Annotated in this window: 103 protein-coding genes and 13 tRNA genes (2 of these 116 cut by a window edge); 42 read left to right on the top strand and 74 right to left on the bottom strand. The window is 53.5% G+C overall.

Annotated elements, in window-relative coordinates; genetic code table 11:
- The 6 genes from JYB84_RS08340 to cmoA form a co-directional block, all read right to left on the bottom strand.
- Positions 1-907 carry the 5' portion of a M3 family metallopeptidase gene (locus JYB84_RS08340; RefSeq protein ID WP_207322938.1) on the bottom strand. The gene continues 770 nt to the left of window position 1, outside the view, so the window shows 907 of its 1677 coding nt (coding positions 1-907); its start codon is at positions 905-907; the stop codon falls past the left edge of the window.
- Positions 870-1826, bottom strand: coding sequence for an alpha-L-glutamate ligase-like protein (locus JYB84_RS08345; RefSeq protein WP_207322939.1), 957 nt, complete (start codon positions 1824-1826; stop codon positions 870-872). Before JYB84_RS08345 ends, JYB84_RS08340 begins: the two co-directional genes overlap by 38 nt.
- 1 nt (position 1827) lies before the next feature.
- Positions 1828-3333, bottom strand: a complete 1506-nt coding sequence (locus JYB84_RS08350; protein WP_207322940.1) for a UUP1 family membrane protein — start codon at positions 3331-3333, stop codon at positions 1828-1830.
- A gap of 85 nt (positions 3334-3418) precedes the next feature.
- The gene (locus JYB84_RS08355) at positions 3419-4150 is read right to left on the bottom strand and encodes an ATP-dependent zinc protease family protein (protein ID WP_228290921.1); all 732 of its coding nucleotides are present in this window, start codon (positions 4148-4150) and stop codon (positions 3419-3421) included.
- Positions 4151-4166: 16 nt separating this feature from the next.
- Positions 4167-5162, bottom strand: a complete 996-nt coding sequence (cmoB, locus tag JYB84_RS08360) for a tRNA 5-methoxyuridine(34)/uridine 5-oxyacetic acid(34) synthase CmoB (protein WP_207322941.1) — start codon at positions 5160-5162, stop codon at positions 4167-4169.
- Entirely contained in the window at positions 5159-5890 is a 732-nt protein-coding gene (gene cmoA, locus JYB84_RS08365; RefSeq protein ID WP_207322942.1) for a carboxy-S-adenosyl-L-methionine synthase CmoA, read from the bottom strand. Before cmoA ends, cmoB begins: the two co-directional genes overlap by 4 nt.
- Positions 5891-6038: 148 nt before the next feature.
- Here cmoA and JYB84_RS08370 point away from each other — a divergent pair, with 148 nt between their 5' ends.
- The 7 genes from JYB84_RS08370 to JYB84_RS08400 all read left to right on the top strand — a co-directional run bounded on the left by JYB84_RS08370 (position 6039) and on the right by JYB84_RS08400 (position 16974).
- Positions 6039-8849 (top strand): diguanylate cyclase domain-containing protein, encoded by a 2811-nt coding sequence (locus JYB84_RS08370; RefSeq protein ID WP_323128527.1) that lies wholly within the window; start codon positions 6039-6041, stop codon positions 8847-8849.
- Between the two features lie 174 nt (positions 8850-9023).
- Positions 9024-10793, top strand: a complete 1770-nt coding sequence (gene aspS / locus JYB84_RS08375) for an aspartate--tRNA ligase (protein WP_207322943.1) — start codon at positions 9024-9026, stop codon at positions 10791-10793.
- 82 nt (positions 10794-10875) lie between these two features.
- Complete coding sequence (locus JYB84_RS08380) at positions 10876-11622, top strand: YebC/PmpR family DNA-binding transcriptional regulator (RefSeq protein WP_207322944.1); 747 nt, start codon at positions 10876-10878, stop codon at positions 11620-11622.
- A gap of 6 nt (positions 11623-11628) precedes the next feature.
- Complete coding sequence (gene ruvC / locus JYB84_RS08385; RefSeq protein WP_207322945.1) at positions 11629-12150, top strand: crossover junction endodeoxyribonuclease RuvC; 522 nt, start codon at positions 11629-11631, stop codon at positions 12148-12150.
- Positions 12147-12764 (top strand): Holliday junction branch migration protein RuvA, encoded by a 618-nt coding sequence (ruvA, locus tag JYB84_RS08390; protein WP_207322946.1) that lies wholly within the window; start codon positions 12147-12149, stop codon positions 12762-12764. Before ruvC ends, ruvA begins: the two co-directional genes overlap by 4 nt.
- A 33-nt stretch (positions 12765-12797) precedes the next feature.
- A complete protein-coding gene (gene ruvB, locus JYB84_RS08395) occupies positions 12798-13802 on the top strand; it encodes a Holliday junction branch migration DNA helicase RuvB (protein WP_207322947.1) in 1005 nt (334 codons plus the stop codon).
- Positions 13803-14463: 661 nt separating this feature from the next.
- Entirely contained in the window at positions 14464-16974 is a 2511-nt protein-coding gene (locus tag JYB84_RS08400) for a TonB-dependent receptor plug domain-containing protein (RefSeq protein ID WP_207322948.1), read from the top strand.
- 124 nt (positions 16975-17098) lie between these two features.
- Here JYB84_RS08400 and JYB84_RS08405 read toward each other — a convergent pair whose 3' ends face one another.
- The 17 genes from JYB84_RS08405 to JYB84_RS08485 form a co-directional block, all read right to left on the bottom strand.
- Positions 17099-17563 (bottom strand): hypothetical protein, encoded by a 465-nt coding sequence (locus tag JYB84_RS08405; RefSeq protein ID WP_207322949.1) that lies wholly within the window; start codon positions 17561-17563, stop codon positions 17099-17101.
- 95 nt (positions 17564-17658) lie between these two features.
- Entirely contained in the window at positions 17659-18699 is a 1041-nt protein-coding gene (locus JYB84_RS08410) for a tetratricopeptide repeat protein (protein ID WP_207322950.1), read from the bottom strand.
- Positions 18700-20704: 2005 nt separating this feature from the next.
- Positions 20705-21286: a hypothetical protein gene (locus tag JYB84_RS08415; RefSeq protein WP_207322951.1), complete on the bottom strand. Its 582-nt coding sequence runs from the start codon at positions 21284-21286 to the stop codon at positions 20705-20707.
- 1559 nt (positions 21287-22845) lie between these two features.
- Positions 22846-23256, bottom strand: a complete 411-nt coding sequence (gene gloA / locus JYB84_RS08420) for a lactoylglutathione lyase (RefSeq protein ID WP_207322952.1) — start codon at positions 23254-23256, stop codon at positions 22846-22848.
- Between the two features lie 374 nt (positions 23257-23630).
- Positions 23631-24272: an endonuclease III gene (gene nth / locus JYB84_RS08425; protein WP_207322953.1), complete on the bottom strand. Its 642-nt coding sequence runs from the start codon at positions 24270-24272 to the stop codon at positions 23631-23633.
- Between the two features lie 28 nt (positions 24273-24300).
- Positions 24301-24999, bottom strand: a complete 699-nt coding sequence (locus tag JYB84_RS08430; protein WP_207322954.1) for an electron transport complex subunit E — start codon at positions 24997-24999, stop codon at positions 24301-24303.
- On the bottom strand, positions 24992-25636 hold the full coding sequence (gene rsxG / locus JYB84_RS08435; protein ID WP_207322955.1) for an electron transport complex subunit RsxG: 645 nt from the start codon (positions 25634-25636) through the stop codon (positions 24992-24994). Before rsxG ends, JYB84_RS08430 begins: the two co-directional genes overlap by 8 nt.
- Positions 25637-25647: 11 nt before the next feature.
- Positions 25648-26691: an electron transport complex subunit RsxD gene (gene rsxD / locus JYB84_RS08440; protein ID WP_207322956.1), complete on the bottom strand. Its 1044-nt coding sequence runs from the start codon at positions 26689-26691 to the stop codon at positions 25648-25650.
- 3 nt (positions 26692-26694) lie between these two features.
- Positions 26695-29139, bottom strand: coding sequence for an electron transport complex subunit RsxC (rsxC, locus tag JYB84_RS08445; protein WP_207322957.1), 2445 nt, complete (start codon positions 29137-29139; stop codon positions 26695-26697).
- Entirely contained in the window at positions 29133-29702 is a 570-nt protein-coding gene (gene rsxB / locus JYB84_RS08450) for an electron transport complex subunit RsxB (RefSeq protein WP_207322958.1), read from the bottom strand. Before rsxB ends, rsxC begins: the two co-directional genes overlap by 7 nt.
- Before the next feature lies 1 nt (position 29703).
- A complete protein-coding gene (rsxA, locus tag JYB84_RS08455; protein WP_207322959.1) occupies positions 29704-30282 on the bottom strand; it encodes an electron transport complex subunit RsxA in 579 nt (192 codons plus the stop codon).
- Positions 30283-30385: 103 nt separating this feature from the next.
- Positions 30386-32287 carry an EAL domain-containing protein gene (locus tag JYB84_RS08460; protein WP_207322960.1) on the bottom strand — a complete coding sequence of 634 codons (1902 nt, stop codon included), beginning with the start codon at positions 32285-32287 and terminating at the stop codon, positions 30386-30388.
- Between the two features lie 126 nt (positions 32288-32413).
- Positions 32414-32489: transfer RNA gene (locus JYB84_RS08465), tRNA-Asn, on the bottom strand.
- A 22-nt stretch (positions 32490-32511) separates the two neighbouring features.
- Positions 32512-32587: transfer RNA gene (locus JYB84_RS08470), tRNA-Asn, on the bottom strand.
- 21 nt (positions 32588-32608) lie between these two features.
- A tRNA-Asn gene (locus JYB84_RS08475) sits at positions 32609-32684 on the bottom strand.
- 21 nt (positions 32685-32705) lie between these two features.
- Positions 32706-32781: transfer RNA gene (locus JYB84_RS08480), tRNA-Asn, on the bottom strand.
- A gap of 51 nt (positions 32782-32832) precedes the next feature.
- A tRNA-Asn gene (locus JYB84_RS08485) sits at positions 32833-32908 on the bottom strand.
- 706 nt (positions 32909-33614) lie between these two features.
- Here JYB84_RS08485 and uvrB point away from each other — a divergent pair.
- Positions 33615-35621, top strand: coding sequence for an excinuclease ABC subunit UvrB (gene uvrB / locus JYB84_RS08490; protein ID WP_228290922.1), 2007 nt, complete (start codon positions 33615-33617; stop codon positions 35619-35621).
- Between the two features lie 53 nt (positions 35622-35674).
- Here the strand turns inward: uvrB and rrtA are convergent, their stop codons facing one another.
- Both rrtA and queC read right to left on the bottom strand, forming a co-directional pair.
- Complete coding sequence (gene rrtA, locus JYB84_RS08495) at positions 35675-36286, bottom strand: rhombosortase (protein ID WP_207322962.1); 612 nt, start codon at positions 36284-36286, stop codon at positions 35675-35677.
- Positions 36274-36978 (bottom strand): 7-cyano-7-deazaguanine synthase QueC, encoded by a 705-nt coding sequence (queC, locus tag JYB84_RS08500; protein ID WP_207322963.1) that lies wholly within the window; start codon positions 36976-36978, stop codon positions 36274-36276. Before queC ends, rrtA begins: the two co-directional genes overlap by 13 nt.
- Positions 36979-37114: 136 nt before the next feature.
- Here queC and queE point away from each other — a divergent pair, with 136 nt between their 5' ends.
- The gene (queE, locus tag JYB84_RS08505) at positions 37115-37783 is read left to right on the top strand and encodes a 7-carboxy-7-deazaguanine synthase QueE (RefSeq protein WP_207322964.1); all 669 of its coding nucleotides are present in this window, start codon (positions 37115-37117) and stop codon (positions 37781-37783) included.
- Positions 37784-37824: 41 nt separating this feature from the next.
- Here the strand turns inward: queE and JYB84_RS08510 are convergent, their stop codons facing one another.
- From JYB84_RS08510 to JYB84_RS08525, 4 genes are all read right to left on the bottom strand, one after another.
- Positions 37825-38886: a PLP-dependent cysteine synthase family protein gene (locus JYB84_RS08510; protein ID WP_207322965.1), complete on the bottom strand. Its 1062-nt coding sequence runs from the start codon at positions 38884-38886 to the stop codon at positions 37825-37827.
- 205 nt (positions 38887-39091) lie between these two features.
- Positions 39092-39176, bottom strand: a tRNA-Tyr gene (locus tag JYB84_RS08515).
- Positions 39177-39202: 26 nt separating this feature from the next.
- Positions 39203-39287, bottom strand: a tRNA-Tyr gene (locus JYB84_RS08520).
- Positions 39288-39323: 36 nt separating this feature from the next.
- Positions 39324-39408, bottom strand: a tRNA-Tyr gene (locus JYB84_RS08525).
- 125 nt (positions 39409-39533) lie between these two features.
- Between JYB84_RS08525 and JYB84_RS08530 the strand changes: the two genes are divergently transcribed.
- From JYB84_RS08530 to JYB84_RS08540, 3 genes are all read left to right on the top strand, one after another.
- Positions 39534-40019, top strand: a complete 486-nt coding sequence (locus JYB84_RS08530; RefSeq protein ID WP_207322966.1) for a VC2046/SO_2500 family protein — start codon at positions 39534-39536, stop codon at positions 40017-40019.
- Positions 40020-40091: 72 nt separating this feature from the next.
- Positions 40092-40385: a DUF406 family protein gene (locus JYB84_RS08535; RefSeq protein WP_207322967.1), complete on the top strand. Its 294-nt coding sequence runs from the start codon at positions 40092-40094 to the stop codon at positions 40383-40385.
- Between the two features lie 99 nt (positions 40386-40484).
- Positions 40485-42662 (top strand): putative bifunctional diguanylate cyclase/phosphodiesterase, encoded by a 2178-nt coding sequence (locus JYB84_RS08540; protein WP_207322968.1) that lies wholly within the window; start codon positions 40485-40487, stop codon positions 42660-42662.
- Here JYB84_RS08540 and JYB84_RS08545 read toward each other — a convergent pair.
- Positions 42659-43114 (bottom strand): YchJ family protein, encoded by a 456-nt coding sequence (locus tag JYB84_RS08545; protein ID WP_207322969.1) that lies wholly within the window; start codon positions 43112-43114, stop codon positions 42659-42661. The genes JYB84_RS08540 and JYB84_RS08545 overlap by 4 nt on opposite strands.
- A gap of 3 nt (positions 43115-43117) precedes the next feature.
- Positions 43118-43666 carry a YybH family protein gene (locus JYB84_RS08550; protein ID WP_207323156.1) on the bottom strand — a complete coding sequence of 183 codons (549 nt, stop codon included), beginning with the start codon at positions 43664-43666 and terminating at the stop codon, positions 43118-43120.
- 121 nt (positions 43667-43787) lie between these two features.
- On the opposite strand from JYB84_RS08550, the gene JYB84_RS08555 reads away from it, so the two are divergent.
- Positions 43788-44345: a Smr/MutS family protein gene (locus JYB84_RS08555; RefSeq protein ID WP_207322970.1), complete on the top strand. Its 558-nt coding sequence runs from the start codon at positions 43788-43790 to the stop codon at positions 44343-44345.
- A gap of 60 nt (positions 44346-44405) precedes the next feature.
- On the opposite strand, the gene JYB84_RS08560 is transcribed toward JYB84_RS08555, so the two are convergent.
- Complete coding sequence (locus tag JYB84_RS08560; RefSeq protein ID WP_207322971.1) at positions 44406-46262, bottom strand: M2 family metallopeptidase; 1857 nt, start codon at positions 46260-46262, stop codon at positions 44406-44408.
- A gap of 181 nt (positions 46263-46443) precedes the next feature.
- On the opposite strand from JYB84_RS08560, the gene JYB84_RS08565 reads away from it, so the two are divergent.
- Both JYB84_RS08565 and JYB84_RS08570 read left to right on the top strand, forming a co-directional pair.
- Complete coding sequence (locus JYB84_RS08565; RefSeq protein ID WP_207322972.1) at positions 46444-47076, top strand: TetR/AcrR family transcriptional regulator; 633 nt, start codon at positions 46444-46446, stop codon at positions 47074-47076.
- Positions 47077-47100: 24 nt separating this feature from the next.
- Positions 47101-49380: an acyl-CoA dehydrogenase gene (locus tag JYB84_RS08570; RefSeq protein WP_207322973.1), complete on the top strand. Its 2280-nt coding sequence runs from the start codon at positions 47101-47103 to the stop codon at positions 49378-49380.
- Positions 49381-49485: 105 nt separating this feature from the next.
- Here the strand turns inward: JYB84_RS08570 and pyk are convergent, their stop codons facing one another.
- Both pyk and JYB84_RS08580 read right to left on the bottom strand, forming a co-directional pair.
- On the bottom strand, positions 49486-50925 hold the full coding sequence (gene pyk / locus JYB84_RS08575; protein WP_207322974.1) for a pyruvate kinase: 1440 nt from the start codon (positions 50923-50925) through the stop codon (positions 49486-49488).
- 170 nt (positions 50926-51095) lie between these two features.
- Positions 51096-51950: a MurR/RpiR family transcriptional regulator gene (locus JYB84_RS08580; protein ID WP_207322975.1), complete on the bottom strand. Its 855-nt coding sequence runs from the start codon at positions 51948-51950 to the stop codon at positions 51096-51098.
- A gap of 312 nt (positions 51951-52262) precedes the next feature.
- On the opposite strand from JYB84_RS08580, the gene zwf reads away from it, so the two are divergent.
- Genes zwf through JYB84_RS08600 form a run of 4 tightly spaced genes read left to right on the top strand, consistent with a single transcriptional unit; the run spans position 52263 to position 56944 of the window.
- Positions 52263-53735 (top strand): glucose-6-phosphate dehydrogenase, encoded by a 1473-nt coding sequence (gene zwf, locus JYB84_RS08585; protein WP_207322976.1) that lies wholly within the window; start codon positions 52263-52265, stop codon positions 53733-53735.
- A 10-nt stretch (positions 53736-53745) separates the two neighbouring features.
- Entirely contained in the window at positions 53746-54444 is a 699-nt protein-coding gene (gene pgl / locus JYB84_RS08590) for a 6-phosphogluconolactonase (protein ID WP_207322977.1), read from the top strand.
- Positions 54445-54453: 9 nt separating this feature from the next.
- Positions 54454-56286 carry a phosphogluconate dehydratase gene (gene edd, locus JYB84_RS08595; RefSeq protein WP_207322978.1) on the top strand — a complete coding sequence of 611 codons (1833 nt, stop codon included), beginning with the start codon at positions 54454-54456 and terminating at the stop codon, positions 56284-56286.
- Positions 56287-56299: 13 nt separating this feature from the next.
- Positions 56300-56944, top strand: a complete 645-nt coding sequence (locus JYB84_RS08600; RefSeq protein WP_207322979.1) for a bifunctional 4-hydroxy-2-oxoglutarate aldolase/2-dehydro-3-deoxy-phosphogluconate aldolase — start codon at positions 56300-56302, stop codon at positions 56942-56944.
- Positions 56945-57076: 132 nt separating this feature from the next.
- On the opposite strand, the gene gap is transcribed toward JYB84_RS08600, so the two are convergent.
- Entirely contained in the window at positions 57077-58090 is a 1014-nt protein-coding gene (gap, locus tag JYB84_RS08605) for a type I glyceraldehyde-3-phosphate dehydrogenase (RefSeq protein WP_207322980.1), read from the bottom strand.
- A 214-nt stretch (positions 58091-58304) separates the two neighbouring features.
- Positions 58305-59153, bottom strand: a complete 849-nt coding sequence (locus JYB84_RS08610; RefSeq protein WP_228290923.1) for a DUF2989 domain-containing protein — start codon at positions 59151-59153, stop codon at positions 58305-58307.
- Between the two features lie 203 nt (positions 59154-59356).
- On the opposite strand from JYB84_RS08610, the gene JYB84_RS08615 reads away from it, so the two are divergent.
- The 4 genes from JYB84_RS08615 (at position 59357) to JYB84_RS08630 (ending at position 62535) form a co-directional block, all read left to right on the top strand.
- Positions 59357-60796 carry a glyceraldehyde-3-phosphate dehydrogenase gene (locus tag JYB84_RS08615; protein ID WP_207322981.1) on the top strand — a complete coding sequence of 480 codons (1440 nt, stop codon included), beginning with the start codon at positions 59357-59359 and terminating at the stop codon, positions 60794-60796.
- Between the two features lie 191 nt (positions 60797-60987).
- Positions 60988-61063, top strand: a tRNA-Gly gene (locus JYB84_RS08620).
- Between the two features lie 26 nt (positions 61064-61089).
- Positions 61090-61163 (top strand) — tRNA-Cys (locus JYB84_RS08625).
- Between the two features lie 178 nt (positions 61164-61341).
- Positions 61342-62535, top strand: a complete 1194-nt coding sequence (locus JYB84_RS08630) for an amino acid aminotransferase (protein ID WP_207322982.1) — start codon at positions 61342-61344, stop codon at positions 62533-62535.
- Between the two features lie 46 nt (positions 62536-62581).
- On the opposite strand, the gene yvcK is transcribed toward JYB84_RS08630, so the two are convergent.
- A complete protein-coding gene (gene yvcK, locus JYB84_RS08635; RefSeq protein ID WP_207322983.1) occupies positions 62582-63487 on the bottom strand; it encodes a uridine diphosphate-N-acetylglucosamine-binding protein YvcK in 906 nt (301 codons plus the stop codon).
- 200 nt (positions 63488-63687) lie between these two features.
- Here yvcK and JYB84_RS08640 point away from each other — a divergent pair, with 200 nt between their 5' ends.
- Together JYB84_RS08640 and JYB84_RS08645 are read left to right on the top strand one after the other, a co-directional pair.
- Positions 63688-64509: a glucosaminidase domain-containing protein gene (locus tag JYB84_RS08640; RefSeq protein WP_207322984.1), complete on the top strand. Its 822-nt coding sequence runs from the start codon at positions 63688-63690 to the stop codon at positions 64507-64509.
- A complete protein-coding gene (locus JYB84_RS08645) occupies positions 64487-65104 on the top strand; it encodes a DUF2987 domain-containing protein (protein WP_207322985.1) in 618 nt (205 codons plus the stop codon). The genes JYB84_RS08640 and JYB84_RS08645 overlap by 23 nt, the downstream gene beginning before the upstream one ends.
- 55 nt (positions 65105-65159) lie before the next feature.
- Here JYB84_RS08645 and ttcA read toward each other — a convergent pair whose 3' ends face one another.
- The 11 genes from ttcA to ccoN form a co-directional block, all read right to left on the bottom strand.
- Positions 65160-66104 (bottom strand): tRNA 2-thiocytidine(32) synthetase TtcA, encoded by a 945-nt coding sequence (ttcA, locus tag JYB84_RS08650; RefSeq protein ID WP_207322986.1) that lies wholly within the window; start codon positions 66102-66104, stop codon positions 65160-65162.
- 71 nt (positions 66105-66175) lie between these two features.
- Positions 66176-67108, bottom strand: coding sequence for a universal stress protein UspE (gene uspE / locus JYB84_RS08655; RefSeq protein ID WP_207322987.1), 933 nt, complete (start codon positions 67106-67108; stop codon positions 66176-66178).
- Between the two features lie 83 nt (positions 67109-67191).
- Complete coding sequence (gene etrA, locus JYB84_RS08660) at positions 67192-67938, bottom strand: electron transport transcriptional regulator EtrA (protein ID WP_207322988.1); 747 nt, start codon at positions 67936-67938, stop codon at positions 67192-67194.
- Positions 67939-67999: 61 nt separating this feature from the next.
- A complete protein-coding gene (locus JYB84_RS08665) occupies positions 68000-68695 on the bottom strand; it encodes a sulfite exporter TauE/SafE family protein (RefSeq protein ID WP_207322989.1) in 696 nt (231 codons plus the stop codon).
- A complete protein-coding gene (gene ccoS / locus JYB84_RS08670) occupies positions 68692-68874 on the bottom strand; it encodes a cbb3-type cytochrome oxidase assembly protein CcoS (RefSeq protein WP_207322990.1) in 183 nt (60 codons plus the stop codon). The genes JYB84_RS08665 and ccoS overlap by 4 nt, the downstream gene beginning before the upstream one ends.
- Positions 68871-71258, bottom strand: coding sequence for a heavy metal translocating P-type ATPase (locus tag JYB84_RS08675; protein WP_207323158.1), 2388 nt, complete (start codon positions 71256-71258; stop codon positions 68871-68873). Before JYB84_RS08675 ends, ccoS begins: the two co-directional genes overlap by 4 nt.
- 5 nt (positions 71259-71263) lie before the next feature.
- Positions 71264-71743 carry a FixH family protein gene (locus tag JYB84_RS08680; protein WP_207322991.1) on the bottom strand — a complete coding sequence of 160 codons (480 nt, stop codon included), beginning with the start codon at positions 71741-71743 and terminating at the stop codon, positions 71264-71266.
- A 111-nt stretch (positions 71744-71854) separates the two neighbouring features.
- Positions 71855-72826, bottom strand: a complete 972-nt coding sequence (ccoP, locus tag JYB84_RS08685; protein ID WP_207323159.1) for a cytochrome-c oxidase, cbb3-type subunit III — start codon at positions 72824-72826, stop codon at positions 71855-71857.
- 5 nt (positions 72827-72831) lie between these two features.
- Positions 72832-73005 (bottom strand): cbb3-type cytochrome oxidase subunit 3, encoded by a 174-nt coding sequence (locus JYB84_RS08690; protein ID WP_207322992.1) that lies wholly within the window; start codon positions 73003-73005, stop codon positions 72832-72834.
- 12 nt (positions 73006-73017) lie between these two features.
- Positions 73018-73623: a cytochrome-c oxidase, cbb3-type subunit II gene (gene ccoO, locus JYB84_RS08695; RefSeq protein ID WP_207322993.1), complete on the bottom strand. Its 606-nt coding sequence runs from the start codon at positions 73621-73623 to the stop codon at positions 73018-73020.
- Positions 73624-73635: 12 nt separating this feature from the next.
- The gene (gene ccoN, locus JYB84_RS08700; RefSeq protein ID WP_207322994.1) at positions 73636-75072 is read right to left on the bottom strand and encodes a cytochrome-c oxidase, cbb3-type subunit I; all 1437 of its coding nucleotides are present in this window, start codon (positions 75070-75072) and stop codon (positions 73636-73638) included.
- Between the two features lie 536 nt (positions 75073-75608).
- Between ccoN and JYB84_RS08705 the strand changes: the two genes are divergently transcribed.
- Positions 75609-75794: a hypothetical protein gene (locus JYB84_RS08705; RefSeq protein ID WP_207322995.1), complete on the top strand. Its 186-nt coding sequence runs from the start codon at positions 75609-75611 to the stop codon at positions 75792-75794.
- Here the strand turns inward: JYB84_RS08705 and JYB84_RS08710 are convergent.
- The 10 genes from JYB84_RS08710 to JYB84_RS08755 all read right to left on the bottom strand — a co-directional run bounded on the left by JYB84_RS08710 (position 75788) and on the right by JYB84_RS08755 (position 85328).
- The gene (locus JYB84_RS08710; RefSeq protein WP_207322996.1) at positions 75788-77368 is read right to left on the bottom strand and encodes a DUF3369 domain-containing protein; all 1581 of its coding nucleotides are present in this window, start codon (positions 77366-77368) and stop codon (positions 75788-75790) included. The genes JYB84_RS08705 and JYB84_RS08710 overlap by 7 nt on opposite strands.
- 411 nt (positions 77369-77779) lie before the next feature.
- Entirely contained in the window at positions 77780-78196 is a 417-nt protein-coding gene (locus tag JYB84_RS08715) for a hypothetical protein (protein ID WP_207322997.1), read from the bottom strand.
- A gap of 258 nt (positions 78197-78454) precedes the next feature.
- A complete protein-coding gene (locus JYB84_RS08720; protein ID WP_207322998.1) occupies positions 78455-79198 on the bottom strand; it encodes an SCO family protein in 744 nt (247 codons plus the stop codon).
- Positions 79199-79244: 46 nt separating this feature from the next.
- Positions 79245-79565, bottom strand: coding sequence for a cytochrome C oxidase subunit IV family protein (locus JYB84_RS08725; RefSeq protein ID WP_207322999.1), 321 nt, complete (start codon positions 79563-79565; stop codon positions 79245-79247).
- 106 nt (positions 79566-79671) lie between these two features.
- On the bottom strand, positions 79672-80262 hold the full coding sequence (locus JYB84_RS08730; RefSeq protein WP_228290925.1) for a heme-copper oxidase subunit III family protein: 591 nt from the start codon (positions 80260-80262) through the stop codon (positions 79672-79674).
- Positions 80263-80348: 86 nt separating this feature from the next.
- Positions 80349-81029 carry a cytochrome c oxidase subunit 3 gene (locus JYB84_RS08735; RefSeq protein ID WP_207323001.1) on the bottom strand — a complete coding sequence of 227 codons (681 nt, stop codon included), beginning with the start codon at positions 81027-81029 and terminating at the stop codon, positions 80349-80351.
- Entirely contained in the window at positions 81013-82797 is a 1785-nt protein-coding gene (locus JYB84_RS08740; RefSeq protein WP_207323002.1) for a cytochrome c oxidase subunit I, read from the bottom strand. The genes JYB84_RS08735 and JYB84_RS08740 overlap by 17 nt, the downstream gene beginning before the upstream one ends.
- A 2-nt stretch (positions 82798-82799) precedes the next feature.
- A complete protein-coding gene (locus JYB84_RS08745; protein ID WP_207323003.1) occupies positions 82800-84212 on the bottom strand; it encodes a c-type cytochrome in 1413 nt (470 codons plus the stop codon).
- 248 nt (positions 84213-84460) lie between these two features.
- Positions 84461-85018, bottom strand: coding sequence for an NAD/FAD-utilizing enzyme (locus JYB84_RS08750; protein WP_207323004.1), 558 nt, complete (start codon positions 85016-85018; stop codon positions 84461-84463).
- A 219-nt stretch (positions 85019-85237) separates the two neighbouring features.
- Positions 85238-85328 (bottom strand) — tRNA-Ser (locus JYB84_RS08755).
- 369 nt (positions 85329-85697) lie between these two features.
- On the opposite strand from JYB84_RS08755, the gene punR reads away from it, so the two are divergent.
- From punR to JYB84_RS08780, 5 genes are all read left to right on the top strand, one after another.
- Positions 85698-86600: a DNA-binding transcriptional activator PunR gene (gene punR, locus JYB84_RS08760; protein WP_207323005.1), complete on the top strand. Its 903-nt coding sequence runs from the start codon at positions 85698-85700 to the stop codon at positions 86598-86600.
- 64 nt (positions 86601-86664) lie between these two features.
- Positions 86665-87054: a sulfurtransferase complex subunit TusD gene (gene tusD, locus JYB84_RS08765; RefSeq protein WP_207323006.1), complete on the top strand. Its 390-nt coding sequence runs from the start codon at positions 86665-86667 to the stop codon at positions 87052-87054.
- Positions 87055-87062: 8 nt separating this feature from the next.
- Positions 87063-87419, top strand: coding sequence for a sulfurtransferase complex subunit TusC (tusC, locus tag JYB84_RS08770; RefSeq protein WP_207323007.1), 357 nt, complete (start codon positions 87063-87065; stop codon positions 87417-87419).
- Positions 87419-87700, top strand: a complete 282-nt coding sequence (gene tusB / locus JYB84_RS08775) for a sulfurtransferase complex subunit TusB (protein ID WP_207323008.1) — start codon at positions 87419-87421, stop codon at positions 87698-87700. The genes tusC and tusB overlap by 1 nt, the downstream gene beginning before the upstream one ends.
- Complete coding sequence (locus tag JYB84_RS08780) at positions 87694-88032, top strand: TusE/DsrC/DsvC family sulfur relay protein (protein WP_207323009.1); 339 nt, start codon at positions 87694-87696, stop codon at positions 88030-88032. The genes tusB and JYB84_RS08780 overlap by 7 nt, the downstream gene beginning before the upstream one ends.
- 67 nt (positions 88033-88099) lie before the next feature.
- Here the strand turns inward: JYB84_RS08780 and JYB84_RS18465 are convergent, their stop codons facing one another.
- The 7 genes from JYB84_RS18465 to lrp form a co-directional block, all read right to left on the bottom strand.
- Positions 88100-88222: a hypothetical protein gene (locus JYB84_RS18465; protein ID WP_266097117.1), complete on the bottom strand. Its 123-nt coding sequence runs from the start codon at positions 88220-88222 to the stop codon at positions 88100-88102.
- Positions 88223-88275: 53 nt separating this feature from the next.
- Positions 88276-89562: a serine--tRNA ligase gene (gene serS, locus JYB84_RS08785; RefSeq protein ID WP_207323010.1), complete on the bottom strand. Its 1287-nt coding sequence runs from the start codon at positions 89560-89562 to the stop codon at positions 88276-88278.
- A 17-nt stretch (positions 89563-89579) separates the two neighbouring features.
- A complete protein-coding gene (crcB, locus tag JYB84_RS08790; protein WP_207323011.1) occupies positions 89580-89954 on the bottom strand; it encodes a fluoride efflux transporter CrcB in 375 nt (124 codons plus the stop codon).
- Positions 89947-91224, bottom strand: a complete 1278-nt coding sequence (locus JYB84_RS08795) for a replication-associated recombination protein A (RefSeq protein ID WP_207323012.1) — start codon at positions 91222-91224, stop codon at positions 89947-89949. Before JYB84_RS08795 ends, crcB begins: the two co-directional genes overlap by 8 nt.
- A 47-nt stretch (positions 91225-91271) precedes the next feature.
- Positions 91272-91898 carry an outer membrane lipoprotein chaperone LolA gene (gene lolA / locus JYB84_RS08800; protein ID WP_228290956.1) on the bottom strand — a complete coding sequence of 209 codons (627 nt, stop codon included), beginning with the start codon at positions 91896-91898 and terminating at the stop codon, positions 91272-91274.
- Positions 91899-91902: 4 nt separating this feature from the next.
- A complete protein-coding gene (locus tag JYB84_RS08805) occupies positions 91903-94440 on the bottom strand; it encodes a DNA translocase FtsK (protein WP_207323014.1) in 2538 nt (845 codons plus the stop codon).
- Positions 94441-94606: 166 nt separating this feature from the next.
- Positions 94607-95110: a leucine-responsive transcriptional regulator Lrp gene (gene lrp / locus JYB84_RS08810; RefSeq protein WP_207323015.1), complete on the bottom strand. Its 504-nt coding sequence runs from the start codon at positions 95108-95110 to the stop codon at positions 94607-94609.
- A gap of 179 nt (positions 95111-95289) precedes the next feature.
- Between lrp and ald the strand changes: the two genes are divergently transcribed.
- Together ald and trxB are read left to right on the top strand one after the other, a co-directional pair.
- Positions 95290-96402, top strand: a complete 1113-nt coding sequence (gene ald, locus JYB84_RS08815; protein ID WP_207323016.1) for an alanine dehydrogenase — start codon at positions 95290-95292, stop codon at positions 96400-96402.
- A gap of 164 nt (positions 96403-96566) precedes the next feature.
- Positions 96567-97520 carry a thioredoxin-disulfide reductase gene (gene trxB / locus JYB84_RS08820; protein ID WP_207323017.1) on the top strand — a complete coding sequence of 318 codons (954 nt, stop codon included), beginning with the start codon at positions 96567-96569 and terminating at the stop codon, positions 97518-97520.
- A 126-nt stretch (positions 97521-97646) separates the two neighbouring features.
- On the opposite strand, the gene rplT is transcribed toward trxB, so the two are convergent.
- The 4 genes from rplT to thrS form a co-directional block, all read right to left on the bottom strand.
- A complete protein-coding gene (gene rplT / locus JYB84_RS08825; RefSeq protein ID WP_011637486.1) occupies positions 97647-98006 on the bottom strand; it encodes a 50S ribosomal protein L20 in 360 nt (119 codons plus the stop codon).
- Between the two features lie 17 nt (positions 98007-98023).
- Positions 98024-98218: a 50S ribosomal protein L35 gene (rpmI, locus tag JYB84_RS08830; protein WP_207323018.1), complete on the bottom strand. Its 195-nt coding sequence runs from the start codon at positions 98216-98218 to the stop codon at positions 98024-98026.
- A gap of 85 nt (positions 98219-98303) precedes the next feature.
- Entirely contained in the window at positions 98304-98843 is a 540-nt protein-coding gene (gene infC, locus JYB84_RS08835) for a translation initiation factor IF-3 (RefSeq protein WP_207323160.1), read from the bottom strand.
- A gap of 3 nt (positions 98844-98846) precedes the next feature.
- Complete coding sequence (gene thrS, locus JYB84_RS08840) at positions 98847-100775, bottom strand: threonine--tRNA ligase (protein WP_207323019.1); 1929 nt, start codon at positions 100773-100775, stop codon at positions 98847-98849.
- Positions 100776-101017: 242 nt separating this feature from the next.
- Between thrS and JYB84_RS08845 the strand changes: the two genes are divergently transcribed.
- Both JYB84_RS08845 and JYB84_RS08850 read left to right on the top strand, forming a co-directional pair.
- On the top strand, positions 101018-101752 hold the full coding sequence (locus JYB84_RS08845; RefSeq protein ID WP_207323020.1) for an SDR family oxidoreductase: 735 nt from the start codon (positions 101018-101020) through the stop codon (positions 101750-101752).
- Positions 101752-101952 (top strand): CPXCG motif-containing cysteine-rich protein, encoded by a 201-nt coding sequence (locus JYB84_RS08850; protein WP_207323161.1) that lies wholly within the window; start codon positions 101752-101754, stop codon positions 101950-101952. The genes JYB84_RS08845 and JYB84_RS08850 overlap by 1 nt, the downstream gene beginning before the upstream one ends.
- Here the strand turns inward: JYB84_RS08850 and JYB84_RS08855 are convergent.
- On the bottom strand, positions 101946-102560 hold the full coding sequence (locus JYB84_RS08855; protein WP_207323021.1) for a riboflavin synthase subunit alpha: 615 nt from the start codon (positions 102558-102560) through the stop codon (positions 101946-101948). The two genes, JYB84_RS08850 and JYB84_RS08855, sit on opposite strands and share 7 nt — an antisense overlap.
- Before the next feature lie 30 nt (positions 102561-102590).
- Between JYB84_RS08855 and JYB84_RS08860 the strand changes: the two genes are divergently transcribed.
- The 5 genes from JYB84_RS08860 (at position 102591) to JYB84_RS08880 (ending at position 108898) form a co-directional block, all read left to right on the top strand.
- Complete coding sequence (locus JYB84_RS08860) at positions 102591-103958, top strand: MATE family efflux transporter (protein WP_207323022.1); 1368 nt, start codon at positions 102591-102593, stop codon at positions 103956-103958.
- 141 nt (positions 103959-104099) lie between these two features.
- Positions 104100-104176: transfer RNA gene (locus JYB84_RS08865), tRNA-Val, on the top strand.
- Positions 104177-104213: 37 nt separating this feature from the next.
- Positions 104214-104290 (top strand) — tRNA-Val (locus tag JYB84_RS08870).
- 142 nt (positions 104291-104432) lie between these two features.
- Complete coding sequence (locus JYB84_RS08875; RefSeq protein ID WP_207323023.1) at positions 104433-106064, top strand: methyl-accepting chemotaxis protein; 1632 nt, start codon at positions 104433-104435, stop codon at positions 106062-106064.
- A gap of 125 nt (positions 106065-106189) precedes the next feature.
- Positions 106190-108898, top strand: a complete 2709-nt coding sequence (locus JYB84_RS08880; protein ID WP_207323024.1) for a bifunctional acetate--CoA ligase family protein/GNAT family N-acetyltransferase — start codon at positions 106190-106192, stop codon at positions 108896-108898.
- Positions 108899-108963: 65 nt separating this feature from the next.
- Here JYB84_RS08880 and JYB84_RS08885 read toward each other — a convergent pair whose 3' ends face one another.
- The 4 genes from JYB84_RS08885 to dmeF all read right to left on the bottom strand — a co-directional run bounded on the left by JYB84_RS08885 (position 108964) and on the right by dmeF (position 114397).
- Entirely contained in the window at positions 108964-110583 is a 1620-nt protein-coding gene (locus JYB84_RS08885) for a phosphoethanolamine transferase (protein WP_207323025.1), read from the bottom strand.
- Positions 110584-110770: 187 nt separating this feature from the next.
- The gene (locus tag JYB84_RS08890) at positions 110771-112846 is read right to left on the bottom strand and encodes a prolyl oligopeptidase family serine peptidase (RefSeq protein ID WP_207323026.1); all 2076 of its coding nucleotides are present in this window, start codon (positions 112844-112846) and stop codon (positions 110771-110773) included.
- 62 nt (positions 112847-112908) lie between these two features.
- The gene (locus tag JYB84_RS08895) at positions 112909-113358 is read right to left on the bottom strand and encodes a MarR family winged helix-turn-helix transcriptional regulator (protein ID WP_207323027.1); all 450 of its coding nucleotides are present in this window, start codon (positions 113356-113358) and stop codon (positions 112909-112911) included.
- Complete coding sequence (gene dmeF, locus JYB84_RS08900; protein WP_207323028.1) at positions 113342-114397, bottom strand: CDF family Co(II)/Ni(II) efflux transporter DmeF; 1056 nt, start codon at positions 114395-114397, stop codon at positions 113342-113344. The genes JYB84_RS08895 and dmeF overlap by 17 nt, the downstream gene beginning before the upstream one ends.
- A gap of 225 nt (positions 114398-114622) precedes the next feature.
- On the opposite strand from dmeF, the gene eco reads away from it, so the two are divergent.
- Entirely contained in the window at positions 114623-115189 is a 567-nt protein-coding gene (eco, locus tag JYB84_RS08905) for a serine protease inhibitor ecotin (RefSeq protein WP_207323029.1), read from the top strand.
- Between the two features lie 72 nt (positions 115190-115261).
- Positions 115262-115343, top strand: partial view of a tRNA/rRNA methyltransferase gene (locus JYB84_RS08910; protein ID WP_207323030.1) — the 5' end (the start) only. 623 nt of this gene lie beyond the right edge of the window; only the first 82 of its 705 coding nucleotides appear in the window; its start codon is at positions 115262-115264; its stop codon lies off the right edge, out of view.

Raw genomic sequence — 115343 nt, forward strand, 5'->3', positions numbered from 1 at the left:
CAAGCACTTTGCCTATGCTGTCCAGTTCACGTTCCAGGGGAACGGGCTCGGCCTTGGTGGACTGACTGGCGGCAAGATCTCTGGCGATATTCCAGGGAGCGGGCTGTGGGGTGTCCCCAAGACCGGTAAGAAATGCCATGGCGACAGCGGGCTGTTTCAAATAGCTGCGTGCCAAACTCAGGCTGGCGTAGTCAGAATAGCCCAGACGCCGGGCCTCCCGCTGTCGCAATGCCTTGATTTCGGTAAGCGCCATGGCGGCCAGGGTATTGTGCCTTTCCTGATAAGCAGACCAGGCCTGATAGCGGCATTGTTCATTGGTCTGCTTCAGCAGGTACCTTGCCATGCGCTTGTCTATGGAGGGGGAGATTTCGTCGTTGGTCTCGGGGAGCTGACATGCCTGATCGCTAATTTCCAGCTGGTAATCCTGACGGGCCAGCGCTTGCCGGAATCCGGCCTCGGCCAGGTGCAAGCGAACCTTGTCGTCCTCCGGCATGGGCGCCAGCGGGGCTATGGCCTGCAAGCGCCTGGCCAGGGCGGAGGACGGGCTGGTATCGCCGAGCCCGTGGAGCAAATGAGAAAAGGCTGCGGTGCCGGTCAGTTTTGCAAATTCATCGGCAAGATGCAGCTGACAGCCAAGCAACGCCTGATGGCCTTCGGCGGCCAAAGGTTGTTGCCGGTAAAACTCCACCTGATCCAGTACGTTGTGCATACCCAGGGTGGTGCGCTCCCAGGTGGCTGCCAGTTGTTCACTGTCCTGGTCTGTCAGATCCGGCAGTGACAAACTGATGGTTAAACATTGCTGACTCAACAGGGCGACGGGATCCAACCCCAGCGTTGACTCATTGGCCGCTGCTTGGGCCAGCGGCAAACTAAGGCCGAGCAGCAGTGCTGAAATGCTGTTTCGCATAACTAACCCTGTCGTCCACTGACATGCGGCAATTGCCAAGGGATTCTATGTGTTTGAGGCGTGGCAGTATGCCCTGACCATTGGCAATTTGAATCGACAGCCCGGGACGGGCATTGAGCTCAAGCAACAGGGGGCCGCGGCGGGAATCGAGCACCATATCGGTACCCAAATAGCCCAGTTCGCACATTTCATAGGCACTGGCGGCAGTTTGCAGCAACACATCCCAGTGGGGCACCTGAATGTCGGTCAGTATATGATCCGTGTCCGGATGGCGTTCTATTGGCTGATTGAATTGCACCGCCCGCAGGCCCTTGCCGGTGGCGATATCCAGACCGACACCGACGGCGCCCTGGTGCAGGTTGGCCTTGCCATCTGAGGCGGCGGTTGACAGGCGCAACATGCCCATCACGGGGAAGCCCTTGAAGACGATCAGACGTATGTCCGGTACGCCTTCATAGCTGTAGCCTTCGAACACGGGATCAAACTCGATAAGCCCTTCCACCAACGCCACGTCCGGCTTGCCACCCAGGGAAAACAGACCGCTGAGAATATTGGAGACGTGTCTGTCGATGTCGGACGGAGTGATCTCGGCGCCGCTGGGTTTGAAATAGCGCCCCTGTTCCACCTTGGTGATCACCAGTATGCCCTTGCCACCTGAGCCCTTGGCGGGTTTGATCACAAAGCCCCCAAGGCCATCGACCATTTCCGGGATTTCGCTGATTTCGTGCTGCTCACGTACCACGCCAATCAGTGCCGGCACGGCCATATCGTTGGCCAGTGCCAATTGCTTGGTCATGAGTTTGTCATCCACCCGCTTGTAAAACTTACGGGGGTTATAGCGCCCTATGTAGTCGATATTGCGCTTGTTCATGTTCAGCACACCGGCGCGGCGCAGTTCCCAGGGCCAGGCAAAGTTCATCTTATTCTCCCGCAAGCGGCTTGAAGCGCTTCAATTCCAACAGGCGGTAGCCCGTGTACTGGCCCATGAGCATCACCAGGGCCAGGATCACCAGGTGAATTCCCAGGAAATTAAACACCCAATGCTGGACCCAGGCCGCGCTCATGGCGAGGTAGGCCAGGGTTGCTACCGCCAGACTGCCGCCACCTTGCAGCAGCACTTCCTTTGGTCCTTCCTCTTCCCAGAGGATCGACATACGTTCTATGGTCCAGGCGAGAATGATCATAGGGAAGAAGGTGATGGTCAGCCCCTCGCTGAGGCCGAATTTGTACGCCAGCAGGGTGAACACACCTATGATGCCGATGACCACTATGATCACCGCGGAAATTCGCGAAATAAGCAATAGATTCAGGTGTGACAGGTAGGAGCGGATCATCAGGCCGCAGGAGACTATCAACAAAAAGCCAATCAGGCCGGTAAGCAGCGTGGTCTGGATAAAGGCCAGGGCGATCAGCACAGGCATAAAGGTGCCCGAGGTTTTGACCCCCACAATGACCCGCAAAAATACCACCACCAGCACCCCGATGGGGATAAGGAGTATGCCCTTGAACAGACTTTGCTCCTCCAGCGGCAGCTGGTAGAGAGAGAAGTCCATGCCGGTTTCGTTGCTGAGCATTTCCATGGAGGTGGCGAGCGCTGGGCGGGTATCTTCCAACATGGAAAAACTCACCTGGGAATTGCTGCCGCCAATGACATCCAGCACAGACTCACCCTGACGGGCCCACAGCAGCAGTCTGGCATTGCGACCTTCCTTGCCGTTGGCGGGATCAAACAGGTGCCATTTACCACCGGCATACACCTCAACCATGGCAATCAGGCTTTGGTGGCGGCGCTGATCTTCCAGTCTCAGACCATCAACCTCCCGAGCCGGCACCCCTTTGCTGTGCAGCAGGGCCATAAATGCCTGGGGGGCGGTGTGATTGCCGAGCAGCAGCGCCATATTCTGGCTTGGATTGGCGGCGCTGATGGTTTTGAGCAATTGTCTGGCAAAGCCCAGATCGCTGCCGCTTTGACTCCAGGCTTCGGCAATGATTTGCTCGGCAGCACCCATTTCCGTCGCCGGCCATTGCCAGGGCGCCGGTGGCGGCGGCGTGTCGGCTTCCAGTGCCTGGTGATGGCCCGTGGGCAGCAGCACCACCTTATAGTAGAGATCCTGCCGCCCGATCGCATGACGTTTGGACCAAAGGGCGCGGCGCTCGCCATCCTGCTCGGTCAGCGACAGGCCGTAACCCGGCGAGGTGGTATTTTCCACCAGTATTTCAAAGGCGGGATCCTTGGGCAGTGCCAGCGACACTTCGGTTGGCCCGCCCTTGGCGTTAAAACTGACTTTGGCATCGACGGCCCAGGTTTGCACCTGCTCGCCGGGCAGAAAAGGCACCCTGTGTTCCAGCCCCCGATAGATGCTGCTGGCCAAACCCAGCAGCATCAGTACGGCGACCAGGATATAAAAAGGCTTACGTGAGTGCATGGCGGATCCTTGAGTGCATGGGAACTGAGCCCCGTTCGACCGGCCCCCGGGGGACATAGGTCGTGACAAGCTTATAAACCGTGAATCATTTACCGTGAATGAAACTCTGGCTGACGTCAACGACGGCAATATCTTTCATAAACTGACGGCCAAGCAACAGAGGATATTCCAGATGGCTGCGATCGGTCAGATTGAGATCGGTTTCGGCACTGTATTTGCCAATCTTGAGATGGGCATGGATCACCGGGCGCCGCTCGTCATTGCCTTCGGCATCCTGCTTGATGCGCACAAAGCGGGCGACCTTGGCCTCAAAGCTGGAAGGCGGCTTGTCTTCTCCCTGGAGGAAGACATCGAAACGCACCCATTTGCGGCCATCACGCTCGAACACCAAAATATTGCGCGCATCCAGGGATGAGGATTCTGCGCCCGTGTCGATGCGGGTGGGGAAACGGGTTTTGAGTTCATCAACCCGCACCATCTCCACTTCGCCCAGCACAAATTTATCGCTCAGGGGCGAGGCTTCACAGGCCTCGGGCGATGGTACCACCGCAGGGAGTGGCTGTGGTTCGTGCTTCAGGCTTTCCTGCAGTTTATCCAGTTGTTTGTGAATGGCGCTGAGGCTATGGCGAGCCTGGGCCTGTTCGGCACTGATGGCGTTGATAATACTGCTCTGGGTCTGGGCCAGTTGTTCGCTCAGTTGCTGGTTATCTATCAGTTGCTGCTTATCTGTAGGTATCGGCCCCTGGGGCTGCTCCTTTGGGGTGCCGGCGCAGGCCGTGAGGCCCGCGAGCATAATGAACACTAATGATTGACGCATCTCGCTGTCCTTTGGTTTATTCGCGTCCGGGCTCCTTGAGGGGATCCTTGACTGCGATAAAAGTGGCCCTTAAGGGCGCGGGATATCCTTCGACTGTCCGATTGATGTCCTTGGGATCCAGGTAATCCACCAGGGACTCGTTCTGCATCCAGCTGGTGCTGCGCTGCTCCGCCAGGGAGGTCACATCCAGATTAACGCAGCGTACTTCACCAAAGCCGCATTTTTCCAGCCACAGGCTGAGGGCGGCGACTGAAGGCAGGAACCAGACGTTGTTCATCTTGCCATATCTGTCTCTGGGGACAAGTACCGTGTTTTCATCACCTTCGACCACCAAAGTCTCCAGCACCAGCTCACCGCCGGCACGGAGCTGTGCCGCAAGTTGCAACAGGTGATCTATGGGGGAGCGCCTGTGATACAGCACGCCCATGGAAAATACCGTATCAAAGGCATCCAGGGGGGGCAGCTCTTCAATGCCCAGCGGCAGCAGGTGGATGGGCAACTCGGGGTCGACCAAACGCTTAATGGACTCGAACTGGCACAAAAACAGAGACGATGGATCTATACCCACCACGCGCTTGGCGCCTTCGCCCAACATACGCCACATGTGGTAGCCGCTGCCGCAGCCCACATCCAGCACGGTCCGGTTGGTCAGTGGGCTGATATGGGGGCTGACCCTGTCCCACTTCCAGTCGCTGCGCCATTCGGTGTCTATATGAATGCCGTGGACAAAAAACGGCCCCTTACGCCAGGGAGACAGGATCCGCAGCAGGTTCTCCAACTTTTCCTGCTCACCGGTACTGAGCTGCTGACCCGTGCCTATGGTGACACTGTCTTTGAGATCCAGGGTATCGGGCGCCGGATAATGCAGCTTGTTGAGCACCTTTTCCCATTTGGGCAGGTTGCCGTGTTTATGTTGACGCTGCCATTCGCCGAGAATGGCCGGCAGGGATTCCAGCCAATGCTGTAAATTGGAATCGGCGATTTGACGATAAAAGGAACTGAAGCTGATCACTTGATGGCTACCATGGAGACGAAGTTAAAACACTGGAACCAGGGTTCCACCTGTGAGAAACCGGCGTTGGCCAGGCGTTGCCTGTGAACGGCCAGGGTGTCGGGTACCAGCACATTTTCGATGGCACTGCGTTTCTGGCTGATCTCCAGTTCGCTGTAGCCGTTGGCCCGCTTGAAATCCAGATGCTGTTCATCGAGCAATGACTGAATGGCCTGATCTTCAAAGCGCAGTTTTTCAGACAACACCAGCACACCGCCGGGGTTCAGGCCCTGCCAGATGGTCCGCATCAGGGTATCCCTGTCTTCGGGGGGCAAAAATTGCAGGGTGAAGTTGAGCACCACCATGGAGGCGTTTTCTATCTTGACCTGACGAATGTCGCACAGCTGCAGATCCACCTGGGTATCGCTGACATAGGCATCCAGATGTTCCCGGCAACGGCTGAGCATGGGTTCGCTGTTGTCAATGGCTATGATGCGGCAGCCGCGGCCTTCGATTTGGCGTCTGATGCTCAGGGTGGCGGCGCCCAATGAACAACCCAGATCGTAAATCTGGCTGCCCGGGGTGGCAAAGCGGCGGGCAAAGTCGCCTATGGTGTTGATGATTTGCCCGTAGCCTGGAACAGAGCGACGGATCATGTCGCTGAACACACCGGCAACCCGGCTGTCAAACTGGAAGTTGCCCTGATGTTCACCGGGCTGGGCAAAGAGGTTGTCCAAAGAGCTGTTCATTGAAATGCTTCACTGGCAATACGGCCTGTTATTTTAACGAATGGCTTTTCCGAGCAGCAAGTCTTGTGCTGGTAATTGCAGGTTTTTTTTTGTCTAATATGGGCTTGGATAACATCAGATTTACAGTTTTTTGACCTTGGGGCGGATCTTGAAGGCATTTTTAAGCGCATTTCTGGTTTTATTGGCCTGCAGTTTTTCCACCCTGGCGGCGCCGGCACAGCCCGAGCGTCAGCCGCTGATCATGGTGATGGGGGAAGACAGTTTTCCTTTTCAATTCCTCGATGATGAAGGGCAGCCCGCGGGATTGCTGGTGGATTTCTGGCGTGAGTGGGGCAGGATCACAGGTCAGCCGCTGGTGTTTGTGGCCAGACATTGGCAGGATTCCCTCGACCAACTCGCCAAGGGCAAGGCCGACATCCATATCGGCATGGCGCAAACCCCACAGCGCGAAGCCCTGTTTGACTTTATCGCGCCGGTTTCCGAGGTGAACACCTACCTTTATCTGCATCAGGAATTAACCGCCCGCAAGCAACTCAATCAGTTGTTGCCGTTTCAGATTGGCATAGTCAGTGGTTCTTCCCACGAGCCCGAACTCAAGGCCCAGGTGCCCGGATTGCAATTCCGCTATTTCCCCAGCCGGGAAGACTTGCTCGGTGCCGCGCTGGCCGGTGAATTGGCCGTGTTTGCGGGCATGGACGGCTATTTGCGCGATCAGCAACAGCAAGAGCAACTAATGACCCTGTTCCCGGTCGCCAACCGTTTGTTGATTAAGCAGACCAAGATCCATCCGGCGATCAACAAGCAGAAGCCACAATTAAAGAAGCTGATAGAAGATGGCATCGCCGCCATGGATCCGGATTTTATCCGTATCAATGAGCGCCGTTGGCTCGGTTTCCAACGGCATCAGGCGGGCCTGGCCATCGCCATGCAGGTGGGCGTGGAACCCTTTGTCGACATAGGTCTGGATGGTCAGCCCCATGGCTTGTATGTGGACATGTGGCGGCTGTGGTCGCAAAAGACCGGCATTGGGATCAATTTTATCCCCGGTGACATGAATCGCAGCCTGGAAGATGTGCGCCGTGGCGTGGCAGATGCCCATATAGGTTACCCCGAGAGCGACGAGATGCGCACCGGATTGGAGCGTGCCGCCCACCTTTATACCGTTAAAAGTCGGCTGTTCATGTATCAGAAAGAGCTGGGCTCCGAGCAGCAACTGGCCGGTCAGCGCATCGGCGTGGTACCCACGGCGCCTTATCTTGCCGAACTTAAACAACGCCTGCCCAATACCTCGTTGCGCTTCTATGACTCCATGGCCGCCATGGTGGAAGGGGCCCGCAAGGGGGATATTGCCGGATTCGTCGCGGCTGCCGCCTGGACCCAGCACAGTCTGCTGCAGAGCAAGCGCTGGTCCGAGTTTTACCAGTACCCCGACATGGAGTTCAATACCGAAATCTATGTGCTGACCCGCAAGGAAGATCCTGGCCTGACCCAAAGAATTGCCAGGGGATTCCAGAGTCTGGGCTGGCAGGAAAAATCCGCGGTGGAGCACAAATGGATGCTCAACAGCCAGGATCACGTCTTCGGTGTTGAAAAACAGCAGTTACCCCTCAGCAGCGATGACAGGGACATGCTGGCCAAACTGCCGGAACTCAGAATGGGCTATCTGGCCGATTGGCCGCCGATGGAATTCCAGGATGAGAAGGGCCAGTTTGCCGGGATAAACAGCGATATCGCCAAGCGTTTTGAAGCCCAGCTCGGGATTAAGATAAAACCCGTGATGTTCAAAGAATGGCATTCCCTGTTCGATGCCCTGCGCCGCGGTGAGGTGGATATGGCCGGCAGCGTGGCCAAGATGCCCGAGCGGGAAGGGAGTTTGCTCTATACCGATCCCTATTGGCCATCCCCCTGGGCCCTGGTGAGTCCGGTACAGCAGGTGTCGGTTTTCAACCTCGACCAACTGGCGGGGCAGCGTCTGGCGGTGGTTGAAGGCTACCAACTGGTGGCGCGGCTGACCGCCGAGCAGCCCGGGATCCGCCTGGTGTTGGTGCCCGATACCCGAGCCGGTCTGGATGCGGTGCAGGCCGGCAAGGCCGATGTGTTTATCGACAAGGTGGTCACCCTGGCCTCGGCCCTCAGAAGCAGTGAATATTCCCAGCTTAAAATGTCGCTGCTGGCGGATTTGGCGGAGCAGAAGAGCCATGTGGGGGTCGCCCTCGGCTTTGAGCCCCTGGTGCCCCTGCTCAATGCCTCCCTTGCCACCCTGGATAAGGCCACCCAACAAAGGATCCACGATCGCTGGGTGCCGCTGACCATAGACACGGGGGCCGCCCGCTACCAACGCTGGTTGCAGATTTTCCTGGTGGCAGGGGCCGTGCTGCTGCTGATTACCGTCGCCGTGGTGATAGTCAATCGCCGGCTCAATCGCGAAGTCGAGGCCAGGCAAAAGGCCGAAGCCCGCATTGCCCATCTGGCGAGCCACGACAATCTGACCAAGTTGCCCAATCGCTCCCTGCTGGATGACAGGCTGAATCAGGCCCTGTTGCAACACGGTCGCGAGCAGCAGCGTTTTGCGCTGATGTTTCTCGACCTCGATGGCTTCAAGGACGTCAACGACAGCTTTGGTCACGCCGAAGGCGACAAGCTGTTGGTGAAGGTGGCGCAAATTCTGAGCGAGACCATCCGCAAGTCCGATACAGTTGCCCGCTTTGGCGGCGACGAGTTTGTGATTTTGCTTAACCGAATCACGGATTTGGACAGTGTCTGTGAGGTGGCAGAGAATCTGGTGGCGAGACTCGCCAAACCCATAGCCTTGGGAAATCGACAGGTGCAGATATCGGTCAGCCTGGGGTTGGCCCTGTATCCCGAGGACGGTGACAACGCCATCAGTCTGATGCAGAAAGCCGACAAGCTGATGTACCACGCCAAACGCAGTGGCGGCAACGGCTACCGGGTTGGCTAGTGGTGTAAATTTATCCAGTTGACGGGCCGACGCTGGTTATTACAAATACTTTGCTGGATACTTCACCGACCAAGTGTGAAGTGCTTTGGTTAGCGGCATTATTTCTCTATAATGCCGCCTTATTTTGAGTTGGATTTTCCATCGCAGCGGTGCAGGAATAAAGGAAAAATCGAGATGCGCAGTCATTATTGTGGAGACGTCAACAAGTCTCACGTCGGGCAAGAAGTCACTCTGGTCGGTTGGGTCAACCGCAGCCGGGATTTGGGTGGCGTAGTATTTCTGGATCTGCGTGACCGCGAAGGTCTGATCCAGGTGGTCTATGATCCGGACCTGCCCGAAGTGTTCGACGTTGCCAGCACACTGCGCGCCGAGTTCTGTGTTCAGGTCAAAGGCATAGTCCGTGCCCGTCCCGACAGCCAGGTCAACAGCCAGATGAAGACCGGCGAAATCGAGGTATTGGGCAAGCAGCTGACCATAATCAACGCCGCCGATCCGCTGCCACTGAGCCTGGACAATCACCAGCACAACAGCGAAGAGCAGCGCCTCAAGTACCGTTACCTCGACCTGCGCCGTCCAGAGATGGCCCAGCGGCTGATTTTCCGCGCCAAGGTCACCAGCGCCGTACGCCGCTTCATGGACAGCAACGGTTTCCTCGACATTGAAACCCCAATCCTAACCAAGGCCACCCCAGAGGGTGCCCGTGACTATCTGGTGCCGAGCCGTACCTACAAGGGCCAGTTCTTCGCGCTGCCCCAGTCTCCCCAGCTGTTCAAACAGCTGCTGATGATGTCAGGCTTTGATCGCTACTATCAAATCGTTAAATGTTTCCGTGACGAAGATTTGCGTGCCGACCGTCAGCCCGAATTTACCCAGATAGATATCGAAACCTCCTTCATGACCTCGGATCAGGTGATGGCCAAGACAGAGGAAATGGTACGTGGTCTGTTCCTGGAACTGCTGAACGTGGATCTGGGCGTGTTCCCCAAGATGACCTGGGACGAAGCCATGCGCCGCTTCGGCTCCGACAAGCCGGACCTGCGTAACCCGCTGGAACTGGTGGATGTGGCCGACCTGCTGAAGGACGTGGATTTCGCCGTGTTCAGCACCCCCGCCAACGACGAGGAAGGCCGGGTTGCCGCCCTGCGTATCCCCGGTGGTGCCGCTCTGTCCCGCAAACAGATAGACGACTACACCAAGTTCGTCGGCATCTACGGTGCCAAGGGCCTGGCCTGGATGAAGATAAACGAACTGAGCGCCGGCCTCGACGGCATCCAGTCACCGGTGGCCAAGTTCCTCAATGAAGCCATCATCAATGAAATCATCAGCCGCACCGGCGCCACCGACGGTGACATCATCTTCTTTGGTGCCGACAAGGCCAACGTGGTGGCCGAGTCCATCGGCGCCCTGCGTCTCAAGGCCGGTGAAGACTTTAACCTGCTTGAGGGCGAGTGGCGTCCGCTGTGGGTGGTGGATTTCCCCATGTTCGAAAAGGCCGATGGCCGATTCTACGCGGTACACCATCCCTTCACCGCGCCAAGTGGGGTGAGTGCTGCCGAGCTGGAAGCCAATCCCGGTAAGGCCGTGTCCGATGCCTACGACATGGTGCTCAACGGTTGCGAGCTGGGTGGCGGTTCTGTGCGTATCCACAATCAGGAAATGCAATCCACAGTATTCCGCATTCTGGGTATCGAAGATGAGGAAGCCAAAGAGAAGTTCGGCTTCCTGCTGGAAGCACTGCGCTTCGGCACCCCACCACACGCCGGTCTGGCTTTCGGCCTTGACCGTCTGGTGATGCTGATGACAGGTGCCAGCTCCATCCGCGACGTAATGGCCTTCCCCAAGACCACCACGGCGGCCTGTCCGCTGACCAACGCGCCCGGGTTTGCCAACCCGCAGCAGCTGGCGGAACTGGGTATCGCCGTGGCGGAAAAGCCCCAGGCATAAACCAAGCAAATAGCAATAAAATACCGGGGCTTAAGCCTCGGTATGTTTTTTATCGGCATGGCCGGTAGTAAGGAGTCAGGATATGGCAGGTCACAGTAAGTGGGCCAACATCAAACATCGCAAGGCGGCTCAGGACGCCAAGCGCGGCAAACTCTTTACCAAGCTCATTCGTGAGTTGGTGGTCTCAGCCCGTGAGGGTGGCCCGGATCCCGATGCCAACCCGCGCCTGCGCGCCGCCATCGACAAGGCCCTGTCCGGCAACATGACCCGCGACACGGTTGAGCGCGCGGTCAAACGCGGCTCAGGTGAGCTGGACGGCGACAACCTGGAAACCATCATCTACGAAGGCTACGGCCCGGGCGGTACCGCCGTGATGGTGGAATGCATGACGGATAACCGCAATCGCACTGTGACCGGGGTGCGCAATGCCTTCAACAAGTCCGGTGGCAACCTGGGCACAGACGGCTCGGTGTCCTACCTGTTCACCAAACGCGGCGTCATCAGCTATGAGCCCGGTGTCGATGAAGACGCTATTATGGAGGCCGCGCTGGAAGGCGGCGCCGAGGATGTTATCAGCAACGAAGATGGCTCTGTGGACGTGTACACCAGTCCGGCGGAATTCGGTACCGTTAAGGATGCCCTGGATGCCGGCGGTTTTGTTGCCGTCAACGCCGAGGTGACCATGGTGCCTTCCACCCAGGCGACCCTGGATGCCGACACAGCACCCAAGTTTTTGCGCTTGATTGACACCCTGGAAGATCATGACGATGTGCAGGAGGTGTATCACAACGCCGACATTCCTGACGACGTGATGGAAGGTCTGGAATAACACGCCATGGCCATTATTCTCGGGGTTGACCCGGGCTCCAGGATCACAGGTTACGGCATTATCCAGTGCCAGGGGCGACACCAGCAGTACCTCGGCAGTGGTTGCATCCGCACCCAGTCCGAGGACTTGCCCCTGAGACTCAAGCAGATTTTCGACGGTTTGACTGAGATCATTCGTCAATACCAACCGACGGAATTTGCCATCGAGCGGGTGTTCCTGGCCAAGAATGCCGATTCGGCCCTGAAGCTGGGTCAGGCCCGCGGCGCCGCCATAGTGGCAGCCACGGTCGCCGGTTTGCCTGTATCCGAGTACAGCGCGACCCAGATTAAAAGTGCCGTGGTCGGCACGGGCAGGGCCCAGAAGGCCCAGGTGCAGCACATGATACAGCAGCTGCTGAAACTGCCCGCCGCACCCCAGGCCGATGCGGCCGATGCGCTGGGGGTGGCCATGTGTCACTATCATACCTGCCAGAGCCTGGTGGCCCTTGGCGGTCAGGCCCGCAGCAGAAGTTACGGAAGATACAGATGATTGGAAGATTGAAAGGCATATTGGTTGAGAAGCAGGCCCCCGAGGTATTGCTGGACGTCCACGGTGTGGGTTACGAGCTGCAAATGCCACTGACCAGTTTCTACGAACTGCCGGCTATCGGCGAAGAGGCACTGATCTACACCCATTTTGTGGTGCGTGAAGATGCCCAGCTGTTGTATGGTTTTATCACCAAACAGGAGCGCTCCCTGTTCCGCCTGCTGATCAAGGCCAATGGTGTCGGCCCCAAGCTGGCACTGACCATATTGTCCGGCATGACGGCCCAGGAGTTTGTCGGCTGTGTTGAGCGCGACGATATTGCCACCCTGGTAAAATTGCCCGGTGTCGGTAAGAAGACCGCCGAGCGCTTGCTGGTTGAAATGCGTGACAAGCTCAAGAGCCTGATGGAAGCTTCCATGGGCTCGGAGCGGGAATTTGTGCTGCAGTCCAACTTCACCCCGGCGGTGGAAGAAAGCAGCGCCGAAGAAGATGCCATTGCCGCCTTGTTGGCATTGGGTTACAAGCCACCCCAGGCAAGCAAGGCCGTGTCGGCGGCTTACCGTGAGGGTATGGACTCAGAGACGCTGATTAAAGCCGCGCTCAAATCTATGCTGTGATGCTTGCTGTAAGGCATGCAATGAGGAAATTGGATGATAGAGGCTGACAGACTGATCCAGCCCCAGCTTCAGGGCCAGGACGAAGTCATAGACAGGGCGATGCGCCCCAAGCTACTGGACGAGTATACCGGCCAGGACGAGACCCGGGCCCAGCTCAAGGTCTTTATCCAGGCGGCGAAGAACCGCGGTGAAGCCCTCGACCATATGCTGATCTACGGCCCACCGGGTCTCGGCAAAACTACCCTGGCCATGATAGTGGCCAACGAAATGGGGGTGAACATCAAGTCCACCTCCGGGCCCGTGCTGGAAAAGGCCGGCGATCTGGCGGCGCTGCTGACCAATCTTGAGCCCGGTGATGTACTGTTCATCGATGAAATACACAGGCTTAGCCCCGTGGTGGAAGAAATCCTCTATCCGGCCATGGAAGACTATCAGTTGGATATCATGATAGGCGAGGGGCCTGCGGCCCGCTCCATCAAGCTGGATCTGCCGCCTTTTACCCTGGTGGGCGCCACCACCCGTGCCGGCTCACTGACCTCGCCGTTGCGTGCCAGATTCGGGATCCCGCTGCGACTGGAATTCTATAACGTCAAAGATCTCAGCTCGATAGTGGCACGCTCGGCCAAGGTGATGGAAGTGCCCATGGACGAGGAGGGCGCCCATGAGATCGCCCGCCGTTCCCGCGGCACGCCGCGTATCGCCAACCGTTTGCTGCGCCGGGTGCGCGATTATGCCGAAGTGCGCCATGACGGGGTGATAACCGCGACCGTGGCCCAGCAGGCCCTGGATCTGCTGGATGTGGATGCCGAAGGATTTGATTACATGGACAGAAAGCTGCTACTGGCCATCATAGACAAGTTTATGGGCGGGCCCGTGGGTCTGGATAACCTCGCTGCCGCCATAGGTGAAGAGCGCGAAACCATAGAAGATGTGCTGGAGCCCTTCCTTATCCAGCAGGGCTTTATCCAGCGCACCCCAAGGGGACGGATAGCGACGGCCAGGGCCTATGGTCATTTCGATATTATTAAACCCGACTGATTAAATTCTTATTAATAAAAAAGGAGGCTTAGGCCTCCTTTTTTATTAACCAAATTTAAACAACGCCTGTTATTTAATCAAATTAACAAAGATCCTTCCAGCCTGTCTTTATATGTCAGAGTCGTCGTTCCGGCTGCTCATTAATAATGCAATTGTTAATATTAAGTATATTCCTGAGCGATTTATCAGCGCATGGGCTGGCAGGGTGATTGAATGTTTATGCGCTCTGGCATGGTCGTATCGACGCAGGTTTCGGCCCGGGGACGCGTTACAAATTTTAACGGATCCCGTCATGTGTGTACTTCCGACCGCGATCCGGACCCGAATCAATGGCAGATTTATGACGCAGAGCACAATTTTAGTGTGATCAAGATCACAAAAAGCTGCTTTACAGTGTTAAATGCGGATAGGGTCACAGCAAGGCATCCCCCGAAAAAGATGGCTTTAAAAATGCTGAAAAATTGAAATATTCCAGCTAAATATGCTGGCAGCAGAATAAAACAAATAAATGCGAAACATAAAGGAAACACAAATAACACATTAATTCCCTGTATGTTAAAAATTGGGAGATTGACGATTAGGAGTTGAAAATTCAGTATCTGGAACGCGCCAAAAAGCTCTATTCAAATAAGGCGCATTAAATATTCCAGGGAGAATGTAAATGTTTACAAAAAACAGAATCGCCCAATCTGTAAAGCTTGCGGTTATGGCTTCTTTGTCTGTGGGTGCCACAGCTGCCATGGCCGAAGAAGCGGCCGGCGCTAAAGTTGAACGTATCGCTGTAACCGGTTCACGTATCCAACGTCAGGATATGGAGACCGCCTCTCCAGTTACAGTGATCAGCGCCGAATCCATCCGCGCCGAAGGTTACACTTCTGTCGATCAAATGCTGCAAACCCAGACTTCCATGGCCGGTGCTGCCGTGGGTTCTACCACCAACAACGGCTCTGACGGTGTGGCCCAGGTGGATCTGCGCGGTATGGGTGCCCAGCGTACTCTGGTACTGCTGAACGGTCGCCGCATGGTGAACTCAGGTTCAGGTGCCGACAGTGCCGTGGATCTGAACTCCATCCCGGTTGCCATGATCGCCCGCGTTGAAATCCTCAAAGACGGCGCCTCAGCCGTGTATGGTTCTGACGCCATCGCCGGTGTGGTCAACATCATCACCAAGAAAGACTTCGACGGCTTCCAGTTCGATCTGAACGGCAGCGGCACCGACAAGGGTGACGGCGAAACAGGTGAGCTGAGCGCCCTGTACGGTTTCAACACCGAAAACGGTGGCAACTACACCTTCGGTGCTGCCTACTCCGAGCGCCGTGGTGTTATCCAGGCCGACCGCAGCTGGACCGAAGCCGGTTACAGCTCTTACATCCCAACCGGTACCCTGGGTGGTAAGGTTCGTGATGCAGATGGTAACTGGGTCAAGCGCACCACAGGTTATGATTTCACCCAGGACAGCTGGTATCAGACTCCAAGCAAGCGTTACAGCCTGTTTGCCAACATGGTGCAGGAACTGTCCGATGACTTGGTGCTGAACGGCGACGTGCTGTACACCAAGCGCAAGTCAGATCAACAAATGGCCCCTCAACCGGCTTCAGTAATGCTGGATGTTTGCGGTCAGGAAGGTGTTGATGCTGATCGTTGTGTGACCCTGGATCAGGCCATGCTCGATGGTGGCATTGCTGCCGACGAAACCGGCCGCGTTGAATACAAGCGTCGTACCAACGACGTGGGTCCACGTGTCTACAACCAGGATACTGACACACTGCGCGCCTCCGTGGCTCTGCAAGGTACCCTGGATGCCGGCACTGGCATGACCTGGGATCTGTCCTACACCTATGGCAAGAACAAGGCCGACACCTGGGTGGAAAACTCCATCAATGCCGTGAATACCGCCAATGCCGTGTATGCCAACCAGGATGCATTCTTCAGTGGCGCACCGCTGACCCAGGACATCATTAACCAAATCGGTTATCTGGAAGAAACCAACGGTGGCAACGAGCAAAATATTGTCTCGGGTGTACTGAGCGGTGAACTGTTCGATCTCGACGCCGGAGCCGTGGGCTTTGCCATCGGTGCCGAATACCGTCGTGACAGCGGCTATTACAACCCGGATCCCGTGATCGTGCGTGGTGAAGGTACCGCTGCCCAGCAGGACCCAACCAAGGGTGCTTACGACGTTATCTCCATCTACGAAGAAGTCAGTGTGCCTTTCAGCGACAAGCTGACCGGTGAATTTGCCCTGCGCTTCGATGATTACTCCACCTTCGGCAAGGCGACCACCTGGAAAGTGGGTCTGACCTATGTAGCCAACGACCAGCTGATGCTGCGTACCGTGGCGGCCACAGGTTTCCGCGCCCCTAACGTGTCAGAGCTGTTCGGTGGTAACACCCAGTCTTTCGATTACCTGGAAGATCCATGGGGCAACGAACAGGATGCACAGATCAAGGTGAACTACACCTCCGATGCCAACATTCAGCCTGAAGAGTCAGAGTCTTACACCGCAGGTCTGGTGTACTCTCCAGAGTTCATCGACGGTATGTCCATGACCCTGGACTACTGGCGCTTCAAGGTGAGCAACGCCATTACCCGTCTGGATGCCCAGCAAGGTCTGAACGACTGCCACGCCGGCGACGCAGCCGCCTGTGAACTGTTCATGATCACTGCCGACGGCAACCTGGAGAGCTTCACCAATCCGCTGACCAACGTGGGTACCCAGGACACCAGCGGTATCGACTTCAACCTGAGCTACAACTTTGAAGCCCTGGGTCTGGATTGGCACATCAACAACGATCTGACCTATCTGCTGAACTTTGAGCAGGATGGCAACGACTACACCAACACTATCGACGGCAACTTCGGCGGTTACGCCCGCGTTCGTAATAACCTGAGCCTGAAGGCCGGTGCCGAAGATTGGGATCTGATGTACTACAACCGTTTCATCGGTGAAATGGATTACCTGGGCGACGGTTCTGCCGTGGATTCAGTGCTGTACCACAACATAGTGGCCAGCTATCACCTGAACGACGGTCTGAGCATGTCTGTGGGCGTGAAGAACTTCACCGACGTTAAGCCTTCCTACGTTGAGAACGGCAGCGACGGCGGCACAGTACCAGAGGTTTACGACACTATCGGTCGTCAGATCTACGGTAGCGTAACTTACAAGTTCTAAGCTGGAACTTGCTACAGCCAGCCAATAAAAAAGCGCCCTCGGGCGCTTTTTTTATGCTTCCATGTCCAATGGGGATTAACGCTGCACGTAAAGAGTGCCTCGGCAGCGGGGATGTATTCTATGGTTATGTATCGCTTTCATCAACTTCGGCTTCCACTTCAGTTTTTACTGCTCTACGAAATACCGATAACACCTTTGCGATCCCGAAAAGCAGTACTGCCGGACCGATACCAAAGCCGGCATAGAAGGAGCCATTAAATTCTGGCTGTCTTTCAATTAATAGGTTGTACAGAACCCAGACGATTCCAGCACCACCACAAATTATCCCAAGCAAACCAAACACCAAGACCGGCCCGCTGGCGATCAAGCGAACCGCGACTCTGGCGGCCTTTTTTCCTCCGGGGTCCACATCCAGTGCATGCAATGCATCGGCGCTCATCAGCACGAGCAACGGCAGTAACACGACGAATTCGAGAAATAAAAAGTAGCCAACATAGCTATTGGCCAGGCGTCCAATCACAGGAATGAGAATAAGCACAGCCAAAAAGGCTGATGCGATGTACAAGAGGCGTTTGGCATCATGGGGCATAGTTTTCTCGTGCGGTTCGGAACACCGCCATAAACCGCGCGAGCTTGCGAGCGTCGGGCGACCGTAGGGAGAGTATTTAATGGTCTTGTTAGCAATTATTTGAACACAACCCTCGGCTTCAGGCTTTCCTGATACCTGAGCAGGTGAAAGTTCAACGCAATGTCAGGCTCAAAGAGTATCGGCTGACGTTTCAAGAATGCCGCAACATTCTCCTGTTCAATCAAAACTTCGCCAAAGCGATGAGCGGCTTCAGCCAACGCGAGTACGCGAATATCTTCAAGCCACGGGGAGTCCTGTTCGGAGAGTTTTATGCCTTCTAGGTGTGTTTTGGCGTCCTCAAAGGTCGTGGCCGCTCTGGCTCTGATCACGGCAACAGCCATGCGGGTATAACCAGTGGGAAAGTTACCTTCTGGCATTGTGCTAAGACGTTTCTCAATGACTTCAAGAAGGTGCTCGGGCTTGTCATCCCGATAAGCCTTTAGCTCTTCTTGCAGGTAATCAAAATCATAATCATGGCAATTTTCGACGACAAATTTCGTGGCTGATTCAAGCTCTCTCAGTTCGCCGGACAAGATTGCGAAAGCCGCAAAGTAAGCCCACCACCTGCCAAAAAACGGTAAGCCTCGAACATACAAGAAGTGATCGTCTAGGATTTTTAGTTGTTTGTATGCATCAAAGAACGGCCTGATGAACATAAGGCCATCATCATATCGACTCCAAACATAAGCATAACGAGCCTGTGCGAGTGCGTATTCGCGAGGGATATCGGGAAATTTGCAGGAGCGAAAAAGTTCAAAACCTTTTTCAGGATCTTGGGTACGAATGTACTGTTGCCCCAAGGAAAACCTAATCTGCGCAGACTCTGGAAACCTCGCACTGGCTTCTTTAAAGCGCTCTAGTGCCTCAGCATCTCGCCCATCTTGGAACGCTACAATTCCGTAGAGGTGCCACCAAGACTCCTGTTCGGCTTGCGATAGTGACGACTGATTGAACTTCTTTAGTTCACTCTCTAGGTCTTTAATCCGACCTCCTGTCTGTAGGGCATTTGCCAGATCATCAACACGATTGCCTTGGTCCGGTATAGCACCCGCCTGCGTTTTATCGACTTTGTTTTTCTTACGGAATGGGTTCCACATGGCTTTACCTGATTGCTAACATTTGTATAGTGCGCATGCGCATAATCTCACCTCCGACCACTTGGTAAAATCGCTCGCAACACGCTGTTTTTAAATTTGATTTCTACGTTTACAAAAATCATTCTGGTGGAAAGTGCGCATGATTTCTGCCTGTTTTGTTTCGCACACTATTTTTAAAATCCTGAATCTATTCATGTTATTTAAACTATTTCAGAAATAGTGCGCACAGTTTTTAGTCATTTGGGCTACCTATCACCAAAAACTCAGATATGACTGTATAAAACCACTGTACAAGCCATGCTGCACTTTCGGTATCTGACTAATAGGTATCGCTTCACGCTTCTCATTGCATCATTGTGCAAATAGGGGAGATTAGTAGGCATGGCTACCGCACGGGCTGAAGTGGTGTGCTTCGTCCCTGAATGTAGTTTTATCTCCTTGAATCAGCATCTTGGCAGAGGTTGCTGCCATCGGGCAAGCAAAAAGTGGAATCGCTTTTTGTCTTTAGCCAAAGGTCACACATTTGCCGGAGTGGAACACCTTTGAACAAGCACTGACGCACCAGTGACCGTCCGAGCCATGGATGGCGAGGGGAGGCTCCAGGGAAGGATCTACGCCGTGTCACGGGTGTGGCAGTGCGAAAGCGCACCGCAGGTGATTGGTTGCATCGAGAGGTTGATGCAAATGCCAGCATTAAAGATAGCCGCTGTGCCAGCGGCACAAGGTCGTGGGTCTCCAACCCACACCCGGCCAAAAGGGGCTCAACAGCAAGCCCCTCTTGGATCTCCGTGCCGCCCCCTGCCGGAGCCGAAAGCTCCTCGGGTTTATGGGCGAAACGGCCAACGCGACAGACTCGCCTCCATGCTCGACTGTCGCTACCTCGGCGTCCTGCCTCGGTTGTTGCCGTTTCTTGCCCAACACCCTCGGCGGCTCCGAAGGGGGATGTTAGCGGTGCAACAATCCGGCACAGTTACTGCCTCTGAAAATACCTGCAAGTTCTACCAATGCGGGAGTGGAACACCTTTGAACAAGCACTGCCGCACCAGTGACCATCGGCGACATGGACGTCGCCGGTGAGCCTACAGGGAAGTATTTACGGCGTGTCACGGGTGTGGCAGTGCGAAAGCGCACCGCAGGTGATTGGTTGCATCAAGAGGTTGATGCTAATGCCAGCATTAAAGATAGCCGCTGTGCCAGCGGCACAAGGTCGTGGGTCTCCAACCCACACCCGGGCAAGGGGCATTGCTTGTCCGCGAACAACTTCCCCGTTTAACTGCCAGCTCACCATCCATGGTTCGCGCTCATGGCGCTCTTACGAGCTTCGCCCTTGCAACCCCAAGGACACCCCACCGACGCTGACAGCCCCTCGGCCTCCTGAGTTTGGTCAGGCTACAGCTTCGGTATCCAAATCCATCCGTGGACAACAGCCAGCTCGGCATTCATGCCTCGCGCTCATGAGCACGCTTGCCGTGGGCAAGCATTCGCCTTCGCGACGCCATTTTCAGCAACGTCCTCGGCAGCGTCGGAACGGGGAGGGTGTAGTATTCTGGCTTCAGAGTTGCTCTTAAACGAACTGAATGATTCTGTCAGTGGCGGAGTGGAACACCCATTAGCGGCACTGCCGCACTGGTGACCATCGGCGACATGGTCGCTCAATCACATCTGACCGCCCTGGACGGAGGAAATGCCTGTTTTGTCGGGAACAAAACAGGCCAGGTGATTGCGACATTCGACCATCCATGGTCAGCAGATGTCGCCGCTGAGCGTCCATGAACGGCTGATTTGTAAACCAAGAGGCGGCGTGTCACGGGTGTGGCAGCGCGAAAGGTTGCTTATTCGCATCTGACCTCCACGGATGAAGGAAATGCCTGTTTTGTCAGGAACAAAATAGGCCATGCGATCGCGACATCAGTGAATCCATGCACGGTTGAGATGGCTAATCAAATAGTCTGGATATGACTATAAAAAGCTCGATTAGCCAAATTATGTTATCTCGACAATTCGTTTATTTGCAGTAATTCTCTACTACTTTATAATTTGCTACTTCCACTTTTTCATATGTCGCACCAGAACCTTCAACTATTTCAAATAGCTTGACTCCACATGTTTCTTTACCATTAGGCAAGGTCACATAGTCATATAGAGCTTCGTAATTAGTATCTGCTTTTGGTTCAAAAGTTACGATTTTCCTACACCAAGAGTATAGTGCTCCTCCAGAATCAACCTCTCCTGGCGCAAAACCGGATATTCCGATGCCATTAAATTGAAAGGAGAATGGTTTTTCTGCTGGGACATATACCTCATTCTGATGAGAGTCACCAAGCTCATTATCATAGGCGGGCATATTAAGACGACTTAAACTTCTAATTAAATTTGCCTTTACACCCAAGGTAGCAATATAGTTCTCTGGTTTTGATTTCGTCGATATACAATCAGGTGTGTCTGGCACATGTATAAAGTTATTATTGCTAGGCACGGACGCAAGTCGTAATTTGGCACTTGCACCATCAACCATAGGTTGTGAAAATTTATTGGTGGCACATCCTGTAAGCACAGTGGCCACAGCAACCAAAATTATCTTTTTCACTAAATATTCTCCATGTTTTTGTTAAATAGCGCTTTGTTTTGGGATTGGAGCGCAGAGCCATTCCAGCGATGCCAGCTCCTGCTGGCGGAGTAAAATTGAGCAACTGTTGAGGTTTAAAGGTGCATTCCAGAGTCCAAATGAACCGAACAATTGGTCATGATTAAAGCTATCCAAGTCTTGATAATGCGGTTGTTGTTTTAAAATTAAGCATTCTTATTATGGGGCAAGTTATTATTCCGAAGTCTAAGTATCTAAATGGCATGAGCTGAAGGAAAATTGTTGAGAGCAATTCTTAGTTAAGCTCATTAATTAAGCAACGCACTACATGTAACAAGAAAGTTAAGTACATGTTCGGATCGATGTGCTCCATTTACATCTTGGAGCTGAAAAGTGCACATGCATAGTTTTTAAACAAGCTTTTTATAATGGCCTATTACATTAGCAGAATATGTCTATGCACAGGACGAAATGGTGTACTCTTTAGCTTTCGACTTAAATGGTTTATCCCGAATTATTCGCGGAGAATATCATAGTTGGTCGAGCAAAAAAATGATGGGCATCAAAGCTTTTATTTAACTCACTTAAGTATCGGAGTGGAACATCTTTAATTTAGCATTGCCGCACCAGTGACCGTCGGAGCCATGGATGGTGAGGGGAGGCTCCAGGGAAGGATCTACGCCGTGTCACGCGTGTGGCAGTGCGAAAGGTCGCTCATTCGCATCTGACCTCCACGGATGGAGGAAATGCTTGTTTTGTCAGGAACAAAATAGGCCATGCGATCGCGACATTGGTGCATCCATGCACGGCACCCACGGCAGGGGGATAAGCGTGTCGTCAGACTGCGAGATGAACAGTTTCATCTCGCAAGCGTTCCCCGAAGGCCTCTGGCCTCCACGCGGCGATTAACTGCATCGCTCCATCAAGGTTGCAAGATAGCCGCTGTGCCAGCGGCACATGGTCGTGGGTCTCCAACCCACACCCGGGCAAGGGGCTCAACAGCAATAACAACATCCCTGTTTAACGGCCAGCTCGCCAATTCCTGGCTCGCGCTCAGGAGCTTGTCACTGCGTGACCTTCGCCCTCTTGGATCTCCTTGCCGCCCCCGACCGGAGCCGAAAGCCCCTCGGGTTTATGGGCGAAACGGCCAACGCGACAGACTCGCCTCCATGCTCGACTGCCGCTACCTCGGCGTCCTGCCTCGGTTGTTGCCGTTTCTTGCCCAACATCCTCGGCGGCTCCGAAGGGGGATGTTAGCGGTGCAACAATCCGGCACAGTTACTGCCTCTGAAAATACCTGCAAGTTCTACCAATGCAGGAGTGGAACACCTTTGAACAAGCACTGCCGCACCAGTGACAGTCCGAGCCATGGATGGCGAGGGGAGGCTCCAGGGAAGGATCTACGCCGTGTCACGGGTGTGGCAGTGCGAAAGCCCACGGCAAGTGATTAATAGCATCTGATGCCTGATGATGCCGGGCTGGCAAGAGATAGCCGCTGTGCCAGCGGCAGAAAGTCGTGGATGACATACCTGCTGCGCTGGCTAACATGGCGAATAGGGCGATTAGCCCAAACCTTTCATAGCCGATTTGAGCTGGATCAGCTCAATCTTGTACCCGTCTGGGTCTTCGACGAAGGCAATTTCCGTGGTGCCGCCGGCCACGGGACCCGGTGCCCGGGTGATCTTGCCGCCGGCGGCGGCAATGGCGTCGCAGCGAGCGTAGATGTCTTCCGTGCCTATGGCAATATGGCCAAAGCCGGTGCCGAGATCGTAGCTGTCCACGTCCCAGTTGTAGGTCAGCTCAATCACGGCGTTGCCCTGGGCTTCTTCACCGTAGCCGACAAAGGCGAGGCTGTATTTGTATTGGGGGTTTTCCGAGGTGCGCAGCAGTTTCATACCCAGTACCTGGGTGTAGAAGGCAATGGAGCGTTCCAGGTTTCCGACACGGATCATGGTATGCAGCAGTTGAGACATGGAATAGTTTCCTTTGAATTCTTCGGGTTGGCCAGTATAGCAGAGTCAAAATGCCTCTGTGGCGAGTGAAAGGAGACGCCGTACGTTGAAAGGGGAGTTTTTAATCGGCGCAGCGTCACAGTTTTTGACACTGCCACTGGCGGCTAATGTCCACAAGGCCAATAATGGCATCAGTTCCCTGAAGGAGACGGCCATGAATATTGAACTCAGAATGACTATTGGCAGCCTTGCCGTACTTGCGCTGTTTTTCGCGGCTTTCGCCTCAGCCTTTGCCTGAGTTGTCTGACTAACAAACAGGAAAAAGCCGCTCATTGAGCGGCTTCTTTTTTTGCGCATTTTTTGACAAAGAAAACGGCAAAGAAAAAGGCGAGGCATTATTCCTCAGGGTAAACCTTGTCCTTGAATTCACACAGATCTTCTATGATACAACTGCCGCAGCGGGGTTTGCGCGCCAGGCAGGTGTAGCGGCCGTGCAGAATAAACCAGTGATGCACATCCACCTTGAATTCCGCCGGTACCACCTTGAGCATTCGCTGTTCCACTTCCACCACGTTTTTACCCGGGGCAAATTTGGTGCGATTGGCCATGCGGAAGATATGGGTGTCGACGGCAATAGTCGGCCAACCAAAGGCGGTGTTGAGCACCACGTTGGCGGTTTTGCGGCCCACGCCGGGCAGGGCTTCCAGCGCTTCCCTGTCTTCGGGAACTTCGCCGCCATGTTTATCCAGCAGAATTTGCGACAGGGCCACCACATTGATGGCCTTGTTGTTAAACAGGCCTATGGTCTTGATGTATTCCTTGAGCCCTTCAACACCGAGCGCCACCATGGCCGCCGGGGTATTGGCCACGGGAAACAGCTTGTCGGTGGCCTTGTTGACGCTGACGTCCGTGGCCTGGGCCGAGAGGGTTACGGCCACCAGCAACTCGTAGGGGCTGGAAAAGTTGAGCTCGGTTTCCGGCTTGGGATTGTTGGCCCGCAGGCGGGTCAGAATTTCAATGCGTTTTTGCTGGTTCATCTGTTTGCCGTTCTATTTGCCGTTATATCTAGCTGACCTTGGTGATCCTGGCCCGGGTAATGGTGGCGGCTTCGGCTGGCTTGGGGCGACGGGCCTGCAAGCGGGCATCAATCAGATTCTTGGCGGCGATCAGCAGCCCCATGGCGATAAAGGCGCCCGGTGGCAACATGGCCAGCAGAAAACTGTTATCCGTTTGCCACAGCTCGATGCGCAATGACAGGGCCCAGTCGCCGAGCAACTGATCGGCGCCGGCAAACAGTGTGCCCTGGCCGAGGATCTCACGACTGGCGCCAAGCACCACCAAAACGGCGGTAAAGCCCAGCCCCATCATCAAACCGTCAAAGGCGGCGTGGAGTACCGAATTGCGCGAGGCAAAGGCTTCGGCGCGGCCTATGATGACGCAGTTGGTTACAATCAGCGGCAGGAATATCCCCAAAGACAGATACAGGCCGTAGGCATAAGCATTGACCAGCAGCTGTACCGAGGTCACCAGGGCGGCGATGATCATCACGAACACCGGAATGCGGATTTCTTTGGGCACATAGTCACGCACCAGAGACACCAGCACGTTTGAACCCACCAACACGGCCAGGGTGGCCAGTCCCAGTCCCAGGGCATTGGTCAGGGTGGCTGTCACCGCCAGCAGCGGGCACAAGCCCAGCAGCTGCACCAGACCTGGGTTGTTTTTCCACAACCCCTGCCAGGCGATATCGCGCAGATTACTCATGACCTTTCTCCTCGTCACAGTGCAGTGCCTGGCGGAACAGGGACTCTCTGTTGGTCTCAAGCCAGGCCAGGGTAGTGCGGGTGGCCTTCAGATAGGCCCTGGGGGTAATGGTGGCGCCGGTGAACTGATCAAATTCACCACCGTCCTTTTTCACCTGCCAGTTTTCATCTTCTTCCTGACTGTAGGGTTTGCCGGTAAAGGCCAGCACCCAGGGGGACTTGGTCAGTTCAATTTTGTCACCCAATCCGGGGGTTTCCTGATGGCTCAGGGTACGGATCCCCAGCACCTTACCTTGCATGTCGACGCCGATAATCAAGCGTATCGCGCCGTTGTAGCCGTCGGGGGCCTGGGTTTCTATCGCCAGGGCGACGGGCTTGCCATCGCGGGTGGCCAGATACGCGGGCAGGGCATCGTCGGTGCCAAACACGGCCGGATCGTGCACCAGGGTGCAATGCTCACTGAGTTCATTGTCATGAATATCGTCCGGCACTATCTGGTGCAGGATCTTCTGGAGTTGCAGTTGTTCCTGGGCCTTGATCTTATCTTTGGTCTGGCTGTTGACCACAGCCACCAGTGCGGTACAGATCAGCGCAAACAAGGCCAGCAGCAGGCCATTTTTCAACATGGTGCGGCTCATGGTTTAGTTCCTCAAATCCCGGCCCTGTGACCATAGGTCCTGGGTCTGACGTAGTAATCGATAAAAGGTGCGCACAGGTTGGCCAGCAGTACGGCGAAGGCGACACCGTCGGGATAACCGCCGAAGGTGCGAATAAGGTAAACCAGAATACCTATCAGGGCGCCGAAGATAAGCCTGCCCCTGGGGCTGGTCGCGGCGGTGACGGGATCGGTAGCGATAAAAAACGCCGCCAGCATGGTGGCGCCGCTGAAAAGATGCAGTGCCGGGCTGGCATGGGTGTCGGGAGACACGGCAAAACCAAACAGGGAGCAGATAAACAGGGCGCCGAGCAGACCGCCGCTGATGTGCCAGCGTATGGTTTTCAGGTACAAGAGCACCAGGCCACCGGCGAGATAGGCCAGGTTAACCCAGAACCAGCCTTCACCCGTGCTGCCGCTGAATACCGGCTTGGCCAGACTCTCAGTGGTGGTAAAGCCCATGGACAGGTCGGTTTTGAGTGTGTCCAGCGGTGTCGCCATGGTGACGCCGTCTATGCCAAGCCTGAAGGCCTCGGCACCCTGGCTGCTGAAAATGGTCACCAGCGCCGTCCAGGGATCGGCCGATTGCGCCGCTAGGGTCGCCGGGGCTGCCCAGGTGGTCATCAGCACGGGAAAGGACACCAGCAACAGCACGTAGGCCGCCATGGCAGGATTGAACAGGTTATGGCCAAGACCACCATAGAGTTGTTTGACTATCACTATGGCAAACACTGTGCCTATGACCACCACGAACCAGGGGGCCAGCGGCGGCAGCGCCAGTCCCAGCAGCAAGGCGGTAAGCATGGCGCTTTGATCGCCAAGGGCCGCCTTGACGCTGCGCCCGCGCAGTTTCATGACCGCCGCTTCAGAAGCGAGGGCCACGACAATCGCCAGGATCACCTGGATAAGGGTTCCCCAGCCGAAGTAAACGCATTGGGCCACCAGGCCTGGCAGGGCACAAAGCAGCACCCTTTGCATCATGGTGGAAGTTTGCAGCATCTTGCCTATGTGGGGCGAGGACGCAAGTTTAAACGCCATCAATTAATCCTCTTGCTGTCTGGCGGCTTTGTTGGCCTTGGCTTTCGCGACCGCAGCTGCAATCCGTTGTTTCTTTTGCTCTTCAGCCGACAATGCCTGGCCGGCCTGTGGCTGCGCTATAGCTGACTGAACCTCTTGAACGGCTTTCGGCTCGCCGGGGCTTTCCGGGCTTTCGGAAGATGCTGCCGCCTTTTTGGCTTTTGCCTTGGCGATTGCCGCGGCGACGCGGGCCGCTTTGGCGTCTGCAGCCGACTCGGGTGTATCGGCCTTGGGTTCGGCACTTGCCTCTTTATTTGGCTCAGAGCTTGTCTCTTTACTTGGCTCAGGGCTTGTCTCTTTATTTGGCTCAGAGCTTATCTGGGCATCTACCTGGGCCGCTTGCGGCTTTTCACCAGCATCGGCGGCGGCCTTTTTGGCCTTGGCTTTTGCTATTGCTGCAGCGACCCGGGCGGCTTTGGCATCCGCACCCTGGTTGTCGGCTTCGGCAGCGGCTTCGGCTGCGGTCTGCGCAGGAGCCCGTTCCTGAACGGCATCCGATTCGGATGACCCGGCCGCCTGGGCGGCTTTTTTCGCCTTGGCGCGGGCAACGGCCGCGGCAACCTTTGACTTGGTGTCGTCAACCGCCTCTGACGGTGCAGGGGCTTCGTTCTGCACAGGCGCTTCGTTGCCGAGCCCTGCCTGGGCGGCTTTCTTGGCCTTGGCGCGGGCTATGGCCTCCGCAACCTTGGCCTTGGTGTCATCACCCGTTTCCGACGGTGCAGCGGCGTCGTTCTGTTCTGGGGTTTTGTTGCCCTGTTCTGCCTGGGCGGCTTTCTTGGCCTTGGCGCGGGCTATGGCTTCTGCAACCTTGGCCTTGGGATCTGCCACAGTGTTGGTGTCGGTTACGGCCTTGGATTGGTCTTCGGTCGCCTGGGCAGCCTTTTTGGCCTGGATCCGCGCCAGGGCCTCGGCCACGGCGTCTTTTTCCTGGCCCGTCATGGCGGCCTGACGTTTTTCCGCTGCTTCGCGGGCCTTGGCTTCGCGGGCTTGTTTTTCTTCCTCAAGCCGCTGCAATCTGGCTTCGAACCTGACCTTGGCCCGCTCTGCCTGACGTTTCTCTTCCGCATCCTGGCGCAGGGCGGCCTTGGCTACCCGGTAATATTCCACCAACGGGATATCGCTGGGGCAGACATAGCTGCAACAGCCGCACTCTATGCAGTCACGCAGGTTGAAGCTTTCGGCCTTGTCATATTCGCCGGCCTTGGCGTGCCAGAACAGCTGCTGCGGCAGCAGCAGCGCGGGACAGGCTTGGGCGCATTCGCCGCAGCGGATACAGGCTTTTTCGTCCAAATCCGGCCCCAGCTCATCGGTCGTGGGCACCAGGATACAGTTGCTGCCCTTGAGCAGCGGCACATCCAATTGCGGCAGGGTATAGCCCATCATGGGGCCGCCCTGGATAACGCTTTGTACCTGAGAGGCCTTGAATTGGCACTGGTGTAACAGATCGCTTATCTGGATGCCGATGGGCGCCCAGTAGTTACCCGGGCGGCCAACTCCTTGTCCGGTGACGGTTACGACGCGCTCAATCAGGGGTTTGCCCTGAATAACGGCCTCGGCCACCGCATAGGCGGTGCCGACGTTGTGCACCACTATACCCAGCTGGGCCGGGATCCCGCCCGAGGGCACTTCCTGACCGGTAAGGATCTGAATAAGTTGTTTTTCACCACCTGAGGGATACTTGGTGGGGATAACAGTCACCCTGGCGCGTCCCGGGCTGAGCTTGCTGCGCTTGAGCGCCTGCTCCATGGCTTCGGCTGCCTCGGGTTTGTTGTCTTCAATGGCAATAACAATGCGTTCAGGTTGCAGCAAGCGCTCCATGATGCGGATACCATCGAAGATGCCATCGGCATATTCGCGCATTAACCTGTCGTCGGCGGTGATATAGGGCTCGCATTCAACACCGTTGATGATCAGCAGCTGAATTTCGCTGACGGGGTTGAGTTTGATATGACTGGGAAAGGCTGCGCCGCCCATACCGGCGATACCGGCGTCGCGGATCTTGCCGAGCAGGGTCTTGGTGTCGGCCGCTTCCGGATCGGCAGACTGCAACTCAACCCACTCGTCGGCACCGTCAGAGGTCAGCTCAAGTGTCAGCACCGGCAGGGCCGATGCATGGTTGCTGGGCCGCTGGCCTATGGCCGTCACTGTACCGGAAACGGGCGCGTGCACCGGCAGATAGTGGATACCAGAGCCTGTGGTCAGGCATTGCCCTTTGCGGACCCTGTCGCCAACCGACACCATCAGGGTGGCATTGTCGCCAACCTGGGGCAGTGCCAGCAGCAGAGGTTGTACGGCGCTGACTTTGGCAATGGGGCTGCCGTTGGAGAGGGTCTTGAGTTCCGGAGGATGAATGCCCCCGGCTGAGCGCCACAGTACACCTTTATCCAGTTGCTCAATCAGACTCAGCACGCTTTTTCCTCTTCAACCAGGGTGACAGGGATGGCATTGAGGCGCCAATCCCAGTTTTTGATGCTGGGGGCGACAGGGATCATATCGATGCAATCCACGGGGCAGGGTTCAACGCACAGATCGCAACCCGTGCAATCGGCCGCGATAACTGTGTGCATCAATTTGCCGGCACCCACTATGGCGTCAACGGGACAGGCCTGGATGCATTTGGTGCAGCCGATGCATTCTTCCTCGCGGATAAAGGCGACCTTTTTGACCTGATTGTCTATGGCGGCATCCAAAGGCTCGGGCTCGACACCCATCAATTCGGCCAACTTTTCCATGGTGGCGGTGCCGCCGGGGGGACACTTGTTGATCTTGTCGCCATTGGCTATGGCTTCGGCATAGGGACGGCAGCCGGGATAGCCGCACTGACCGCATTGGGTTTGCGGTAACAGGGCTTCCACCTGGTCGACTATGGGATTACCTTCCACCTTGAAGCGCACCGCGGCGTAGCCGAGGATCAGACCAAACACCAATGCCAGCAGGCTAAGAAGAACAACGGCAATAACAATCGCTGACATATTACTTAACCAGTCCGGTGAAACCCATGAAGGCCAAGGACATGAGTCCGGCGGTGATCATGGCGATGGCACCACCGCGAAAGGGCTGTGGCACATCGGCAGCAGCAAGACGTTCGCGCATGGCAGAAAACAGAATCAACACCAGGGAAAAGCCCAGGGCCGCGCCGAATCCGTAAATGGCGGATTCGATGAAGTTATGTTTTTCGTTGATATTGAGCAGGGCCACACCAAGTACGGCGCAATTGGTGGTGATAAGTGGCAGGTAGATACCCAATGCCCGGTGCAGATTGTCACTGGTTTTTTGCACCAGCATCTCGGTAAATTGCACCACTACGGCGATCACCAGAATAAAGCTCATGGTGCGCAGATAGCCCAGCTCAAAGGGGAGCAGCAGGTATTGGTTGACCAGATAGCTGAGTATGGATGCCAGCGTCAGCACAAAGGTGGTCGCCATGGACATGCCAATGGCGGACTCAAGCTTGGACGATACCCCCATAAAGGGGCACAGGCCGAGAAATTTTACCAGGACGAAGTTATTGACCAGCACTGTGCCGATCAACAACAGGAGATATTCACTCATCTCTAGGTGTGGACAGTCAAAAGGTGACCGGTATTATCGGCTTTTTGAGTATCATTAACAACATATAGAAAGCAGGGTTTCCCCTCTTCGGGCTAAATTGCCATCAGTTGAGTTCTTCACTACCCAAGGCTTGGGGTTGGGCTATGTAGTAGCCCTGCAAGCCATCGATGAGCAAACTTTCAAGGGCGAGTTTTTCCACCTGCTGTTCAACGCCGGTGGCGACCACCCTTATCCCCAGGCGCCTGGCGACATCGACCATCATACGCACCAGGAACTTGTTGTTGGCATCCTGATCGATAGCCTCGCTGTAACTGCCATCCAGCTTGATATAGTCGGGCCTGACTTCGCGGAAGAATTTGAAGGAGGTGAAGCCCATGCCGAAGCGCTCTATGGATACCCGGGTGCCGACGCTGTGCATTTCCCGCACAAATTTATGGGAGGCCTGAATATTGGCCTGCATCCCGGCCTCGTTGAGTTCCAGCACCAGACGGGCAGACAATTGCCTGTCCCGCTGCAACTTGTCCTTGAGCCAGCTGACAAAACTTTCCTGCAACACCGATGAGGTGCTGATATTGATGCCATAGTTGCCGCGCAGGTTGGGGTTTTCCTGCAGCTGCTTGATGACGGTATTGACCACCAGCTTGTCGAGTTCCATTGCCATACCGTGGCGCTCGGCCATGGCTATCACAGTGGAGGTGGGCATAAATTTGCCTTCACTGTTAAAGAATCGGGCGAACAGTTCCCGGTAGACTTCAACCTCGGAACGACAGGGCAGGATCGGCTGCTGCATGAAACGCACTGCCCGGCGGTTAATAATATCGTCTATGGCGGTGCGCCATCTGTTATCACCCAACTCCACTTCTTCGCTGAGCTTCTCAAGCAACTGCACGCTGTTTGGTCCCAGGGTCTGGGCTATGCTGACCGCGGCATCGGCCAATGCCATTAACTGTATGGGATCGCAACCGGCCTGGAAGGGCACCATACCCGTGTAGGCGATGGAGTCTACTTTGATATGTTGCAGATATTCATCGAGCAGGGCTTTGAATGGTTCGTGGAACTTGTCTGCTTCGCCTGCCACCAGACCGGGTAAAAATATCGCAAAATCAGCGCTGCTGATGCGATAAAATTCGGCATCGGGTAACTTGCCGGCGGCTTTTCGTGCGCAGGCGGCAATTTTGGCCAAATAATCATCACCGGCGCTGCGGCCCAATAACTGATTGATATTGGCCAGTTCTGTGGCCTGCACCATGGCCAGCATACCAAAGAAGGTCTTATCGGATTTACTGATTTCATCCAGCTTGCGGGTGAAGCTGTGACGGGTATTGAAGCCGGTCACTGCATCCTGAAAGGCCACTTTGGAGAGCTTTTCGTTTTCCAGTGTCAGGGCATCAACTTTGCGCTTCAGCAGCGTGCGCCCGTCTTCCAGGGCGTCACCAAGTGGCTTGAGTTCACCACTGAGCCGGGATGTGGCCAGGGCACTGAAATTAAACTGCATCAGATTGCGCAGATAGTCGGCGGCGTAATTAATGCGACTTTTCAAGCGCCACATGGCGATGGCAAATGCTATGGCGGTAACCAGATACAGGGCCAGCATCAAGATTGCCGTTTGCATATAATGTTGCGATGCTGCGATGACCTGGGCCCCGGTATCGAGCTTGACCTGCAATCGACCGTTGGTGAGTTCGCGGTTATCGCTCAATTCCAGCCTGAACAGGTGTTGGTTGTCGATGGCCTCGGCTTGCAGCTGGCCACGGGTGAAATTTTTGCTGCCATCAACCGCGTCGGTATATTGAAAAAAATGCAGGGGAAATTTTGTGTTGATGGTACTGTGCAGGCTCTTGCCATCATCGGACCAAGCCTGCCACTGGGAAACGGCTTGCTTATATTGGCTCAGTAGTCTTTGTCCTTGTTCCTGCAGCGCATTGTTGCCTTGGAAATAGCTGGCACCCAGGCCAGCTAACAAGAGTAGTAGAAGAAAGGCTTGAAAGGATTTGGATACACCCATAACTTGTTCCGTCGCTTAGCGTTTTAGTTATTCTAGCCGTCAACTGAATTAAATCCGATAGATTGTAACGGCAATATGCTAAAAACAAAATCTAAATCAATAGGATTTGACGGGGGAAGGGCAGTTTGGCTCCCCTGACTGGACTTGAACCAGTGACATACGGATTAACAGTCCGCCGTTCTACCGACTGAACTACAGGGGAACAATATAGATGCTTGCTGAAGTGGCTCCCCTGACTGGACTTGAACCAGTGACATACGGATTAACAGTCCGCCGTTCTACCGACTGAACTACAGGGGAACAATGTAACGCTTACTGAAGTGGCTCCCCTGACTGGACTTGAACCAGTGACATACGGATTAACAGTCCGCCGTTCTACCGACTGAACTACAGGGGAACAATATAACGCTTACTGAAGTGGCTCCCCTGACTGGACTTGAACCAGTGACATACGGATTAACAGTCCGCCGTTCTACCGACTGAACTACAGGGGAACAATTCTGTTTACTTCAGAGTTTGGTTTGACCCAAACCGTCTCAATGAGTTGGCTCCCCTGACTGGACTTGAACCAGTGACATACGGATTAACAGTCCGCCGTTCTACCGACTGAACTACAGGGGAATCGTTGTTTCAACCACTCGCTGAGAACGGTGCGCATAGTAAAACGCGCCGTCGGATGAGTCAACTCGCGCATTCAAAAAAAGTGTAATTGGACTGTTAAGTGCTCATCTAATGTTCACCATGGCGGCAAATCAGCCATAACGGTGGAGATTTAAGCGGGAAAACACTGAATTAATTACGATTTAGACTGTGCGTTTGCTTGTTTTACTGCTGTTCACTTCTGCGACTGTGCCGAATGTGAGGTCAGCAGTGACAAATGTAGGAAAATTTCAGCAGCAAAAAAGCAAGCGGTTACAGCAGCCGGATTCAGCAAACCCAGATGGCGCAAGGGCTTTGGCTAGTTTTCCACAAAAACTGTGGATAACCCTGTGGGTTAGACACGATAATCGGCGTCAAACCCTTGTGCATACTGGAGTGGACTTAGATTTTCAAAAATTGCCGATAAAATAAAATTATCAATAGAATCAATGTCAAGTGAAATTGTTGTGACAGTCGACAATTCAGCTTTTGCTGTTGCAGAATTGTAACCCGTATGAAACCACATCTTGTGTATGAATTTGTGCGTCAGGGTGGGATTTCACTTGCGTTTTCGCTCAAAGCCAGGTTTGAACCGGCATGACAGTGAATTTCAATCGGATATCAGACTTTCAGCATCTCCTTGCACTGGGATAGAATGTGCTGCTGGGTAGATAAAGGAAGAAAAACTGTGTCCGAGACCGTATTTGAGTTAAACAGCCAGTATCAGCCTGCGGGCGATCAGCCCACCGCCATTGCCAAATTGGTGGACGGCCTGGAGGCCGGGCTCGCCAGCCAAACCTTGCTGGGTGTAACAGGTTCCGGCAAAACCTTCACCGTGGCCAATGTGATTGCCACCCTGGGACGTCCCACTATTATCATGGCGCCCAACAAGACCCTGGCGGCTCAGCTCTACGGCGAAATGAAGGAGTTTTTCCCCAATAATGCCGTCGAATACTTCGTGTCCTATTACGACTATTATCAACCCGAAGCCTATGTACCTGCGTCCAATACCTTTATCGAGAAGGATGCCTCGGTCAATGCCCATATAGAACAGATGCGCCTCTCTGCGACCAAGGCACTGCTGGAACGCAAAGATGTGGTGCTGGTCGCCTCGGTGTCGGCCATTTACGGTTTGGGCGATCCCGACTCCTATATGAAAATGCTGCTGCATTTGCGCCAGGGCGATCATATGGGCCAGCGCGACATTTTACGCCGCCTGAGTGAACTGCAGTACAAGCGCAACGACATGGAATTGCAGCGCGGTACCTTCAGGGTGCGTGGTGAAGTGATCGACATCTTCCCGGCGGACTCGGAGCGCGATGCCATCCGGGTCGAACTGTTTGACGATGAAATTGAGCGGTTGAGTGAATTTGACCCGCTCACGGGACAGATCATCAAACGCATTGCCCGCACCACAGTGTACCCCAAGACCCATTATGTGACCCCGAGGGAGAAAATCCTCGATGCCATTGAGCTTATCAAGCAGGAATTGCGCGAGCGGAAGCAACAGTTGCTCGATGCCAACAAACTGATTGAGGCCCAGCGCATTGGCGAGCGAGTGCAGTACGATCTGGAGATGATGACCGAGCTTGGCTACTGCTCCGGCATTGAAAACTATTCCCGCTACCTGTCGGGCCGCAATGAAGGGGAAGGTCCGCCAACACTGCTGGATTACCTGCCGGCGGATGGCTTGCTGATCATAGATGAATCCCATGTCACAGTGCCCCAGATAGGCGCCATGTACAAGGGCGATCGCTCCCGTAAAACCACCCTGGTGGAATACGGCTTTCGCCTGCCATCGGCCCTGGATAACCGGCCGCTGAAATTCGAAGAGTTTGAGGCCTTGATGCCGCAAACCATTTATGTGTCTGCGACCCCGGGCCATTACGAACTTGAAAAGAGTGACGGTGAAATTGCCGAGCAGGTCGTCAGACCGACGGGCTTGCTGGATCCCGAACTGGAAGTCAGGCCCGTGGCCATACAGGTGGACGATCTCCTCTCAGAAGCCCGCAAGCGCATCGCGGTCAATGAGCGGGTGCTGGTAACCACCTTGACCAAGCGCATGGCCGAAGATCTGACCGAATATCTGGACGAACACGGCATAAAGGTGCGTTATCTGCACTCGGATATAGAAACGGTGGAGCGGGTCGAGATCATTCGCGATCTGCGTCTGGGGGTCTTTGATGTCTTGGTGGGGATCAACCTGCTGAGGGAAGGGCTGGATATGCCCGAGGTATCACTGGTGTGTATTCTGGATGCGGACAAGGAAGGCTTTTTGCGCTCCGAGCGCTCCCTTATTCAGACCATAGGCCGGGCCGCCCGTAACGTGAACGGCAAGGTGATCCTCTATGCCGACAGGGTGACGGATTCCATGGCCAGAGCCATGGGTGAAACCGAACGCCGGCGTGAGAAGCAGCGCTTGTTTAACCTGGAGCACGGCATAATCCCCAAAGGGGTGGTCAAGAAGATCACCGATGTGATGGATATAGGTGAACGAGAGGCACCGACCCGGGAGTATTCCAAGGTTGCTGAGCCAAAAGGCAAGTATCAGGGGCTTGATCCCCATGTGCTGGCACAGCAAATTGACGAGCTGGAAAAGCGTATGCTGCAGCATGCCCGGGATCTGGAATTTGAACAGGCCGCGGCGCTCAGGGACGAAGCACACAGGCTGAGGGAAACCTTGCTCAAGATATAAACAAAAAACGCGCCCCGGCGCGTTTTTTTATTTGGCTAGGACTGTCCCTGAGATCAGTGGCCGGCGCCTATCTGCTCCTTGCCCGGTTTGAGTTGTGTTGCTGCCACAAGCCACAGGAGCCCCAAAGCTATGCCGGATACCAGACCCACCAAATGGGATTCGGTGGCGACCCTGGCGCCGATAAGCTCGGTCACTCCGTCGCTGGCGCCCATGGTGTTTTCCCAGCTGACCTTGAGTATGACGCCGAGCAGCAACAGGTACCCCGATCTATAGCCCCGGCGTATATCCAGCAGGGCACCAAAGGCGAATAACCCATGCAGGATCCCGCTCAGTCCCACGTAGCCCCACAATTGCGGATAGCCAAGATACAGGCCCAGGCCCTCGAGGGTACACAGTGCCAGCAGCAGTGCCAGCAAGGGCCAGATGCGGTAATGAAAATGATGCAAACTGTAGATAACCCACAGACCGGCCAGATTCATCAACAGGTGCCAATGATTGGTGTGCAGCAGATTACCGCTGATAAGGCGCCAGTATTCGCCCTGATCTATGGCGTCGCGGCGAAAAGCCAACACATCGTCCAGGGACAAAAAGAAAAGACCAATGCTCACTAGGGAAACTATCAGCGGCGCCAACCAGGCCCTGCTCGGACTGCTCAGCGCGGACATTTGCTGTCCAGAGCTTCAGTTACCGCGTCTTTATGATTGAGGTAGTCCTCCAGACCGCGGCTGCGCAGATGGCAGGCCGGGCAGTCGCCACAGCCATCACCCTGAATGCCGTTATAGCAGGTGAGGGTATGATGACGCACCAGTTCCAGCTGGCCATAGCGGTCCGCCAGGGCCCAAGTTTCGGCTTTGTTTAGCCACATCAGCGGCGTGCGGATCTCCAGGGGCCTGTCCATCCCCAGCACCAATGCCTTGGCCATGGCCTGGATAAATTCGTTGCGACAATCCGGATAGCCGGAAAAGTCGGTTTCGCATACACCGGTTATGACGGTATCGGCACCGAGTTGATAAGCGTATATCCCCGCCAAAGTCAGAAACAGTATGTTGCGGCCGGGTACAAAGGTGTTCGGCAGGCCATTGTCCATTAATTCATGGGATACCGGAATGGCATCACGGGTGAGTGCGGAGATAGCCAGCTCGCCCAACAGCGACACGTCCATTATCTTGTGACTGGCCACTCCCAAGCGGCTGGTGAGGGCCTTGGCGACTTCTATTTCTGCCACATGGCGTTGACCATAGTCGAAGGTAATGGCATGCACTTCATCAAATTGTGCCAGGGCCTGAATAAGACAGGTGGTGGAATCCTGGCCACCACTGAAAACAACAACGGCTTTAGACTTAACTGCTTTTGACATAAGACGAACTTCAAACAAAATATCAGGAGCTCAGTTTACCCGAGGTGGGTCACGCTGCAAAGCCGCAGCCGGCGAGCCGGCTTGCAAGCCGGCAAAAAATCCACTATAAAAGCCGCCCCAACCAAAGAGGCCTGTCATGACATATCCGGTTAACGAAGTTTTTGAGACCATCCAGGGTGAAGGATGCCATACAGGTATGCCGGCTATCTTTGTACGCCTGCAGGGATGTCCTGTGGGCTGCAGTTGGTGTGACACCAAGCAGACCTGGGAACTGCTGGAGCAGAATCGGGTGTCGCCCGCGGATGTGATCCGGGTCGATGGTAGTATTGGCCGCTGGGCCATGCACGATGCCGACAGTTTGGTCTCGGCCTTCAAAGCCAAGGGTTTCAGCGCCCGTTTGGTGGTGATCACCGGCGGTGAACCTTGCCTGTACGATCTCACCGCCTTAACTATAGGGCTGGAGCAGGCCGGTTACCAATGTCAGATAGAGACCAGTGGCACCTTTGAAGTGAAGTGCTCTGAAGGCACCTGGGTGACAGTCTCCCCCAAGGTCAATATGAAAGGGGGCTATCCCGTGCTGAGGCAGGCTTTGGAGCGAGCCAATGAAATCAAGCACCCCATAGCCACGGAGAAGCATATCGAGGAGCTTGACGATTTGCTCTGTGGTCTGGACATCAGCGGCAAGACCATCTGTCTCCAACCCATCAGTCAGAAGCCGAGGGCCACGGAACTGGCAATGAAAACCTGTATTGCCCGTAATTGGCGCCTGTCTATCCAAACGCACAAATACCTTAATATCGATTGATTGTTAAGTAATAACGGCGACCCTGGGTCGCCGTTATTGTCTCAGGCCAATAAGCCGCTTCGGTTGAATTCCTCAAGGGCCGCCTGGGCCCCACTGATATCGCCTATCTGCTCTGTAACCCAGTCCGGATGGTAATAGGTATCCAGATAGCGCTCGCCGGGATCGCAGATGAGGGTCACTATCGAGCCGGTTTCACCGGCCTGCTTCATCAGGCTCGCCTGTTTCAGGGCGCCATAGAGGTTGGTACCTGTGGAGGGACCGGTTTTACGGCCAATCAGACGCTCCAGCCACAGCATGGTGGCGATGGAGTTGGCATCCGACACCTTGAGCATTTCATCAACAACTCCGGGAATAAAGGAAGGCTCAACCCTTGGCCTGCCTATACCTTCAATTCTGCTGCCTTGTGACAGGCACAGACCGGCATCGCGGCTGTGGAAATAGTCATAGAACACCGAAATTTCCGGGTCCACCACACACAGGCGGGTAGCCAGCTGCTGGTAACGGATGTAGCGGCCTATGGTGGCCGAGGTACCACCTGTGCCCGGGCTCATAACAATCCAACGCGGCACGGGATGGGGCTCAAGTGCCATCTGGCTGAAGATGGAATTGGCAATGTTGTTATTGCCGCGCCAGTCGGTGGCCCGCTCGGCAAAGGTGAACTGATCCATGTAATGGCCCTTGAGTTCCCGGGCCAGACGTTCGGATTCGGCATAAATCTCAGAGGTCTTATCGACAAAATGGCATTGGCCACCGTAGAAACCTATCTGCTCGACCTTTCGTTTGGCGGTACTTTTGGGTACCACGGCAATAAAGGGCAGGCCCAGCAGGCGCGCAAAATAGGCTTCGGACACCGCAGTGCTGCCGGAGGAGGACTCTATGATAGGCGTGCCCTCATTTATCCAGCCATTACACAGGGCATAAAGGAACAGCGAACGTGCCAATCTGTGCTTGAGGCTGCCCGTGGGGTGAGTGCTCTCATCCTTCAGGTAGATGTCGATACCTGCCAGCATGGGTAATTCAAGCTTGATCAGGTGCGTGTCGGCACTGCGTTGGAAATCAGCATCAATTTTGGCAATGGCCTGGTTTACCCAGTGCTTGTTCATAGCGGTTCCGGAAATGTTATAACCATATCGGCTAAATCATAATGAAATCGCATATAAAAGCCAGCAACACCATTGTGGCGGCGGATCAAACGCTGGAAAGTGTGGCTAACAGTGGCTTTAAATTAGAGGGCAACAACAGGTTTTGGCCTGAAAAGGCTACCGGGGAGATCACAGGGGGAATAAACACGAGAGAGAAAAGAGAAAATGGTGGAGGGAGAAGGATTCGAACCTTCGAAGGCGGAGCCGTCAGATTTACAGTCTGATCCCTTTGGCCACTCGGGAACCCCTCCACAGGGGCGAATTGAGAACAGTGAAATGGTGGAGGGAGAAGGATTCGAACCTTCGAAGGCGGAGCCGTCAGATTTACAGTCTGATCCCTTTGGCCACTCGGGAACCCCTCCAATGTGTCACTGGACGCTTTTCAAATTGTAGGCAAATGGTGGAGGGAGAAGGATTCGAACCTTCGAAGGCGGAGCCGTCAGATTTACAGTCTGATCCCTTTGGCCACTCGGGAACCCCTCCTCAATTGCGGCGGCAATAGTAAGCAGATTCGTTTTATATGTAAAGGCTAAATTCTTAAAAAAAGCTAAAGTAACTGGCCAAGTGGTCGATTAAGTTACAAGGATATGTTTTATTGACGTTTTTATATGCAAATTGCTTCACCTTTAATCAATGAACTGCAATGTGGCGAGCGCCTCAACCATGCAATAGAGCATGGTCGTCGCGGAGAGTTCGCCCTGCTGTTGGCCATGCTATCCCAGGATGCCCGGGACATGGCCCAGTTCACTTTGGGTGAAGAAGGCACTGTGGATGCCAAACTGCGACGCCAATTTGAATTGCCGCCGGCCCAAACCCTGGTCGCGGATGTGGCCGACGACTCCCTGGTCAATAACGGCGGTGAATTTCACGAATTGGGCTTGCGTGGTTTTGCGCTGCAACAGGCGCTGAAGCCGGAGGCTTTGGTCACCCGGGGACCGATCCCCGTCACCATGCTGGATGCCTTGAACAATACCGACCCTTTGTGCAAGTCCCGTTATCTTGAGCCACAGCATCCCGCGCTGCCCGAGATTCCCCATTTCAACGATCGCCTCAGTGGTCAGCTGGCACTGGCGCAGCGGATGGCACAAGCTTGAACCGCGCCACAGTCCCGTATTGCTATAACCTTTAAAATGCGGCCATTGTGATTATCGAACAGAGGAACAGAGATGAAGAGCATTGAAGAGCAGCAATCCTCGACCATCAACGATACCTGCAATGATTGCGGCAGTTTTGTTGACATAGGTACTGTGCTTGACGAACAGGATACCTGTATGACCTTGTCTTTTTCCGGTGTGGATGCCGAAATGAAGGCGAAGGAACTGGCAACGCTGGCCTTGGCGAGATTTCCGGGGTGCCGGGCGCAACTGGAGGCTGAGGCAAGTGGCTGTCGTCTGAGCTTGCAATTTGATGTCAGTGCCGAAAAATTGATTTTCGCTTTGGATAATGGACTAACTGGCTGAAGCACCATATTGCTCTTGGTGACGAACTTACTGTAATCTCGGCAAAATTAGAATAAAAACCTCTGTGGGCCCGGGCCCGCAGTTAATTAAGGGATCTGTGTGAAAAAACGCAAACATCAGCATATTGTTGATTTGGTGGTCAACTCGACCGTTAAACAGCAAGGTGATTTTGCCAAGACAGCAGAGCTGGTGACTGAACTCCTGTGTCAGCATCTGGGCTTGTCTTTCGCCAGCGTTTGGTCATTGAATGAATCCCAGGCTACCCAGGCGGAAATAGCCTTCTTCGGTCCCGTATTACCCCAGGGGAAAAAGCGCCCCGCGTCATTGAAAAACGCCCCCCGTTATTTGCAGGAATTGCGCAAGCACAGGCATATAGATGTTGCAGATACACTATCGGATGACCGGGTATCTGAATTGCGAGATGACTATTTTATTGAACGGGGGATACGTTCCACTCTCGACCTTGCCATCCGTATCAATGGCCACCTGGAAGGCATTCTTTGCCTTGAGCGCAGTCAACCACTGTTATGGTCGGAGTTTGATATTCACCTGGGCAGCCAGCTTGCCGATCAATTGGCATTGACACTGGCGACCCGTCAGGCCGATGACAAAGATGAACAGCTGATGTTGTTCCGCTCTGCTGCCGAGCAATCCGATCAGGTCACCATGTTGATTAACCTGCACACGGAAAAGGTTGAGTATGTGAACGCCGCCCATGGCCGTATTACGGGCCTGCCTGCGGAAAAGGTCATAGGCCTGGGCCTGAAGCAAATGGATTTTTTCCGGCAACATCCCAAGTTGGGTGAAACCACGCTGGCACGTATTTTCAAGGGCGAAAATGTTCAGGGTGAGGTCAAACTGAAGCGGGCCGATGGCCACTGCTATTGGCTTAAATATCACGCCAGTCAATTCATTACCGAACGCGGAAATCATTATGTGTTGGTCTGCGGGGAAGATAACAGCGAACAACACAACTACCAGGCCGAGTTGGAAAAACTGGCCTGGCGCTGCAATTTAACCGGTCTGTATAACCGGGCGCATTTCAACCGGGTACTGGAGCGCAGCCAGCAGGGGATGTTGCTGCTGGTTGACCTGATGGGCTTCAAGCGGTTCAACGATACCTATGGCCATGAGCAGGGAGACGCTCTGCTGATTGAAATAGCCAGACGGCTGCGGCATTTCGCCGATATCTATAAGGCCAAGGAAATAGCCCGGGTCGGCAGTGATGAATTTGCCGTGCTGATGGCGGATCCGTCCGAGGAAGAGGAATTCCTGCGTAACAAGCTTTATCAGCAACTGGCCGCGCCGGTGTTTATCGGCCGTGAGCAGGTTGACCCCAAGCCTGCACTGGCGGCGGTGGATTTGGCCGCTGTCAACAACCTGGTGGCGCCTCTAACCTGTGCCGATATCGCGCTGCAACATGCCAAGAAGAAACAGGGCACGGCGATCCAAATCTTCAACAGCACCTTGCTCAGTGCCTTTAAGGACGACGCCCAGATTGAGCGCGACCTGCACACCGCCATCCGCGGCCGCCAATTTGAGCTCTATTATCAGCCCCTGTGGGACTTACAGCAGAATCGCTACACCGGGGCCGAAGCGCTGATCCGTTGGCATCATCCCAAGAAAGGGGTGTTGTTTCCCGGGGCCTTTATCGATATTGCCGAGCAATCCGGCATGATCAACGCCATTGGCGCCTGGGTTCTGGAGGCCGCTTGCCGCCAACTCAACCTGTGGCAGCATCACAATCTGGATATGTCCATGCATGTGAACGTGTCCGCCAGGCAATTCTTCAGCGGCAATCTGTACGAACAGGTGTGGCAACTGCTGAGTCGTTACCGGCTTAGACCCAAGAGTCTCATCCTGGAAATCACCGAAACCGAGCTGATGGAAGACATTCGCTACGCGACCAACCTATGTCAGGAGCTGGCGGAACTGGGAGTAGGGCTGGCCATTGATGACTTTGGTACCGGCTACAGTTCCATGCGTTATCTGAAACAATTCCCCATCAGCAAACTGAAAATAGACAGGTCATTCATATCCGATTTGACAGTTAGTCATGAAAGCCGCGAAATCGTCAGTGCCATTATCGCCATGGCGCGCGCCCTTAATCTGTCACTGACAGCCGAAGGTGTAGAGACCACAGATCAAGAAACGTTTCTGGCCAAGAGTTTGTGCGATCAGGCACAGGGTTTTCTGTACAGCCCGGCGCTCAGGGAAGCGGAGTTTTCGCAGTTTCTATATGAAAATCAGGTGCCTGCGAACCGCTTGCCGGTTTAGCGCCCACAGCACTGCTTGAACTTTTTTCCGCTGCCACAAATGCAGGGTGAGTTACGACCCGGCAGGGCTGCGTTTCTGTGCTGTCCCTGGGTGTAAAACCACAATCCCTGCTCGCGAACGAAGTCCGATATTTCCTCTATGGCATCCAGTGTGTTGCCATCCTTATACCAGGCGATAAAGTGGACCTTACCCGAGTCCCCATCCATAGAGCTCTCTTTAATATTCAGGGCCAGCCATTGGGGATGTGGACCCGCGGCCAGGATCTGGCTATTGAGATCCCGGCGATAGTCCGGGTGATGGGTTGCAATTAAATAGTCCCACAGCTGCAACACAAAGGCACTGTAGCGCGAACGCATCAGGGTTTCAGGTGTGGGGGCAGGGCGCATTCCGGCGTGAAAGGGGCGGCAGCAGTTTTCATAATCACCGCCGCCGCAGGGGCAGACTTGCTTCATAACTCAGGGTTTCAGGCTTCTGACAAACTGCTCGCCATAATACAGGTTGGGGACGGGCTTTGCATCAAAGTAGAAGCGGCTATCGGCACCGTTATTGGAATCCACCGTCAGTGACCAGGCACCGTCTTTCTGCTTTTTGGCAACTGTAACAAATTTTCCGGCGAACTCACTGACGGGCTCACCCGTGTCGGCGGCAGGGTGAAAACGAACCAGGTAATAACCTACGTCTGTCGCACTGTTGCCTTCGATTGTCCGCTCAAGTAAGCGGAAGTCCACTTCTATGCGGGCATTCTTGCGCTTTATTTTGCCAAAGAAGGCGTGATAAACGGCCACTATGGCCTGACGTCCACGTACTATCTCTCTGTCCTGCTTGTCGGTAATGTAACAGGCATTCTCGTCGTACACTTTTTCCAACACCTCGGGATCCAAGCTTTGAAATGCCTCAACGAACCTTTGGTAATTGGTGTTAAGTGCCTTGTTATCATCCATGGCATTGGCTGCAAAAGCACCGATCGACATCAGCAAGGCAGCCAGTAAAAGTAAAACTCTCATCATAAACAATAATTCCAGCTATCATGGACATCACTATAATGTATGGCCTGCTGTAACCCAAGAAGCAGATCATTACAAAGTGTGTAGCCTCCGCTGTATGGTTCAAGACAGGAGACACATCATGACCGATCAGGATAACGCGTTGTTTTGGGCCGAAATGGCCGATGTGATTCCGTTAAAACAACAAACTTTACTGCCTTCGGCGCCGGATCCGCAGGAACAGGCCAGGAAATGTAAGCTGGCTCAACTTGAAGCCAGACTGGCACCGCTGGCGGTCGATCCCGCCCATTTACCGCCTATTGGGGCGGATGTGGAGCTGAGCTTTTGCCGGGATGGGGTACAACAGTTGGTGTTCAGGCAATTGAAACTGGGCAAGTACCGCAGCAAGCGCCAGTGCGATCTCCGTGGTATGAAGCTGTTGGATGCCCGTTTGTTGCTGCTTAAAGTGATAGATGACGTTATTGCCCGCGATGAGCGCAATCTGTTATTGGTTCATGGCAAGGGCGTAATGCGTTCTGCCATGGCGGCCTGGTTGCCGCAAATTGACGAGGTTCAGGCGTTTTACAGTGCCCAACTCAAAGACGGTGGCAAAGGAGCCCTGTACCTGATGCTGGAAAAATCAGCCCAGGCCAGGGTCCACAGCAGGGAAACCAACAGCAAGGGCCATGGCAGCCGTTAGTTGCCGAGCCAATCACATAAAAAAGCCCGGGAACCCGGGCTTTTGTTCACTTAAGTCACTTTACCAGCCACACTGGCGGTTGGCGGCATTGTTTTGCTCATCCAGCCAGGATTTGAGCGGCGCGAAATAATCCAGAACGGCGCTGGCGTCCATTTGCTCTCTGCCGGTAACCACGGCAAGGGCTTGCGGCCATGGCTTACTGAGACCCATTTCCAGCATGGCGTTCAGCTTGGCACCGGCATCCTTATTGCCATAGATGGAGCAGCGATGCACCGGACCTTCGTCCTTGGCAATGTCACACAGGGCCTTGTGGAACTGGAACTGCAGTATGTGGGCCAGGAAGTAGCGGGTGTAAGGCACATTACCCGGTACATGGTACTTGGCACCCGGATCGAAGTCCGCTTCACTGCGCTCAACCGGTGCCATCACACCCTGATACTTCTGACGAAGTTCCCACCAGGCCTGGTTATATTGCTCCGGCTTGATTTCACCGGAGAATACCTTCCAGCGCCACTGGTCTATCATCAGGCCAAAGGGCAGGAAAGCCACCTTGTCCAATGCCTGTCTGAGCAACAGCCCTATATCCTTGGACGCATCGGGTACCTGATCCAGCAGACCAATCTGCTGCAGATATTTTGGCGTGATGGACAGGGCTATGGTGTCGCCTATGGCCTCATGGAAACCATCATTGGCACTGCCTTTAAAGATATAGGGTTGGTTTTTGTAGGCCCGCTGATAGAAGTTATGGCCCAACTCGTGGTGTATCACCTTGAAGTCATCGCCGGTTTTCTGGATACACATCTTGATACGAATATCATCGGCGTTGTCGAGATCCCAGGCCGAGGCATGACAGATCACGTCCCTGTCCTTGGGTTGTACGAACAGGGAACGTTGCCAGAAGGTGTCGGGCAGGGCGTCAAAGCCCAAAGAGGTAAAGAAGCTTTCGGCCTGCTTCACCATCTTTTGCTCGTCGTAGCCTTGCTTGGCCAGCAACTCGGTCACATCATAGCCGGGATCGGCATCCTTGGGCGCCAGCATGGGATAGATGTTACCCCATTGCTGTGCCCACATGTTGCCGAGCAAGTGGGCCGGGATAGCACCTGTCTTGGGCGCAACTTCATCGCCATATTGCTGGTTCAACTCACCGCGCACATAGCAGTGCAGCGACTCATACAAGGGCTTGACCTGACCCCAGAGGCGGTCGAGCTCGGCGGAAAAATCGTTGGGAGCCATGTCATACTGGCTGCGCCACAGTTCAGACAGACTGGGATAACCCAGATCTCTGGCCCCTTCGTTGGCCAACTCCACTTCACGCTCAAACAGCGGCCGCATGGGCTTGGCTATTTCACGCCAACCGGCCCAAACTTCCTTCAGCAATTCCGGATCGCGGGATTCCGCCATCAGGGCCGACAGTTCCGGCTGGGTCAGACAACGACCATCTTTAAGGCAATACTTGCCCTTGCCATAGAGGCCGTTAAGTTCTGAGCTGATTTTCGCCAGTTCAGCGTTTTTGGCCGGATCCAGGGGGGCCGGCAACACCAGTGCGCTGCGCAGCAGGTTAAGTTTGCGGGCATCGTCAGCATCCAACGGCAGGTCGACGAACCTGGCCGCTTCATTGGCAAAGCGAACCGATGCGGCGGTCACTTTTTCTGCAACGGCGGCCGACAATGACGCTGTATCTTCGGTAATAAAGTTACTGTAGATCCACTCAGCGCGATTACTTTCCAGCGATAATGCGGCCAATTCAGCTTCGGCGTTTTGGATGAACGCCTTGGCTTCTGCGACCGTGGGCTTGGCCGCTTCGGTCACCGCCGGGGTTGGAGCCTTGGCGGTTTCCTGCTGTGTGCAGGCGGCAGCGACGATGGCAAGACCGACGGTTGCGGCGATGCGGGTGAGTTTCAGATGGGTGAGTGACATAAGGGCCTCCCTGTTTATTGTTTGCAACAGTCTATCCAATAGTGAGGGAATTGCCATAAATTACAGAGAGATTTCGTTGATAAAGCGACAAGAATCCCGCCATTCCAGACCAATAGTGTTTGACAACCACAGGTCCAATGATTAATTTAAACGGGTGTTTTAATCAATTATAGGTAAGGGAATGGCGAGTCGATCCGATACAAAAACAAGAATTCTGGATGCAGCTGAAAAACTCTTTGCCGAACGTGGCTTTTCCGAGACATCCCTGCGACTGATCACCAGCAAGGCCGAGGTCAATCTGGCGTCGGTCAACTATCATTTTGGTTCAAAGAAAGAACTGATCCGCGCCGTACTGGCCCGCTATCTGGATGTCTTTATGCCGGCAGCGTCTTTGGCCCTGGAGAAGTTGCAGCACAGTGACGGGACAGCTTCGCTGAACGAGATATTTTCCGCCCTGGTGGGCCCCTTGCTCGATCTCAACAAGATGCGACATGAAGGAACCCGCATTTTCCTGCAACTGCTCGGCAGGGGCTATATTGAAAGTCAGGGCCATCTGCGTTGGTTTATCACCACCCATTACGGTGAACACCTGAGTCTGTTTGTGAAAGTGGTGTGCCAGAGCGCGCCCCATATACCACCGGCCGAGATGTTCTGGCGACTGCATTTCACCCTGGGCACTGTGGTGTTCACCATGGCTTCCGCCGATGCACTCACCGAGATAGCCGAGGCTGACTTTGGTGAGCAAAACAATATCGAAACGGTGATCCGCAAGGTCATCCCCTACATGGCGGCCGGTGTGGCTGTTCCAGTCTGAGCGCAATAAAAAGGAAGGTTGCTTATGACAAGCCTGCTGATACTCGTCATCATTGCCATAGTGGCTGTGTTGGCAATCAAGGATCTCCGGATGCGGTTTATTACCCGTCCGGTATTCAGTTTTTTCAAGAAAGTGCTGCCCCCCTTGTCCGATACCGAACGTGAGGCCATGGAAGCCGGTGATGTTTGGTGGGAAGGGGAGCTTTTCCGCGGCAAACCAAACTGGGACGCCCTCCATGCTTACGGTAAACCCACCTTGTCGGTGGAGGAAAAGGCCTTTATCGATAATCAGGTGATGACAGCCCTGACCATGATCGATGACTTTGACATAGTGCAGCAGCGCAAGGACTTGCCCCCAGAGCTGTGGGACTTCTTCAAGCGTGAGGGCTTCTTTGCGCTTATCATCCCCAAAAAATACGGTGGCAAGGGCTTCTCTGCCTATGCCAACTCCACCATAGTGGCCAAGCTTGCCAGCCGCAGTGTCAGTGCCGCAGTGACAGTGATGGTACCCAATTCACTTGGTCCGGGTGAACTGCTGACCCACTATGGTACCCAGGAGCAGAAAGATCGCTGGTTGCCGGCTCTGGCCAAGGGTGATGAAATTCCCTGTTTTGCCCTGACCGGTCCCGAAGCAGGATCCGATGCAGGTGCTATCCCCGATGAAGGCATAGTCTGTCGCCGCGAGTTTAACGGCGAGGAAGTACTGGGTCTGAGTCTGACCTGGGACAAGCGCTACATCACCCTGGCGCCGGTTGCGACTGTTTTGGGTCTGGCCTTCCAAATGAAGGATCCGGAAGGTTTGTTGGGCGATAAGGTAAACTTGGGCATCACCTGTGCGCTTATCCCCACCAGTCATCCCGGGGTAGAAATCGGCCCGCGCCATAATCCACTCAATATGGCCTTTATGAACGGCACTACCCGTGGCAAAGAGGTATTCATTCCACTGGACTGGATCATCGGCGGCCCCCAATACGCCGGTCGTGGCTGGCGCATGCTGGTTGAATGTTTGTCCGCAGGCCGCGGCATTTCCCTGCCGGCACTGGCAACTGCAACGGGCCACGTGGCGACCAAAACCACCACGGCCTACAGTTATGTGCGCCAGCAATTTGGTATGGCCATTGGCCATTTTGAAGGGGTACAGGAAGCACTGGCCCGAATTATAGCCAATACCTACCAGTTGGAAGCCGCCCGCCGCCTGACCACCACGGGCATAGATCTCAAGGTTAAACCCTCGGTGGTCACAGCCATTGCCAAGTATCATATGACCGAGCTTGGCCGCGACGTCATGAACGATGCCATGGATATCCAATCCGGCAAGGGCATCCAACTGGGGCCCAAGAACTACCTGGGTCATGGCTTTATGGCCAGTCCAATCTCCATTACGGTCGAAGGGGCCAACATATTGACCCGCAGCCTGATGATCTTCGGTCAGGGCGCGACCCGTTGTCATCCCTATGTGCTGGCGGAAATGGAAACCGCTGCCATGGAAGATCAGGATGAAGCCATTGAGCGTTTTGATAATTTGCTGATGGGGCATATGGCCTATGCCAGCCGTAACGCCCTCAGCAGCCTGGGCAATGCCCTCAGTGGCAGCTATTTCGCCGGCGCCCCCGTAAGCGGTGATACCCGCCAGTATTACAAGCACATGACCCGTATGTCCGCGGCCCTGGCCTTAACGACAGATCTGGCGATGTTGATATTGGGCGGCGAGCTTAAACGCAAGGAGATGTTGTCTGCCCGCCTCGGTGATGTGCTCAGTCAGTTGTATCTGGGCTCGGCAACATTGAAATTGTTTGAGGACAATGGCCGTCAACACGACGATCTGCCGGCGGTGCACCATGCCATGCAAACCCGCCTGCATCAGGCTGCAAAGGCATTGGATGAGGCTATCCGTAACTTCCCATCCAAACCCGTATCCTGGTTGCTCAGAGCCTTGATATTCCCACTTGGCAACCATTTCCATCTGCCAAGCGACAAGCTGTCTTCGGAGCTGGTGCAGTCCATGCTCAAACCCGGGCCTGCCCGTGAACGTCTGACTTTCCTTTGCCCTGATTTCGATGGTGATAAGGGTGGCATAGCCGAAGTGGAAGCGGCATTTGAAGCTCAATACCAGTGCAAGGGATTGTACAAAACACTGCGTCGGGCCCAGAAAGAAGGCAAACTCAAAGTCAAGTTGCCCCAAGATGAGCTGTATCAGGCAGCGCTTGAAGCCAAGGTTATTTCCGACGAGGAATTTGAAGCATTGAACAGAGCCAATGTTTTGCGTGTGGCGGCCATCAATGTGGATGAGTTCGACAGTCTGTAAGTAACACGATATTGAAAAACGCGCTTCAAGCGCGTTTTTTATTACTGTTAATGTAAAAGAAAAGGGCGCTGGTGCGCCCTTTTTATTCTCTATCAATTGCTCTGATTAGGCGACGATCAACACCTTGCAGGTGTTGGTGCCACCTATGGTTTCCATGGCATCGCCTTTGGTCATCAGCACCAGGTCACCGCTTTGGAGATAACCGGCGCTTTGCAGGCTTTCGAGGGCCTTTGATGCCAGCTCGTCGGCGGCATAGGCGGTGGAATCAAAATAAATCGGCTGAACACCGCGGTACAAGGCCATCTTGGCCAGAGTAGTCTCGTGGCGTGACAGACCCAGGATCGGCAGGGAAGAGCTGATACGACTCATCAGCTGCGGAGTCGCACCCGATTCGGTCAGGGCTATGATGGCCTTTACGCCATCCAGGTGGTTGGCCGCATACATAGTTGCCAGGGCGATGGTTTCTTCCACAGATGTGAAACGCTCGTCCATACGGTGTTTTGACACCTTGACGCTCGGATGTTCCTCGGCACCGAGGCACACCTTGGCCATGGCCTTCACTGTTTCTTCAGGGAAATCACCGGCTGCCGTTTCAGCAGACAACATTACCGCATCCGTACCATCGAGTACGGCGTTGGCCACGTCCATCACTTCCGCACGAGTCGGCATGGGTGATGAAATCATGGATTCCATCATCTGGGTGGCTGTTATCACTATCTTGTTCAGCTGACGTGAGCGGCTGATGAGTTTTTTCTGTACCGCAACCAGGGCCGCGTCACCGATTTCCACACCCAGATCGCCACGGGCAACCATAACGGCATCGGATGCCAGGATCACATCGTCCATGGCCTCGTCCGTAGCTACCGCTTCTGCGCGTTCAACCTTGGCCACTATCATGGCGTTGCTGCCGGCTTGCTTGGCAAGTTCACGGGCATAATCGAGGTCGGCGCCGCTGCGGGGGAAAGATACGGCCAGATAGTCAACCTGGATACGGGCGGCGGTGATAATGTCAGCCTTATCCTTTTCGGTCAGGGCTGCGGCAGACAAACCACCACCTTGCTTATTGATGCCCTTATTGTTGGAGAGGGGACCTGCCACTGTCACTGTGGTGTGTACCTTGCGGCCCTCGACCCGCTCAACCTTGAGCTGAACACGGCCATCATCGAGCATCAGAATGTCACCGATCTTAACGTCGTCCGGCAATTCCTTGTAGTCGATGCCAACCTGATTTTCATCGCCGGCACCCTTGCCCAGCTCTGCATCGAGGACGAACGCCTGGCCAAGATGCAGTTGCACCTTACGGTTATCCTTGAAGGTAGACACCCGGATTTTTGGACCTTGAAGATCGCCGAGGATGGCAACATGCACACCAAGTTCGCGGGCGATGCTGCGAACGCGTTCAGCGCGCTCCAGGTGATCTTCGGGTGAACCGTGGGAGAAGTTGAGGCGGACTACGTTGGCACCGGCGGCGATAATTTTGCGCAGGTTGTCATCACGATCTGTGGCCGGACCCAAGGTGGTCACGATTTTGGTTCTGCGGAACATGAGATACTCCGTTAAGTTTCAAAAAATCTTACCCTATATTATCAGACATTGACCTGATATGTAGGAAACTTACAAACAAAATGATCTATCTCACTCTTTTATTTTTCTGCTCATTTGGCTGAATCTCAGCAAATGAGAGCGGGGGATCAGTGATTCCCCGCGGAAACCAGTTACAGATTTGGTTCTTTATCGATTCTTGATTCTTTCAGTACTTCCTTCACACGCTTCAGACTGTCGCGGAAGCGAGGTCCCCTTCTGAGCGTAAAGCCGGTTGCCAGTACGTCTATGGTTACCAGTTGTGCAAGACGTGATGCCATGGGCAGGTACATGTCGGTATCTTCCGGCACTTCCATGGTTACTGCCAGGGTACATTCCTCGGACAGGGGCGAATTGCGTGCCGTAATGGCTATCACAGCGGCACCGTTCTCCCTGGCCAGTCTGGCAATGTCTATCAACGACTTGGTTCTGCCTGTGTGGGATATCAATACCACTACATCACCTTCGTTGCTGTTGATACAGCTCATGCGCTGCATCAATACATCATCAAAGCATATAACAGGTACGTTAAAGCGGAAGAATTTGTTTTGGGCATCATGGGCTACCGAGGCCGAGGCGCCGAGGCCAAAGAAAGAAATTTTCTTTGCCTGTGTCAGAATGTCCACTGCCTTATTGACGGCGCTGATGTCCAGGCTTTGGCGCGCTGTATCAAGTGAAGCCATTGATGATTCGAATATTTTTGTCGTGTATGACTCAGGGGAATCATCTTCCTCCACGTGCCGGCTGACATAGGGGGTTCCGTTGGCAAGACTTTGTGCCAGATGTAACTTAAAATCAGGGAAACCCTTGGTATCGAGACGACGGCAGAAACGGTTCACCGTTGGCTCACTGACATCTGCCATCTTTGCCAGTGTTGCTATGCTGGAATGAATGGCCGTTTGGGGCGATGCCAGAATCACTTCTGCCACTTTGCGTTCAGATTTACTGAACTGGGTGAGGCTTTTTTGGACCTTTTCTAGGGTATTCATACGCGTACGTCCGATCTCATTGAAGGTATCTTATATTATTGGGTGTTCTTGGCAGCGTACATTCGTATGCATGGCCGCCGGCACACTTGACAGCTTTTATTTAAAAAACAGTTTTTGAAAAAAGTTACTACTGCCAACAGTAATTTAAGCACAAAAAGCATATCAGATTTTACCCGAAACTGCCTAGCCACGGCGGCAGGAGTAATTTTCAAAATCTAGATGCATTTAACAAGTTCTGTTGTTATATTACAACAAAAGCGCAATTTCCTGACGACTCAAGAAACTGCAACGAACACAGGAGAGCTCTCAGCCATGGGCAAAACAACATCAGGGGCCAAAGCTTGTGATTTTGTCCTCTTCGGAACCAAAGGGGATTTGGCAAGGCGTAAACTGTTGCCATCTTTATATCAGTTGGACAAGGCAGAACTGCTGCATCCGGATACCAAAATAATCGGTGTCGCCAAGGATGAATTTTCCCGCGCAGAGTTCCGCGAGTTGGTCGATACCGCTCTTAACACCTTCGTCAAAGACCCCCTCTGTGCCGAAACGGTCACACGCTTCCTCGACCGTTGCCACTATATAGGCACAAATTTTACCGAGCCTGAGGGTTACAGTGCCTTTCACGAATTGCTGGATCCCGGCAAACGGGTGATGGTCAACTATTTCGCAACCCCTCCGGCTATTTTCGGCGACATCTGCCGCTGTCTCCATGAGCAAGACCTTATTCAGCCGGATACCCGGGTCGTTCTGGAAAAGCCCATTGGCTCGGATCTCGAGTCTTCCAGGGTAATCAACAACCAGGTCTCAGCCTATTTCAATGAAAGCCAGGTGTATCGTATCGATCACTATCTGGGTAAAGAAACGGTTCAGAACCTGATTGCACTGCGATTTGCCAATTCACTTTTCGCCTCCAAGTGGGACAACCGCACCATAGATCATGTGCAGATCACAGTGGCCGAGGAAGTGGGCATAGAAGGTCGCTGGGGTTATTTCGACAAAGCCGGCCAGATGCGCGACATGATCCAGAACCACCTGCTGCAGGTGTTGACTCTGGTTGCCATGGACCCGCCGGTTAACCTGGATGCCGACAGCATCCGTGATGAGAAGGTAAAGGTCCTTAAATCCCTCAGGCCCATCAATACCGACAACGTATTTGAAAATACCGTCCGTGGTCAGTATTCGGCTGGTTTTCTCAAGGGCAGCCCGGTTCCGGGTTACCTGGAAGAGGAGGGTGCCAACACCCAATCCCACACAGAAACCTTTGTGGCTTTGCGGGTGGATATAGACAACTGGCGCTGGGCCGGTGTGCCTTTTTATCTGCGCAGCGGTAAGCGCATGCCGTTCAAGAGTTCCGAAATCGTGGTGTATTTCAAAAATCCACCACACAACCTGTATCGCTCCAGTTACCGCAATTTGCCGCCCAACAAGCTGACCATTCGTCTGCAACCCCATGAGGGCGTTGAAATCCAGATGATGAACAAGGTGCCGGGGCTCGAGCAAAAGCAACGTTTGCAAACCACCAAACTGGACTTGAGCTTCTCGGATACCTTTAAGAACGAGCGCATCGCCGATGCCTATGAACGTTTGTTGCTGGAAGCCATGCTCGGAAATCAGGCGCTGTTCGTGCGCCGCGATGAAGTGGAGCAGGCCTGGACCTGGGTTGATGGCATCATCCAGGCGTGGGAAGCCAGCAATGAAAAGCCCAAACCTTATCCAGCAGGAACCTGGGGGCCGGTGGCGTCGGTGGCTTTGATCACCAAAGACGGTCGTTCCTGGGATGAATAAGGAGACAAGCGTGATAAAGGAAACCGTATTCAAGTCCTTTGATAACACCGAGTCGCTGGAAAGCATGTTGGCCGAGCGTATCGCCCGCCAGTTACAGGACGCAGTGGACCAGCGTGGCCAGGCCAGCCTGGTGGTATCGGGCGGATCTACACCGCTGAAGCTGTTTCAGGCGCTGTCCCGCAAGGGCATAGATTGGTCAGAGATATTCATTACCCTTGCCGACGAACGCTGGGTCGACAGTGACAGCCAGGATTCAAACGAACGCTTGGTTAAAGAAAACCTGATACAGAACAAGGCTGTCGGTGCCAAGTTCCGCTCATTGAAGAACATGTTTGCCACTGCCCGAGAGGGTGCCGCCATGGCAGCAGAACACATAGCCAACATTCCCAGGCCCTTTGACGTTGTGGTGCTGGGGATGGGCAACGATGGCCATACCTGCTCCTGGTTTCCCTGTTCAGCGGATCTGTCACAAGCCCTCGACAGCGAATCTCTTTGTGAAGCAGTGACACCGGGCAAAGCGCCACACGAGCGCTTGACCCTGACCCGTAAAGCCATACTCAACAGCCGCCAGATCTACCTGCATCTGGTGGGTGAGCAGAAATTGGCGGTTTACCGCCAGGCATTGGAACAGGATGACATTCTTGCCATGCCTATCCGCGCGGTATTGGCCCAAACCAAGACGCCGGTAGATGTATACTGGAGCGCCTAAGGAGGCAATATGCACCCTGTAGTACAGGCAGTGACCGACAGGATCATTGCACGCAGTAAGGCTAGCCGTCAGGGCTACCTCGACGCCCTCAACCAGGCCCGCCATAAAGGCGTGCATCGCTCATCTCTGAGTTGCGGCAACCTGGCCCACGGCTTTGCCGCCTGCAACACGGATGACAAGCAATCGCTTAGGCAGCTGACCAAGGCCAACATCGGCATAGTCACGGCCTTCAATGACATGCTGTCAGCCCATCAGCCCTATGAAGACTATCCCAAGCTGCTTAAGGCTGCGTGCCATGAAATAGGCAGTGTGGCTCAGGTAGCCGGTGGCGTACCAGCCATGTGTGATGGGGTCACCCAGGGCCAACCGGGCATGGAATTGAGTCTGCTCAGTCGTGAAATTATCGCCATGGCCACGGCCGTTGGCCTGTCACACAATATGTTTGACGGCGCCTTGCTGCTGGGGATCTGTGACAAGATAGTACCGGGCCTGCTTATTGGTGCCTTAAGCTTTGGCCACCTGCCGATGCTGTTTGTCCCTGCGGGTCCCATGCGTTCAGGTATTCCCAATAAAGAAAAAGCGCGTATTCGGCAAAAATTTGCCGAAGGCAAGGTGGACAGGGCAGCGCTGCTCGAAGCCGAAGCTCAGTCCTATCACAGCGCCGGTACCTGTACCTTCTATGGCACCGCCAACTCCAACCAGCTGATGCTGGAAGTGATGGGGCTGCAATTGCCCGGTTCATCATTCGTCAATCCGGACGATCCGCTGCGTGAAGCCTTAAGCAAAATGGCAGCCAAGCAGGTATGCCGCCTGACTGAACACAGCGGCCAGTACACCCCTATCGGCGAGATTGTCAGCGAAAAGTCAGTGGTGAACGGCATTGTGGCCCTGCTGGCCACCGGTGGTTCCACCAACCTGACCATGCATATAGTGGCGGCCGCCCGTGCTGCCGGCATCATAGTCAACTGGGATGATTTTTCAGAATTGTCTGATGCCGTTCCTCTGTTGGCGCGGGTTTATCCCAATGGTCATGCGGATATCAACCATTTCCACGCCGCAGGTGGCATGGCCTTCCTTATCCGGCAATTGCTGGATGCAGGCTTGCTGCATCGGGACGTGGCCACGGTTGCGGGTTTTGGTCTGGAACGTTTTACCAAAGAGCCCAAGTTACTGGACGGCGAATTAAAGTGGGTCGATGGTCCGAGTGCCAGTCTGGATCCCGAGGTGTTACGTCCGGTATCAGAGCCATTCCAAAATAACGGCGGTCTTAAACTGCTTAAAGGAAACCTGGGCCGCGCCGTGATTAAGGTCTCGGCGGTGCAGGAGCAACACAGGATTGTCGAGGCGCCGGCCGTGGTGATAGATGATCAAAACAAGTTGGAAGCTTTGTTCAAGTCCGGCGCCCTGGACCGGGACTGCGTAGTTGTGGTTAAAGGGCAGGGGCCAAAGGCCAACGGCATGCCCGAACTGCACAAGTTGACCCCCTTGCTGGGTACCTTGCAGGACCGTGGCTTCAAGGTCGCTTTGATGACCGACGGTCGTATGTCCGGCGCCTCTGGCAAGGTGCCCGCGGCGATTCATCTTACCCCCGAGGCACTGGATGGCGGAGCGATTGCCAAGGTGCGGGACGGGGATCTGATCCGGGTCAACGCCATCACAGGTGAGCTGAGCTTACTTGTCAATCAAGCTGAACTGGATGCCCGCGTGGCGGAAACCGTGGATTTGTCCCATTCCCGCTTTGGTATGGGCAGAGAGTTGTTCGGTGCCCTGAGGCAAAGTCTCAGCAGTCCGGAAACCGGTGCCCGCAGCACCCAAGCCATCGATGAAGTGTACAAGCATTAAGGAATCCTTTGCCATGTCTGGAAATAACTGGTCATTACAACCTCAAGACATCTTCAAGCGCAGTCCGATAGTGCCTGTGATGGTGATCAACAAGTTGGAACATGCGGTACCCTTGGCCAAGGCTCTGGTTGCCGGTGGAATAGCCGTGCTGGAAGTGACCTTGCGTACACCCTGCGCCCTGGAAGCCATCAGTAAAATCGCCAAAGAAGTACCGGAAGCCCTGGTGGGCGCAGGCACCATTCTCAATGAAGAACAGCTGCGTCAAGCCACCGAAGCCGGCGCTCAGTTCATCATTACCCCCGGCGCCACGCCGGAATTGCTGAAGGCGGCCATGGCCGGGACTGTACCTTTGATCCCGGGCGTCGCCAGCATCTCAGAAGTCATGGTGGGTATGGCTTTGGGTTACAAGCACTTTAAGTTCTTCCCCGCGGAAGCTTCCGGTGGTGTCGATGCCCTTAAAGCCTTCCAGGGGCCACTGGCTGATATACGTTTTTGTCCGACAGGTGGCATTACCCCAAGCAGCTACAAGGACTACCTGGCGCTGAAAAACGTTGATTGCATCGGCGGCAGCTGGATTGCACCGACGGATGCGATGGAGCAGGGCGATTGGGACAGGATCACCAACCTGTGTAAAGAAGCGCTGAGTGGGCTCAAGTAACAAAGCCAATCCAAATAAAAACCCCGCCTTGGCGGGGTTTTTATTTGGCATCTGCTCAGGTGCACTGATGAGTCATTAATTTCCTAAAGCAATAAAAAAGCCCCCTGGCGGGGGCCTTTTTATTTATGCGTATTACTTGGCAGTCATCAAGGCAACAGCATTGTCGAGCATGCGGTTACTGAAACCCCATTCGTTATCGTACCATGCCATTACTTTCACCAAACGACCACTGACGCGGGTTTGGGTCGCATCGAAGTTGGAGGAGAAGGCGTTATGGTTGAAGTCGATGGACACCAGAGGTTCATTGTTGATGGCCAGTACTTCGGCCAGTGGGCCACCGGCAGCAACGGCTTTCTCGATGATCTCGTTCACTTCTGCCACTGTGGTGTTGCGAGCGGCGATAAAAGACAGATCCACCAGCGATACGTTAACAGTTGGAACGCGAACGGCGAGGCCGTCGAATTTGCCCTGCAATTCAGGAACCACCAAGCCAACCGCGGCGGCAGCGCCTGTCTTGGTTGGGATCATTGACATGGCCGCAGCACGGGCGCGACGCAGATCGCTGTGATAAACGTCCGACAGACGCTGATCATTGGTGTAAGCGTGAATTGTGGTCATCAAACCCGATTCGATACCAATCGCATCGTTCAGGGGCTTGGCAAAAGGCGCCAGACAGTTGGTAGTACAAGACGCGTTGGAGATGACAGTCATGTCCTTGGTCAGGACATTGTTGTTCACGCCATACACCACAGTGGCATCAACATTCTTGCCCGGGGCAGAAATGATGACTTTCTTGGCACCGGCGCTCAGATGAGGCTGTACAGCCTCTTTAGAGGTGAAGATACCGGTACATTCAAATACCACATCGACCTTGAGTTCAGCCCAGGGCAATTTGGCAGGGTCACGTTCCTGGAAAGTCAGGATCTTGTCACCATTGACATAGATAGCCTCGGCGTCGTGATCAACCTTGGCGTTGAAGCGGCCATGGACTGAATCGTACTTGGTCAGATGCGCATTGATAGCGGCATCGCCAAGGTCGTTGATGGCAACAATTTCAATTGGGTAGTCTTTGTCACTTTCATAAAGTGCACGCAGGACATTTCGTCCGATACGGCCATAGCCGTTGATTGCAACGCGGATAGTCATTTCATATCCCTCTGGTGAGTATAAAAATCTTCTGGTAGTAAAATTACCAAAATGTCCGTTTTCGTCAAGTTAAATCGCGCGTTTTCCCGTGTTTAAGGGGTGTTTATTGTATTATTTTTACAAGCATCCCGTTTTTTAGAATTTATTTACCTGATTAAGTTCAAACTGGCTTGGATGATGCAGACAGCCATATGGGGACGGCTATCGATAGCGTTTATTTTTTGGGCTCAACGGCCATCAGCTTTTTGCTTATTTCGCTTCCGGCAAAGTCACCCGATGAGACCTCGTCGGCCAGGGACTCCGCATCGCGGTCCAATTCTTTAGCCAAGCTTTTGTTACCGCCCAGAAGCGCCAGCATCTGTTCATCGGATGCTTTTTGCCCGGTGAGCAGTATGTTAGCCCTTGAATAGATATACTCATTGTTGAGTTCACCCAGCATGTGACTTATACGCGCAAGCGCCAGTAGCCAATCCGGATCTATATGCTCCCCATGTTCCAGTCCGAGCAATTCGATAAAGCGTCGTCTGGCATCGCGGGGATCGGTATCGATAAAGTAGAGGGCCAATTGCGCCTTAAGCTTGGGATCCTTGATTTCGCCCCTGCGGTCGGCATCCAGTAGATACCCCAAGGCCTCGGAATCATTGAACCTGGACCAGTGATAATAGGCCAAATGGGGATCTTTGTTGTGTTTGGTGTGTTCCTGCAGCTCCTGCAGGTTTTGGGTTGCAACGCCAAAGGCTCTGAGTCTGTCGTTGGTTCTGTCCGTGTGTTTAATATGCTGTACCCCGGCGGCGAGCTCTACGCACTTGCTGTAGGTTTCAAGATATTTAAGCTGATCATAGAGTTGCTCACCGGATGGCGTCGCGGTGTTTTTCAGTATGAAGCGATTTCGAATGAGATCACCCTTTTCATAACGACACCAACTGTCCTTATGCAGATCTTCGCAAAGTTCAGGATTATTTTTACAGATTTTCTCGCTGCTACGGCCATTATCGCAGCCAATCAGGGTCAAAATCAGGGCTGTGGAAAGAATTGATCTAAATATTACTAGATTCTTACTCAAGAAAGCCTCCTGCAAGGAAATTTCTCTAATAAAATTACAGATTTACCTTAAAACGTTTTCTGGCGTACTGCCGTGTATTTCATTACAATAGCGCCGACCAAAAACAGGCTCCGTCCTGACATAAAGATGATTATTGGTCTTTTCTATTTGTTACTCAAACCTTTCTGAAATTATTTCAGAAAAGTGAGATAAAGGATCCGTAAATGAGTGCTGATAAACACCTTCAAAGCTGGCAACAACGTTTCGAATTGGCCGAGGCAATGCAGCCATTGCTGGGCAAACTGTACCGAAACCAAGGTGTGGAAGTCGTAGTCTATGGCAAGCCACTGTTGAATGCCTCTACCATAGATATCATCAAGGCTCATCGCCTGGTTCGCCGTCACGTCGGCGATAAGCTGCGTTTGCGCGAGAGTTTTCCTTTTGTCGAAGCACTCAGCAAGCTGGCAGTAAAACAATGTAAGGTGGATATCGGCAAGCTGGCCGTCAATTACTGGCGCAATCACACCGATGGCAGCGAAATCGAAGCCTACATGGCCAATGAGCTGGCTCAGGCCATCAATCACAGTGATGATGTGGAAGCCCGTGATGTTGTGCTGTACGGTTTTGGTCGTATTGGCCGTTTGTTGGCCCGTCTGCTGATAGAACGTACCGGTGTCAGCAACAAACTGCGCCTGCGTGCCATTGTTATTCGCGGTGGCCGTAATGGTGATTTGGAAAAGCGTGCCAGCCTGCTGCGTCGCGACTCGGTACACGGTCCTTTCAACGGTTCTGTTGAAGTGGACGAAGAGAACAATGCGCTGATCGCCAACGGTACTTACATCCAAATCATTTATGCCAATGGTCCTGAAGAAGTGGACTACACCAAGTACGGCATCAAGAATGCTTTGGTTGTAGATAACACCGGCGTATGGAAAGACGAAGACGGTCTGGGTCAGCACCTTAAGAGCCCAGGCGCTGCCAAGGTACTGCTGACTGCACCAGCCAAAGGCAACATCAAGAACATAGTGTATGGTGTAAACGACGGCGATATCCTGGAGCAGGATCTGATAGTGTCAGCTGCCAGCTGCACCACCAACGCCATTACCCCGGTACTCAAAGCCATCAACGACAAGTATGGCATTGAGAATGGCCACGTTGAGACCATTCACTCCTACACCAACGATCAGAACCTGATTGATAACTATCACAAGGCTGATCGTCGTGGCCGCAGTGCACCACTGAACATGGTTATCACCGAAACCGGTGCAGCCAAAGCCGTGGCCAAAGCGCTGCCTGTATTGGCAGGCAAGCTCACAGGTAACGCCATCCGTGTACCTACGCCGAACGTATCCATGGCCATCATCAGCCTGAACCTGAACAGTGAAACCAACAAGGATGATATCAATACCTATCTGCGTGATATGGCGCTGCACTCGCCGCTGCAGAATCAGATTGATTTCACCGAATCCACTGAAATAGTGTCCAGCGATTTGGTCGGTTCCCGATATGCCGGCGTGGTTGATAGCCAGGCCACCATTGCAGAAGGCAAGCGCGCCATTCTGTATGTATGGTATGACAACGAGTTTGGTTACAGCTGCCAGGTTGTGGGCGTGATGCAGAAGATGTTGGGCTTGAACCACCTGTCTCTGCCTGTTTCCGAATAATTACGGATTGGCAGTGAAAAGCCCGGCTTCAGCCGGGCTTTTTGTTGGTTGGCGAAAACGAGGTCTGTGTGCTGAATTTGTCAGCGGTCGGCACAATTCTGGAAAAAAAGCCGCTATCAAGCGTTGACTGGATGGGACAAAACAGTAGAATGCATTCCGCAGTCGAGGCTTCCAAGACTGCAAGTTCATAAGCGACATTAGCTCAGTTGGTAGAGCGATACCTTGCCAAGGTATAGGTCATCGGTTCGAACCCGATATGTCGCTCCAAATCTCCGCTTTCAGCGGTATCAGATGGCGCGATGGCAGAATGGCTATGCTGCGGATTGCAAATCCGTCGATCTCGGTTCGACTCCGGGTCGCGCCTCCATTATCAAGCTTTCAAAAGTACATTCCTTAAATAATTCTCAAAGAAAACCTCAAGATATTGTCGTATTAAGACAATACAAATAAATTCATCGAATTTTATCTTTGTATGCTTTGAGCGCATTGGCGGCAATGGTATAACTACCGCATCTTTCCAACGCCCTTATTTTCAGGATGCAGTAATGATATTTTCCGATGTAGAGCTCGCCCCAGCCGATCCCATTCTTGGCCTTACCGATGCGTTCAAGGCCGATCCCCGCAGTGAAAAAATTAACCTGGGCGTGGGTATTTTCAAGGATGAGGCAGGGGATACTCCTGTGCTTGCCAGCGTCAAGCAGGCCGAGGCCATTCTGCTGGCGGAAGAATCCAGCAAGAATTATCTGGGCATAGACGGGGTTCAACTCTACAACAAAGTTGTGCAGGAATTGCTCTTTGGCAATGAGCATCAGGTCCTTAAGGACAAGCGGGCCGTAACCGCCCAGGCCCCTGGTGGAACAGGTGCACTGCGTATCGCTGCCGAATTCGTGGTGCGTAATACCCCAAGCCGGGTCGTGTGGATAAGCAATCCGACCTGGGCAAACCATAGAAGTGTATTTGAAACTGCCGGTCTGGAAGTAAAAGAATACGCCTATTACGACGCGCAAACTCAGGATCTGGATTTCGCCGGCATGTTGGCGTCGCTGGCCGATGCCCAATGCGGCGACCTGGTTTTGCTGCATGGCTGTTGTCACAATCCAACCGGTATTGATCTGAATCTGAGCCAGTGGCAGACAATAGCTGAGCTGTGTCTTGAAAAAGGCCTGGTGCCTTTGTTCGACTTCGCCTATCAGGGCTTCGGCACAGGGCTGAATGAAGATGCTGCCGGTTTGCGACTGCTGGCGGCGAAGGTGCCTGAACTCCTGGTTGCCAATTCATTCTCAAAAAACTTTGGTTTGTATAACGAGCGTATCGGTGCCGTCACCCTGATAGCGGATTCGGCAGAAACGGCTGCCGTCGCATTCAGCCAGGTTAAACGTACCATTCGTGCCAATTACTCCAATCCTCCGGCTCATGGCGCGCTGATAGTCAGTACCATACTCAGTCGCCCCGAGTTAAGAGCATTGTGGGAGCAGGAGCTGACAACTATGCGCAATCGTATAGCCGAGATGCGTACACTGTTTGTGGCCAGCCTGAAAGCAGAAGGTGTGAAACAGGACTTCAGTTTTATTGAGCGTCAGGCGGGGATGTTCAGTTTCTCGGGACTGAACAAACAGCAGGTACAGCGCTTGCGTGATGAGTTTGCCGTTTACATCGTTGGCTCCGGTCGCATCAGTGTGGCCGGCATGACCAAGGCCAATATGGACGCCATCTGTAAGGCTATTGCTGCCGTGCTGTAGTACGATAATAAAATGAAAAAGGGCTGCCTATGGCAGCCCTTTTTTGTCAGGCAATTTTTCTTGCCTGCTGCAGCAGGAGATTCAGCGCGTCAATCAGCCCGAGTCTGTCGTGCAGCCCGGGATGATGTTTCGATTGCAAGGGGAAATAGTAACAACGGCCTTCCCGATAAATTTGCTCTGAGTGGCAAATAACGCTGTCTATAACCTCTTTGCCTATCAGTCGATGGCACCATTGCATTTTTTGCATTGGGTTCAGGTTCGCTGCGGCCGAAGGTTCCGGAGTGAGATTGTCTATCAAGATCACCCTGGCATTGCTGCTGCGGACAGCGTTTGCGATTCTGGGCAACAGCAGTGCCGGTAGGGTGCTGGTAAGAAAACTTCCTGGCCCCAGCAGGATAAGATCCGCCGCTGCAATTGCCTGACAAGCTTCATCCGTTGCCTCAACCATGGGCTCAAGCGCCAATGCCAGCGGTGTTTCCTGCATTCCATCAACCTGCAATTCGCCTATGACCCGCTGTCCCGAGGTATTGAGTGCGACCAGGTGTGTTGGTTGCTCCGACATGGGGATCAGCCGGGTTTCAATCTTGAGCAAATTGCGGATAAGGTTTACTGCTTCCAGCGGCCGCACGCACAACTTGTCCAGCGCCAGCAGAATTAGGTTGCCCAGGTTGTGGCCATTGAGTTCACCACAACCTTCAAAGCGATAATCAAACAACAATGACCCCAGTGATGGCCTGTTGGCCAATTGGGTAAGGCAGTTCCTAAGGTCACCCCATGCGATACAGTCTTCTTCCAGTCTCAGACGGCCGGTAGAACCGCCATTATCTGTAGTGGCGACTATGCCGGTCAGGCGGGATCCCAGAAAATCCAGGCACGACAGAAGTCGCCCCAGGCCGTGTCCACCACCGATGGCAACCACATTTTGGTATTGAGAAAAATGTTGTGTGTGCATACTAAACTCTGTCCCTGGTCCACAGCCTTCTATTCCTTTACGCCGACACATCCTTCCGGCGGACAAGCGCTAGTTTACCCAATCGCGGGCGGAAAAGAAGCCGAAAATTTTGTCGCCGGGGGGTTATCGCCTATAATGCCTGCTGGCATTTGATGAGCAATGTCATAATTATTCGTTGAATTAATAGGATAGCATCGGGAATGGGTTTGATAAGCCGTATTTTGATTGCCTTCGGCCTGGTCATAGTAGCGATTTTCAGCCTCAGGTTGTGCTTGTTGCCAGTGTCTGAGTCACAAAAGAGCCTGTCGCAATTAAGCAGTATGCAAGCGTCTGCCAGTGCTGATGTGCCTGACTTTGATGAGATCATTGATGTCACTGAGAAGAAGCAGGCGTTTTTCGATTTTCTGCGGCCCATAGTGAAACGCCAAAACAGCATCATAGCCACCGAAAGGCAATTTCTTGAAACCTTGGCCGAAAACCTCGATAACGGCCATTCACCGTCCCAGGCCGACATTTATAAATTCAATAAACTGGCGCAAAAATATCAGTTGGAATTGAGAACCCTGGACGCCACAGCGCTGCATCGTATGCTGCGGCGGGTGGATGTGGTCCCCGAGGCAATGGTGCTCATCCAGGCGGCCAACGAAAGTGGCTGGGGAAGCTCACGCTTTGCCCGGGAAGGGCGTAATTTCTTTGGGCAATGGTGTTACACCAAGGGCTGCGGTCTGGTGCCTGAGTCCCGCAGCGGGGGCATGAGCCATGAGGTGAAAGTCTTCAAGACGGTTGAATCCTCGGTTTCCTCCTATATGCGCAATCTGAACTCCAATGGTGCCTATGCCATGTTCCGTGCCATCAGAGCAGATCAACGGGCACAAGGGCGTACACCGAATGCCGAAGATTTGATTTATGGCCTGGTCAACTATTCAGAGCGCCAGGATGCTTATATCGAAGAGTTGCTGCAGATGTTGCGGCATAATAAAAAATATCTGGTTGAAAATAATGAACAAAGCTCTGCTGTTTAGCTTGTTGTTTACGCCTGTCGTGATGGCGGAAACTGTCTCTTTGGAATACAAGGAGTTTTATGAACGCCTTAAAGTGGTCAACAAATCCGGCGTTCAATTGATCGAGCTGGCCTTCAGCGTGGCTCCTGCCGATAAATGCCCTCTGGAAGGCGGACAAATCACCTCAGGCAGCCAAAGTTATCCTTTGACCATTTCCAGGGATCAGCGGCTGTTGTTGCCCTTTGATGAGCAACTAAAACTGGATAGGGCACTGATCCAGTTGACCATATCTGGCGAAGAAAATCGTTGCGGACTGGCAATGCAACTCCGTGAACGTCAACCTATGATGAATTACAGTGCCGAGCGCCTTACCCAGCTGCTGACCGAAATGGACAAGGTACTGGATAATATGCAGGGTTTCCCGCTCAAATATTTCAGAAAACCCATAGATGGTTTAAGTTTTGAGTTTGTGGATGACGGTGCCAGGGTAATTTTGGATGGTGTAAACAAAGCTGCCGGCAGCAAATTTACCCTCAGCAAAGAAGAGTTGGCTCAGGTTAAGATAGTACAATTCAGCCAGGTGCCCAAAGTGGTAAGTCCTTGGATTAGCCAATAGAACACAGTAATAAAAAAGCCCGCTGAGCGGGCTTTTTTATTACTGCAATTTCCAATCAAGGCTGAAAGGTGCTGACAATGTCGATTCGCTGCGCCATATCCAACTTGATATGGCCGCTGTTACTGACGTCCATAAAATCAAAAGCCGGCAAGTCGGCTTCAGCCACATCGCCACGGAACTCTGCATTGGGATCGCGTTTAAGCGAGACAAAATCAAATTGTTCCCTGTCCACGCCTTGGGATGGCGCGGTATTCTGCATGGCCGTAAATATGGTTTCGATGCGTCCGGGATAATGCTTGTCCCATTGGTTGAGCATGTCCTTGATTGCGGCACGCTTAAGGTTTTCCTGTGAACCGCAAAGATTACAGGGAATGATGGGAAACTGTTTCAGTTCGGCGTATTCGGCGATGTCCTTTTCGCGGCAGTAGGCGAGGGGACGGATCACTACGTTGGCGCCGTCATCTGAAAGCAGTTTGGGCGGCATGGCCTTCATTTTTCCGCCGTAGAACATGTTCAAAAACAGGGTTTCTATGATGTCGTCCCTGTGATGCCCCAAGGCGATTTTTGTCGCACCTATTCGCTGGGCAAAACCGTAAAGGGTGCCACGGCGCAACCTGGAGCACAGGGAGCAGGTGGTTTTGCCTTCGGGGATCTTGTCTTTGACTATGGAGTAAGTGTCTTTTTCAAGAATGTGGTAAGGGATATTCAGGCTGTCGAGATAAGCAGGCAACACGTGCTCGGGGAAGCCGGGCTGCTTTTGGTCGAGATTGACTGCCACTATTTCAAAGTTTACCGGGGCACGTTGCTGTAGATTGATCAATATATCCAGCATGGCATAGCTGTCTTTGCCGCCGGAGAGGCAACACATGACACGATCGCCTTCTTCAATCATGTTGTAATCGGCAATGGCGCTGCCAACTTCACGGCGCAGTCGCTTTTGCAACTTGTTAAGCCGCGTGATTTGTTTTTTGCTGAGTTCTTCCGAAAATACTTCTGACATAAAAAAAGCGCCCGATAACCTGGTTGTTTCAGGGCGCGTATTATTCCAGCTATCGACTGGCGGGTAAAGCGCTATGCGTCTGCCAGCGGTGATTTATAACCTTCGGGTTTGATAGCCAACAGGTCACAGTTAAGACTGTCGATGACATGCTCGGCGGTGTTGCCGATAAGGGCCGCTGACAACCCGGTACGACCTACGGTCCCAAGGATCACCAACTCGGCATCCAAATGCGAGGCCAACTCGGGGATCACGTCCTCGGGTAAACCTTCCTTCACATGACAGTGCTCTGCGGCTATGCCGTAGGCGGTAGCCAGGTAATCTACCCTTTGTTCATGTTGCATGCGGATAGATTCGTTGTAGGTATGGGCATCAAAATCAGGCAATTCAATGGCGAGATTTACCGGTGTTCCGGGATAGCCGTTGACCAGATGCACCTCGGCACCGAATTTCTTGGCCAGTTCCTGGGCATGCTCAATGATCTTGCCGTTAAGGGACTGATGCTCGGGATCTTCGCTGGCCACGTTAACCGCACAGAGAATTTTTCCGCCCACCTGCCAACCGTGTTCTTTGACCAGGAGCACAGGAATAGGGGACTTGCGCATTAAATGCCAATCGGTGGGGGTAAAGATCACGGCCTTGAACTTATCGTGTTCGTGGGTGCCCTTAACGATAAGATCGTAACCGCCGGCAATAGCGTGGTTGATAATGCTTTCAAAGGGACGGTTGTGCCAAACCACTTCACTGTCAATGCTAATGCCGCGTCCTTGGTATTCGGCAAGCACATCGGTGAGCCAGGCTATCCTCTGCTCAATAACCCCTTTACGCATGGCTTCCCTTTCCTGGGTAGACAGCATGGAGGTCATCTCATAGGAAAAATCATAGATAGACAGAAATACCGTAATGGCCGCACCATTTTTTTCTGCCAATTCGACCGCTCGGGCAACGGCTGCCTGCTTGTCTGTGGTAGGGTCAATGACCACCAGCAGCTTTTGATAATCCTTCATAATTGACTCCAATTATTTGTCGTTGTGGTTATATTATGCACCACTGATGCAGCTGCGAATTGTTTTAGATCAATTCCTTACTATCACCTGGCAATTCTGGCGGTGCCAGCCAGTTGATTGAGGCCGGCAGCGTCTAATATGGTGATGTATTTACCTTTCACCTCAATTAAACCTGACTTCTGGAAGCGCCCCAGCAAACGGCTGATGGTTTCGACCGTCAGTCCCAGATAGTTGCCTATATCACCGCGGGTCATGGTGAGCCTGAATTCCCGGGCGGAGAAACCACGATTACCGTAGCGACGGGCCAGATTACTGATAAAAGCCGCCAGTCGTTCCTCGGCATTCTTCTTGCTGAGCAGCAGAATCATCTCCTGATCGCTCATGATTTCATTGCTCATCAGGCGCATGATTTGCTGGCGCAACTTGGGCATGGTGCCGGACAGTTCATCCAGGGTATTGAAGGGGATCTCGCATACCATGGAGGTTTCCAGAGCCTGTGCAAAGCTTTGGTGGCTTTGACCATGGATCCCGTCAAAACCTATGACGTCACCGGCGAGGTGAAAGCCGGTGATTTGCTCATCACCTTGCTCTGTGATGGTGTAACTCTTCACGGTTCCGGAGCGAATGGCATACAAAGATTTCAGGGAATCACCGGACTGAAAAATTTGCTCACCCTTTTGAATGGGCTTTTTGCGTTCAATGATGTTGTCCAACTGGTCCAACTCATTGGTATTCAACGTAAATGGAATACACAGAGTTCCCATGCTGCAGTCGTGACAATGTATGGTGCAACCTGCGTTTGCGGGGCGACGGCCTTTTGTTTGATCCATTGCGATATTCAATCCCGAAACTGTCTGTTTAGCTTATGGTAAACCAATTGTGTTTTCTGGGCTAGCCAAGCTGTGATAATCCAATATATAGGGTCTGTAGCCCGAAAACCATTAAAATAATACCGAAAATCAGCCTGATACTACGTTTTTGTAGCCAGGATGACAGGCTGCTGGCAGCAAAGCCACTGCTTAACATCACCGGCAGTGTTCCCAAACCGAAAAACAGCATGATCAGCATGCCCTGAAGCGGATCTGCCGATGCAACCGACCAGGTAAGAGTGGAGTAAACCAGGCCACAGGGCAGCCAGCCCCAAATCATGCCGGCAAAGAAGGCTTTGCTGCGCCTGTTTATCGGTAATAGGGGGCGGGAAAGTGGCTGCAGCCAGCGCCAAAGCACCTTGCCGAGCTTTTCCAGACGCAGCAGGCCATGCCATATCCTGGCGATATAGAGCCCCAGCAGGATCATCATGGTGCCTGCCACAAGCCGCATCATCAGTAGAAAATGCTTTGCCTGCAGCAGGGTGTCCAAACCGGACACCAGGGCACCACAAAGTAATCCTGCAAGGCTGTAACTGAAAATACGGCCGAAGTTATAGCTGAACAAAAATCCCAGCCTGTGGGCCAAATGATTTTCACCCGGTGCCGGCGCCGGGATTTGGGCTGAAAAAGCGCCGGTCAGACCGCCGCACATCCCAAGGCAATGACCACCGCCCATCAGGCCAACGAAGAAAGCGGCAGCAACTCCGTACTCCATCATGGCTGCGGATCTTGCTCTTCAGCGGGCTTAACCTGCTTGGTATCTTCGTCAAACAAAATGGACAGGCTTTGGCGATCCAAATCGTCAAATTGTTCGGAGCGCACCGCCCAGAAAAACACCCCCACGGCTATCAAGACGAATAGCATGGCAATGGGGATCAACACGTAAATAATGCTCATAGTTTGGTCCTGAGAAGGCGAAGGCTGTTGCTGACAACAATCAACGAACTGGCAGACATGCCAATGGCCGCCACGTAGGGCACGACATGCCCCGTTACCGCCAGGGGTAACACCAACAGGTTGTAACCCAGCGCCCAGGCCAAATTCTGCCTGATAATGCGTCTGGTGCGTTTGGCTATTGCTACGGCCTGGGTAAAACGATGGAGATGATCGCCAAGTAATATCAAATCGGCGTTATTTTTGGCCAGGGCCGTGCCACTGCCCATGGCGACCGACACGTGGGCGGCGGCAAGCACAGGGGCGTCATTAATGCCATCGCCGAACATGGCCACCTTGTGGTGAGCTTGCAACTCACTGATGAGCGCAAGCTTGTCCGCAGGCTTCAAATTGGCGTGTACCTTTTCAATACCCAAGGACTCGGCAACCTCGAGTACGTGGCGGGAATTATCTCCGCTGGCAATGGCCAGCCCGAAACCCTCACGTTTAAGTTCATCAACCGTCTGCTTGGCGTCGGCTCTTAATTTATCTTCCAGGGCGTATGCAGCAATAAGCTTGCCGTCGCAACTGAGGTAAATCCACTGGCGCTTGGCATCGACTGGGGAGCAGTTACAAAAGGCTGCATTGCCTATTCTGAAGACCTTTTGCTCTATGACCCCCTCAATACCTTCACCCACGAAATGACGGATAGCGTTGGCTTTCAACGAGGATGAAAGGTAAGGGCTGAAGGCTTTGGCTATGGGATGCAAAGAGCCGTATTCCAGCGCCGCGGCAAATTCGAGAACCTCGGCTTCCGTATACTCATCAAAAAGCCTTATCCCATCTATGGTGACATTGCCGTTGGTTAGGGTGCCTGTTTTGTCGAACAGCACGGTATCAATCTGGGGCAGCTTTTCAAAAACGCCGGGCGTGCGGCTGATGATCCCCAGGCGAGTAAACAGTCCGGTCGCACAAGTCACAGCCGTTGGGGTCGCCAGCGCCAATGCGCAGGGGCAGGTGGCGACCAGTACCGACAATGTTATCCAGAACGCATCCTCCGGCGAGATGAAATAGTGCCAGATCAGGAAGGTGATGGTCGCGATGGTAAGTATGGTTGCCGAGAAGTACCTGGCCAGCTTGTCAGCCAATATGGCGATGGCGGGACGGCTGTTGGCCGCGAACTCCTGGAGTCGCATGATTTCTGCCACCAGTTGGTCTTGCCCAAGGGCGCTCACCTGAATTTCAAGAGGCTGTTCCAAATTTATGGTGCCGGCATACACCTGCTCAGCGGGTCTTTTGAGAACAGGGTGCTGCTCGCCGGTGAGCATGGCTTCATTCACACCGGATACCCCGCTTATCACCTTGCCGTCTGCGGCGATGGCTTCCCCGGGTTTAACAAGAATAATATCGTTCAGTACCAGACGTTTAGCAGGTATTTCCTCAGGCGTACCATTGGTTAACCGCACTGCGGTCAGGGGCACCAGTTTATGCAGGTTACTGGCGCTGACGGAGGCCTTGCGACGGGCACTTTGTTCAAAATAGCGACCTAACAGCAGGAAGAAAGTGAACATGGAAACGGATTCAAAGTACACCTCGCCTGTGCCTTGAATGGTTGCCACACAACTGGCGATATAGGCGCCGCAAATGGCAATCGACACCGACACGTCCATGTTCAGGCGACCGGACAGCAGTGCCCGCAGAGCACTGAAATAGAAGGGTTGGGCTGAGTAAAACACCACAGGTGCCGCAAAAATCAGGCTCACCCAGCGGAAATAGTCACGAAATTCGGTTTCAAGATCGGTGAAGTAACCGGCGTAAAGGGCCAGTGCAAACATCATCACCTGCATTGTGGCAAAACCCGCAAGGCCCAAACGAAGGAGAAAGCGGCGGCTGTTGCGACTGCTGGCCAGCTCTTCGGAATCAAGCTGGAATGGCGCCGCGTGGTAACCTATACGGTTGATCTCGTTAAGTATGTTACTGAGTTTAAGCTGATCTGGCAGCCATTTGATCAGGGCACGCTGGGTGGTTGAGTTGACCATGGCCTGCTTTACACCCGGCATCTGCTTAAGCTTATGCTCAATCAGCCAGGCGCAGGCGGCGCAGCTAATCCCATCAACAGTGAGGGTAACTTCTTCCAGACCATTTTGGCTGTGAACAAAATCCTGTTGCACTTCGGGCAAATCGTAGGCGCTGAAGCCCTTGAGTGCTTCGGGGACCAGGGCCTGTTGACGACTGGCCGGTTCGGAGCGGTAACGGTAATAGCTGGTCAAGCCGGCATCCACAATTGCTTGCGCGACCGCCTGGCAGCCGGGGCAACACATGGGCCTGTGTTCACCATCAATGAAGGTGGAAAAACTATCTACTGCGGCTATGGGTTCAGCACAATGGAAACACTGGGAAATGGCCATGGCACTCAGTTCATCCAATGCAGTTTGCCATCGCTCAGTTCAAGACGTTTTTGCAAACGCCATTTATTATCAAAGCTTTCGAGCCTGACTTCCCAGTTACCCGCCATGGGAACAGTGGGGACAATGCGGTAGGTGTGGGTCGCATCCTGGGTAGCAATCAGATTGAAATCGCGCTCTGCCAGGGTTGGGTGATAAAAAGCCACATTCAGCGCAGCGTCATAGGCCGGGCCGCCGTGTTGCACAATCAGCAGTTGATTATCTTGGAACTCAACGGAAAACTGCATTCCAAGCTGCTTGGCATATTGGATTTTGCTCAAATCCTGGTTGATGGCTTTTCCTTGCTTGTAGTAGTCATCGGCGACCAGGGCATCCGAGTTGTCCATGGCTATTTTCAGGGTGGTAAAACTGCCAATCACTGCGCAGAGGGGAAGAAAGATCAGGAACCAGGGCCAGAACTGCTTATACCAGGCTTGCTGTGTGCTCATATTGAATTTCCGGGATCGAATGAGGCGCCATTTTAACGCCAATTGCATTGGGGATCACTTTAAAAAAAAGGCCCCGAAATGTACGAGGCCTTTTATTTCGAACGCTACATATTACTTGTTTGACAAGCTGTAAACGTAAGCAGCGATCACGTGTACCTTTTCTTCACCCAACACGTCTTTCCAGGCTGGCATTACGCCGCTGCGACCGTGCTTGATGGTTTCTTCGATAACACCGCGGCTGCCGCCGTACAACCAGACGTCGTCGGTCAGGTCTGGCGCGCCCATGAACTTATTGCCTTTCTTGTCCATGCCGTGGCATGCAAAGCAACCTTTCATGAATGACGCCTGGCCTTGGGCTGCCAGGGCTGCATCGTGCTCGCGACCGTTCAGGCTGAAGACATATTCTGCCAAGCCTTTGATTTCGCTGTCATCGATAGGCAGACCACCCTTGGGAGGCATCATACCCTTACGACCGTTCATGATGGTGGTCTTGATGGTGGCCAGATCGCCGCCATAGAGCCAATCGGTATCGGTCAGGTTAGGGAAGCCTTGTCCGCCGCGAGCGTCAGAGCCGTGGCACTGAGCGCAGTTTTGCAGGAACAGACGACGACCTACCTTGATGGCCTCTTCATTCTTGACCAGCTCTTCCAGTGGCGTCTCAGCATAGGCCTTGAACACGGGACCGAAGGTCTCGTTGGCATGCTTGACTTCCATGTCGTACTGAACCCAGCGACCTTCATTGATGGCGGCTTCAGTAGCGGCTTTGGAATCGGCCTTGATACCCTGTTCGGTACCAATGCTCTGGTTGGAACTGCTCCAGCCCAGCAGGCCTTTGTAGTTACCCAAACCTGGGTACAGTGCCAAATAAACCACACCAAACACGATAGTGATGTAGAACATATAACTCCACCACTTTGGCAGTGGGTTATTGATCTCTTCAATACCGTCGAAGCTGTGGCCCATTGATTCGCCTTCTTTGATGTCCGGCGTAGTGTTCTTGGAACAGATACGCAGCAACACAAAACATCCGACGATCACAACAATGGTGAGTACGGTGATCCACATACTCCAGAAGCTACTCATTAACATTAGTTTTGCTCTCCTGAGTCCTTCATAGACTTGGTTTCCTCATCGGAAAACACAAGATTAGCTGCCTCGTCAAATTGCTTCTTGCGACGGGAGCTGTATGCCCAAGCAAATATACCGACGAAGGTCAGCATTACAACGATTGTGACAATTCCCTGTAATGTGCCGTAATCCATATAGTTGCCTCCTTATTTGAGTGCGTGACCCAAGGATTGCAGATAGGCAATAAGTGCCTGCAGCTCTGTTTTCCCTTCGACGGCCTTTTGGGCACCCGAAATGTCCTGGTCGGTGTATGGCACACCAAAACCACGCATTACTTCCATCTTCTTGGCGGTGTATTCACCTGTCAGGGTGTTTTTACCGAGCCAAGGGAAGGCAGGCATGTTGGATTGAGGTACCACGGCACGTGGGTCAGTCAGGTGAACTTCGTGCCACTTGTCGCTATAACGACCACCAACGCGGGCCAGATCAGGACCTGTACGCTTGGAGCCCCACAGGAAGGGGTGTTCCCAAACGGATTCACCGGCAACTGAGTAGTGACCATAACGTTCGGTTTCGGCACGCAAAGGACGGATCATCTGGCTGTGACAGTTGTTACAACCTTCACGGATGTAGATGTCACGGCCTTCCAGTTCCAGTGCAGTATAAGGACGCAGACCGGCAACGGGTTCGGTGGTGTCTTTTTGGAACAGCAGTGGGGTAATCTGTACCAGACCGCCGATACTGATGGCGATAACGGTGAAGATACCCAGCAAACCAATGTTCTTCTCGACTATTTCATGATTGAATTTCATCGGGTCTACTCCTTACGCGGCCTTGGCTTCAGCCAGGGCTGGCAGTGAATCTTTCGGGGCCTTCACGGTGCGGTACACGTTGTAAGCCATGATCAGCATACCGGCGACGAAGAAACAGCCACCCAGGAAGCGAACGAAGTAGAAGGGGTAAGATGCCTGCAGACCTTCAACGAAGCTGTAGGTCAGGGTGCCGTCAGAGTTAACTGCACGCCACATCAGACCCTGCATTACACCGGAGATCCACATGGAAACGATGTACAGTACTGTACCTATGGTCGCCAACCAGAAATGGGTGTTAACCAGGGTAGTGGAGTACATGCGGCCGTGGCCGAACAGCACAGGGATCAGGTGATACAGAGAACCGATAGACACCATGGCAACCCAACCCAGAGCGCCTGAGTGAACGTGACCCACGGTCCAGTCGGTGTAGTGAGACAGGGCGTTAACTGTCTTGATCGCCATCATCGGGCCTTCGAAGGTAGACATACCGTAGAAGGACAGAGACACCACCAGGAAGCGCAGAACCGGATCGGTACGCAGTTTATGCCATGCGCCTGACAGGGTCATGATACCGTTGATCATGCCGCCCCATGAAGGTGCAAACAGGATCAGAGACATCACCATACCCAGAGACTGAGTCCAGTCGGGCAGGGCAGTGTAATGCAGGTGGTGTGGACCGGCCCAAATGTACAGGGCAATCAGTGCCCAGAAGTGCACAATGGACAGACGATATGAGTAAACTGGACGACCTGCTTGCTTGGGAACGAAGTAGTACATCATACCCAGGAAGCCTGCTGTCAGCAGGAAGCCTACCGCGTTATGACCGTACCACCATTGCACCATGGCATCCACGGCACCACTGTACAGAGAGTAGGATTTCCACAAACTGACAGGCACTGCCATAGAGTTAACTATGTGCAACACGGCGACTGTAATAATGAAACCACCAAAGAACCAGTTGGCCACGTAAATGTGGGAAGTGGTTCGCTTGATGATGGTGCCGAAGAACACTATTGCATAGGAAACCCATACAACGGCAATGGCGATATCAATAGGCCATTCCAGCTCAGCGTATTCTTTACTGGTGGTAATACCCAGTGGCAGCGTAATTACGGCTGACAGGATAATGGCTTGCCAGCCCCAGAACGTGAATGCAGCCAATTTGGGCGCAAACAGACGGGTCTGACAGGTGCGTTGAACGACATAGTAGGAGGTGGCGAAAAGGGCTGATGTGCCGAACGCGAAAATCACCGCATTGGTGTGCAGTGGTCTCAGGCGACTAAAAGTCAACCAAGGAGTTTCGAAGTTCAGTTGTGGCCAGATTAACTGAGCCGCAATAAGTACACCTAATGACATACCAATGATGCCCCACATTACTGTGGTCAGAGCAAATTGGCGGACAACGGTGTAATTGTAATCAGCGCCGGTAGGCTGGGAATGGTTCATCATATTGCTTCCACTGCTTATTACTTTTACTTGTAGTTTGAGTAAAGCGAGCGCTTTACCTGTTTAAATGACGCGCTAAATTGGCTTCCCTACGGAAGTTGCCTTAGGCAGTCAATGCCTTTGCCTGCACTTTTGTAACCAAATGCAAGCAATCGCAATGATACTTGAGCCAAGTCAAAAAAGATACCGGATGGGGCCGGCGTTTATTGATCCAGATCAATCGCCGCAATAGAATGTTAACTTCTTGCAGCATAAGGTGAATTAGTGTGATAGGAAGTACGTTTTTCAGGGTGATCAGCGTCACAGTTTGCGCATTTTGTCTGAGTGCGTGCGATTTGAGCGACAAATCCGCACCAATGACCATATCTGATGCAAGTTTATGCGATTTTTACCAAGGTCCATGTGGCATAGATTCACCGGATGGACAAGTTACAGTATCCCTGACTCCCGCGGGCGCTCCGAGTGAAAAGCCTTTGAATTTCATGATAGAAACTCCAGTTGCTGTGAGGAAGATCACGGCCAGGCTGGAGGGAAGAGACATGTTTATGGGCATTATCCCCCTCAAACTCGAAAAGTCAGGCGAAAAGCGCTATCAAGCCAATGCCGTCTATGGTTCCTGCAGCAGTGGTTACATGGTGTGGCGTTTGTTTCTCAATCTTGAAACTGACGCGGGGCGACAGCAAATTCTCTGGGTGGACTTTCGCGCCGATGCGCCGGCTCAATAGTCGGCGGCGCTGTCCTTCCAACATTCTTTGATAGTGACAAACCTATCGATATTGGCGATAAAAATTTCCAGCAATTCAGGATCAAAGTGGCTGCCTGACAAACGCTGCATTTCCTCCAATACCGCCTCCAAGGGCCATGCTTCCTTATAGCAACGGGCATGGGCGAGGGCATCGAATACATCCGCAATGGCCACAATGCGGGCAAAAATGTGAATGTCATTCGCGCGTAAACCATCGGGGTAACCACTGCCGTCATACTTTTCGTGATGTTGCAGCGCAATGGTGGCCGCAGCATTGAGAATAGGGCGTTCTGAATTGGCCAGGATCTGATATCCGATGCGCGGATGCTGCCGCATCACGCTCCATTCGTCCTCGACAAGTTTCCCGGGTTTGAGAAGCACTGCATCGGGAATGGCAATTTTTCCTATGTCATGCATGGGGGCTGCCCGCTTTAGCAGATCCGCCTGGTGTTCATTGAGTCCGGCGAGCAAGGCGAGATCATAACAATAGGCCGCCATCCGCTTCACATGATTGGCCGCTTCCTTGGAGCGGCTTTCAACCACGTCACCAAGGCGCAATATGAGTTCTGACTGGGTATCCTCAACCTCTTGGTTCAGCAGCAGATTTTCAAAGGCCACGCCGACATTTATCGCAAATATGTCAATCAGTTGTTTGTCCAAGTCATTGATTTTATCTATGCCTTCCATATACAGCAGATTGATACAGCCACTTTTGGTCGGGAAATAGCCAACAAAACAGTTATCTATATAAAGGCATTTCTCTTCGGTCAGCGCCTGTTTGAGCAGCTTGAAGATATGTTGTGGCAGACGTTTGTTGTGATGGGCCGCGAATTGCCCCGTGCCGGCTAAAATTTCAATCTCTTCCGATCCCACATTGCCGCTGATGGCATCGATGGCATCGCAGGACAACAGCAGGGTTTCTGTGTCCAGATTCATCAGATTCGCCACCTGGGTAAGCAAACCATCGGCAAACTTGTGCATGGTGCGGAGTTCGAATAAACCCGAGGTGGCTTCCAGCACCCGTTCCAGACCTTTTCTGTGCCGTACCTGAGCCTGCCTGGCGGTTTCTATTTCCATAATGTCGCGGTAGGAGCGCAGTGATGAGTACACGCTGGTGACCAGCTTGCGGGAGTCGAGTTCGGCCTTGGCCTTGTAATCATTGATATCGTAATTGACTATGACATCTTCTTCAGGTGCCTGGCCGGGTTGGCCGGTGCGTAGAATAAGACGCATGGTACGGTTTTGCAGCTCTTCGCGGATCCATTTAACGAGTTCAAGACCTGCATGATCGCTTTCCATGACAACATCAATGAAAGCCACAGCGACATCGGCTTCATTGTTGAGTATGTCTTTGGCTTGCTCGCCACTGTAGGCATTGATAAAGGACAGAGGTCGTCCATCCAGCTTAAAGCGTGACAAGGCCAGTTTGGTCACTGTATGAACATCGGGTTCGTCGTCAACCACCAGGATTTTCCACGCGGGGCCAGTGTGTTCCGGCTCTGACTTTTTTCTTCCTGAAAACAGCGGGCTTTTTTTTGCCATCTCAATGAGCATGTAATTACCTCAAGCAATTTTCATAGGCGCGCAACTACTTTTCAGTGTAGTTCAACTATTTGGTGACATAAGATATTTCGAAAGATAGCTGAAGGATTGAGGTGTTGCCGAGCTGAGCAGAGTAGGCATCGAGAGCGTTGCTTGGAGGATAACCCCAAGCTGATCAGAACATCTCATATCCTCACAAATTATATTTACCATAATATACATTGTGCGCATTTAGATGTGACGCTGTGTGGCTGTTTGGATTACTGGCTGGGTAATCCTGGGTTTCTGCATCGCACACGTCGCTACGCTCAGCCTTCGCTCAGCCTTCGCTCAGCCTTCGTTCGGCTTCGCATGCGACACTTTGATTTAGCCGGGCTCATAGCCGTCGAAGTCTCCAGCGGCAAGCATCTGCTGACTGCTAGCTTATTTCATAATTGAAACGGCCAATGAGACGGCTGAGATAAAAAATGCAGAGAAAGCTATCCACGTTCCTATCAAGAACTTATCTCGCTCTTGTCGCAAGTTAGCTAAGACAGAGGTCATTAGTGGGAAGTTTATACACCTTAAATCTTTGCCAGCGCTAAGAATAAATAACTGAACCTTAGGTGCATTATCCTGTTCGTAGCTGTAAAGCTTGTTCAAGTGGAAGTACAAGCGGCCAAAGACAATATCGATATCGACTTTAAGTTCATTGGCAACCCTCATGAAGTCAATCGGGACATAGACTTTCGATTCTCGCGTCCTTGCATCTTCATCAAAAGCAATAAAATCAGAATGGTACATGCGATAAATCGTGTTTAACACTTCTAAGTCGGTAGGGATTCTCTGTAGTACTGGCATAGTGTTTGGGCCTTATCTCTATGAACACATAACCATTGTACTACGGGATGAGTATAATCAACATAAATATCAATTAAAATAACACGTTATGCAATAATGCATTATTGTTTTACTCCAATTGTAGTGAGAATTCGCACGACGCAAATTATGCAAAAAGGCCACCGGCCATCGATATGATACCTTGCTATGTGATTGTTTGAGTTACTGGCTGAGTAATCCTGCTTTTCGTTAAGTGTTGGCTCATCGGTGCTCTGTCGGTTACTGCGTAATAGACAGTGCGTCAATAATAGTTTTGAAATCCTGATAAAGAGTTTCAAGGTTGAAGCTGCTGGTGCCCAAGGCATTGGTGGTCGGCATTAAGACAGCGCTGAGTTCAGCCTTGGGATTGATAACATACAGTGTCATACCATGGCTGACGCTGTATTGGTCGTTGAATCCCGTGCTAGTAATGTTCTGGGTGTTGATGTCCTTTATCTCAATTGAGCTTTTGATACCCAGGAAGTGTTCGAAGCTCAGTTGCTGGTTTATGTCCGCAGTTCTGAGGCCCATCAACTTGGTACCGAAACCCTGCTCGAAGAAATGCACGTAGTCACTGAGCCTGGCTTCTGTGTCCCTTAACGGATCTACTGTGTAAAAAATAAAATCCGGCTGTTTCAATGCATCCAGATTTCGCAGTTTTTTCGACAAGGCACCGAGCGTCAGCATTGTTGTCGGGCAAACATCCGGACACGAGGTATAGCCATAGGCCAAAATGTGCCAATTTCCCATCAAGCTGGTTTTGTTAAATTTCAAGCCGTTATGGTCGGTTAAGCTGAAATCCGGCAGCGGCTTTGGCGGCTGCAACCAGTAGCCCTGCGCAAGTCGGGGTTTTATGTTAGTGGTTGCGGGAGCCAACAAAGCCAATAGACCAAAAAGTGCCAAGGCTATCAGTGCAGATACCAACCCAAGTCGACTTTTTACGGCAAGAGCCAGTACCTTGGTCTGCGTATCGTCGGTATGCATAGGTTAGCGTTCCATTTTGCTCCCAAGCAGATTGGGAAAACCAAAGTCAGGTGCTGACAAAGCCCATTATGCGGCTGAAAAAGGTGTAGTGTCCTTCAAACGCCATCAGGGTGATAAATATGGCGATGGCGACTGGCGGCAACAACAACACCAGTTTCAGGGCAAAGCGCTCCCAGGCCAGGTGCATGAACACCGAGATAATCAACCCGGCCTTGAGAAACATGAACAGCAGAATAAGTGTCCATCTCAGGGCACCGTGCAACTGAAAATAGTCCACCAGATATGACATTGTGCTGAGCACAAACAAGAGTGCCCAGATCTTGAGATAAAGACTGATGGGGTGTTGTTGACCTATTACCTGACTCATAATCTGTCACTCCAAATTGGCAGGGACGCATAACTCCCCTGCCCGATTTGTCGGTTTACATTCATTTCCGGTTCACCACAGTTTTCTGAGCACCACAGTTTTCGGTTCACCAGAGATAGAACAGCGCGAAAATAAATACCCACACCAGGTCAACAAAGTGCCAATAGAGGCCACTTATTTCGACATTGTGGTAGCCCTTTTCTTCGTATCGGCCCGACGCAACCCGCCTTGCAATCACTGCCAGGTAGATCACACCAGCGGTGACATGCATACCGTGGAAACCGGTTATCATGAAAAAGCTGGCGCCAAACTGGGCCGCACCCAAGGGGTTTCCCCAGGGCCTGATGCCTTCATCCAGAATTAACTTCGTCCATTCGAATGCTTGCATGCAAACAAAAGTGGCCCCCAAGGCGGCTGTAGCCAGCATGAAATACACGGTGCGGCGCCTGTCGCCCCGATAGGCAAAATTGACCGCCATTGCCATGGTGCCGCTGCTGGTGATCAGGATGAAGGTCATGATAGCGATCAGCACCAGGGGGATATGGTGGCCGGCAATGGTCAGGGCAAATACTTCACTGGGGTTGGGCCAGCTCTCCATTGCCGACAGGCGCACCGTCATGTAACCCGTTAAAAAAATACTGAAAACAAAGGTGTCGCTCAGTAGAAACAGCCACATCATGAGCTTGCCCCAAGGCATGTCAAAGGCCTGCCTGTCGGCAGACCAATCCTGGGTCAGTTGTTGCCACAATGAAGGAACAGACGGTGGATGAGCCATGTCGCCTCCTATAAACCGCACCAGGCCGCAATGGTGTTGTATGCCTCGGCCGGGGCGCTGAGTAAGGCAAAAAGATACAACCACAGCAGGAGCAAATAGTGCCAATACCAGGCACAGAGTTGCAGTGATTGCCCGATGGTTTCTGTGCTTGCTTGGCGGCTTAACAGGTACAGCCCTCTGCCGAGCACGAGGATCCCGGCCAGTAAATGCAGCCCGTGGATCCCGGTCAGCAGGTAGAAGTAGCTGTTGGCCGGATTGGACGCAATCAGAAATCCCTGTTGTTTGAGCAGCTGCCAAAGCGCCAGCTGGCCGACGATAAAAGCCAAAGAGCAGAGGATAACCCCGCCCCAAAGCAGGAATAACCTTCCGTACTGGGCCGGCAAGTTCACTCTCTTGGCCAACTCGAGCCCGCTGCTGGCTAAAACCAAAAATGCGGTATTGAGCCATAAGCGCCAGGACTGAGCCAGCGGCATCCAGGGCTCGGCGGCCAAGCCCTGGAAGTCCGGGTATTGGGAGCGGGATACATAGGTGATGCTGAACAGGAAAAACAGCACGGTAATGACAGCCAACAGAAACAGCAGTGCGGTTTTTCGGGCACCCTCCAGCGCTTCCAAACTGGAAAGCGCCTGCTTGTCCTGACTGTCCGGCGTCAGCCAGGACTTTTTACCCAGTTCAGCCAACAAAGCCATCTGCTTCCTCCCCTCTTTCGCCAAGGTTTTCAGTTGCCATCACCACGGCGTCCTGGGGACAATTTTGCGGAATATAGTCATCTTTGACCCCGGGCACGCTGTAGTCGTAGGCCCAGCGGTACACCACAGGTAACTCAGCCCCCCAGTTACCGTGGGCCGGCGGTGTTTGCGGCGTTTGCCACTCAAGTGTGGTGGCATGCCAGGGGTTGGCACTGGCCCGTTTGCCTTTGAAGGTGCTCCAAATGAGGTTGGCAATAAACAGCAATTGGGCAAAGCCGACAATCAGGGCCGACACTGTGATGCTGGCGTTAAGTGTCTGGGCGGACTCGGGAATAAACTCAGTGGGGCCCATGGCAAAGTAACGCCGCGGAACACCCAGGAATCCCAGATAATGCATCGGCAGGTAGACCGCGTAGGCCCCAAGGAAGGTCACCCAAAAATGCAGTTTCCCGAGTCCCTGATGCAGAAATCGGCCGCTCATCTTTGGATACCAATGGTAGATGGCCGCAAACAGTACCATGATGGGCGACACGCCCATCACCATGTGGAAATGGGCCACCACGAAATAGGTGTCCGACAAGGGTAAATCCACAACCACATTGCCAAGAAACAAGCCCGTCAGCCCGCCGTGGGTAAAGGTAAAGATAAAGCCTATGGCAAACATCATCGGCACCGTCATATGAATGTTGCCACGCCACAGGGTCAGCACCCAGTTATAAACCTTGAGGGCCGTCGGCACCGCGATGATGAGTGTGGTAGTAGCAAAAAAGAAGCCGAAGTACGGGTTCATACCACTGACATACATGTGGTGGGCCCAGACGATGAAACTTAAACCGCCAATGGCGACTATGGCCCACACCATCATGCGATAGCCGAAGATATTCTTGCGGGCGTGGGTCGCTATAACATCCGACACCATGCCGAAAGCCGGCAAGGCCACTATGTAGACCTCGGGGTGACCGAAAAACCAGAACAGATGCTGAAACAGCACAGGGCTGCCGCCACTGTAGTCCAGGCTTTCTCCCAGGGACAGGATAGCCGGCATAAAGAAACTGGTACCGACCAGCTTGTCGAGTAACATCATGATGGCACTGACCAGCAGCGCGGGGAATGCCAGCAAGCCAAGCACTGTGGCAACAAAAATCCCCCAGATGGTTAAAGGCATCCGCATCAGGGTCATACCGCGGGCGCGGGCCTGCAGTATAGTGGTGACATAGTTAAGACCACCCATGGTGAAGGCCACTATGAATACCGCCAGAGACAAGAGCATCAGCACTATGCCCCAATCCTTGCCCGGCGTGCCCGCCAATATGGCCTGGGGAGGATACAAGGTCCAACCGGCGCCTGTGGGGCCGCCCATAACAGCAAAGCTGCTCAGCAAGATGATGACCGCAAGCAAGTAGGTCCAGTAACTCAACATGTTAAGAAATGGAAATACCATGTCCCTGGCGCCTATCATCAGGGGGATCAGGTAGTTGCCGAACCCGCCCAACAGCAAGGCCGTCAACAGATAGATAACCATGATCATGCCGTGCATGGTGACAAATTGCAGGTAGGCGCTGGGATCGATAAAGGAAAAGGAATCGGGAAACCCCAGTTGCAATCGCATCAACGCCGACAGCACCAAGGCCACCAGGCCGACCAAAATAGCGGTGCAGGCATACTGAATGGCGATGACCTTGTGATCCTGGCTCCAAACATAGCGGCTCAGGAAACCTGTGGGCTGATGGGAGTTATCCTGTTGCTCGGCAATGGCGATATGTTTCATGCTCACTCCTGCTCCGCCGTTTGTGCAGTCAGAGTTTGACGCGGCTCCTCAATCGTCTCCACAGCGCCCGGTAACGCTGTGATATAGGCCACCACGTCGTCGATGGCCTGGGGTGACTGCAGCAGGCGCGACATCATGATCATCTGCTTGCCAAACAAGTCCTGTTGATGGGCGCCGCGGATCCCTTGTTTGAAGTGCTCAAGTTGTCGGCGCAGATACCAATCATGTTGACCGGCCAATCGGGGCGCATTCTGGTTGTAGTTACCCTCTCCCGCTTCACCGTGGCAAAAACTGCAATTGTGGTACAGGGCTTTACCCTTACCGGCATCACCGCTGGCTGTGGCTGACTTTGGTGACAAGGTAGCTATATAGGCCGAGATCTGGCGAATGGCCTCATTATTGGCAAGCATTCTGGCCATGGCGGCCATTTGCTGCCCCTGGACATCATCCTTGTGGGCGCCGCGGATCCCTTGCTGAAAATATTGCAGCTGGCGCTCCAGGTACCAGGCCCCTTGCCCGGCCAGGGCCGGCGCGTCCAGCGCAACATTGCCTTCACCTGCCTGTCCGTGGCAGGCGCTGCAGCTCTGATACAAACCTTTTCCAGCAACATTATCGGCTTGGGGTTTCTGCTGGGTTTGTGAAAAAGTTGGCTGACTGGCAAGCCAGGTTTGATACTCGGTTGGCGGGTCCACCTGAATAATGCCCCGCATTGTGTAATGGGCCATGCCGCATAACTCCTGGCACAGGAGTTCAAATCGACCGGCCTTGGTGGGAGTAAACCACATGTAGGAGGTCAAACCGGGCACCAGATCCATTTTCACCCGAAACTGCGGTACCGAAAAACTGTGCAGCACATCCTTTGAGCGCAACTGCAGTTTGATAGCCTGTCCCTGCTGCAGATGCATTTCATTGCCCTTGATAAGCACATCATCCAGGCCATTGACATCATCCGGGTTAATCCCGAAAGGGTTTTGCTCTGTGATAAGTTCAACCGCACTTTGGCCAAACTGGCCGTCAGCGCCGGGAAGCCTGAAACTCCAGCTCCATTGCTGACCAACCGCTTCGACCAGATGGGCCTCCTTGGGCACCTTAATAAAGGAATTCCAAACGAATAAACCGGGTGCCAGCATGGCGGCGATACCCAGACCGGTAGCTATCACCAGCCAGGTTTCAAGCTTCTTGTTTTCCGGTTCGTAATCCGCCCTGCGGTTGCGGTCGAAGCGGTAGCGAAACAGGGCAAAAGCGAGGAAACTGTTTACCGCGATGAACACCAGGCCCGTGACCCAAAAGGTGATGTTGATGGTGTCGTCTATTGTCTGCCAATTGGACGCAAGCGGGGTAAACCACCAGGGACTGGTGAAATGGAAAATCAGGGTGGCAATAATCAATATCACCAGGGCAACTACCAGAGCCATAGTCCTGTCCCTATGCGGGAAACTACGGTGTCAGCACAGGGCCTTTACATAAAATGCCGGACTGAACCGCGTCTTGCGAATGCGAAAGCTTATCAAAGCGTAAGTATAGTCCCAGTTGACTGGCCCGGCGTTTGCCAAGGGGGGCTTTTATTGTTCTGCCCCCGAAATGGGCGAGCAGATTTCGCATAGAGGTAGGAAAGATTGAAGTGGCTAGGTGCATCGGCAGGATAGCGATGCACCTATATATGTCAGGGCATAAACTTCATAAAGCGTTTGAAGTTATCCTGGCTATGGACTACCCAGCCGGGTGTGGCCTCACCTGTACCGACCGCATGCAATCTTGGGTGGCTCATGATGACCCTGGACAAAAGGCCTTCCTGCTCCTGTTCAACGTCCACAAAAAATACGTGCCGGCCCCGATGCAGCAACCCCTGGAATCGTTTGAAATTCACATTGGGTACCTGGATCCCGATAAAGCCGCCTTCCCAGGTACAAAAACCCAGCAGCACTATGGCAAGGAATACCAGTGGCACCCAGCCACCGGGACCTTCCGTCAGCCCCAAAAGGTAGCCAATTACCAGCACGGCACAGGCTACAAGTATTCCTACAAAGGCGCCGATTTCGGTTGAGTGCACAACATCCTGTTTCAATACCGGCTCGACCTCGTGTAATTGATGTGACTCTACCGCCCCATCCTGTTCACTGAGCACATGGATTTGCGGTTCGGTAATGCCGTTGGCCTCAAGTTCATGTTCAACTTGCTCAAGATCATCAAGATCTGCGGTTGCGTAGTAATGCCTTACCATGACAACCTCCCAGATGTTACCCGGGCAATGTATTTGCCCTGCTTGGAACCCACTATCGATAACCCAAGTGCAAACTTCGGGTATATCGGCCTATCCTAAATTATAGCAGTTGACAGAAATCGGGACGTAAGCTTGGAGGCGCCTGTGCGCCGCTTGGTTGAATAGGCTGAGGAAAATGAAAAGTAAAAAGCCCGCTTAGATAAGCGGGCTTTTCGAATATGGCGGAGGAGCAGGGATTTGAACCCTGGGTGGGCTATAAACCCACGCCGGTTTTCAAGACCGGTGCATTAAACCACTCTGCCACCCCTCCGGATGGACGGCAATATAAGTGAGGCGAAGCTTGCTGTAAAGCTTTTTATATCAAGCGCATGCCGAGTGATGATTAAATGTGCACAGGATTTGTGCTGCACTCATTTTTTACCAATACCGTTATCAATAAAGCTTGGGGAATGGCCTTTGAGGGACTGGTACACTTGATCCCTTGGGTCGATAGGAGTAGCCTTTTCTGGCTTGCAAATTTTTTCACTGCAACGTCAAATTTTCGATTATTTCCTGTTATCTTTCTGCTTTGCAATGAGCAACTGTTGGTATTGGATTGGGCTTGTTGCCGGATAACAATTAAAGTCTTAGTGTGCTTTCTGCCTAAGCCATTAAATGATAAACCGTTTGGGGATAGTAAATGCTTTCTGAACAAGCACTGCAATTGGTGGATACCGTGGCCCAGGTGGGCAGTTTTACCGCGGCAGCGGCCAAGCTCAACAAGGTACCTTCGGCCATCAGTTATGCCATCAAACAGATAGAAGACGAACTGGGCACGTCCTTGTTTAACCGTCATCATCGCAGCGTCAGTTTGACCCCGGCCGGCGAGCATTTTGTGGCTGAAGCCCGTGCCATTCTCAAGCAACTCGATGCCATCAAACGTAGCACCCAACAGGTTGCCAACGGCTGGCAGCCGAGGCTGGGAATAGCCGTCGATACTCTGGTTCGGGCCGACAGGGTCAGCTTGCTTATTGCCGATTTCTACCGGCACTTTGACGATGTGGAATTGGTGGTCAGCACCCAGGTTTTCAACGGTGTATGGGAATCCTTGACCCTGGGTCACAGCCAGCTTGCCATAGGCGCAACCACGGCCATTCCTGTCGGCGGCATATATCAATATCGGGACATGGGCCACATAGACTGGCAATTTTTGGTGTCGCGCAGTCATCCCTTGGCGCAGTTGGACAGACCCTTAACCGATGAAGACATGCGAGGCTTTGCTGCCATCACGGTGGAAGATACGGCTCGGGAGATCCCCAAACGACAATCGCCACTGCTCGACAACCAAAGGCGCATTCTGGTGCCGGATTGGATCCGTGCCATCAATTGTTTTCGCGAAGGTCTGGGCGTGGGTTATATGCCGGCGCATTTGGCAGCACCCTTTGTCCGTGCCGGTGCCTTGATAGAAAAGCAGTTGGAACGACCGCAGTTACCTACCCCCTGTTGTCTGGCCTGGAACTGTGCCGAAACATCACCGGCGCTGACTTGGTTGCTGGACTACCTGGGACAGGGTGACAAGCTGCAAACCGATTGGTTGTCCTGAGCCTGGATCCCTATTTGGGTAAAATGCGCTAAAATGGCGCGCAATCAAAACCCTTTGGCGCGACATGAGCACTTTTATCATACAGGTTAACGGCACCGCCTACGGCGACAGCGCCGCATTTCATGCCCTGAAATTTACCGAGGCCGCCATTCAGGCGGGCCACAGCATACTCAGGGTGTTTTTCTACCAGGACGGGGTATTCAACAGCTCCAGCCTGCTGGCGCCCGCCTCAGACGAGTTCAATATTCATCAGGCCTGGGTCGAACTTGCCCGGCAGCACCGACTGGAGTTGGTCAATTGTGTTTCAGCAGCGCTCAGACGCGGCCTGCTATCGGCTGCCGAGGCCCGGGAGCAGGGTCTGGCACATTGGAACGTGTCTGAACCCGTGGTCATGGGTGGCCTCGGAGAATTGGTTACCGGCATGGTCAAAGCCGATCGCCTGGTGTGTTTCTAGGAGCCCCAATGAAAAAACTTTGTGTGGTATTCAGACACGGCCCCCACGGCACGGCACATGGCCGCGAGGCATTGGATCTGGCCATGTTGGCCGCCAGCTTCGAACTGGAGGTCAGTCTGCTGTTTTGTGATGAGGGTGTGCTGCATTTACTGCAGGGCCAGGAGCCGGAAAAGATAGGCTGCCGTGATTATATTGCCACCTTCAAGGCCCTGCCCTTTTATGACGTGGAAATCCAATTGGTGTGTAAACAGTCTCTGGCCGATTACGGCCTCAGCAAAGCTGCTCTGGAAGAAGAGTTACAGATCCTTGATGCGGCCGCCATTACGGCACACCTGAAGTCTGTCGATGAAGTGGTGGTATATTGATGATTTTGCATCATATTCAAAAGTCTCCTGCCCAGGATGCTGCACTGAAGATGTGCCTGCGCTTTATCGCCAAGGAAGATGCCTTGCTGCTCAGTGGCGATGCGGTGACGGCGCCCATGCTGCGTCAATGGTCCATGGCGTTGTCGCCCTACAAGGTATTTTTACTCGAAGATGATGTCATCGCCCGAGGGCTCGGCGGACATCTTGGCAAATACACCCAGGTGAGTTACGAGCGTTGGGTAGAATTGTCATTGCAGTATCAAAAGGTGATCACTTGGTAGAACAACTGGAATTTAACGGCAAACTGATAGAAACGGATGCCCAGGGCTATTTGAAACATGTGGCCGACTGGAATGAAGAGATAGCGCTCATTATTGCCGCCCGTGAGCAGATAGAGATGACCGCAGCCCATTGGGAGGTGGTGCATTTTGTCAGGGATTTCTATATGGAATTCAACACCAGCCCGGCCATCCGGGCGTTGGTGAAGGCGATGGGATTGAAACTCGGCGCCGAAAAAGGCAATTCCAAGTACCTCTATACCCTGTTTCCAGTGGGGCCGGCCAAGCAAGCCACCAAGATTGCCGGACTGCCCAAGCCAGCGAAATGCATTTGATTCAGATGTCATAAAAAAAGACCCCGTCCATAGGCGGGGTCTTTTTCTGTCTGCTTGATTAACTGGCTTATCTAGCGTTGTCCAGCACAATAAAAACGGCTTTTCCCAGGGTTGTCAGCAATATGCCGGCAAATACGGCGATGATTGCCATGTAGGAAAGCCAACGAATATAGCGTTGACCGTTGTCCATTGCTTCCTATACATCAGGCTATTGAGCTTAATCCCGGATTGTAGCCGGGACTTTTATCCCAGCTTTTCCAGGCCACCCATGTATGGCCGCAACGCCTCGGGCACAGTCACAGTGCCGTCACTGTTCTGGTAGTTTTCCAGAATGGCGACCAGGGTACGACCCACTGCCAAGCCAGAGCCGTTGAGGGTATGCAGCAGAACGGGCTTGTTATCTGCCTTGTCGCGATAACGGGCCTGCATGCGGCGGGCCTGGAAATCCTTCACGTTGGAGCAGGAAGAAATTTCCCGGTAGGTGTTTTGCGCCGGCAACCAGACTTCAATGTCATAGGTCTTGGCGGCACCGAAACCCATATCCCCGGTACACAGGGCCACGGTGCGGTATGGCAGGCCGAGACGCTGCAGTACTTTTTCTGCATGACCCGTCATGGCTTCCAGCGCGGCCATGGACTCTTCCGGCTTCACCAGTTGCACCATTTCCACCTTGTCGAACTGGTGCTGACGGATGAGACCACGGGTGTCTTTACCGTAGGAGCCGGCCTCACTGCGGAAGCAAGGCGTATGGGCCGTCAGTTTCACCGGCAGCTCATCTTCGTCCAAAATGGTATCGCGGGCCAGGTTGGTCAGCGGCACTTCGGCGGTTGGAATGAGGCTCAGGCCCTGACCTTCTTCGGTAGCCGGTTTGGTGTGAAACAGGTCTTCACCGAACTTGGGCAACTGGCCCGTGCCAAGCAAGCTGTCTGCATTAACCAGGTAAGGCACGTAGGCCTCGGTGTAGCCATGCTCTGTGGTGTGCAAATCCAGCATGAACTGCGCCAGAGCACGGTGCATACGGGCAATCTGGCCCTTCATCACGATAAAGCGCGAACCTGTTACCTTGACTGCGCTCTTGAAGTCCAGGCCACCCAGGCCCTCCCCCAGATCCACATGATCTTTCACATCAAAGTCAAAGCTGCGTGGGGTGCCCCAACGGCGTACTTCCACGTTTTCGGTTTCATCGGCACCCACAGGCACAGATTCGTCCGGCAGGTTGGGAATGGCCATGGCAATGCCGTTGAGCTCTTCCAGCAGTGCACTCAACTCCTGCTTCTTGGCATCCAGCTCTTCGCCGAGGGATCCAACCTGAGCCATGATAGGAGCAACATCTTCACCGCGGGACTTGGCTTGACCAATGGACTTGGAAATGGCATTGCGCTTGGCTTGCAGTTCTTCTGTGGCGACCTGCAAGGACTTGCGCTGCTCTTCCAGAGCATTGAGCTTGGCGACATCCAAAATAAAGCCGCGCGTGGCGAGACGTTCAGCCGTGGTTTCCAGTTCATTTCTAAGATATTTGGGATCTAGCATGGTTAGTTTCTTTATTGTTAAACGCGGGAAAATACAATTTGCTGGCCAATGTACACCATAAACAGGCAAATACACAGGTTCAGCGCGACATTCAGTCCGGCCTTCAGCCAGTGGCCCTGCTGCATTAACAGCAAGGTCTCATTGGAGAAAGTGGAGAAGGTGGTCAATGCCCCCAGCAGCCCTACCCCAACCAGGGATTTGAATTCCGGGCTGATATGGCTGACCTGGCCCAGGCCGTACACCAGCCCCATAAAAAACGAGCCGATAATATTGACCGCCAGTGTACCAAAAGGGAAGCCGGTGCCAAAGAGCTGCAACATCAAAATCGAAATAAGATAACGACTTATCGCACCTATGGCGCCGCCGAGGCCAACATACATCAGGTTAGTCATAGCGGCGCTCCGAACTCTGCTGGTTCAGCATATCCAACTGGGCCAGTTTTTCCTGGATCCGCTTCTCAAATCCGCGGTTGCTTGGATGGTATAAGCGGGTATCGCTGAGACTTGGTGGGAAATAGTTTTCACCGGCGGCAAAGGCTCCGGCCTCATCGTGGGCATAACGGTAGCCGGCACCGTGGCCAAGCTCGGCCATCAGCTTGGTGGGGGCATTGCGAAGGTGCATGGGAACTGGCTGATCGCAGGTTTCGGCGGCAAGGCGTTTCCCTTCCTTGAAGGCCAGGTATACGGCATTGCTCTTGGGCGCGGATGCCAAATAAACCAGCGCCTGGGCTATGGCCCGCTCACCCTCGGCAGGACCAACGCGGTGGAAACAATCCCAGGCGTTCAGTGCCACAGTCATGGCATTGGGATCGGCATTGCCTATATCCTCAGAGGCAATGGCCAATAGCCGCCTGGCCACCTGCAAAGGATCGCCTCCGGCTGTCAGGATGCGGCAATACCAGTACAGGGCGCCATCGGGTGACGAGCCCCGCACCGATTTATGGACGGCTGAAATCAGATCGTAAAACTCATCGCCGCCCTTGTCATAACTGGCCGCCCTGTGTCCGGCCACTTCATTGAACATGGCGGCATCAAGGGTGGCACCATCGGCCACCATGTCGGCCATCAGTTCGAGCAGGTTCAGGGCCTTGCGGGCATCACCATCGCAAAAGCGCGCCATCGCCTGCGCCAATTCCTGTGGCAGTTGCAGTTGCCTTTTGCCCAGTCCCCGGTCTTCATCCGCAAGCGCCTGGTTCAGAATGGCGCACAGCTCCGCCTCATCCAGCCGCTTTATCAGGTATACCCGGCAGCGGGACAGGAGCGCATTGTTGACTTCAAAGGAGGGATTTTCCGTGGTGGCACCGATAAAAATCACTGTGCCATCTTCAATAAAGGGCAGAAATGCGTCTTGCTGGCTTTTATTGAATCTGTGTACTTCATCGACAAACAGCAAGGTGCGCTGGCCCCTGGACTGGGCCACGGCCTTGGCTTGTTCTATGGCCTGGCGGATTTCCTTGACCCCGGAGGTAACCGCTGAAATGCGTTCTACATGGGCATTGGTGTAGCGGGCAATCAGTTCGGCCAGGGTGGTTTTACCCGTACCGGGTGGGCCCCACAAAAGCATGGAATGCGCCCTGCCCGCCAGCAGCGCCTGGCGCAGGGGTTTACCTTCGGCAAGCAAATGATGTTGGCCGACATACTCCTCCACACTGCGTGGCCGCATTCGGGCCGCCAGAGGAGAAAAATCGGGCGCAAAGTCAAAGCTCAAACTCACTTGGCGAAACCCTTGCGCTGATCGTCGAGGGTGACACCCTGGGGCAAGTCAAATTGAAACAGGGTCGAATCGGTATCGGAAAGCTTGGTTACGCCACTCAGTTCAAAATGGCTCAGGTTGTGTTGCTCATCGGTGAGACTGAGACTGCTCAAGACTTCTCCCTTAAAGCACACTGTGACATCTACCACAGCGCTCTGGGTTTTATCTTTTGGGCTGATAGCGTAACAATCGCCCTTGGCCTTAATATCGTACTTGTCCCAGCTGGCCTTGTCCTGCTGTACCAGCAGTGCCATGGGCGATGCCTCAAGCACATCGGCCATATCCAGGGCCGTGACCTCTTCGGCAAAGGGATTGTATATCCACACGGTTTCTTTGGCCGCCACAATCAGGGATTCGTCCGGCTCTGTCAGATGCCAATAAAAGCGGTTGGGAAAGCCAAGGGCCAGCACGCCTTCGCCCTGCTGGATTTGTTTTTGGTTTACGTCTGTTACTTGCTGGGAAAAATTGGCCTTGAGGCTTTCAAGCCCAGCCAGGCGCTGACGCAATGCTTCGGCATCATCGGCCAACACAGGTCCGGCCAACAAGAGTAATAAAGAAAGGTATTTCACTATCGGTTTCCTTATGGGATCAGTTGCGCGGCGGAGGTGGCGCCAACACTTCACGGTTGCCATTATGGCCCTGACTGCTGACCACACCCGCCATTTCCATTTGCTCGATTATCCGTGCCGCGCGGTTGTAACCTATTTTGAATTTTCGCTGTACGCTTGAGATGGAGCCGCGGCGGGTCTCGGTCACAAACGCCACAGCCTCGTCATAGAGAGGATCATATTCATCGTCACCGCCCTCGGGGGCTTCTCCGGGCAACAACACCTGCTCACCTTCACTGGCACCCTGGAGAATTTCCTCTATGTATTGCGGCTTGCCGCGGGCATGCCAATCGGCAACCACCTTGTGTACTTCATGATCGTCAATAAAGGCGCCGTGAACCCGTACCGGAACCCCGGTACCGGGTGGCATGTACAGCATGTCGCCCATACCCAGCAGGGTTTCGGCACCCTGCTGATCGAGAATGGTGCGAGAGTCAATGCGGGATGACACCTGGAAGGCGATACGGGTTGGGATGTTGGCCTTGATAAGACCGGTTATCACATCCACCGAGGGTCTTTGGGTGGCCAGGATCAAATGAATACCGGCGGCACGGGCTTTCTGGGCGATACGGGCAATCAGTTCTTCCACTTTTTTACCGACTATCATCATCATGTCGGCAAATTCATCCACCACCACGACTATGGATGGCAATTTATCCAGCGCCGGCGCTTCCTCTTCGAAACTGTCGGATGCTTTCCACAGGGGATCGGTTATCTCTTCGCCGTTGGCCTTGGCCTCGGCAATCTTGGCATTATAGCCCTTGAGGTTTCTGACCCCGAGTGCTGACATCAGTTTGTAGCGCCGCTCCATTTCACCCACACACCAGCGCAGGGCGTTGGACGCTTCCTTCATGTCGGTTACCACCTCACACAGCAAGTGTGGAATACCTTCATAAACGGAAAGCTCCAACATCTTGGGGTCTATCATGATAAAGCGCACATCTTCGGGGCTGGATTTGTACAGCAAACTGGTGATCATTACGTTGACCCCGACGGACTTACCCGAACCCGTGGTACCGGCCACCAGAAGGTGCGGCATCTTACCAAGGTCCACTACTACGGGTTCACCGGCAATGTCCTGGCCCAGTACCATAGACAGGCTGGAGGGGCTGTTCTTGAACGCGTCACAGTCCAGCACGTCACGCATAAATACGGTTTCGCGGAATTTATTTGGCAGTTCCAAACCCACGTAGGCCTTGCCCGGGATCACTTCTACCACCCTTACCCGCTCGGCCAACAGAGAACGGGCGAGATCGCTCGACAGATTGGAAATCTTCGATGCCTTGACCCCTGGGGCCAGTTCAAGCTCAAAACGGGTGATCACAGGTCCGGGATAAACCCCGACCACATTGGCAACTATGTTGAAGTCTGCTAATTTGGCCTCAACCAATCTGGCGACCTGTTCCAGCTCTTCTTCACTGATGGGATTGGCCTTGCGGTTGGGCACATCCAGCAGGCTGATGCTGGGCAGTGGATCCATAGGGCGCTGCACGGCGTTTTCATCCTGTCCCGGCAATATGACTATGCCGTCGACAATTTTGGCTTTTTCCTGCTCCCTCGCCTTGCGGGTCTTGACAGTAACGGCGCCGGAAGATGCTTTGGTATCAAAGTCTATTTCGTCGTCCCAAGGGGGCATGTCTTCGTCATCGTCAATGTTTACCGCCGGCTCGACACCTGCCGCAGGAACGAATGGAACAGACAACTCATCATCCTGCTCTTCGGCATCAGCGCCGACCAAGGGCTCTACCCGGCGCTTGGCAATACGGGTGACGGGCTTTACCGGAGCCAAAGACTCGACTTCAGCATAATCCTCTGAATCTTCCTCAGACTGACGCGCTTTATCCTGTTTAGCCTTGAAGTTCGCCACAAGGGACATAAAACCCCGGGTATCTTCGGTTTCCCTCGGCGCCTGTATCCGCTTGGGCATGCGGTACAAACTGCGTGCCAGCCACAGGGTACCCCGTCCCAGCAATTCCACTACCAGGATCCAGCTAATGCCCGTAAGCAAGGTAAACCCGGCGCAGACAAAGCACAGCAACAGCAGTGTCGTGCCCAATTGGTTGAAATAGGGCAGCATGGCAGCAGCGATCACATCGCCTGCAACACCTCCGGCAGAATATTCAAAGATATCATTGGCATTCATGCTGGCGAGGGACGACATGCCGAAAACAATCAGCAAAAAGCCAATCAAGCGCAAACCGACGGAAAAGTAGTCCACTTCCAACAATCTGTGGGCGCGCTTAAACAGCAACCAGCCGGTACCGGCGATCATGAAAGGTACCAAATAAGCGCTGTAGCCAAAAAAGTACAGCAGCACATCGGCAGTCCAGGCCCCAACGGCACCACCCAGATTGATTATCTGTCCCTGGTAGTTGGATTGACTCCAGCCGGGATCGCCAGGATTGAAGCTGGTCAGGGCGAGCAGAACGTAAGTGGCGGTCATACAACAAAGAATCAGTCCACCTTCCAGGAGTCGTTGTAAGCCGCTGAGTGTATTGACGTGATTTGCCTGTGACAAAAGAAACAGTCCATAAGCCGATGAAAACAGGTGAAGTTAAGATACCAGAATCCCATACAATGTGCAGCGAATTAGCCGGTTTTATGCGCAGTTGAATCGTCTTTGCAGAGGAAAAATGCAAAAAGGGAGCCGAAGCTCCCTTTTGTTATACTGCAGGCCTTAAGGATCAGGCGTCCAGCAGGTTGTTCAGCGCCACTTTGCTGGTTTGCTTCACCTCTTCCATCACCACGTAGGTACGGGTATCTGAAACTGATGGCAGCTTTAGCAGGGTTTCGCCGAGTAAACGACGGTAGGCTGACATGTCTGACACCCTGGTCTTCAACAGGTAGTCGAAATCACCGGAAACCAGATGGCATTCCTGGATATCATCAAGCAGTTGTACTGCCCTGTTGAAGCGGTCAAACACTTCTGGTGTGTCGCGGTTAAGCGTGATCTCAACGAATACCAACAGAGATGCCCCCAGGAAATGGGGATTAACCAATGCGGTATAGCCGTTGATGTAGCCTTGTTTCTCGAGTCGTTTAACCCTTTCCAAACAGGGCGTTGGACTAAGTCCTACCCTTTTTGACAGTTCAACATTGGAAATGCGCCCGTCAATTTGCAGCTCGTTAAGGATGTTGCGATCGATACGATCCAAGTCTTTTACTGGATTCTTTTTATTATAAGCCATATTTCTGACCTTGTTTTATCGCTAAAACAATATTAAATGTTGTGTATGTCGAAAGTTCAGCAGCATAAACTGCTGGGGGAATACTATACTAGATATCCCTGAATTAATCACGTTCAGGACGCTATAAAATAACAATTACGCCCACATTAAGTGGGTTTTTATGCAATTGAGGCTCGAAGATGATAATTGGTGTACCAAAGGAAATCAAAAACCATGAATATCGTGTTGGTATGGTTCCATCAAGCGTTCGTGAACTGACGCTCAAGGGTCATCAGGTTTTTGTCGAAACCAATGCCGGTAACGGAATTGGCTTCACCGATCAGGATTATATCGATGCAGGCGCCGCCATTCTGGGCACTGCAGCCGAAGTCTTTGCCAAAGCTGAAATGATTGTAAAGGTTAAAGAGCCACAAGCGGTTGAGCGCGCCATGCTGCGCCACGACCAAATTCTCTTTACCTATCTGCACCTGGCTCCCGATTTGCCACAGACCGAAGAGCTGGTGCAAAGCGGTGCCGTGTGTATCGCTTATGAAACCGTAACCGACGACCGTGGTGGTCTGCCACTGCTGGCCCCCATGTCTGAAGTTGCCGGTCGTATGTCTATCCAGGCCGGTGCCATGGCGCTGGAAAAATCTGCCGGTGGCCGCGGTATGCTGCTCGGTGGTGTCCCAGGCGTTGAACCTGCCAAGGTTGTCATTATAGGTGGCGGCATGGTGGGTACCAATGCGGCCCAGATGGCTGTAGGTATGGGTGCCGATGTTGTGGTACTGGACCGCTCTATCGATGCCTTGCGTCGTCTGAACGTACAGTTCGGCTCAGCGGTTAAGGCTGTGTATTCCACTGCCGATGCTATTGAGCGTCATGTACTGGAAGCCGATTTGGTTATCGGTGGCGTATTGATTCCCGGTGCCGCTGCGCCCAAGTTGGTTACTGCCGACATGATCAAGCGCATGAAGCCAGGCTCTGCCATTGTGGACGTGGCTATCGACCAGGGCGGCTGTGTGGAAACTTCCCACGCGACTACTCACCAGGATCCAACCTACATAGTTGATGACGTGGTGCACTACTGCGTAGCCAACATGCCTGGTGCCGTGGCCCGTACTTCAACCTTCGCGTTGAACAACGCCACCCTGCCCTACATCCTCAAACTGGCGAACATGGGTTACCGTGAAGCCCTGCTGGCGGATAAGCATCTGCTGAATGGTTTGAACGTGATGCACGGCAAAGTGACCTGTAAGGAAGTGGCTGAAGCCCACAACCTGCCTTACGCAGCGCCAAGCACTCTGCTGTAAGTCAGACCGTCGAATGAAGGGAGCCCCAGGGCTCCCTTTGTTTTTGTGGAAACTGTGATAGACAGCACAGATTGACCCAATCGGATCTCTGTTGGCGGATACCCTTTACCCTTGACGGTAAATTCCCTACAATCCGAGCAACTTATCTGGGCACGGAGAGAATAATGAGCCAAGCCAAACATTGTAACGTATTGATTTTGGGTTCAGGCCCAGCGGGTTACACAGCAGCCGTCTATGCTGCACGCGCAAACCTTAAGCCCGTCATGGTGACGGGTATGCAGCAAGGTGGTCAGCTGACCACTACCACTGAAGTGGAAAACTGGCCCGGTGATGCAGATCACCTGACAGGTCCTTTGCTGATGGAACGCATGCATAAACATGCAGAAAAGTTTGATACCGAGATCATCTTCGACCATATCAACGAAGTGACTCTGACCGAGCGCCCCTTCAAGCTCAAGGGCGACAACGGTGAGTACACCTGTGATGCGCTGATCATCGCCACCGGCGCTTCGGCCCGTTATCTGGGACTGCCCTCGGAAGAAGCCTTCATGGGTCGCGGCGTATCCGCCTGCGCCACCTGCGATGGTTTCTTCTATCGCAATCAGAAGGTCGCCGTGATTGGTGGCGGTAACACAGCGGTTGAAGAAGCCCTGTATCTGTCCAACATCGCCTCTGAAGTGCATCTGGTACATCGCCGCGATACCTTCCGCTCCGAGAAAATCCTTATCGATCGTCTGATGGACAAGGTAGCCAACGGTAATATCGTCCTGCATTTGGATGCGACCCTGGACGAAGTGGTAGGTGACAACATGGGTGTGACCGGCGTTAAGCTCAAGAGCACCAAGGATGACAGCATTGAAGAACTGGCCGTAGCCGGCGTGTTCGTGGCCATTGGTCACAGCCCCAATACCGCCATCTTCGAAGGTCAGTTGGAAATGAACAACGGTTATCTCAAGGTGCAAAGCGGTCTGAATGGCAATGCCACCCAAACCAGCATTCCCGGCGTGTTTGCTGCAGGCGATGTGATGGATCAGCACTACCGTCAGGCTATCACCTCTGCCGGTACAGGCTGTATGGCAGCCCTGGATGCCGAGCGCTTTCTCGATGCCAGCCACTGATTTCAGTGTGCGGTGAAAAAACCGGTGCCATGCACCGGTTTTTTATTGCCACCATGTCACTGGCGGCGATAGAGCAAAAACGAAAAAAGGGACCAGAGGTCCCTTTTTCAATTCCACTCAAACCAATTACTTGGTCAGAGCTTCTTTTGCCTTTTCAACCAGAGTTGCAAATACAACTTTGTCGAATACAGCGATGTCGGCCAGGATCTTACGATCGATCTCGATAGAAGCCTTCTTCAGACCGTTGATGAAACGGCTGTAAGACAGACCATTCTGACGAGAGGCAGCATTGATACGTGCAATCCACAGTTGACGGAATTGACGTTTCTTCTGACGACGGTCACGGTAAGCATATTGACCAGCCTTGGTAACTGCCTGTACCGCTACGCGATAAGTACGCGAACGGGCACCGTAGTAACCTTTGGCAAGCTTCAGAACCTTCTTGTGACGAGCACGTGCGGTAACACCACGCTTAACTCTTGGCATTTTCTATCTCTCCTAAATTAAGCGTATGGCAGTTGACGCGCGATTGCTGGAACGTCGGCTTTGGCAACCAGGCATTTGGCGCGCAGATGGCGCTTACGCTTGGTGCTCTTCTTGGTCAGGATGTGACGCAGGTGGGCTTGCTTGCGCTTGAAACCATTGGCGGTTTTCTTAAAACGCTTCGCAACGCCGCGGTCAGTTTTCATTTTTGGCATGACTACAAACTCCGCATTGGGATGTTAATAAAACGTAAGGCGAACAGGCCTTCCGAGGAAGGCCTGTTACTTTCAACTTGCCCTACTATTTCTTTTTGGGTGCCAGCACCATGATGGCTTGGCGGCCTTCCATTTTCGGGAAGGACTCGACAACCGCATACTCTTCCAAATCGGCCTTGATACGGTTCAACAGATCCATACCCAGGTTTTGGTGTGCCATTTCGCGACCCCGGAAACGCAGCGTGATTTTCGCTTTGTCACCGTCTTCAAGAAAACGAATCAGGTTGCGTAGTTTTACCTGATAGTCGTTTTCGTCAGTTCCAGGACGGAATTTGATTTCCTTAACCTGGACCTGCTTTTGCTTCTTCTTCTGTTCTTTTTGTGCTTTCGACTTATCGAACAGATATTTACCGTAGTCCATTATACGACAGACTGGAGGTTCTGCATTAGGACTGATCTCAACGAGATCGACTCCGGCTTCATCGGCCAACTCTTGAGCTTCTCTGATGCTGACTACACCAATAGCTTCACCATCAATGCCGGTTAAACGCACCTCAGGTACGCCGGTAATTTCTTCATTGATTCTGTTCGGGGCCGATTGACGCCCTGCTTTTTTGATCTTTATGACCTAATCCTCCAACAATTTGAGACTACGATGCGAAATTTGTTCTTTTACCTTGGAAGCGAATAACTCTATCGACATCTTTCCAAGATCGACCCCGTCACGGGTTCGCACCGCGATTTCCCTGTTCTCCATTTCCTGGTCACCGACCACCAACAGATAAGGGACACGCCTTAAGGTGTGCTCGCGTATTTTAAAGCCAATTTTCTCATTCCTCAAGTCTTTAGATGCACGAATGCCCTGTTCTTTGAAGAATTTGACAACTTCTTCAACATAATCAGACTGCTTGTCCGTTATGTTCATCACAACAACCTGCATAGGCGCCAGCCAGGTTGGGAAGCGACCAGCATATTCTTCTATGAGAATGCCGATAAAACGCTCCAAAGAGCCCAAAATGGCACGGTGGATCATCACTGGTGTCTGACGACTGTTATCTTCGGCCACATAGGTGGCACCCAAACGGCCAGGCAAGGCGTAATCCAGTTGCACTGTGCCGCACTGCCAAGCGCGGTCAAGGCAGTCGTGCAGGGTAAATTCAATCTTGGGTCCGTAGAAGGCACCTTCGCCCGGCAGGATTTCGAAACTGATGCCGTTGGCATTGAGCGCTTCAATCAGGGCTGATTCTGCCCTGTCCCACATGGCATCGTCACCAATGCGCTTTTCCGGACGGGTAGACAGCTTGACCACAATGTTCTGGAAACCAAAGGTGGAGTATGTGTCATAGACCATCTTGATACAGGCGCTCACCTCGGTCTGCACCTGCTCTTCGGTACAGAAGATATGGGCATCATCCTGGGTAAAGCCACGGACCCGCATCAAGCCGTGCAGCGAACCTGATGGCTCATTGCGGTGACAGCAACCGAATTCCGCCATACGCAGCGGCAGATCGCGGTAGGACTTCAACCCCTGGTTGAAAATCTGCACGTGACCCGGGCAGTTCATCGGCTTGATGGCATATTCACGGGCTTCACTGCTGGTGGTGAACATGGCATCAGCGTATTTGTCCCAGTGACCGGAACGCTCCCAGAGCACCCTGTCCATCATGAACGGACCTTTTACCTCATCATACACATACTCATTGAGCTTGTGACGCACGAAGGTTTCCAATTCGCGGAAAATGCTCCAGCCATCGTTGTGCCAGAACACCATTCCCGGTGCTTCTTCCTGCATATGGTACAGGTCGAGCTGCTTACCAATCTTACGATGGTCGCGTTTGGCCGCTTCTTCCAGACGGGCTAGGTGGGTGCTGAGGGCTTTCTTGTCACCCCAGGCGGTACCGTAGATGCGTTGCAGCATCTTGTTGTCGGAGTTACCGCGCCAGTAGGCACCGGCCACACTCATCAGTTTGAAATGATGGCAGAAACGCATATTGGGCACGTGGGGACCACGGCACATATCTGTGTATTCTTCGTGATGGTACAGGGCCGGGGTGGCATCCTTGGCGATATTCTCGTCCAGGATTGCCATCTTGTACGACTCACCGCGGCTTTCAAAGGTGTCACGGGCTTCCTGCCAGCTCACCACGCGTTTGATCACGTTGTAATCTGTTTTGGCCAGTTCCAGCATGCGCTTTTCCAGCGCGTCCAGATCATCCTGATGCAGCTTGTGGTCCAGGTCCACATCATAGTAGAAGCCGTTGTCGATCACAGGACCAATGGCCATCTTGGTTTCGGGCCACAGTTGCTTGATAGCATGACCGAGCAAGTGCGCACAGGAGTGACGCAATATCTCCAGGCCCTCTTCATCCTTGGTGGTGATGATGGATAAGGTGGCGTCGTCGGTTATCAGATCACAGGCATCTTTCAGTTCGCCATTAACGCGACCGGCAATACAGGCCTTTGCGAGACCAGGGCCTATGTCGGCGGCAACATCCAGAGTGGATACGGGATTGGCAAACACACGTTGGCTGCCATCAGGAAGTGTAATTACGGGCATGAATAGTCCTTTTTCCAGTGGTGACCCACACGCAGGGCCACATGGGCATTAAAATGAAAAACATCCGAAGGGTAAGGCAGTACAGGAGCCTTGATGCCGTTTCCGGATGTTGAATGATAAGTTTACGGCATAGGCGCTATCGGCACAAGCAAACCGGCAGCTTGCTATGCTTGAGAGTCTAAGGGGTGCGGAGTAAGCTTGCCCGACTTAAGTTTTTGAATATCTGTGATTAGGAGATTTATATGCAGCATTGGGCACTGATCACCGGAGGCAGCCGCCGCATCGGCGCTGCCATAGCGCGCAATCTCCATGGGGCCGGCTACAATGTGGCGCTCCACTATCATGAGTCGGCAGAGGAAGCCACCGCCCTCGCCGCCCACTTCAACAGCATACGCCAGGGCTCCTGTCGCACCTTTCGGGCAGATCTTGCCGATGCCGCTGAGCTCGACAGCCTTATCGACCAGGTCAAGCAGCTCTCCGGACTGAAGGTACTGGTCAACAACGCCGCTGTGTTTAGCACAGATGCCCGGCCTTTTTCCCGGGTTCAGGCATCATCGATACTGAATACCAACTTGCTGGCACCCTATGCTCTGGCCACGGCTCTTGCCCCCCAGTTGGCACAGCAACTTGGGGTGGTCATCAACCTGCTGGATATCCATGGCCGTCGCCCGCTGAAGGGCCATGGCCTATACTCTATATCAAAGGCAGCGCTGGAAATGGCGACCCTGTCTCTGGCCCAGGAGCTGGCCCCTTCCGTGAGGGTGAATGGCGTGGCACCGGGCGCCATATTGTGGCCCGAAACCAGTGATGGACAGGCGGTACAGCAGGTGTTGGGGCAAATACCATTGAGTCGTGCGGGAGAGCCTGAAGATATCGCCCGGACGGTGCGCTTCCTTGTAGAGGCCCCCTATATCAGCGGGCAAGTGATAGCAGTGGATGGAGGTCGCAGTGCCTGTGGCTTCCAGGGAGCAGGATGATGAAGGTGAAAACCCAGACCATCTGTTGCCCCCACTGTGGCCATCATCAGCACATTGATGTTGACGCCAGTGGCGGCGATCAGGATTACTACGACGACTGTCGTATATGTTGCAACCCCATACATCTGCGTATGCACATTGACGAGTTGCACCGCAAGATTGAACTCTTTGTCGATGGGGATGACGAACAGCTCTATTGAACTTGGCGGGCAGCCAATACCCGCTCGACCGTATCTACTATGGTCTGGGTTTGACTGTCGATTTCGATATTGAGCCAATCGCCTTCACTCACCAGAGACAAATTGGTGAGCCTCAGGGTTTCCGGGATTAAATGGAGCCGGAATTGGTTCCGAGTCACCTCACCCACGGTCAGGCTGCAGCCATTGACGCCGATAAAACCCTTGTAAAGCACGTATTTCATCCACTGTGGCGCCAGTTCAAGCCTGAGATCTTTCTGCAGTCCATTCATCTGCACCCCGACCACCCTGGCCTTGGTATGTATGTGGCCGGACAGCAGATGCCCGCCAATTTCCTTTCCGAAGGTCAGCGAGCGTTCAATATTTACCCTGCTGCCTGGAACCAGCGCTGCCAGGTTGGTCAGGCTCAGCGTCTCTTCCATCACATCAAAAAACACCCTATCATCCTGCCATCCGGTCACTGTCAGGCATACGCCATTGGTGGCAATACTGGCACCCAGGCTCAGATCTTTTCTCAATTCCGGCGGCAAAGAGATTGCCAGGGTGTTAAGTTTGTCTTTCTTTTGAATGTCCACCACATCGCAGGTGGCTTGCACTATACCCGTAAACATTTTCTCACTCTGTCGTTGTAGGGCGAACCCATGCATCAATCAGGCTTCCAGGCCAAAAAGCTTATTCAACTGGCATTGCCCGTGTTCATTGCCCAAATAACCCAAACCATGATGGGCTTTATTGATACCATGATGGCCGGTCGCGTCAGCGCCACGGATATGGCCGCTGTGGCTGTCGGCACCAGCCTGTGGTTGCCTGCCATTCTCTTTGTGCACGGCATGCTGATGGCCTTTACGCCCTTGTTTTCACATTACCACGGTGCCGACGATTCGAAATCCATCCGTCCGCTGGCATTCCAGGCGGCCTATATTGCCACAATTGGCGCCATCGGCGTGATGCTGTTTTTGGGCTCAGCGTCCTTATTGCTCGATAAGATGGACCTGGAGCCGCTGTTGCAGGCGCAGTCCGAAGGATACCTCAACGCCATTCTCTGGGGCGCCCCGGCCTATGTGCTGTACCAGGTGCTTCGCGGTGTCAGTGAAGGGATTTCCTATACCCTGCCAACCATGGTCATAGGCTTTATTGGCCTGGCGGTGAATATCCCGGCCAACTACATCTTCATATACGGCAAGTTCGGCATGCCCGCAATGGGAGGCGCCGGGTGCGGGGTCGCCACCGCACTGGTGTTTTGGGCCATGTTGCTGGCCATGACAGTCTACATGCAAGTGCATCGCAAATTCGCTGAGGTTAAGCCATTGGGAAGTTGGCATCGGCCCCATGGAAAAACCCTGTGGCAAATGCTTAAACTGGGTATGCCTATTGCCATGGCGCTGTTTTTCGAGGTCAGTCTGTTTGCCATAATCGCCCTGCTGCTCGCCCCTCTGGGAGCAACCGTGGTTGCGGGCCACCAGATTGCCCTGAATTTCTCGGCCATGGTCTTTATGCTGCCTTTGTCGGTCGGCATCGCCGTTTCTATCCGGGTTGGTTACTATCTGGGGCGCGAGCAGACCGATACCGCGATACTGGTCACCAGGGTGGGCTTAACGCTGGGGTTTGTATTGGCGGCCTGTACTGCTTTGATGACCGTGCTGCTGCGATATGATATCGCCCGGCTGTATAACTCTGAGCCCGAGGTGGTAGCCCTTGCCGGCAGCCTGATGCTGATGGCCGCCCTGTACCAGTTGTCAGACTCGGTGCAGGTGGTGGCTGCCGCAGCCCTTCGTGGTTATAAAGATACCCGCAGCGCTTTTGGGATCACCCTGATTTCCTATTGGGGCGTTGGTATGAGCCTGGGCTATGTGCTCGGCTATACCGACCTGCTGGTTCCTGCTATGGGGGCCCATGGTTTCTGGACCGGTCTTATCGCCGGCTTGACCACTGCGGCAATACTGTTTGCTATTCGATTGAGATCCATACAAAAAAGCGGCAGACGTTTCGAATTCACCTCCGGCCACTGACTGTCTTTGGCTGAATTTAAATTCAATTGGCGCCCTGTTGCGCAGCAAATCACCATTTAAGCGATTTTTGATGATTTTTGCTTGCATGCCTGGCACCGGGCCACTTAATATAGCGCTCGTTCGCTGCCAAGGCGACAATGTACACCCGTAGCTCAGCTGGTTAGAGCACTACCTTGACATGGTAGGGGTCGGTGGTTCGAGTCCACTCGGGTGTACCACTCTCTTCACAGAGTCAAAAAGTGAAAGTCATGCGATACACCCGTAGCTCAGCTGGTTAGAGCACTACCTTGACATGGTAGGGGTCGGTGGTTCGAGTCCACTCGGGTGTACCAATCAAACCTGCATATTGCAGGTTTTTTTGTGCCTGCAAATCCTGCCGTTCCCCCTTCTCCATTCCTGACTTTCTACGCCAGACCTTCCCGAGCTGACCAAGCGACTACAATTAAGGTCATTATGGTTAAATGAGATGACATCATGTTCACCAGCCTCAGAACCCGATTCAGTCTGCTGTTTATTGTTCTGACCCTGTCCCTGCTGTTACTCAGTGTCATAGACGAGTGGCGCAGCAACCATACCGCACGACTTGCAACGGCCCTGGGCACCCAGTTCAACCCGGCCATTTCGGCGGTACTCAATGCCGATCGAGACTTGTATCAGGCGCGCCTGGCGGAATTGCAACTGATGACCATTGCCCAGCGCACCGATGCCCGTCAAAAGCAGCTGGACAGCATAGCGGAAAATCTGGAGCAGGCCAGCGACCGGATGGAGCAATTCCGCACTTTGCTGAGCGAATTTACCGAGGTGCAACAGGCTACCCGAGGCTTTGATGCAGCGTTCCGGAAATGGCAGCAGGATCTCGATACCAGCATAGCTCTGGCCGAAAAGGGCGCTATCGATGAGGCTCTGGCCCACTATAAAGACGTTTCCGGGAAAAACTTTTCAGCCCTGCGGGACATATACAACGCCGCGGGAGAAGCTGCCGACAACCAGGCACAGGACCTCGCCGCGACCGGTAATAGCGGTGCCGAACGCAGCGGCTGGATTTCGCGTACCATCACCTTAATCCTGGCCCTGTTATCACTGCTAATTGCTTACATGGGCCCCAAATACCTGGTTGAAAACCTGGCGGCCATTACGAACAAGGTGCACTCACTGGCACGTGGTGACGGCGATTTGACCCAAAGAATTGGCATTGCCCGCCAGGATGAAATCGGTACCCTGGCCCGGGCCATTGATGACTTTATAGAGCAACTGCAACAGATGGTGGCGGCTGTGGTGGCCAATGCCGACACCCTCGGAAGTGAACTGCAAACCCTCGACAAGGTATCGGCCCACACTGTTGAGCTGACCCATAAGCAGGGGCAGTCGATTGAATTGGTGGCGACGGCGGTTAATCAAATGGGCGCCACGGTGCGGGAAGTGGCGGAAAATGCTCAGCAAACCGCTGCCGAATTGAATCAGGTCCGGAGTCAAACCCAGGCAGGACAGAAGGTGCTGGAGCATTCCGTCGCCAAAATAGGCCAGCTGGCCGACGCCATTAATCATGCCGCCAAGGTCATAGGAGAACTTGAAAGCACCTCGGAAAACATAACCTCAGTGCTGCATGTGATCCGCGACATTGCTGAACAAACCAATCTGCTGGCACTCAATGCGGCCATTGAAGCCGCCCGAGCCGGAGAGCAGGGTCGCGGCTTTGCTGTGGTGGCCGATGAGGTCAGAACCCTCGCCAGTCGCACCGAAAAATCCACCGAGGACATTCAGCGTATGATCGCCGCCTTGCAAGCCGGCGTGACCAGTGCCGTTGCCGGGATAAGTAAAGGCACAGGCCTGGTGGAAGAGACTGTTGGCCTGAGTGACGAGGCCAAGCGTGCCCTGGCGCAAATCAGCGAGGCCACGGAGCGTGTCGGCGATATGTCTGCACATACGGCAACCGCCACCGAAGAACAAAGTCAGGTCACAGAGGATATCAATCGCAACCTGAGCGAACTGTCAGAGTTGAGTCACAATACCGTCGCTCTGGTGGACGACAGTCAATCCAGCGCCAACCGCGCCGGAACCCTTGGGCAACAGCTCAGGCAACAGGTGGCCAGATTCAAGATCCGCTGAGCGGGAAAGACGGGACAATTAATTTCCAGATAACGGATTTAGCTCAACTTTTGTCATATTGCCCCTACCCCTTGGCTGTGAAATCATAGGCTTTCGGCATATTGCCTGCTAAGACATGGACCGCTATGAGCCAACGTACCCTGAGCACCCTGTTTAAACCCAGTTCCATCGCCGTGATTGGCGCCTCCAACGGTGCCAAACGGGCCGGTAACGTGGTGATGAAACACCTTTTATCCGGTGGCTTTGCCGGTCCCATCATGCCGGTGACTCCCAAGTATCAGGCGGTTATGGGGGTACTGGCCTATCCCAATATCGAATCCCTGCCGATAAAACCCGATATCGCCATCATTTGTACCCGCGGCAGTCGGGTGCCGGCCATAGTAGAAACCCTCGCCCAGTTTGGCTGCAAGGTCGCCATCATCTTGGCATCGGGCATGGCCAAGGAAAAAGGGCCTGACGATCAGAATCTGCTGGAGCAAACTCTTGCCCATGCCCGCCGTTATGGCATGCGGATCCTGGGCCCCAACAGCCTGGGGATGATGCTACCCACCTTGGGGCTGAATGCCAGTCTGGCCCATACCACGGCATTGCCGGGAAAGATTGCTTTTGTCTCCCAGTCTGCGGCCATCTGCACCACGGTATTGGATTGGGCCAATAATCGGGGAATAGGTTTCTCTTCCTTCATTTCCCTCGGGGATGCCATAGATATCGACTTCGATGAGCTGCTGGATTATCTGGGACGGGACGGTCGCACCAGCGCCATCATGCTCTACATCGACTCAATAAATGAAAAGCGCCATTTTCTGTCGGCCGCCCGCGCCGCCGCCCGCAACAAGCCCATTTTGGTGATTAAATCCGGCCGCAGTCTTGAAGGGGCCGATGCTGCCTTACTGCACACAGGCGGAGTCAGCGGCAATGATGCTGTCTATGAGGCCGCATTCCGCCGTGCCGGTATGCTCAGGGTGAATGATCTTATTGAAATGTTTGCGGCGCTGGAAAGTCTGGCACACGCCAATCCGCTGATGGGTGAACGGCTGGGGATCATTTCCAACGGTGGTGGCCCGGCCGTATTGGCGGTGGATGAACTCATCCTGCGTGGCGGCAAGCTGGCCCAACTTAGCGAAGATACGGTTAAGCAACTGGACACTGTGTTGCCGTCGACCTGGTCGGGGCAAAACCCCGTTGACATCATAGGCGACGCGGGACCGGAGCGGTACGCCAAGGCCCTGCGGCTGATGATGGACAGTGACGATGTGGATGCCATTTTGGTGATGCATTCACCATCCGCCCTCGGCGAAAGCGTTGAAATTGCAGAAGCGCTTATCGAGGTCATTGCTACCCATCCCAAACGCAATCGCATGAATATCCTCACCAACTGGAGTGGCGAAGATGCCGCCTACCAGGCGAGAAAACGCTTCTCCCGGGCCGGAGTGCCGACCTATCGCACCCCCGGTGGCGCCGTGGGGGCCTTTATGCACATGGTGGAATACCGGCGTAACCAGAAGTTGCTGCAGGAGGTGCCCCAGTCCATTACCGACAAGGTGCAAAGCGAGCCGTCACGGGCGCGCCTGCTGTTGAAAGAGGCGATAGCGTCCGGCCGCAGCAGCCTGGAAACCCATGAGGCGGCGCCGATATTGGCGGCCTACGGTCTCGATACCATAGCCACCTGGTTTGCTGCCGATGTCGACGAGGCTGTGCAGCTGGCGGATCGCGCCGGTTATCCTGTGGCACTGAAAATTCAATCCCGAGATCTGCGCCATAAGTCCGATGTCCATGGGGTGACCCTTAACCTGACCTCGGCAGAGGAACTCAGGCACGCTGCCACGGCCATGGCCGAGCGGGTGCATCTGGCCGACAGCAAGATAAGCATTGAGGGATTGACTGTGCAGCGCATGGCGCTCACCGCCGGTGCCCAGGAAATCCGTGTGGCGGTGATCCAGGATCCTGTGTTTGGTCCGGCAATCTGCCTTGGTGAAGGTGGGTCCGAGTGGCAACCCACCCGGGATGCCGCCGTGGCCCTGCCACCATTGAATATGGCTCTGGCCCGCTACATGGTGATCCAGGCCCTCAAGACCCATAAGCTCAGGGACAGGCATCTGCCCAAGGGATTGGACATGCAGGCCCTGTGCCTGATGCTGGTAAAGATTTCCCACCTTATTATCGATTGCCCGGAAATTCAGACGCTGGATCTTAATCCCGTACTGGCGGCTGGGGACCAGATAAGTGTACTGGATATCAACCTGGGACTGGCACCACCTGGGGGCGATCACAGCAATCGCCTCGCCATCTTGCCCTACCCCAAGGAACTTGAAGAAACCGCAGTCCTGAAAAACGGGCTGCAGGTGATGTTGAGACCCATATTGCCGGAAGATGAACCCAAGCATTTGGCCTTCGACAACTCGCTGTCGGATGAAGACAGGTACAAGCGCTATTTCGGGGTGCGGCAGCGCATGACCCATGAAGAAATGGCTGTGCTGACCCAGATAGACTATGCACGGGAAATGGCATTTATCGCCACCACCCGCGAAGCCAACGGCGAGGATATGACCCTGGGCGCGGTAAGGGCCTCAATCGATCCCGATAACACCGAGGCCGAATTTGCCATGGCCGTGCGCGGTGACTTTCAGGGGATAGGTTTAGGCAAATTGCTGCTGGAAAAATTGATCCATTATTACCTGGACAATGGTACCCAGGTATTATCCGGATTCACCATGTTCGAGAATCGCGCCATGGCCAATCTGGCGAAATCCCTGGGCTTTACCGTGACCTTTGATATGGAAGAGCACCTGATTAAAATGCACATGGATTTAACCCAGATACGCTGTCAGGGCTGATCCATTCCCGGGATCACGTATATGAAAAAAGGCGCCATCGGCGCCTTTTCTATTTTTCGAAACCATTACACCTGCACATTGCACTCGGCCAACGCATCCGTTTGGCGGCGATATACGGATGTTTCAACATGCAACAAGCCCAGCAAGGTATCGAACAGGTGATCGTGACTGTATTCCCCCCGGCCCAGAGACGTCTTGAGGCAATTTTTGTCCTTGCCTGTGGTTGTGGCAAAGCTGTCAGACAGCCACAGCAGCCAGGGAATTTCTATTTGTTCACTGGGCGCGAAGGCATAGGGCGCGCCGTGCAAATACATGCCCTTTTCTCCCAGGGACTCACCATGATCGGAAATGTACATCATGGCCGTGTCGGCCTTGTCCGATATGGACTGTAACCGCGATACCACTTCGGCCAGAATATAGTCTGTGTAGCGAATGGTATTGTCATAGGTGTTCATCAGTTCTTCAGCACTGCAATTTTGAATATCGCTGCGCTGGCAATCCGGGGTGAAGAACCTGTGATCATCAGGATAACGACGGTAATAGGTCGGGCCATGGCTGCCCATCACGTGCAGGACTATCAGGCTGTCACGGCCATCCAGCGCTGCCAGCTTGTCATCGAGACGGTGCAGCAGGATCTGATCGAAACAGGATTCACCATCACACAGTGCCGGATCCGCATCCAGCTTAATCAATTCATGCTCAACCCTGTCGCAGGCACCTTTGCAGCCGCTGTCATTGTCAATCCAGGTGACCGCCAGTCCCGCATGGCTGGCAACGTCGATTACGCTGTCCTGGGCCTTGGCACGGCGCACATCATAGTTATCACGATCGAAGCGGGACAACATACAGGGCAAGGATTGGGCGGTTGCCGTACCGCAGGAAATGGTTTTGCCAAACACGGCCAAACCCAGCTTGGCGGTATAGGCATTGGTTTCTCTGCCATAGCCATAGTATTGATAGTTCATCGCCCGGGCGGTCTCGCCTATGACCAACACAGTCACCTTGGGTTTACCGGCCACGGAAGGCTTTTGTTTCGCATCCGTACCCAGCTGGGTGTAGGGAATGGGCTTTTCAAAATAGTGTTGATTGACGTACTTGGCGGCCGAACCAATAAAATAGGTCGGCACTATATATTGCTTCATCACGTCATTGTTGCGGCCGAAGGCCACATAATTCTGATAGTAAACCCCGAGAATAACGCCACTGACGAGCACCATGGCCAGCATAAAGCCCAACTTGTGCAACAGCTCCTTACCCGCACTGCGATATTCAATGGGGGCCTTGAAGATAAGCCAGGCGGGCAGCAGACCTGTGAGCAGCATGTTCAACACCGACGCCCAGTTGAGGTACATGGATGCCTCTGCGGGGTTGGTTTCAAAAATGTTTTCCATCATGGGACGGTCAAACACTATGCCGTACTTCCACATGCCAAAAAACACACTGGATGACAGCAGGGTCAGCAGGATAAAGAACGGCTTGGCCAGGAAACGGAAACTGAACAGGGAAAAAATCAGGCTCAGCAGACAGGTGAGCAAGATCGGGAAACTGGCGATAAACACCCAGTTAACATCGGCCTGTTTTTGTACGCCGCGGGCAACAATTTCAAACAGCGGGATATTGAAAACGCAGGTATAAAACAGGGCGAGCAAAAAGGTAAATTTGTTGGCGGATAGAGTCTTGAACACGCAAAAACCTGCTAATCAATAGTTGATGTTGAATAAAGGGCAAGCAATTATAACGCCCTTGCCACCTTGGGTTGAAGCCTTTCCTTTGTGACCCGCCGTATCGGGTGCCACAGGCCGTAAATAAAAGCGGCCGAATCCGCAGATATCGGCCGCTTTGTGTCCCCAACCTATAGGGAATTTCTTACGGCTATTTAAGCTGTGTAAGTAAGTAGGCAAACGCCAGGCTATTTAGTTCCGCAGCTTGATGATTATCTGCAGCACCGGCATGGCCGCCTTCGATATTTTCATAATAAAGCACGTCCATCCCCATGGATTCCATCTTGGCGACCATCTTGCGGGCATGGCCCGGATGTACCCTGTCATCACGGGTGGAAGTGGTGAAGAACACCTTGGGATAACGTTTGTTCTTGTCCAGATTGTGGTAAGGCGAATACCCCTTGATGTAGTCCCATTGTTCGGCCACATCCGGGTTGCCATATTCACCCATCCAACTGGCTCCTGCGAGCAACTGATTGAAACGCTTCATATCCAGCAAGGGAACCTGACAAACTACGGCATTATACAGATCGGGACGGCGGGTAAAGGCGGCCCCCATCAACAGACCACCGTTGCTGCCACCCTGGATCCCCAAGTGGCGGCTGGAGGTGATCTTACGGGCAATCAGATCTTCGGCGATGGCTTCAAAATCTTCATAGGCTTTATGGCGATTTTGCTTCAAGGCCGCCTGATGCCAGGCCGGTCCATATTCACCACCACCACGGATGTTGGCCAGTACGTAAACACCGCCCTGCTCCAACCAGTTTTTGCCTATGGTGGCCGAGTACTTGGGTCTCAGTGAAACCTCAAAGCCGCCATAGCCATAAAGGAGTGTCGGATTGGCACCGTTAAGCTTGGTTTCCTTGCCCATGACCACAAAGTAAGGGACCCGGGTTCCATCTTTGGACGTGGCGAAGTGCTGCTCGGTGACAAACTTGCTGCCATCAAAACCCTCGGGCATGGCCTTGAGCTTGTTGAATTTCAGACTGCCACCATCCACCTCGTACAGACTCGGAGGCTCAAGGAAACTGGTGTAGTCGACAAAAAAGCTGTCGCTGTCCTGACGGGGATCGGTCAGGGTCAGGCTACCATTGCTGGGAAAATCCACGGCACTGACCTGCCACTGGCCGTTGGCATCCATACGCAGGCGCTCCAGGCGGCTTTTGACATTATCCAGCCAGTTAACAAAGATGCCGGCGCGGGTAAAGCTTACCTGGTTGATAGAGGCAGTTGGCGTCGGGCTGACCAGCAGTGCATAGTGCGGCGTCGCAGACACCAGGCTGTCGACATCGGCATAAACTACCGCCCCCTGTGGGAAGGCCTCTTTGCCCTGTTTCAGCTCACTCTTGAGTTCAAGGAAGAGTTTGCCCTGATAGTAACCGGCGATGGTCGCATCTTCCGGTACATTCAGCGCGGTGAGTTTGCCATCCTGATAAACCTGATGACGGGAGGTGAAAAAGGTCGGGAATTCGCTGATAAGTGCCAGGGGTTTGATACCGTCGTACAGCACCTGAGCGCCGACGGCAACCGAAGCCTGCTCGCCACGGAAGACAAGCTTGGCATCCTTGAGGGGCGTGCCCCTCTGCCAGAGCTTAACCTGCTTGGGATAACCTGAGTCCGTCATGGAGCCCGGGCCGAAATCGGTGCCGATAAACACCTTGTTCTCGTCCAGCCAGGTCAAATCGGATTTGGCCTCGGGGACCCAGTACTGGTTTTCGCTGACGAACTTGCCGGCGGTCAGGTTGAATTCACGCACCTCAACCGCATCGGCGCCGCCACGGGACAGACTGACAAAGCAGCGCTCGTTTTTGGGATACTGGCAATTGAAACCTTTATAAACCCAGTTGACGCCCTCATCCCTGCCCAAGGCATCTATATCCAGCACAGTGTGCCAATTGGGGCTGTCCTTGGCGTACTCCTCCCGGCTGGTGGTGCGCAAGATCCCCCGTGGATGTTCATCGTCCTTCCAAAAGTTATAAAGCTGGGCATTGATCCTGAAGGCATACGGAATTCGGGCCTTGTCATTGAGAATGGCGAGGCTGTTGCTCACCAGGGTGTCAAATCCGGGATAGGCCTTGATTTCCTCGGCCGAGCGCTGATTGTGGCTTTTGACCCAGGACATGGGCTTGGCGCCTTCAACGTCCTCAAGCCAAAGGAAGGCATCTTCCTCGGCTTTGAGTGATTGGCTGGCTGCCAACAATGACAGCAGCAATAGGGTGTGTTTCATGTTGCAGTTCCATCTGAAGATAAAACCACAAAGCTATAACAAAAGCTGCCGGGAGCAAACCACTAATTTGTTTCGGGATTTGAACCGTCGACTTCGGCAAATGCGGCTGACACCCTGGCAAGCAAGTCAGCAAACTGCAAACGCTCTTTTTGACTGAGTTTGGCCATCAGGGCCGCTGTCAGCGCCCTGTGCTTGCGATCATGCTCATCGAACACCGCCCGCCCTGCTTCGGTGAGGGCTATCAGCAAGGAGCGCCGATCCTCAGGGTTGGCCTGGCGCTCAACCAGGCCAAGCGCTTCCAATTTATCAATGCGACTGGTGAGCGTTCCCAGAGTGACATGATTGAGTTTGGCCAGATCTGTCATGCGTCTGGGACCGTGTACTCCCAGCATCTCTATGGTGTGGACCCATGACAGCGGCAAACCGCTCTCACCCACGGTATCGTGCTCCCAACCGGAAAATTTTTCATAAAAGTCGAGAAGTTGATAGTGCAGCTCAGTGGTGTTGGCCATGCTGACTCCGGCATTCTGTCGCGGTACAGACGTTGACCTCAACCGTGATATGGTCCACATGCAGTTCACGGGACAACAACTCATGGTATTCCTCTGTGGGCCGCGGACTGTGGGTTACCAGGCTCACCATCAGGGCACTGTGGTTGGCGCTGACCGGCCACACATGCAGATCGGCCACCTGATGATCCGGCAAGGCCTCAAGTAATTGCTTAGCCAGGCGGGCATCATCATCGTCTTCCATGGCATCGAGCAGTACCGGACTGGTATGTACAACCAGGCCCCAGGCCCAGCGGCCGATAATAATGGCACCCACTATGCCCATCACAGGGTCCAGCCAGTTCAGACCGGCGTACTTTCCGGCAAGCAAGGCGGCAATGGCCAGCACAGAGGTCAGCGCATCGGCCAGCACATGCATATAGGCGGCATGGAGGTTGTGGTCGTGGTGATGATGGTCTTCGGCGCCATGCTCAAGGTGTTCATGGCTATGTTCATGGCTATGTCCATGATTGTGGTCATGGTTGTGGTCATGATGGCCATGTTCATGATGATGGTGATGGTGGTGATGCGCATCTTTCAACAGCCAGGCACTGAGCAAGTTAACACCAAGACCTATCATGGCCACCACTATGGCTTCATTGAAATGGATTTCATGGGGTGAAACCAGGCGACTGCCGGACTCCACCACCATCATCAAGGCCACCAATCCCAGGGCGATGGCACTGGTAAATCCGCCCAGTACGCCTACCTTGCCGGTACCAAAGGCAAAGGCCGGGTTGTCCCGGTGCTTACGTGCATAGTGATAGGCAAACAGTGTGATCACAAAAGCCGCAACGTGGGTGGCCATGTGCCAGCCATCGGCAAGCAACGCCATGGAGCCGAACACAGTACCGGCGGCGATTTCAGCCACCATGGTGACAAAGGTCAGATAAAGCACGTAGCGGGTGCTGCGTTCTGCCGATTCCTGCTGGGACAGGAAACCATGGGCATGCTGCCATCGTTTAATGGAATGGGGCTTGGCTGAGGGAGAATTAAGGGCCATAACTGCGTCCGGAAATTAAAATTTTTACTTATGCTGTAGCGGGAATAATATTTGATCTCCATATAGTTTGACAATCAAAGTATTTGGCCGCCTACCGGAAGCAGATAAATATGTCTTTCCCTTGCTCGTTACCAAGACGCTGGGCAAGATAAATAACCCTTTGAGGCAGAAAGAACGTTTGAGATAGAAGCCATTCCGGCACAGCTCAATTCCCAAGGAGATTCCATGAAGCATAGTTTGATGGCCGCCCTAATCGCCCTGTCCAGTCTGACCACCTTGGCGGCTACCGAATCCGATCCTCAACAATCCATGCCACAACAATCCATTCCACAAATAGAGCTGGCAATCCAAAGCGCCGGCGATTTTGTCGCGGCAGAGCCGGTCAAGATGTTTCCAGCACCGCAAGCCGGCATGAGACAATGGGTACTGACCTTGCCGACGCTGGCGGATGAAGTCGACTGGATGGTGGAAATCCAGATTGGCCAAACCCAGTGGCTGGACTGTAACAAACACAGCCTGAAGGGCGAATTGAAAACCCTGACCCTGGAAGGCTGGGGTTACCCGTATTACCGGGTGGATGAACTCAGTGAGGGGCCCAGTACCCTGCGCGCCTGTTTCGAACTGGCAAAACAGCAAGGCTTCGTCGCCCTGCCCGGCAGCCTGAGGCTCAACTATAACAGCCGCATGCCAATCGTTTTCTACCTGCCGGAAAACGCCGAGCTCAGATACAGGCTCTGGCGGGCTCAGGAAAACTTCCGCAGCACATCAAAACCACAGGGAACCAGGCCATAACCGCAATTTGGGCTTGAATCTTGTTTGGCTTTAGGGCACAAAGGTGCCCTTTTATTTTCAAGGCGCCCAGCTATGACACAACTTCATTTGCCCACACTGGTTTTGGTTGAACCGGCCAGACCCGCCAACGTTGGTGCCTGCGCCCGGGCCATGA

Source organism: Shewanella cyperi (assembly GCF_017354985.1).
Lineage (GTDB): Bacteria > Pseudomonadota > Gammaproteobacteria > Enterobacterales > Shewanellaceae > Shewanella > Shewanella cyperi.

Excerpts from the sequence above, each read along its gene's own strand:
- JYB84_RS08345 (WP_207322939.1), bottom strand. The coding sequence starts at position 1,826 with ATGAACTTTGCCTGGCCCTGGGAACTGCGCCGCGCCGGTGTGCTGAAC.
- JYB84_RS08350 (WP_207322940.1), bottom strand. The coding sequence starts at position 3,333 with ATGCACTCACGTAAGCCTTTTTATATCCTGGTCGCCGTACTGATGCTG.
- JYB84_RS08355 (WP_228290921.1), bottom strand. The coding sequence starts at position 4,150 with ATGCGTCAATCATTAGTGTTCATTATGCTCGCGGGCCTCACGGCCTGC.
- cmoA (WP_207322942.1), bottom strand. The coding sequence starts at position 5,890 with ATGAACAGCTCTTTGGACAACCTCTTTGCCCAGCCCGGTGAACATCAG.
- aspS (WP_207322943.1), top strand. The coding sequence starts at position 9,024 with ATGCGCAGTCATTATTGTGGAGACGTCAACAAGTCTCACGTCGGGCAA.
- JYB84_RS08380 (WP_207322944.1), top strand. The coding sequence starts at position 10,876 with ATGGCAGGTCACAGTAAGTGGGCCAACATCAAACATCGCAAGGCGGCT.
- ruvC (WP_207322945.1), top strand. The coding sequence starts at position 11,629 with ATGGCCATTATTCTCGGGGTTGACCCGGGCTCCAGGATCACAGGTTAC.
- ruvA (WP_207322946.1), top strand. The coding sequence starts at position 12,147 with ATGATTGGAAGATTGAAAGGCATATTGGTTGAGAAGCAGGCCCCCGAG.
- ruvB (WP_207322947.1), top strand. The coding sequence starts at position 12,798 with ATGATAGAGGCTGACAGACTGATCCAGCCCCAGCTTCAGGGCCAGGAC.
- JYB84_RS08400 (WP_207322948.1), top strand. The coding sequence starts at position 14,464 with ATGTTTACAAAAAACAGAATCGCCCAATCTGTAAAGCTTGCGGTTATG.
- JYB84_RS08405 (WP_207322949.1), bottom strand. The coding sequence starts at position 17,563 with ATGCCCCATGATGCCAAACGCCTCTTGTACATCGCATCAGCCTTTTTG.
- JYB84_RS08410 (WP_207322950.1), bottom strand. The coding sequence starts at position 18,699 with ATGTGGAACCCATTCCGTAAGAAAAACAAAGTCGATAAAACGCAGGCG.
- gloA (WP_207322952.1), bottom strand. The coding sequence starts at position 23,256 with ATGTCTCAACTGCTGCATACCATGATCCGTGTCGGAAACCTGGAACGC.
- nth (WP_207322953.1), bottom strand. The coding sequence starts at position 24,272 with ATGAACCAGCAAAAACGCATTGAAATTCTGACCCGCCTGCGGGCCAAC.
- JYB84_RS08430 (WP_207322954.1), bottom strand. The coding sequence starts at position 24,999 with ATGAGTAATCTGCGCGATATCGCCTGGCAGGGGTTGTGGAAAAACAAC.
- rsxG (WP_207322955.1), bottom strand. The coding sequence starts at position 25,636 with ATGAGCCGCACCATGTTGAAAAATGGCCTGCTGCTGGCCTTGTTTGCG.
- rsxD (WP_207322956.1), bottom strand. The coding sequence starts at position 26,691 with ATGGCGTTTAAACTTGCGTCCTCGCCCCACATAGGCAAGATGCTGCAA.
- rsxB (WP_207322958.1), bottom strand. The coding sequence starts at position 29,702 with ATGTCAGCGATTGTTATTGCCGTTGTTCTTCTTAGCCTGCTGGCATTG.
- rsxA (WP_207322959.1), bottom strand. The coding sequence starts at position 30,282 with ATGAGTGAATATCTCCTGTTGTTGATCGGCACAGTGCTGGTCAATAAC.
- JYB84_RS08460 (WP_207322960.1), bottom strand. The coding sequence starts at position 32,287 with ATGGGTGTATCCAAATCCTTTCAAGCCTTTCTTCTACTACTCTTGTTA.
- rrtA (WP_207322962.1), bottom strand. The coding sequence starts at position 36,286 with ATGTCCGCGCTGAGCAGTCCGAGCAGGGCCTGGTTGGCGCCGCTGATA.
- queC (WP_207322963.1), bottom strand. The coding sequence starts at position 36,978 with ATGTCAAAAGCAGTTAAGTCTAAAGCCGTTGTTGTTTTCAGTGGTGGC.
- queE (WP_207322964.1), top strand. The coding sequence starts at position 37,115 with ATGACATATCCGGTTAACGAAGTTTTTGAGACCATCCAGGGTGAAGGA.
- JYB84_RS08510 (WP_207322965.1), bottom strand. The coding sequence starts at position 38,886 with ATGAACAAGCACTGGGTAAACCAGGCCATTGCCAAAATTGATGCTGAT.
- JYB84_RS08530 (WP_207322966.1), top strand. The coding sequence starts at position 39,534 with ATGCAAATTGCTTCACCTTTAATCAATGAACTGCAATGTGGCGAGCGC.
- JYB84_RS08535 (WP_207322967.1), top strand. The coding sequence starts at position 40,092 with ATGAAGAGCATTGAAGAGCAGCAATCCTCGACCATCAACGATACCTGC.
- JYB84_RS08545 (WP_207322969.1), bottom strand. The coding sequence starts at position 43,114 with ATGAAGCAAGTCTGCCCCTGCGGCGGCGGTGATTATGAAAACTGCTGC.
- JYB84_RS08550 (WP_207323156.1), bottom strand. The coding sequence starts at position 43,666 with ATGAGAGTTTTACTTTTACTGGCTGCCTTGCTGATGTCGATCGGTGCT.
- JYB84_RS08555 (WP_207322970.1), top strand. The coding sequence starts at position 43,788 with ATGACCGATCAGGATAACGCGTTGTTTTGGGCCGAAATGGCCGATGTG.
- JYB84_RS08560 (WP_207322971.1), bottom strand. The coding sequence starts at position 46,262 with ATGTCACTCACCCATCTGAAACTCACCCGCATCGCCGCAACCGTCGGT.
- JYB84_RS08565 (WP_207322972.1), top strand. The coding sequence starts at position 46,444 with ATGGCGAGTCGATCCGATACAAAAACAAGAATTCTGGATGCAGCTGAA.
- JYB84_RS08570 (WP_207322973.1), top strand. The coding sequence starts at position 47,101 with ATGACAAGCCTGCTGATACTCGTCATCATTGCCATAGTGGCTGTGTTG.
- pyk (WP_207322974.1), bottom strand. The coding sequence starts at position 50,925 with ATGTTCCGCAGAACCAAAATCGTGACCACCTTGGGTCCGGCCACAGAT.
- JYB84_RS08580 (WP_207322975.1), bottom strand. The coding sequence starts at position 51,950 with ATGAATACCCTAGAAAAGGTCCAAAAAAGCCTCACCCAGTTCAGTAAA.
- zwf (WP_207322976.1), top strand. The coding sequence starts at position 52,263 with ATGGGCAAAACAACATCAGGGGCCAAAGCTTGTGATTTTGTCCTCTTC.
- edd (WP_207322978.1), top strand. The coding sequence starts at position 54,454 with ATGCACCCTGTAGTACAGGCAGTGACCGACAGGATCATTGCACGCAGT.
- JYB84_RS08600 (WP_207322979.1), top strand. The coding sequence starts at position 56,300 with ATGTCTGGAAATAACTGGTCATTACAACCTCAAGACATCTTCAAGCGC.
- gap (WP_207322980.1), bottom strand. The coding sequence starts at position 58,090 with ATGACTATCCGCGTTGCAATCAACGGCTATGGCCGTATCGGACGAAAT.
- JYB84_RS08615 (WP_207322981.1), top strand. The coding sequence starts at position 59,357 with ATGAGTGCTGATAAACACCTTCAAAGCTGGCAACAACGTTTCGAATTG.
- JYB84_RS08630 (WP_207322982.1), top strand. The coding sequence starts at position 61,342 with ATGATATTTTCCGATGTAGAGCTCGCCCCAGCCGATCCCATTCTTGGC.
- yvcK (WP_207322983.1), bottom strand. The coding sequence starts at position 63,487 with ATGCACACACAACATTTTTCTCAATACCAAAATGTGGTTGCCATCGGT.
- JYB84_RS08640 (WP_207322984.1), top strand. The coding sequence starts at position 63,688 with ATGGGTTTGATAAGCCGTATTTTGATTGCCTTCGGCCTGGTCATAGTA.
- JYB84_RS08645 (WP_207322985.1), top strand. The coding sequence starts at position 64,487 with ATGAACAAAGCTCTGCTGTTTAGCTTGTTGTTTACGCCTGTCGTGATG.
- ttcA (WP_207322986.1), bottom strand. The coding sequence starts at position 66,104 with ATGTCAGAAGTATTTTCGGAAGAACTCAGCAAAAAACAAATCACGCGG.
- uspE (WP_207322987.1), bottom strand. The coding sequence starts at position 67,108 with ATGAAGGATTATCAAAAGCTGCTGGTGGTCATTGACCCTACCACAGAC.
- etrA (WP_207322988.1), bottom strand. The coding sequence starts at position 67,938 with ATGGATCAAACAAAAGGCCGTCGCCCCGCAAACGCAGGTTGCACCATA.
- JYB84_RS08665 (WP_207322989.1), bottom strand. The coding sequence starts at position 68,695 with ATGATGGAGTACGGAGTTGCTGCCGCTTTCTTCGTTGGCCTGATGGGC.
- ccoS (WP_207322990.1), bottom strand. The coding sequence starts at position 68,874 with ATGAGCATTATTTACGTGTTGATCCCCATTGCCATGCTATTCGTCTTG.
- JYB84_RS08675 (WP_207323158.1), bottom strand. The coding sequence starts at position 71,258 with ATGGCCATTTCCCAGTGTTTCCATTGTGCTGAACCCATAGCCGCAGTA.
- JYB84_RS08680 (WP_207322991.1), bottom strand. The coding sequence starts at position 71,743 with ATGAGCACACAGCAAGCCTGGTATAAGCAGTTCTGGCCCTGGTTCCTG.
- ccoP (WP_207323159.1), bottom strand. The coding sequence starts at position 72,826 with ATGAGTAGCTTCTGGAGTATGTGGATCACCGTACTCACCATTGTTGTG.
- JYB84_RS08690 (WP_207322992.1), bottom strand. The coding sequence starts at position 73,005 with ATGGATTACGGCACATTACAGGGAATTGTCACAATCGTTGTAATGCTG.
- ccoO (WP_207322993.1), bottom strand. The coding sequence starts at position 73,623 with ATGAAATTCAATCATGAAATAGTCGAGAAGAACATTGGTTTGCTGGGT.
- ccoN (WP_207322994.1), bottom strand. The coding sequence starts at position 75,072 with ATGATGAACCATTCCCAGCCTACCGGCGCTGATTACAATTACACCGTT.
- JYB84_RS08705 (WP_207322995.1), top strand. The coding sequence starts at position 75,609 with ATGTTTATGGGCATTATCCCCCTCAAACTCGAAAAGTCAGGCGAAAAG.
- JYB84_RS08710 (WP_207322996.1), bottom strand. The coding sequence starts at position 77,368 with ATGCTCATTGAGATGGCAAAAAAAAGCCCGCTGTTTTCAGGAAGAAAA.
- JYB84_RS08715 (WP_207322997.1), bottom strand. The coding sequence starts at position 78,196 with ATGCCAGTACTACAGAGAATCCCTACCGACTTAGAAGTGTTAAACACG.
- JYB84_RS08720 (WP_207322998.1), bottom strand. The coding sequence starts at position 79,198 with ATGCATACCGACGATACGCAGACCAAGGTACTGGCTCTTGCCGTAAAA.
- JYB84_RS08725 (WP_207322999.1), bottom strand. The coding sequence starts at position 79,565 with ATGAGTCAGGTAATAGGTCAACAACACCCCATCAGTCTTTATCTCAAG.
- JYB84_RS08730 (WP_228290925.1), bottom strand. The coding sequence starts at position 80,262 with ATGCCTTGGGGCAAGCTCATGATGTGGCTGTTTCTACTGAGCGACACC.
- JYB84_RS08735 (WP_207323001.1), bottom strand. The coding sequence starts at position 81,029 with ATGGCTTTGTTGGCTGAACTGGGTAAAAAGTCCTGGCTGACGCCGGAC.
- JYB84_RS08740 (WP_207323002.1), bottom strand. The coding sequence starts at position 82,797 with ATGAAACATATCGCCATTGCCGAGCAACAGGATAACTCCCATCAGCCC.
- JYB84_RS08745 (WP_207323003.1), bottom strand. The coding sequence starts at position 84,212 with ATGGCTCTGGTAGTTGCCCTGGTGATATTGATTATTGCCACCCTGATT.
- JYB84_RS08750 (WP_207323004.1), bottom strand. The coding sequence starts at position 85,018 with ATGGTAAGGCATTACTACGCAACCGCAGATCTTGATGATCTTGAGCAA.
- punR (WP_207323005.1), top strand. The coding sequence starts at position 85,698 with ATGCTTTCTGAACAAGCACTGCAATTGGTGGATACCGTGGCCCAGGTG.
- tusD (WP_207323006.1), top strand. The coding sequence starts at position 86,665 with ATGAGCACTTTTATCATACAGGTTAACGGCACCGCCTACGGCGACAGC.
- tusC (WP_207323007.1), top strand. The coding sequence starts at position 87,063 with ATGAAAAAACTTTGTGTGGTATTCAGACACGGCCCCCACGGCACGGCA.
- tusB (WP_207323008.1), top strand. The coding sequence starts at position 87,419 with ATGATTTTGCATCATATTCAAAAGTCTCCTGCCCAGGATGCTGCACTG.
- JYB84_RS18465 (WP_266097117.1), bottom strand. The coding sequence starts at position 88,222 with ATGGACAACGGTCAACGCTATATTCGTTGGCTTTCCTACATGGCAATC.
- serS (WP_207323010.1), bottom strand. The coding sequence starts at position 89,562 with ATGCTAGATCCCAAATATCTTAGAAATGAACTGGAAACCACGGCTGAA.
- crcB (WP_207323011.1), bottom strand. The coding sequence starts at position 89,954 with ATGACTAACCTGATGTATGTTGGCCTCGGCGGCGCCATAGGTGCGATA.
- JYB84_RS08795 (WP_207323012.1), bottom strand. The coding sequence starts at position 91,224 with ATGCGGCCACGCAGTGTGGAGGAGTATGTCGGCCAACATCATTTGCTT.
- lrp (WP_207323015.1), bottom strand. The coding sequence starts at position 95,110 with ATGGCTTATAATAAAAAGAATCCAGTAAAAGACTTGGATCGTATCGAT.
- ald (WP_207323016.1), top strand. The coding sequence starts at position 95,290 with ATGATAATTGGTGTACCAAAGGAAATCAAAAACCATGAATATCGTGTT.
- trxB (WP_207323017.1), top strand. The coding sequence starts at position 96,567 with ATGAGCCAAGCCAAACATTGTAACGTATTGATTTTGGGTTCAGGCCCA.
- rplT (WP_011637486.1), bottom strand. The coding sequence starts at position 98,006 with ATGCCAAGAGTTAAGCGTGGTGTTACCGCACGTGCTCGTCACAAGAAG.
- rpmI (WP_207323018.1), bottom strand. The coding sequence starts at position 98,218 with ATGCCAAAAATGAAAACTGACCGCGGCGTTGCGAAGCGTTTTAAGAAA.
- thrS (WP_207323019.1), bottom strand. The coding sequence starts at position 100,775 with ATGCCCGTAATTACACTTCCTGATGGCAGCCAACGTGTGTTTGCCAAT.
- JYB84_RS08845 (WP_207323020.1), top strand. The coding sequence starts at position 101,018 with ATGCAGCATTGGGCACTGATCACCGGAGGCAGCCGCCGCATCGGCGCT.
- JYB84_RS08850 (WP_207323161.1), top strand. The coding sequence starts at position 101,752 with ATGAAGGTGAAAACCCAGACCATCTGTTGCCCCCACTGTGGCCATCAT.
- JYB84_RS08855 (WP_207323021.1), bottom strand. The coding sequence starts at position 102,560 with ATGTTTACGGGTATAGTGCAAGCCACCTGCGATGTGGTGGACATTCAA.
- JYB84_RS08860 (WP_207323022.1), top strand. The coding sequence starts at position 102,591 with ATGCATCAATCAGGCTTCCAGGCCAAAAAGCTTATTCAACTGGCATTG.
- JYB84_RS08875 (WP_207323023.1), top strand. The coding sequence starts at position 104,433 with ATGTTCACCAGCCTCAGAACCCGATTCAGTCTGCTGTTTATTGTTCTG.
- JYB84_RS08880 (WP_207323024.1), top strand. The coding sequence starts at position 106,190 with ATGAGCCAACGTACCCTGAGCACCCTGTTTAAACCCAGTTCCATCGCC.
- JYB84_RS08890 (WP_207323026.1), bottom strand. The coding sequence starts at position 112,846 with ATGAAACACACCCTATTGCTGCTGTCATTGTTGGCAGCCAGCCAATCA.
- JYB84_RS08895 (WP_207323027.1), bottom strand. The coding sequence starts at position 113,358 with ATGGCCAACACCACTGAGCTGCACTATCAACTTCTCGACTTTTATGAA.
- dmeF (WP_207323028.1), bottom strand. The coding sequence starts at position 114,397 with ATGGCCCTTAATTCTCCCTCAGCCAAGCCCCATTCCATTAAACGATGG.
- eco (WP_207323029.1), top strand. The coding sequence starts at position 114,623 with ATGAAGCATAGTTTGATGGCCGCCCTAATCGCCCTGTCCAGTCTGACC.